The sequence below is a fragment of the Stenotrophomonas sp. YJH_SMC_6 genome (assembly GCF_059371335.1).
In genome coordinates, this window is record NZ_JCAFUM010000012.1 from 1 (window position 1) to 111,587 (window position 111,587).

Here is a 111,587-nt window from a genome sequence, read left to right on the forward strand (position 1 = left end):
ACTATGGACGGTCAAACGGGCATTTTTATGGTGGTTCATCCGGGCTCTTTGGGGTCTGGAGAGGTGTGGTAACCACCATTTTCCAAAGATGTCCCGGATGAACAACGTACAGAGAGATCACAACTAACAGTCGACTCTACCAACGTGGAGCACCCGACCAACCTGGAGCACGCAACCAACCTGGCGCGCGACCACCTGGACCGCGCTCCGCCTCAGCGCCCGCGAACCTCGAACGGCTGCTCCTGCCATTCCTCCACGCTGCCATCGCGACCGTGCAGGCGCAGGCCCAGCCAATGTCGTCCCGGCGCCAGCGTGCTCGTGTCCAATGAAGCATCGAAGCCCACCGCCGGATGCTGCGGATCGGTGCTGTCCGGCCAGGTCTGGCGCACGTCGAATGCGCGGCCATAGCGCGCATCCCCCATCGAGCGGCCATCGACCAGCACCTCAACCCGTGCCAGGCCGACACCATCCTTGAACGCCCATCCCTTGATCGCCAGCGTGCCAGACACCTTTTCGCCGTTGGAAGGCGTATCCAGCCAAGCCATTGCCGGAGTCACGCACGCCCCCGCCGCGCGCTGCGCCGGCAGCCGGAACAGCAGGAAACGCTGGAAACCATGGTCACTGCTGACCACCCGCGGCGCCGGCAGCGGCCCCACCTGTCCGCAGATGGCGTGATAGCGCGCCAGCAGATCGCGATAACGCTGGTCGCTGGGTGAAAGCACCAGCAGCATCGGCGTCGAGCGCTTGCCCTCATGCAGCAGTTCCCACTGCGCCAGCTGCGCGGTGCGCCCATGCTTGTCGTTGAGCGGATGCGGCAGCACTTCGATATCGCCATTGCCGAGCTGGAAGCCCAGCTCGGCCCCCACCTTGAAGTTCCCCGCCAGCACCCGCGTGCCCGCCGGCATCTGCTGCAACTCTTCGCGCACCGCCATCGCCAACGGCTGCCAGCCAGCGAAATTGCGCGGGTAGTACTTGCTGCCTGCCAGCTGCTCGCGCAACGCAGGCGTGGAGGCCATCAGGTAATAGCCGAACGCCAGCACCATGCCTGCGCCCGCCAGCCACCAGCCGGTGCGCCGCAGCCAGCGTGGCCAGCCGTTGAGCACCACCGGCACCGCCACCAGCAGGGCCAGGTAGCCCGGCAGCGGCCAATGGAAACTGATCCGCTCGACGTCGGTGAAGAAGCCCAGCAGGAAGATGCCCAGCGTGGATACGCCCCCGACCAGGCCGAAGTAGCGCCACTGCACGCGCGTGCCGCCGCCCCTGCGGGTACCGGCCAGCGCCACCTTCCACATCGCCATGCACAGGATCGGGGTGACCAGCATGGGCTGGATCACCAGGAACCACAGCCCGTTCCATTCGAACGTCCAGGGATGGCGCTCGACCACCTGGAACTTCAGGCCGGCGTCGTGGTTGTCCGCGTTCCATGCCAGCAACGGCAGCCACGCCAGCACGCCCACCGCCAGCGCGACCCATACGCGCGGATCGGCCAGCATGCGCCGCCCCTGCGGCAGCGCCAGCAACGCGATGAAGCCAACGCCGATGACACCGATGAAACGGTAGTGACTGAGCGCACCGATCGACAGGCCCAGCGCAAGCTTCATCGCCGACGATGCATCAACGTTGTGCAGCAGCCGCGCACCGGCGTGCAGGCAGATCACCGCGGCCAGTGCCATGGGCACATCCGGCACCGCCAGCAGGCCCAGCGTCGCCGACAACGGCATCAACAGCGTGAGGCTGCCCGCTTGCCAACCGGCCACATTGCCGAACCAGCGCGTGGCCGTGCGCACCACCAGCAACGGCAGCAGCGCGCCGATGGCCAGGAACGGCAGGCGCAACGCGAGCACATGGTGGCCACCGATCTCCACACCCAGGCGCGCCAACCATGCGGTCAGTCCGGGAAGGTCCGAATACGCAGCGGCCAGATGCTGGCCTTCCTGCCAATAGAACGCCTCGTCAACAAACAGTGGCAGCCGCGCAGCCACTACCAGCTTGGCCGCTGTGACCAGCGTCCATAACCAGAGAAATATTGTCCGCGCGCGCTGTTCGCCCTGCATTGCTCTATGGATAATCGAATGGATTCCAGACCTGAGACGATCATGCCAGCCTCGTCCCCCAATCCCAGCATGCTAACCGATCAACTGCGCCAGGCCCTGCGGGAGGCACAGGATCAGGTAAACGCACTGGTGCTGGGCAAGGTGCCGGAAGTCAGGCTGGCTTTCGTCGCCCTGCTTTCCGGTGGCCATCTGCTGATCGAGGATCTGCCCGGCCTGGGCAAGACCACGCTGGCGCATGCGTTGGCCAGCAGCCTGGGCCTCAGTTTCCAGCGCGTGCAGTTCACCTCCGACCTGCTGCCCGCCGATGTACTGGGCGTTTCGGTATACGAGGCCGGCAGCCGCCAGTTCCAGTTCCATCCGGGGCCGGTGTTCACCCACGTGCTGCTGGCCGATGAGATCAACCGTGCGCCGCCGCGCACGCAGAGCGCGCTGCTGGAGGCGATGGCCGAACAGCAGGTCACCCTGGATGGGCAGACCCATCCCCTGCCCGATCCGTTCTTCGTGATCGCCACGCAGAACCCGGTGGACCTGTCCGGTACCTTCCCGCTGCCGGATTCGCAGCTGGATCGTTTCCTGCTGCGCCTGGCGATGGGCTACCCCAGTGCGCAGGCCGAACGCGAACTGCTGCGTGGTACAGACCGCCGCGACCTGATCGCACGTGCCGTACCGAAGCTGGATGACACCCAGGTGCGCGCGCTGCGTGAAGCCGTCAGCCAGGTCCATGCCAGCGATGCACTGGTCGACTACGTGCAGGCCCTGCTGACTCGCAGCCGCCAGCACGCCGGCGTGCGCGTGGGCCTGTCACCGCGTGCCGGCCTTGCGCTGCTGCGCGCGGCCAGGGCGCATGCACTTCTGCTGGGCCGCGGCCACGTGGTGCCCGAGGACGTGCAGACCCTGTTCGTGGCGGTGGCCGGTCATCGCCTCGTGGCCGAAGCCGAGTCCAGCTCGGGGCCGGCACTGGCACGGGCCATCCTGCAGACCGTTGCGGTGGATTGAGGGTGGCCACGCGCTGGGCACGACTGCAACTGCTGGCACGCCCGCGCAGGCCTGAAGCACTGCCGCAGCGCCTGGACCGCCATCGCATCTACGTGCTGCCCACCCGTTTCGGCCTGTTCGTCGCCGCGCTGCTGGCGGCGATGCTGCTGGGCGCACTGAACTACAACAACAACCCGGCGTTGCTGCTGGCCCTGCTGCTGGCGGCAGCGGCGATCGCCAGCGCCATCGCCGCGCACCTGCAGCTGTCGGGCGTACAGATCGACGCGATCTCCGCCGAGCCGGTTCCTGCCGGGCAACCACTGCGCCTGCGCGTGGACCTGTCACTGCGTGATCCGCGCGCACGCCACGGCCTGCACCTGCAGCTGGGTGACAGCGAAGCCTGGACCTCGCTGCCTGCACACGGCCGCGGTGAAGTGGAGCTGCAGGTTCCCAGCGAACGCCGCGGCTGGCTGGAGCTCCCGCGCATCCGCCTCTCCACCACCCAGCCACTGGGCCTGGTGCGGGCATGGTCGTGGGTGTGGCCGGAACAACCGCTGCTGGTCTATCCGCAACCCGAGGCGCTGGCCCCTGCACTGCCGGAAAGCGGCAACGATCCGCTGCACACGCGCGCCCATGCCAGCGGCGAGGAACTGCATCAGCTACGGCCCTATCGTGCGGGCGATGCGCCACGCAGCATTTCCTGGAAGCACTCGGCACGCCGCGACAGCCTGCTGGTGCGCGAGTACGAAAGGCCGGTTGGCATCGAAGTCATCCTCGATTGGCGCACGCTGTCCCCGCTGGGCCATGAAGCACGCATCGCGCGTTTGGCGCGATGGGTCGACATGGCCGAGCGCGAAGGCCGCCGCTACACCCTGCTGCTGCCTGCACACCCGCCGTTCGGGCCAGGCCAGGGCGCCAGCCACCACCACCTGTGCCTGCGTGCACTGGCATTGATGCCGCATGACTGAGACCACGCCCGCGCTCGACCGCAATGCCCGCAACTGGACCCTGGCCAGCGCGGCGTTGGCGCTGTTGCCGTTGCTGCTGCAGTTGCCGCCCCTGCTGGCGGGCGTGATCGCGGCCGCAGCGCTCGTGACTGCGGCTCTGTCGTGGCGGAAGGTGCTGCCCATGCCGGTGCGCCTGCTGCTGGTGCTGGCCATGCTCGGTGCCATCGCCTGGCAGATGGGGATGGTCCGACCTGGGCGCGATACCGGTTGCGCCCTGCTGGCAGCGATGCTGGCGATCAAGTCCAGCGAACTGCGCAGCCGGCGCGATGCCCGCAGCCTGCTCGGGTTCGCGCTGTTTTCCCCGTTTGCGGCGTTCCTGCTCGACCAAGGACCACTGACCACGGTGTTGGCCGCACTGGCGGGGATCAGCGCGCTGCTCGCCCTGCAACGGCTGGCCGGGGATGAAGGCCACGCCGCGCCGCTGCCCTTGCGAGGGCAGCTGCGCGGCGTTGGCCGCCTGCTGGCGATCGGCCTGCCGCTGGCATTGGCCTGCTTCTGGCTGTTCCCGCGCCTGGCCACGCCACTGTGGGGTGTTCCCGAGCGCGCCGTGGGTACGCCGGGGTTGTCCGACAGCATGGAGCCCGGCCAGTGGCTGGACCTGATGGCCGACGATGCCCCGGCGCTGCGCGTGCAGTTCTTCGGCGCGGTACCCGAGCCGATGCAACGCTACTGGCGAGGACCGGTACTGACCGCCTTCGATGGCCGGCGCTGGACACGTGACCGCGCCAGCGAGCGACGGCCGGCGGCCGTGGTCGAGGCCGGCACGCAGGGCTGGGACTACCAGATCGACTACGAACCCACCGACCGGCGCCAGCTGGTGGCACTGGACCTGCCCAGCCGCGCGCCTGCAGGCAGCACGCTGGATGCGGACATGAGCCTGAGCAGCGAGCGGTCACTGGCGTCGCTGAGCCGCTGGCGGTTGCATTCGGCGCCACCACAACGCTTCGACAGCACGCTGTCACCCTATCTGCGACGGGCCGCGCTGCAGTTGCCCAGTGGCTTCAACCCGCGCACCGCCACGTTGGCGCAGCAATGGCGGCAGCAGGCTGGCAGCGATGACGAGGCCATCGTGCGCCGCGCGCTGCAGTGGATCACCACCGACTTCTCGTACACGCTGGACACCCCTGCGGCAGGGCGCGACCCGATCGACGAGTTCCTGTTCGGCTACAAGGCCGGCTTCTGTGAACACTTCAGCTCGGCCTTCGTGGTGTTGATGCGCAACGCCGGCGTCCCGGCACGGGTGGTGACCGGCTTTGCCGGCGGCACCTACAACCGCCTTGGCGACTACTGGGTCGTGCGGCGGATGGACGCCCATGCCTGGGCCGAGGTATGGCTGCCGCAGCGCGGCTGGGTAAGGGTCGACGCGACCGCAGCCGTGGCACCGGAACGCATTCTGGACACACTGGACGACCGCCTGCAGGCCGGTACGAACACGCCACTGCAGCAACGCTGGCAGCAGCTGGGGCAGATGGGCGACTGGCTGCGCCGCGGCTGGAACGACCTGGTGCTCTCGTTCGATGCACGCCGCCAGCAGCAACTGCTCACGCCGTTCGGGCTGGATGATCTGGGCCCCACGCAACTTGTCGCTGGCTTCGTGGTGGCAACGATGCTGGCCTTGGCGTGGATGGCCTGGCTGCTGGCCCGTGGCGAGCGCGAACGCGACCCGCTGCTGCGCGCCTGGCACCGGCTCGGACGGCGCTACGCCCGCCTCGGCCTGGCCCGTGAACCGCACGAAACCGCACAGGACTGGGCCCAGCGGGTGCACCGGCAGCGCCATGACCCGGCCCTGCTCGCACTCAGCCAGCGTTTCGCCGACGCGCGTTACGCTGGAACTTGCACCGACCTCGCTTCATTATTGCGGGACCTGCGCAGGCATCGCCCGACTTCCGGAGCCTCCCCATGAACACCAAGTTCCTTCTCACCGCTGTGGCCACGCTGGCCCTGTCGGCCTGCGCCACGGCCCCCAAGCCGCTGCAGGGACAGTTCAGCCTGGTCTCCCCGCGCGACTCGGTCGCTACCCAGCAGGTCGGCACGCCGGTCCGTTGGGGCGGTCGCATCATCGAAACCAAGCCCGGCCAGGGCGAGACCTGCTTCCAGATCATCTCGCGCCCGCTCAATGGCAGTGGCCGTCCGAACACCACCTCGTCCGACGCCAGCGACGGCCGCTTCATCGCCTGCCGTGCCGGCTTCTACGACCCGGCCGTGTTCGAAGCCGGTCGTGACGTGACTTTCATCGGCAAGATCGACGGCTACCAGAACACCCGCATCGGCGAGTACGACTACCGCCTGCCCAAGCTGTCGGCCGATGTGATCTACCTGTGGCCGGAACAGCGCCAGGTCGACGTGGTGCCCTACCCCTATGGCCCGTGGGGCCCGGGCCCGTATGGTCCGTACTGGGGCGGCTATGGTCGCTGGGGCTGGTGGTGATCGTCACCGCACAGGCATGACGGAAAAGGCCGCCCTCGGGCGGCCTTTTTCATCCGCGCATGGCGTGGACAGGGGCTTCAACGCCCAGGCGCACCGAAATGCCCCAGCGGCGCACCGGCCAGCAGGTGCATGTGGATATGGAACACGGTCTGCCCGGCATGCTCGCGGCAGTTCATCACGATGCGGTAGCCGTCCTGTGCGAAGCCCTCGCGGCGCGCGTACTCGGCGGCAGCCAGCGCCAGCTTGCCGATCAGGTGCGCCTGCGACGGCTGCAGGTCATCCAGGGTCGGAATGATCTCGTTCTTCGGAATGAACAGCACGTGCACCGGTGCCTGCGGTGCGATGTCCTTGAAGCCCAGCACCTCGTCATCCTCGTAGACGATGGTGGCCGGGATCTCGCGACGGATGATCTTGCTGAAGAGGGTTTCGTTGCTCATGGTCGGCCTCGGCGGGGATGTCATCCGCATTGTAGGCCGGCCGCGCCGGGGGATGCCCGGCCGGCATTCAATCGCGGAATTCGCTGCGCGTTCCGAACGCGTGCGAGAGCGTGCCGCGATCGACGTATTCGAGTTCACCGCCAAGTGGCAGGCCCTGCGCCAAACGGCTCGGCTGTACCTTGCGTGCGCGCGCCAGCTGCGCCAGGTAATGCGCGGTGGCCTCGCCCTCGACAGTGGCGCTGGTGGCGATGATCAGCTCCTGCACCTCGCCTTCGGCCAACCGTCGCTCCAATTGCTCCAGGCCCAGCTCGCGCGGGCCGATGCCATCGAGCGGCGACAGCCGCCCCTGCAGCACGAAGTAGACACCGCGGAAGCCGGTGGCGTTCTCGATGGCCAGGCGGTCGGCCGGCGATTCGACCACGCACAGCTGGCTGCGCTCGCGGCTGCCGTTGGCACAGGTCGGGCACAGCTCGGTTTCGCTGAAATCGCGGCACTGCACGCAGTGGCCGATTCGCTCCACCGCCAATGCCAGTGTCTCGGCCAGACGCTGGCCACCTTCGCGCTCGCGCTCGAGCAGGTGATAGGCCATGCGCTGTGCAGTCTTCTGGCCGACGCCAGGCAGCACCCGCAATGCGTCGATCAATTGTTCAAGCAGGGGTGCGGACACGGCGGCATGCTTTCATGGCGTCGAGCACGCTCGACAGCTGTCTGTAGAGTCGAGCCATGCTCGACCGAGGGTTGGAGCGGGCACCTGCAGCGGCAGGCGCCCCCCTGGGAAATCAGAACGGCAGCTTCATGCCCGGCGGCAGCTGCATGCCGGCGGTGGCCGACCCCATCTTCGACTTCGACTCGGCATCGATCTTGTTCGACGCATCATTGAAGGCGGCGGCGATCAGGTCTTCCAGCATCTCCGGGTCGCTGGTCAGCGACGGGTCGATGCGCACCTTGCGGCATTCCTTGGCACCGGTCAGGGTCACGCTGACCATGCCGCCGCCGGCGCTGCCGGTCACTTCGATCTTGGCGATTTCTTCCTGGGCCTTCTGCAGGTTTTCCTGCATCTTCTGGGCCTGCTGCATCAGTTGGGCGATGTTTCCGCGCATGGTGTCTTACTCGTCAAAAGAACGGATGGAATCGGAAACAACCCGGGCACCGTGCTGTTGGATCAGCACCTGCACTTCCGGGTCGTCCATGAAAACGGCCTCTGCCACCTGCTGCCGCTCACTACGCTGGCGGTCGGCGCGCTGGTGCAGGGTCTCGGCCGGAACGTGTTCGGTTTCCACGGTCTCGACCACGATCTTCGGCGCCTGGCCGAGGGCCTTCTCCAGCATCTCGCCCAGGGCGGCCAGCGCGCGCTCCGAGCGCAGGTATTCAAATCCGGGCGAAAGGCCCAGTTTCAAGGTCCCGTGCTGGCAACTGATGAAGGCAGCGTTGGCGGCCAGCTGCCGCGACGGGCCGCTCAGGCCACTGTTGGCGACCAGATCGAGCCAGTCCTCGGCGCTGGCCAGGTCGCTCACACCTTCCAGCGGCGCATTCTCCTGCACTGGCGCCGGCTCGACCGGCGCGATGGCAATGCCTTCAGTGCGGAACGGGCGCGCGGGTGGTGCAGGCTCGCTGGGAGCCGCGACGGGAGCCGGCGGCTCATGCCAGGGCGCCACCATGGCAGCTTCCGGCCCAGCCATCTCGGCCGCCAGCGCCTCGTCACGTGCCTCGGCTTCGTCGGTGGCCCACGGCGGCAGGTCGTCGCCCACTTCTGTTTCAACGGACGGCGGCGCCGCTGCTTCGGCCTTCACCGGCGGCGGTGACACCGGCTCTTCCACCGGAACCGGCTCGGGCTCCGGCGTCGGGTCCGGTTCGGGTTGCGGGGCCGGCTCAGGTTCGGGTTCAGGTTCGCGCGGCGCGGCCTGCACCGGAGCGGCCACCTGCGCCACTACGGCCGGGCTTGCCGAAGCGGCGGCAGTCGCCGGCGTCGCTTCGTGGGTACCCGCACCGGTGCCACCACCGGCAGCATTGCCACCCGGCGCATTGCCTGCCCCCTCCACCGACTTCGGCACCGGCGGGACCGCCGCGGCCGGGCGGAACGCCAGCATGCGCAGCACGGCCATCTCGAAGCCCGCGCGCGGGCTCGGCGCCATCGGCAGGTCACGACGGCCGTTCAAGGCCATCTGGTACCAGAGCTGCACCACTTCCGGGCGCAGGCGCTCGGCGAATGCGGCGGCATCCAGGCCTTCGGCAACGGCCGCACCCGGTACCAGCTGCTGCACCTGGATGCGGTGCAGGCCTTCGGCCAGCGCTTCCAGCACGCCACTCCAGTCCGGCGAGAATTCGGCCAGCGCGGCCACCACCTGCAGCAGGCGCGGGCCATCGCCGTCAGCCAGCGCATCGAGCATCGCCGCCACCTGGGTGCGGTCGACCGTGCCCAGCATGGTACGCACCACGTCCTCGCGCAGCGCGCCGCCGGCATAGGCAATCGCCTGGTCCAGCAGCGACAGGCCATCCCGCAGGCTGCCATCAGCGGCCCTGGCCAGCTGCACGATGGCACTGCCGTCGGCCTCGATCTCTTCGGCCGCCAGGATGCGGGTCATCTGGCCCTGGATCTGGTCCTCGTCCAGGCGCTTGAGGTTGAACTGCAGGCAGCGGCTGAGCACGGTGACCGGCAGCTTCTGCGGATCGGTGGTGGCCAGCAGGAACTTCACGTGCTCCGGCGGCTCTTCCAGCGTCTTCAGCAGCGCATTGAACGCCGCCTTGGACAGCATGTGCACTTCGTCGATCAGGTAGACCTTGTACTTGCCACGCGAAGGCATGTACTGCGCGTTCTCGATCACCTCGCGCACGTCGTCCACGCCGGTGTTGGACGCGGCGTCGATTTCCAGCAGGTCGATGTAGCGGCCGGCGTCGATATCCAGACAGGCTGCACACTGGCCGCAGGGATCGGCACTGGTGCCCTGTTCGCAGTTCAGCGACTTGGCGAAGATGCGCGCGATGGTGGTCTTGCCCACGCCGCGGGTGCCGGTGAACAGGAACGCATGGTGGACCCGGCCGCTGTCCAGTGCGTTGCTGAGCGCACGGACCACGTGTTCCTGGCCCACCAGCTCGGCAAAACGCTTTGGACGCCACTTGCGGGCAAGGACGAGATAGGACATCAGGCCACCGTTTTCCATCGGATGTTCCATTGTGCCATGCCTGTCCAGCCCCCCTCGCCTCCGGCACATCTTTCGCGGGTTCCTGGCCGGGGTGCTTGTGAAGTGCCGCGCAGCCCGCTAGAATCTGCGCCCCTGCTGAGGCGTTTGCCGATGGCAGGGATCCGGAGAGGTGTCCGAGTGGTTGAAGGAGCACGCCTGGAAAGTGTGTAAGCGTCTAAACCGCGCTTCGGGGGTTCGAATCCCCCTCTCTCCGCCAGATTACGCAAACCCCTGAGAAATCAGGGGTTTTTGCTTTTCTGGAGTGACCTTCAGCGGGACACAAATCGGGACACATCTCTCGATGCGCATCCCACACCACCTCGTTCGCGCGCCCTCGGGGCTCTGGTCTTTCCGGCAACGGGTCCCCACCGATCTCCAGGCCATCGTTGGCCGACGCATCTTCAAGCGCACCCTCCGCACGTCTGAGCTGGCCGTGGCTCAGTTGCGCGCCCTGCAACTGGCGGCACGCTATGCTCAAGCCTTCGACGTGTTGAGGGAGCAACGCATGGGAATCAAGGAAGAGGACATCGACGCGCTGCTCAGGCGCCTGACCGATGGCGACCCGCTACAGCAGTTGATCTTGAACCGGACCAAGGCCGCAGACGGGACGGTGACCGAGCACTGGCAAATCGACACGCCGGACGATGTCAGGCTTTATCAGCAGATGATGGAGCTTTCGGCCTCCCAGCCCAGTGCACTGAGCGAGTTGATCCGAGAGGGTGTGCCGCCCATGCCCGTGGCCCGTCGAGTAACCAAGCCCGCTGTGGAGACCATCACCCTGGGCAAGGCTCGCGACGGGTGGCTGGCCAGCATCCAGCCCGGCTGCCTCCCCAAAACGTTCACCATTAAAAAGACCGCCATCGAGGCACTGGTGTCCTTCCTGGGGGAAAAGGCCAAACTCCACTCGGTCACCCGGTCCGACCTGGCTCGGTGGTATCAGTTCATGCGGGACGGGGGCGCAGCCACCCCCACCCTTACGAACAAGCAAAGTTATGTCGGCGGCCGCGGAGGGTTTTTCGAATGGGCGATTGCATCCGGCCACTACCCCAAAGGCGACAACCCAGCGGCCGGCCATATCACTTACTCCACTAGGGAGAAGCGGGCGCGGAAGAAGTTCGGCTTCAAAGCCTATGACAGTCATCAGGTCCAAGCGCTGTTCGCACCGGCCGCGTTCCAAGACCTGGCCCTGTCCGCCCGTTGGGCCTCGTTGCTGGGCCTCTACACGGGTGCCCGGGCATCAGAGGTCGGTCAGCTCTTGGTCGAGGATGTCTTGACGGTGGACGGACTGCCCTGCATCCGTATTTCTGACGAGGGGGAGCACCAGAAGGTCAAAACCGAGGTGAGCCTGCGCACCATCCCCGTGCATCCCGACCTGATTGAGCTGGGCTTCTTGGACTGGGTGGGCACCCTTCGAGCGCAGAAGGCACCACGGCTCTTCCCCGCCGCCAAGGCGAACGCCAAAAACGGTGCGGGCAACTGGATCACGAAGGCGTTTGGCCGACACCTGGAACAGGTCGGGGCAAACTGGCCGGAAGCCAAAAGGGGCTTCCATTCGTTGCGCAAGACCTTCATCCAAGAGCTTCAGGGCGCTGGCGTAGTGTCCGAACTCCGGGCCCAACTGGTGGGCCATGAGCTGGACGACGAGCACCATGCGACCTACAGCAGGACCTTCACGGTCCGGGAAAAGCTGGAAGGCCTTAAAGGCGTCTCGCCGGGGCTGGCGGTGCTTTCGTATGGGTTGACTCTGCCGGTCCTCAGGAGTCTCCTGACCGGTTAAAGCGCTAAACACCCCGCGACGGCGGGTGAAGCGGTTTGTCTTTTTAGCTTTTCAACATCAGGAGGATGTATGGGACGGCGAAGCGGCTTAGAAGGGTTTTTGCGGGCAGCCGGCCGGGCAGCGGCAGCGGCAGAGCGGGAGACCAAACGCCAGCAGAGGCTGCAAGCCACTCAACAGAGGCAGTTGGAGCGCCAAGAGCGCATGGCGGCCGCACAGCTGTTGCGAGAGATTCGCGCCTACGAGCTGTCGGAACGTGAAGCCGCTCGCCAAGCCAAAGCGGGATACCTAGAAGATCGACAGGGCGAGGTCGACGATCTCAACGCCGAGTTGAAGGACCGCCTGGAGGAGCTCGAGGGGTTGCTGGTGCACACCCTGTCGGTGAACGACACCATCCGCTTTGACAGCCTACGTCACACCGCCCCCCACCCTGCCTTTGAGGTGCCGAAGGAGTTGGTGCCCGGCTTCGCACCAGCCGCTGCGGAGATCGTCCCACCGACGGGCCTTGCCCGCTTTTGGCCGGGGGCCGGGAAGAAGCACGCGGCTGCATTGGCGGCCGCGCAACAGGCCCACCAGCAAATCCTCGACCAGTTCCAACGGGCAGAGATGCTAAAGAAGCAGAAGCTGGCTGACCTGCGTGCTCAACACGAGGCTGCTCGCGCCCTCTACGAGGCCGACGTGGCCCGCCGAAACGGGGAAGTTGACGAGTTCCAACGCGCCTACTTGGCCCATGAGCCTGATGCCATCGTGGCCTACAACGACATGGTCTTGGCACGCTCGGAATACCCGACCCAAGGCTTTCCCCAGCGATACAAGCTCGCGTATGCGGACGCGTCCAAGGAACTGATCATCGAATACGACCTTCCAGAGCTTTCGGTCGTTCCCACGGAGGCCGACTACCGCTACGTCAAGACCCGGGATGCTATCGACGCCAAGGCGCGTAAGGCAAGCGACATCAAAGCGCTCTACCAGGACATCATCGCCTCGATCACCTTGCGCACACTGCACGAGGTGTTTGAAGCCGACCAAGCGGATGCCTTAGCGTTGGTGACCTTCAATGGCGTGGTCAATGCACACGACCCCACCACTGGGCAAGAGGTCCGCGTCCCTGTGGTCTCGGTCCGCGCGACCAAGGCCTCCTTCCTGCAACTACGGCTGGACCGAATAGAAAAGATCCCATGCCTCCGAAACTTGGGCGCTCAGGTATCCAGCCGGCCGGATGAGCTACAAGCCATCAAGCCGATTGTTGAGTTCAACATGGTCGATAAGCGCTTCATTGCCCAGACAGACGTGCTCTCGGGCCTGGAGTCGCGGCCCAACCTGCTGGAGCTGACCCCTGGTGAGTTCGAAGCGCTGGTATCGAATCTCTTTAGTCAAATGGGGTTGGATACGAAGCTGACACGCAGCTCCCGCGACGGCGGCGTGGATGCGGTGGCCTTCGACACCCGGCCGGTGCTGGGTGGAAAGGTCGTCATTCAAGCCAAGCGCTATAAGGACACAGTGGGCGTCAGCGCGGTTCGGGACCTCTACGGAACCATGCTCAACGAAGGTGCCAGCAAAGGCATCCTAGTTTGCACCAGCGGCTACGGCACTGCGGCGTTCGAGTTCGCAAAGGATAAGCCCATCGAGTTGATCGATGGAGGCGGCCTGCTCTACCTCTTAAGGGAGCATGCAGGCCTTGATGCACGTATCGCAGCGTAAGGACCAACAAAATGGCAAACGGATCCGCCGCTCACGATAGCAAAGTGGCTGTGTTGGTCGATTGCGACAATGTAAACCCTGAGATCGTTGACCATGCCCTACTGATGGGAGCGCAGTTCGGCCGGGTGGTGGTTCGGAGGGGTTACGGCAACCACTCCACGCTGACCAAGCGTTGGCAGGAAACACTCGTCCGGCAAGCGTTTACCCCATGCCTGCAATACCAATACGCCGCTGGCAAGAACACGGCGGACATTGCGTTGGCGCTGGACGCCTTAGAAGCCATGTTCGACCAGCGCGCAGACACCTTCTGTTTGGTCACCAGTGACTCTGACTTCGCCTACCTGTGTCGTAAGCTTCGAGAACGAGGAGCCACGGTTTGCATCGTGGGTGAAGCTAAGACGCCAGAGGCGTTGCGTAACGCCTGCGACCAGTTTTTTGAGTGGCAACCAACGGAGTCGAATGCGACCTGCGAAGAGTCGCCTGCTCCGACTGCTAAAGTCGCGCCCAGCAAAGCCGAAGTGGCCAAGCCGATTCCCAAACGCCGCCCTCGCTTCCTTGTCGACGCAGTTGCCTTACTAGCCGATGGGACCACGGACGGGGAAGTGGTGCTAGGGACACTCGGCCACTATCTGAAGCGGACTGACCCATCCTTCTCGCCGAAGGCCTACGGCCACTCCGGCCTCCTGGACATGATCCAGACATATGACCTGCTGACAGCCACACAAGCGCCCGGCGGGCATTGGCTAGTCAGACTGGCACCACAACCCGAATCGACAGCTGCATGACTTTGTTACCGGCAGGCTTCTGTCATCCCTAGGCATTGAGAGTCAACTTCAATATTTGTGAACCAGCGCAGATTCCGTCTCTTGCCAATCTGGGACGAAGTGCTTCGATGTGAAGACCCTTCATACTGAGAGCTTCAGAGATCCAATGCCTGCCAACGTAGAACTTCGCATCGCCAGCCGCCTTCTGCCCGCCCTCATGGCGCAAAGCGGGACCAGAGACGTCGCCGAACGCGAAGCCGATATTCAACACGCCCTGGATGTAGCCGCCGCTCTGATGCGCCGGTTCGCAGCATCACCTGCCGGACAAGCGCAGCAAGCCTATGTGCCCAGCGCCGGGGCGCGACCTGTCCCACGGGCGGCGACTGTAAGCCGAGATCAGGTGCCGCCAACGTTCATTTCGCCGGACGAATGGCGCAAGGCACGCGGGCTGGCTCCCGCGCCGGCTCCTCGAAAGCCTTCTGGACCGACGATTCACTGAAAGGCAAAGCCCCGCATCTGCGGGGCTCTTTCGTTCAATGGAGGGTGGGCGGCCGTGGCTTCAAAACTGGCACCGGGGTGTCGGCGACAACCGGAGCCATGGTCTGGCACTCAAGGACGAACTGTGACGGCGAAGGCATGGCCTCCAGTTCGGTCGCTCTACGAAGAACATCCGCATCGACCTCCGCCAATGCCTCGGCGGAGCCCCGCGACCGCGCCTTCTCCAGCTCCTTGGTCCGTTGCTCCAGCGCAGACAGGCGGCGCTCCCGGCGCTGCGTCCATTCGGGGCGCGAGTAGCCGTTGGTTCCCATGGGGTAGTCGGTGTTGAAGCGCTCCCATTCGTGCTGAGCCAGGTGATGTAGGCGTTCAGCCCTGCCCAGCGACACCAATCGCAAGGCACGCCCCAGGATTGCCGCTCGCAGTGCCCGGACCTGGAGAACCGCCTTGGTGATCCACTGCCGTAACGGGACGGTCTCCCCAGCCCGCCCAAGTTCGGCTTGAGCCCATTCGAGACCAGCACGGATGCGCTGGGTCGCCAGGTCTGCCCTGGCGCGCGCGATGTCCTGAAGGTCTCGCAGGGCCTGAGCCACGCGCTCGTCGAGGCTGATGGGCCGCTGATCTTCGTTCGCTTCGTGCTGGCGGCCCAAGACCTGAGGCAGCCGCATTCCGGACACGCCTCGAATCTCCAAGCCAGGAGCCAAGCCCCGCATGGAGGACGGCCGGCCACCTTGGCCATGACCGACTGACGGATGCATGGGCACGGCCCTGCCCTCACGCCCAGCTTGAATGGTGAGATGGTCCAGATGTTCGGCGTTGCCGGCCTCAATGGCGTCATTCTCTGCTACCAGCCGGCTGTCCATGCCCTTTCGGGACAGCGCGGCAGCCGCCTTGCCCAGGTGCTTGGTCGGCTCTCGAGACAATGCCACCGCCTGGAGTTCGTCTCCCCGGTCCGACGCCGCCCGAGCCTGCTCTGCCAAGCTGCGGTGGTCAATCGTGACCGTCAGGCCAGCGGCTTCAAGATGTGCGTTGGTCGTTTCAGCGACCATTTCCCGGACCCATTGAACCTGCACTTTCCCCGACACACCCCCATCGAGCTCGCGCGTTTTCTGTCCAAACCCATCCGGACCAATGCGCCTGGTGCTGGCAAGCAGGTGCACGTGATGGTTGAGCCCGTCCGGGGTTCCAGGGGAGTGAATGCTGGCTTGAATGGCGAACTGGTAGCGGTCTACCAACGCCTCGGCAATGGAAAACGCCAAGTGTGCGCGCTGTTCGTCCGAAAGCTCATGGGGCAACGACAGCTCGAACTCGCGAGCCACCGTAGCGTCCTTACGGCGCTCGGCGGCTTCGGCCACGGCCCAAAGCTCGCCGGGCACCAGCGCCCAGTCGGGTGCATCTGGCGGCGCGAGGCAAAAGGTTTCGACAACGCCGCTCCTACGGCGGTAGTCGTGCTGTTGCCCGGTCGCGAAATCGGACAGCAGTAGACCGCCCCGGTAGGCGGCTGCGGCGACGGCGGACTGGCCCTTGCCTCGGCTGAAGGTTTTGACTGATGTGTGGAAGATGGCCATAAAGACTCCTGTGAAAACAGGTTCTTTATGGACCAGCTTTTGCCGTTGGCAAGCCTCGCAGAGGCTTGGGGTCCCAGGGGCGAAGCCCTTGGCGCGCGCATCCGCCAGGATGCCTAAGTGCGCTATTCGCCCTTGCTATCAGCTTGGAGACACAGGGCCACTTGCGGGATCACAGGCGGGTGATAGCATGCCGCGCCCAAGGTCGAGATCCTTGTTCAGATTTCTCAATCTCAGCCTCTGAGAGCCTGCTTTGGCAAGCTAACACAGGGGTCGACGACGTCGAATCGCTGTGCTACAAAGTAGGCATAGACATGCTATCTACACCCTTTCAGGGCGTGAGGGCTCAGGCATCAATGATCGGGACCATTGCTGTGGCGCGATCACGCATTTCATCATTCGAGACATGTATGGCAGTCAAGAAAAATCCCGAGTCCCCCGGTAAGCAGAAAGATAGCTTGCCGACCTATTGCGAGATTCAGGCAGATGCTCGAGATATTCCCCTAGAGCCAGCCACGATCGATGTGGTCGTCACGTCCCCTCCGTATTGGAAGAAACGCGATTACAGCTTCGCCGGCCAGATTGGCCAAGAGCCGACCCCTAAGGCTTTTGCGGCCACCATCGTTGACTGCCTGCGGGAGTGGCGACGCCTACTTGCCCCCCACGGCTCTGTATTTGTAAACCTCGGCGATACCTACCACAACAAATCTCTGGCAGGCGTCCCCGGCCGCGTTGAAGCGGCTGCTGCTGATGATGGCTGGATCCTTAGAAACCGAATCATATGGGCGAAGGAAGGCGGCATGCCCGAGCCAGCAAAGAATCGGCTTGCGAATCGGCATGAATATATCCTTCACTTCACTAAGGATGCCGACTACTACTACGATGCCTTCGGCTACTCAGAACAGTTTGGGAACGGAAGCACACAAGGCGACGTATGGAACATTGCCCTCCAGAGAAGCATGGGAAGTCATCTTGCGCCCTTCCCTGAAGAGCTGGTTGAGCGCGCCTTGACGCTTGCTTGCCCGCTCATGGTCTGCAACGCGTGCGGAAAGCCGAGGGAGCGCATCATCGCCAGAACTGCCGAGCTCGATCCTACTCGACCGCAAGCAGCAAGAGCGATGGAGCTTGCTAAAAAGCACAGACTGACGGCTGCCCACATCGCAGCCATTCAAGCCACCGGCATCTCGGACGCAGGGAAGGCGCTCAAGGTCCAAACGGGCACAGGCCGAAACGCCGCTAGCGTTCAAATCCTGGCGGCCGAGGCGAAACTCGCGTTGGGGGGCTACTTCAGGGAGTTCACCTTTGCCAAGAAGCGGACCACAGGCTGGACAGACTGTGGTTGCAACGCCGGGTTCCGTCCGGGAATGGTTCTGGATCCATTCAAGGGAACAGGGACCACCCTGCGTGTCGCAGCGCGAATGCAGAGATCGGCGATCGGTGTAGACTTTGCTCCATTAACGGACCGAGCCGTATGGAGCGCCAGTGGCACCGACAATGAGGCTGAAGAGGGAAGCGGTTCGCGCCGCTTGGGAGCAGCTCGAGGGAAGTAAAGTTCACACGCACTTCCTGGGCTACCTGGCCATCCGTGAAACAGCGCAGACGGCTGGTCGAAGTGAAGACTTAAGGGTGAACTTCAAGAGCTTTTTCGACCGATTCCTACGTGCGAATGGCATGTCGGAAGAAGTGCCCTACATCAAACCTTTTGGAGGTCCCACGAATAATAGAAATGTGGCGGGGTCCTACGCGCCAAGCTCCCTGAGGGGTGTAGCCCCCCTGATGAAGGTAGCCAGCTACGACAATGAAGTGACGCCAGTCACGTTCAGCCTGCTTCCCAAGCATGAGTCATTGGCACTCCAGCATCTTTTGAACGGCCGGCCGATTTCCCTCGACGCGCTCGGCGTGTTTCTCTACAGGGACTACTTGGTGGCCCCTGAAATTGCGAGCTACGAGGGCATCAAAGACCTTACCCAGCGTGAGTTTGGACTCTCTGAAGAAGAGGTGACGTCCAACTACTCCACCCCATTTTTCTACAAAGGGGCTCTGTTTCGATGAACGCTCCGCAGCCGATCCAAATGAAACAATCGGTCGAACCAGATAAACGCTACAGTAGGGAGGAACTTGGGATACCGGCACAAGGTGACCCGAAGGCCTCGCCAGCGGACCAGCCGCCATCAACCGAGTCCGAAATCACCATAGACGCAATTTCGGATGAGCACCCTCTATGGTTGTCGGTCAGCGAGGCCAAGATGGACGGCTATGGAGGAGTAATCCTAAGTGGCCCGCCTGGGACCGGCAAGAGCTGGTATGCCCAAAAAATCGCAGCGCGTCTTGCAGGCTCACCGGATCGCATCAGGTCTGTCCAGTTCCATACCGGATATCAATACGAGGACTTCGTGCAGGGCTGGGAGCCCGATGGCGCCGGCGGCTTTGTGCGGGCTAACAGGCATCTGCTCACCATTGCGCAAGCAGCCAAAGAAGACCAAGAAAACAGCTATGTCCTAGTGATTGACGAGATCAGCCGCGCCGATGTTCCCCGGGTGTTGGGGGAAGCATTGACCTACCTTGAAATGTCGCTGCGCGACAGGCCGTTTTATCTTGCCTCCGGGGAGATCACCGAGATTCCGGCGAATTTGTTCATCATCGCTACAATGAACCCTTGGGACATCTCCGTGGATGAACTTGACATCGCACTGGAGCGCCGATTTGCGCACATTGAGGTGTTGCCCAATGCAGAAGAACTCTTAGGCATCTTGGATAGCAATGGAGCGGACGTAGAGACCAAGGAACTTTGCAGAGCGCTTTTCGGCTTACTGCAAGGCTCCAGCAACAGCATGATTCATGTTGGTCACGCTTACTTTTCAAGAGTGAAAGACGAAGCTTCGCTGGACCGACTCTGGAAGTTCCAAATATGGCCCCACATCAAACGGGTTACTCGCTTGGATCCTCCTGAGGCCACCCGAATCGAGACCGCGTGGAAGGCCCGTAAAGCCAACCGGCCGGCTGCGCCAGGACCTGCGGACGAAGTTGGGTCAAATAAAGAATCCGAATGAACCTCAATCTCCCGAGAACGGACCTCCCGCACGCATCACGAGGCGCGGAGGTTTATACCGTTTTTGAGCACGGCGAAATCCAAATTGCGCCGGACCGGATTTTCAAAGGGGACAAGCTCGTTCTTGATCCGGCGGTTGAAAAGGCGGGCTATTTGGCGATCTCCCTTGACGGCGGACGTCTCAAATTACGTGCAACCTCTTGGGTGGGGTTTATTCCCCTGAACGAACACGTGGCCATCCAGGTCCGGCCCCGCGTTCCTATAAGTGTCATGCACGAGCTTCTGTCCCATGTTGCGTCAGGGAAGCAGCGCACTATTCCACTCGGCTACTACGGGTATGGGCAAGGGGAGCTTAGGCCGAGCAACCTGACCGACCTACTTGCGGGAAGGCTAATACATCTCGCCAAGCTTATTCGGCTAAACGGATTGGACTTCGACTTCACGCCGGAGACTTCTACTGGCGTGACGTTGGTTGGCACCCCACTGCCAATCCAAACTCGACTCCAACAGCTCATCACTCACAACCCGACCGTGTCTGTCTCGCGCGCCTGGAAACGGACCGTTGACACCCCGGCAAATCGGGTCGTTCTTGCGACTCTCTCCCATCTTTACCTTGCCTACCGACGCCTTGGCAGAGCTAAAGGCGCCCCGGCCATGTGCTCCGCACTGGCTGAAGCCAAGACTATCTTCTCACGCGTCCACATCAATGACCGACTGTTGAAAGAGATTGCGCTTACGCCCATGGGGCAAAAGTGTGCCAGACGACCGGAGTATGCCGAGGCCTCAGCCCTCGCCATAGCCATTTTTTCCGGTGTTGGGATTGACCCTACGGAGCGAGGTGCGCTTCGACTGAACCCCGTGGTCGTCAACCTGGAGGACACCTTCGAGTGCTTCTTAAGGTCACGCCTTACCGAGCTACTTGCGGCGCATGGCTTAGGCGTCTTTGACGGCAACATCAATGACGCAGAAGGACATCAGCGCAGGCTTTACCGGCATCCGAAGCTGCGAGAGGCGCGCAATATCGAGGTGAAGCCCGACATCGTAATCACGCACAACAAGAAAACAATCGCAGTGATGGACGTCAAATACCGACCGTATGGCGGCAAGGTGCCGGACCGATCAGATGTGGAACAGGTCGTCACGTATGCAGGCGTATATGGGGCTCGCCACGCGATCATCGCCGTTCCACAGCGTCCACAGGGCAAGCCATCGGTGATCGCGATCGGAAAAGTTGGCAAGGTCAATGTTTCGGTTTTGGCGATAGACCTGAATACAACTGACCTAATCGGGGAGCTTGGGAGGGCGACTGAACAGCTTATGGATCGTGTCGCTCCGCACCTACGAACGGGAACATAGCAAACATACAAACAGACCCTAGCCTACTAGAGCCCAATGGGCGGCGTAAAACGCGGCAATATCGCAGCCAAGGTTTCCCCGGCTACGCATCCACGCCTTGACACCTGGGGCCCGTCGTCCGCCGTGCTCACCTACTTCAACCAGGTGATTTAGTCACACAAGAGCGTCGTAGTCTCGCGCACTCAGCCCGAGGAAAGCGCACACGCTCTGACGGTCAAGAATCCTGGATAGCTTTCGCACCCTCGCCCTAACCATGTAGCGAGACGGATCAGCCGGGCAAACCAAAAACCCCGCAAGCAAGTGAGCAATATTGCGCGCATGGAGTTCTTCTTGGACTCGCCAGATATCATCCCTCCGCCCTTGAGGAACGCCTACCCCCAATGCGTAGTCAATCACCAAGTCCAGCTCGGCGCGCCGCACTGCGCGCCGCTCGGCCTTGCTAGGGATTGGCGCAAGCCCTTCGTGAATAGCAGCTGCGCGTTCATCGTATTCAGCCTGGGTCAAACGCCGCCCGTATTCAGGCCTATCTCCGGCCGGGCCCTCTTGGTTTGGAACCTGGTGCATATACGCTCTCAACGATCTCGGGGTCTGAGAGAACCATGCGACGCTCTTGAGAAATGTCAAGTAGAGCTTCGTAGTCCTGAGGCGGCAAGATCTGAGCGAGGCGGTCCTGAAAATGCAGAGTTAGATCATCAAACTTCCTAACGAAATCTTGCCACCCGCCGGAGCCAATTTCACCAAATTCAATCTCGATGACTTCTCTCGATCGCTCAAATTCTTCACGGGCAACCATCATCTTATGGAACTGAATGGTGCTGAACATCTGGCCTCTAGCTACCGCGCGGTATTTAACAAATAGCTTGAAATTCTCAATGTTAAACTCAGCCGCTCTTTGGACTTGATTCTCACCCACCTGCTGGTCCGGAGCCTGTTGACTGCCACCAGTTCCATTAGAACTTTTAACCAGCAATTCTGGGTATGTTTTACCGTAAAGAGCGATGCTCGCTTCAATGAAGGCCTGCTCTGGCGGGGCATTAGAGGAAGCCGCAGTTCCTTGGTAAATGCACGCATCTAGATCACCCGATGTCGAACCATGTAAATACAAAGGTGCCAGGAAGAGACCGAGACCCGCTGAGGGGCGCCCAAACAGCCCGAAGATAGAAACCGATAGCAGGTGACCACGAGCATTGTTAGCAGTGATGCGTGCTGGCAGGAGAATTCTGTTCGCAGACTGGTGGCATACGCCATTTATGAGGTAGTGAGTTATGCCTGCTCGGCCCTTGTCACCGGCTATAGCCTCTGCACGCGTGGTGCTGCCCGCCCCAGAACGAACTACAGTTCCACCGCTATTTCCTCCCCAACATCCCCACGCATACGCCCCGTCTCCACAAGACACATATGCATGATCAGCAGCCTTGAGAGCAATGGAGGTTGGATAACAACAAACGTTTAGGACACCCATCGAGTCTTCCTTGATTACGGCTGGCGGGACAACCAATATCGCTAGCTTAGCCGAATCGAGCTGAGCTGGGCGTTGGGTCAGTGCGCAAGGGGCGGGGTGAACCGATGGAACCGATCGAGTTGCTTCGCCGCCTGGTGGCTAGGCGGTCTCCGACGTGCCGTCTAAGGTTAGTCTTCTGCCCTAGTTTGCCGGCCCACTTTAAAGTCCTTGACCAGCCACCCGTAGGCGTCGGATAGAGCGTCCGGCAGGGACTCTCTGTCAGCGCAGGCGATCTCGACTTCGGACGGAAGCGCCGCCGACGCCCCATCCACGTCCCACACGATGTCGTAAACCCGGAAGATAGTCACTTGCTCTCCAACGCCTTCCCTTGCCAGAGCTTAGCTCAATGGCCTCACGTAGGGGCTATAGGTTGGGAGGAAGCAAGCACCCTGCGGCGCTGGTTTCGCTAAGACTTAATTCTTGCCCTTCTTTCCTTTGTCGGGGGTTTGGCTGAGGGCAGAGCCCGCCGCCGTCTTCGACTTGCTTCCAGTTCGACGGTCACGCAACGCATCACTAGAAGCCTCCGCTGCTTTCGGGCCAGTCTGTTCGTTCTTCGCCATGCCGTCTCCCCCCACCACCATGTGGTGGCAAGCCGAGCATAAGAAAAACTCAGGGATAAACTAACAACCCTTACCCCAGTTATTTAGCGTTCAGCTTAAAAAGCGGGTTTAGTTAGGTTATATCATTTAAACAGTACGGTAATGACTCCGAAAATGGGCTGACCTGACCAGCGCAAGTTATTGATTCTAATGTAAACGCCACCGTGTTTTAGGGCGGTACGATTGGTTAGGCCGACGTGCAAAACGGCACCTCTCAGGCGATGCCTAAGGCCGTGAATAAAAAGCCGATTTTTCGTTGACGATTTCTAGGCCCGCAGTATCTGTACTTCCATCCTTCAGATGGAAGCAACGCAGTGACCTCCCCCACCTCGAAACACCTCAACTCCTACCTCGCAGACCCGACGGGCACGCTCAAACTGACAGACGTGCGCATCGGCCGCGTCCGCATCGGCGAAATGATCGTGACTGGCCGAGAAGCAGCCATCCATGCTCAAGAGATCATCAACGACGCCTGCGAGCGGACCCGTCGAGCGCTCCTTGGAAAGAATGGCACGCGCCACCCTGAGCCTCTCCCCGTGGCCGCCCCTGCTCGATTGCTGTCTATCGAGATCCGGGACTACCTGGCTGACCGCGAGCGCATGGGCCTGACACGCAACACCATCGAGGCCACAGCGCGGTCACTGAAGATGCTCCTGATGGCCTGCGGGGATATTCCGGTGTCCCGGGTCGACCACGTGCATATCTACCGACTCTGGGAGCTGATGCGTTGGGCTCCACCGCTTCTCCAGTCGGACCCTCAGTATCGGAACTTCACGTATGAGCAGGCGGTGGCTCAGGGGAAGGCGCTCTGCGTCCAGCCGCCCGCACCGGCCACCGTAGAAAAGCACCGACGGTTCCTGGTCACCTTCTTTGGCCGACTAGAAAAAGCAAAAGCCATTGTGGGCTCTCCCATGCACTTTTTCCCAGAGGCGAAGAAGGACCTGGTCATTGCCCCCGACAAGGCAGAGCGTTTGTTTGACGAAGAAGATCTGCGTCGCATCTTTGCCCCCAACACATTCATCCCCTGGGCGATGAAAGCGCCCCACCGGTGGTGGGTGCCGATGATTGGACTACACACGGGAGCGCGCATCAATGAAGTCGCTCAGCTGAAGTTGAACGACATCGTCCAAGAGGCAGGCGTGTGGTGCATCAAGATCCAGAAGACGGTAGACGCGGACCTGAGCCACAGAGACAGGAACCGGAGCCGCCAAAGCCTAAAAGGCAAAGCAGCCGTTCGGACGCTCCCCATTCCCCAACCGCTGCTCGATGCGGGGTTCCTGGCATTCGTGGAGGACATCCGCGCTTGCGGCCATCCTCGCCTCTTCCCCCACCTGTCTGCCGGCGTGCGACGCGACAATGGTGACACCAACGCCCGTTACAGCCAAGGCGTCCTCAACCAGTTCAGCAGATACATGAAGGATCTCGGCTTTCCTAAAGGCGTCGGGTTTCACGCCTTCCGACACACCCTTGCCACGGAGCTGCATCACATGGGGGTGGCCGATGAGGACATCGCCCTGGTCACGGGCCACTCCATCAGCAAGAAGGTTCCGGTCTTGCATGAGGCCTATTTCCACAAGAAGCCCGCGCTGGCACGAACGAAGCAGATCGCAGTCCTGGAGAAGTATCGCCCTGACGTTGTGCTTCCGGTCTACCAAGCGGGGCAGTTCAAGGGGGCGTTGTCCGACCCTCGGAAGTTCTACCCGTAAAAACTTGCGGCAGCGTCAGGCCAGACCCTCCATCGCCGAGGCCCCATAGATTTCAACCAATGAAATCTATGGGGAACACTAGACGCTTAAACCAAATCGCGATCGCTTGCAGTCACATACGCAGCAAAACCAGCCGCCCCAAGAGCATCCGCAAGATCTTTCAAAGCGCTCTTTGCTCCAGCCTGGTCTACAGCCCCATCAAACGGAGCAACATTTGACGTAGTTGCGCTGAACTCGTTTTGGACATGAAGGCGGATTTTCACCTCTCCGCGCGAAAACTGGGGAGTGCCTGTGGCTTTGTCACCGTTAGATTCAAAATCCCAGCCCGGCAGCTCTGCTTTACTCAAAGCATCAACCAAAGGCTCCTCTCCATCGCCGAGGATCACTACAGACCGCATATCTTTTTCAGCGCTCATAAAATTCCTTTCTAACAGTAGAGATTACAGCTCAGCACTAATAACCCAGCTTTCTGAGCAGCTCTTCGGCGACAAGCATCCGATCTTCTGATGACAACTGGGAGGCGGCCAAAACGATAGTTGCCAGATGATCGTCCTCGGCGACGAGGTACGCCATGGGGACGCCCAGCACTTCAGCCAGTCGCCCCAATCCATCCAAGTCAATCCCGCTGACCTCGGTCTCATACCGGTTGACCCGGCTGCTCGCCAGCTTCTTATCAAGCCCCATCAGAACCCCCAACGCTCGCTGGCTGGCGATGCCGCGCAGTTCCCGGGCCTGCTTGAGGCGGGCGGCGAACAATGAACGGGGGGAAGCCTTGGGCACGTGAACGAATGTTGAAAAGCTGGGTAGACAGCATGACGCGGTCCCTCGTTGCATGGCAGACTCTTCATGAAATGTAGCACCCTCCCGACTAACCACAGGGGTTTTTCATGAAAAAGAACCAGACAAGGATGGCCACCGCCCTGGCGGCCACGCTGCTGTTGAGTGCCCATGTCGTTCCCGCCCAGGAAGCCACCCAGCCCAACCCGGAGTCAGGGAAGCCGGGCTTCTTTCGACAGCTGGGCAAGAGCCTGAAAGATGCTGGCGGCCAGATGATTGGAGTGAAGCCCACCGGGGCCAGCGGAACTCAGTCTGCCGGCAATGAAGCGATCTACACCCCTGTCAGCGGGGCCGGAAAGATCCAGGGGCTGTTCAAATCCGATAACCACCAGCTCGCACAACAAGGCCGGCTGGACTGGCCCCGCGTGGCGTTGACGTTCCAGGAATGGGGGGCGTCCCTGCCTTGCTGGACGGTCGAAGCGAAGATCTGGACCAGCCCCAGCGCTTCTACAGTGGAAACCTTCCGAACGTGCGCCAACGCGGCTTTGACCGAGACAGACGACCTGGGCGACACCGCCGAACTCAACACGGCCGCCCTCTGGAAAGGTCGCGACAGCCTGATGGGCGTTCGAGTGCCGTCGAGCAAGACCAACACAGGGGCCAGCCGGTCTACAGGCCCTAACCCGCCCAGCCAGCCGTTCGTCGTCAACGTCAGCCGCCCCGGCGTGACTGACAAGGCCGTTGATGTGGCGCTTCGCGTCGCCTGGGTCAGCGGCTTTATCCAGACCGCCGACTTGCACCCGGGCGCGTCGGGGATGCTGACTCCGTTCAAGGACAGCCGGATGTGGATCGCGGGGTTCAAGCCGGAAGGCAATCGAGACCGGTAAGCCCCCTCTTTCTCTACCCGTCCGGGGCGGCCTACCGCCGCCCCATCATCACCCTCAAGGATTGACCCATGAACGCAAGGTTTCCTCTGGCCGGCTTGGCCATTGCACTTACCCTCACTGCTTGCGGTGGCCCGCCGTCTACTAACGATGCCGAAAGGGCACTCGCCACCCTTCTGGAGGAAAGCGGGGCTGGACGGGTTGGCGACATCCGCGACTTCGAACTGACCGGATGCGTCGAGGCCCAAGACGTGGAGGGCTACCGCTGCGACACCAAGGGGAAAGTCTCCATCGATATCGGCGGCCGCCAGGTGCCCATTCCGGTCAGCAAGAACCTTAGGTATGCGAAGGAGTCAGGGAGCTGGAGGGCCTACGCCAAATGAGCGGGCCCCCTCCCCTGCTTGACCAGCCGGTGCCCGCCCGCCGCAATCTCATGACGCCACGGGACCGATTTTTCTGGTGGTATTCGGGTGCCCTGCTCCTCACTGGACCTTTTGGGTTCATTGTCGGGCCGCTCATGGCCCGGCGAGGAACACGGAAGGTAGGACGTCTCTACCCTGCCGAGGCTCGAGTGGCTCAGGCTAGGGATAAGGGGTTCGCTTGGTGGCAGTGGTGGGCCATGACGGTGCTCACCTTGCTGGGCGCTGCTGGAGCCTTCGCAGTGCTGAGCGGACTGCCGATGTTCCTTTTCGTGCTTTACGCACAACTGACCCAAGCCTAATGGCGTTTGCAGAAACAAGAAGGCCCCCTACTTGGGGGCCTTCTTGTTGGGGACGGTTAGGCCGCAGGGACCAAGTAGCGTCCTTCCGCTGTCAACGTAGCTTCCGGGTGCCCCACGATGCTGCCCTTGGCAACAAAGCCCGATGGAGTTGCGCTGCCCCGGAACTCGAGCTCGAACTGGTCGAGCCCACCAAACACAGATTCAGAACCCGGATCCCAGCGCTTGATAGTCAGCTTGGCCGTAAAGCCGGCGTCGGTGCTCTGCATAACCCCTGAATACGTGTAGCCAGAGTCGCCCCCATTGACACCCGATCCCTTGAATACAGCGATGCCCTCGCCCACGCCCTGCATGTTTGACGAAAAGCGAACGTGGTAAATGCCGTCTTTCATTTTCACACCTCCACTGGGTTGGAGGCCCCATTAAATCACCTCTTAGTCTCACCCGCCGCGACGCCAAACAGCGATTTTTAGGGGTGGGATGGCACGTTTGGTGCCATGAACCAGAATCGCCTGCTTTTGGATAGAATCTATCCCACGTAGCTACGCCCCAGCGCCCGAAGGAGCATGATCTTGCCTAGCGTCTTCTTTTCCTATTGCCACGCAGACGAAGAACTCCGCGACCAGCTCGAGAAGCAGCTCGCAATGCTTAAGCATCAGGGGATTATCGAAACGTGGCACGACCGCAGGATCGTCGCTGGCCAGGAGATCGATAAGACGATTGATGAGCACATCAACTCCGATGACATCATCCTTCTTCTAGTCAGTCCCGACTTCCTTGCCTCTCCTTACTGCTATGACCGAGAAATGAAGCGTGCGCTGGAGCGGCACGAATCGGACGAAGCAACCGTCATCCCTGTCATCTTGCGGGCCTGCGAATGGCATCACGCCCCTTTTGGGAAGCTTATGGCTACCCCAACCGATGGCAAGCCCGTAAAGCAGTGGGCAGACCTGGACGACGCGTTCTTGCAAGTGGCTAAATCCGTTCGCGCTGTGGCGGCTGAGCATGCACGAAAGATGGGCGTAACCAAAGCGGATCTAGTGCCTGCCTCAGCTCCGCTGCGGCTTGCCCGCCCCACTACGCCAACCGAGGCTACCAACCCCGCTCCCGAAGCAACTTTAGGACCGCGTTCCAGCAACCTCCGATTGGCTAAAGCGTTCACGCAGCGGGACAAGGATCACTTCAAAGCGGAGACTTTTGAATACATTGCCAAGCACTTTGAGAATTCGTTGAATGAACTCCAGTTGCGCAATCCAGGCTATGAGGGCACTTTCCGGCGCGTGGACGCAAATCGATTCTTTGCCACCGTCTACGAAGACGGGCATGACGTGGCCCGGGCAACTGTCTATCTGGGCGGGATGCTCGGAGGCATTCACTACATGCAAGGCGAGACGCTTGACAGCAACTCCTACAACGAGGCCCTCACCATTGGTCACGATGACCAAACCTTATTCCTTACTAGCATGGGAATGTCGGCGTTTGGCTCCAATCGCGATCAAAAGCTTACCCAGCAAGGCGCGGCAGAGCTTCTCTGGGAGCAACTGATCGGGCCGCTTCAAAGCTCCAGCAAACATCCCAGGAGGCGCTGACGTGATTACGACAGGCGATTTTCACGTAGCAACGGCAAGTTCCTGCACACCGCTTTCGCTGCTCCTCCCTAGAAATCACTTAGACGAACCCTTGCTCATCGGGACCTCACAAAGCGGGAAGAGCGCATGCCTCATGTTGGGCCGACACCATCAGTATTCCTGGTTTGAATCGGAAGGTGCTGATGCTTGGTTTGGATTAGCGTATCCCTCGGTGCGCATCGAGATGGATGAGACCAGTGTATTCAGCCCCGACTACACGCAAGCCGCCGTGGGCAATCTCATACGGAAGGGGACTTCATTGGCGGTCTGCGCCAAATCGCGCGAGTTTAGGGGCCAGGACTTCGTAATCTTGGAGGACAACCTTCCTTCTACTGGGGAGATTTCCGTCGGGTTCACTCGGTGGCAGGTCGTCCTTGGTCAGGGGCTTGAGAAAAGAGTATTGTTCAAGATTGGATCGTCAGCCGATGCTCAGCTTCCCAAAGCACTTTAGGCACGCAGAACCAATCTCTCCCGGGCGCTACTCGCGCATCTTCCCGCGCTAGCTAATGGCCGATGGGATAGCCCAATACTGACGAGCCACACCCCATGCTATTCGTTGGACCTTTCGGACAGGCCCTCGGGCCAGTCTTGGTCTGACGCGCAAGCCGAAAGGCGGCTTTTGGGTATCTGGTCTGGGCGCGCGTGGCTCAGGTCAGGCACACTGGTTTCACTTAGTGGTAGTGGTGGACCATGACGGTGCCAAGCCTGATGTGCCTGTTTTAGCCCTTTACTCCCTGAGCGGGCTGCCGGTGTTTCTGTTCGACTCACAGCTCACTCAATAGCTGCATTGCAAGCATGGAACCGATTGGACGGATAAGGGCAATGTGCCACTAAAGGATGATTTGCTTGACTTGTGCCAACTCTTTGCTAATAAGGCCCATCTTTCATTGCAAGCCAAAGTGACACATGAAAATCGAAGACTTCTGGACCCAATCTTACCTATCAGCACTTACCCGGGTCAGCCCGGCCGATGCAAAAGCAGAGGCTGACGAATCAGTGCGCATAGCAATCGAACATTGGCAGGAACACCTCTACTCATGGGGTCCATCCGTAGTCCCCCGCTGGCAAGATCAGAGCATTTATCACGTCCCGAAGACCTACCCATCCCAAAGCGCACCTAACGCAGACGTGGCCCGCGACGAGTAGGCAAAGCCTCTTTTGGTTCAATGCGCCCCCTCAACGATCGAAGTTGCTCAAAAGAATCAGCCCCGTGTAGGATTGTGAAGGTAGGAACACCACCGGATAAAGGTGAGATCCCCATCCCTGCCTGAACGAATGAGTTGGAAAACTGTCTCTCGCAGGGATCTCCAAGCGGATCAACTATTTCGACCTTGCCCTCAACAATGCCACTCGATACCTCTACAGGAGAGAGGGTCGAGACGCCAAAGGCGTTGACAAGGTAGTCAGCATCAAGTTCGCCATCGCTGAAAAGCGCCAACTCTCGATTTTGCTCGCTCTGCAAGAAACCAAATGCTTCCGCTGCCGAGTCACCAGTGAATCGCACAACTGGCGGGCCATTCACATCTATCACGATAAACCTTGGGGATGTTTGACGCTCCGGCAAAACAGGCACGCCGTTCTCCCACTCGGTGAAGCAAATGACGATTACCCCCTGCTTAGAGGCCTCTACGCGCGACGACGTTGCTGCGGACATGCCCGCTCCTTAGACATTTGCGAGGCCCCACCCAACTGGGGGCGTTTCGCCACTGATCCTAGCAGGGGCAGCTGCATACTAGCCAGACGATTCATTTACAATGGCGGGACACAACACAGGACACATGTCCGGTTTGCGAACTGTTGCAGGGTCAAGGGGTTAGGTTGGAGTTGATCCGATCCCCCTCTCTCCGCCAGATAAATGAAGAAGCCGCCCACTGGGCGGCTTTTTTATTTGGCTGGCGGGAAGCGCGGCAGATACTACCGAACTGAACAGGCCCTGCCGCCAGGGGCAGGTCCAACGGTCCGCCCGCCGACAGCGCGCGATCCGCTGCGAGTCACCTGCGCCGGAGCAGTCCCCGCACGCAGGCGCCGACGAACGCCAGCCCCAGCAGCATCCACACGACCGTCATTCCCCACAGCGCACCGAACGTGTCCAGGACCGGGTCCAGGCGCGGTTGCGCCGGATCGTACAGCACGCGTACCGGCTGTCCAGGCTCATAGCCGAAGATCATGCCACCCTGCGGGTAAGAGACGCGTTGGCCGGTCGCGGTGGTGAACGCAATCTGCGGATGCGATCCGCCCGCGTTCAGGCGCTCGACCTGGCCATCGACGGCCTGCGCGATCTGCAGGAACTCAAGGCGATGCGTCACTTCGAAGGCGGCCACGGCAAGGATCAACAGCCCCACCGCGCCAAACAGCAGACCGCGCATGACCTGGGCAGTCCGGGAAAGAGAAGGGTCGGGCATCGCTGGGCAGCTCCGTTGCAGGCAGGAAGACGAATGGGGCCGGCGGATCCTGCCGCGCGGTCAGTCCCACGTGTCGAAAGCATAGCCCAGGAGCCGCCGCGCCCCGCTGCATGCCATCGCGGCCGCATGCGCCTCGCCACTGACGCACCCGCCTGGTGCAGGCGCCTGTGTTCCGCACAGTCATTCGAAGTGGGCGAAATCATCCGTGAGAAGATCGACTCCGCTCCATGTACCTTGGAGCACTTCGGCGCCCCTGCGGCCTCGTCGTGCGATACCCCCCTCGAGAAGGACAACGTCTGGACGGTTGAAATGCGCCCGGGCAACGCCAAGGCATTTTCCATGAACCTCCGCCTCTACCGCCCCGCCGATGCCAGCGCCTGCCTGTCGATTTTCGACAGCAACGTGCCCACCTACTTCGCGCCCGAAGAGCGCAGCGACTTTGAGCGCTTCCTGCAAGAACAGGCCATGGACTGTGCATTCCAGGTCATCGAGCGAGATGGCAGCATCGTGGCGTGCGGCGGCCTGTCGCGACGCGGCGACGGCAGTGCCGGTTTCTGCTGGGGCATGGTACAGCGCGCGCTGCACCGGCATGGACTGGGCCGGGAACTGGCGTTGGCACGCCTGCGCCAGGCCGAAGCGGATCCCTCGATCAAGCGCATCACGCTCAGTACCAGCCAGCACACCCAGGGCTTCTATGCTGGCCTGGGCTTCCAGGTGACGCGGATCGTTTCCAATGGCCACGGCGCCGGGATCGATGCTGTGGAGATGGAGCGGAGGGTCTAGCCCTCCGCACCGCCCTGGATCCACGCAGGCGTGGATCCAACGTCGCCCCACTCTCCTCAGAAGCCCACACGCAGGTTGATCTGCCCGCCCACGTCGCGGCGGCCATCGCCGTGCTGGCCCTGCACGAACATCGACAGCTGGCTGTTGCGACCCAGGCCCACCGCCACGCCGAGCTGGCTGACCAGTGCGTTGCGCGCCATCACCGCGCTGTAGACATCGAACGCGTTGCCACCAACGGCGAAGCGGTTGCGGCTGGCCACATCGGTATCACCCGATGCGTGCTGCCAACCCAGGCCAACCGTCAGCTGCGCCGGGAAGCGCTCGCCGCTGCCCACATCCCAGCGTCCACGCACGCCCACGGTGCTGACATTGAGCGTGTCCTTGCCGCCTTCCAGCACCAGCGCGGCCGTTCCGCCCTGCTCCACCGCACGCTCGCTGTCGACCCAGTGCCTGGTGAACTGCACATACGGCTGCAGTTGGGTCTTGCCATGGGTCCAGGTCCAGCTGCCCTCCACCTGCGCGATGGTCACATCCGAATCCTGGCGGCTGTACAGGGTCTGCCCCAGCAGCGGCACCTCACGCGTGGTGCGTGTGCGGTAATCACCGCGCGACACGCTGCCACCCAGCGCAAAGCCGTTGTTCCACTGGCCCTGCGCATACAGGCCGAACGTGTTGCCGCGCAGGCGGGCCCGCGAGCTGCGATCGTAGAGGCGGGTATCCAGCCGCTCGTTGCCTGCGGCCGCACCCAGCACCACATGCTCGCCCAGCTGCCAGTCCACGCCCGCCATCAGTGCATTGCGGTTGGAGCGGATGTCGTCGCCGTTGCCATCGCCATCCTGCTTGAACACCTTGCCGCTGCCGGCCAGCCAGGCCGAGGCACGCTCGCCACGCACGGTCGGCAGCTCGCTGCCCAGACGCTGGCGGATGCCCTCTTCCAGGTAGTTGTCATACAGCAACACCGCACGGCTGGCCGCATGCACCTCACCGGACAACTGGTCGAACGCCGCGCGCGCGGTTCCTGCGTCATACATCAGCACCGTGTTGTACAGGCCCAGTGCCGAACCACTCTGCGGCAGGCTGTCCAGAGCCGCAGCGGTGTTGTACTGGTTGCGCGTCTTCGCCGCCGTGGTGAATGCCGCGGTCTGCGCTACGTCGATCTGCAGGTTGGCCGTGTTGGCGGTATAGACCGGGGTGATGGTCAGGAAGGCCGACGGCGAGGTCGCCGAAGCGAACTGCCCGCTGACGCCACCACCCGCGTTGATCACGGTGTACTGCTGGCCCTGCTGGTAGCTGGTGTTCGGCGAGATGGTATTCACCTTGACGATGCTGCCACCCACGTTGGCGCTGCCGCCCACCTGTACCGTATCGCTGCCGGTGGCACCCAGATCGACGCCCAGCGTGCTGCCCGGCGACAACGTCAGGTTACCGCCCACCGTGATCGTGCCGGTGCCATTGCCCGCACCACTGCCGTTGCCCGGGCCATTGCCCGGCGACAGCACGCCGCCGCTGGACACCGTCACGCCGCCACCCGTGCCACCGATGGTCCCGGTACCGGACAGCGTGGTACCGCTGCCGATGGTCCACTGGCCACCGATGTTGCCGGTGACATTCAGGCCACCGCCGGTGACCTGGCCGGTGCCGCTGAAGCCGCCGCTGTTGCCGCCCAGGTTCAGGCCGCCCGGGCCTGCCTGCACGATGCTGCCACCACCGCTGATGGTGCCGCCCAGCGTGGTGGTGCCGCCGGTGTTGATGACCAGGCCACCGTTGTTGGTGATGTTGCCGGTGATCGAGCCGCTGGCGCCGCCATTGCCGACCTGCACAGTGCCGCCGGCATTGATGGTGGTGCCGCCGGTGTAGGTGTTGTTGCCGGTCAGGGTGACCGTTCCGGTGCCGGCCTGGGTCAGGCCACCACTGCCGCTGATGGTGCCTCCGACGGTGGTGTTGCCGCCCACGTTGAACACCAGGCTGCCGTTGTTGCTGACGTTGCCGGCGATCGCACCGCTGGCGCCGCCGTTGCCAACCTGCAACGTGCCGCCGGTGTTGATGGTGGTGCCACCGGTATAGGTGTTGTTGCCGCCCAGGATCAACGTGCCGCTGCCGGCCTGGGTCAGGCCACCGCTGCCGCTGATGGCGCCGCCGACCGTGGTGTTGCCGCCCACGTTGAACACCAGGCTGCCGTTGTTGGTGACGTTGCCGCCGATCGCGCCGGTGGCACCGCCGTTGCCGACCTGCAGCGTGCCGTCTGCATTGATCGTGGTCGGCCCGGTGTAGGTGTTGTTGCCGGTCACGGTCAGAGTGCCGCTGCCGGCCTGGGTCAGGCCGCCGCTGCCGCTGATGGTGCCACCCAGTGTGGTGTTGCCGGCCACGTTGGACAGCAGCGTGCCGTTGTTGGTGACATCGCCAATGATCGAGCCGGTCGCGCCGCCATTGCCCAGCTGCAGCGTGCCGCCGGCGTTGATGGTGGTACCCCCGGTGTAGGTGTTGGTGCCGGTCAGCACCAGCGACCCACTGCCCGCCTGGGTCAGGCCCCCCGTACCGCTGATGGTGCCGCCCAGCTGCGTGTTGCCGGCCACGTTGGAGATCAACGCGCCATTGTTGGTGATGTCTCCAGCGATGGCGCCGGTTGCCCCGCCGTTGCCGACCTGCAGCGTACCGCCGGTATTGATCGTGGTGCCACCGGTATAGGTGTTGTTGCCGACCAGGGTCAGCACGCCGCTGCCGGCCTGGGTCAGGCCACCGCTGCCGCTGATCGCGCCACCGACGGTGGTGTTGCCGCCCACGTTGAATACCAGGCTGCCGTTGTTGGCAACGTTGCCGGTGATCGCACCGGTCGCACCGCCATTGCCCACCTGCAGGGTGCCACCGGCATTGACGGTGGTGCCGCCGGTATAGGTGTTGTTGCCGGTCAGCACCAGCACGCCGCTGCCGGCCTGGGTCAGGCCGCCACTACCGCTGATGGTGCCACCGAGCGTGGTGTTGCCGGCCACGTTGGACACCAGCGCGCCGTTGTTGGTGATGTCGCCGACGATCGCACCGGTCGCACCACCGTTGCCGATCTGCAGCGTGCCGCCGGCATTGATGGTGGTCCCTCCGGTGTAGGTGTTGTTGCCGGTCAGCACCAGCGTGCCGCTGCCGGCCTGGGTCAGACCGCCATTGCCACTGACCACGGCGCCCACGGTTGCCGTGGTGCCAAGGTTGTAGACCAGGCTGCCGTTGTTGGTGATGTCGCCCAGCACCGAACCGGTGCTGCCACCGCTGCCGATCTGCAGCGTGCTGCCACCGTTGATGGTGGTACCACCGGTGTAGGTGTTGTCGCCGCTCAGGGTCAGCGTTCCGGTACCGCTCTGCACCAGGCCGCCGGTACCACCGAGGACGCCGGCAAACGTGGTGCTGGCGTTGTTGCCGCCGGTGGTCAGCGTTGCGCCGCCCAGCGCCACCGTGCTGCCGGCAACACCGGCTAGGCCGCCGATGCTCTGGTTGCCACCGGCACTGATGTCCAGCGTGCTGGTGCCGGCCAGGTTCACCGTGCTGGCGCCAGACAGGCTGCCGCCCGCACCCACCGCCAGCGTGCCGCTGTTGATGGTCGTGGTGCCGGTGTAGCTGCTGGCGCCGCCGAGGGTAACCGTCGCCGCGCCATCCTTCAGCAGGCCGCCGGCACCGCTGATCGGGCCATTCAAGGTCAACGCGTTGCTGCCGGCCAGGGTCAGCGTACCGCCGGCCAGCTGCACGCTGTTGGCCAGGGTCAGCGCGCTGGTGCCGTCCAGGCTGGCATTGCCGCCCACGGTCAGCGCGCCGGTTCCCAGTGCATTGTTGTTGCCCAGGACGAGGCCGCCGGCGTTGAGTGCCACGCCGCCGCTGAAGGTATTGTTGCCGCTCAGGGTCTGTATGCCTGCGCCGTTCTTCACCAGGCCACCGGTGCCGGTGATGTCACCGGCGAAGACGCTGTTACTCACGCCATTGAGCGTCAGCGTGCTGCCGCCCAGCGCCACTGCCGAACCCGCCACGCCGGCCAGCGAGCCGATGGCCTGCGCGCCCCCCGCACTGATGTCGAAGGCGGTGCCGGCGTTGGCCAGGTTCACCGCACCGGTCGCAGCCAGGCTGCCACCGGCGCCGATCGCCAGCGTGCCTGCGTTGATGGTGGTACCACCGGTGAAGGTATTGGTGCCGGTCAAGGTCTGGGTACCCGATCCTTCCTTGATCAGGCCACCGGAGCCAGCCACCGAGCCACTGAACGTGCCATTGGTGGCGTCTCCGATCGTCAGCGTGTTGGCGCCCAGGTTCACCGTACCGTTGCCGACCAGGGTACCGAACTGCTGCGTGCCGCTGCCCGCCGACAGATCGAAGGTCGCTCCCGAGGCCAGGTTGACGATGCCACTGGCGTGCAGGCTCGCGCCCGCGCCCAGTGCCAACGTACCGGCGTTGATGATGGTGCCGCCGGTGTAGCTATTGGTGCCGTTCAGGGTCAGCGTGGCTGCCCCCTCCTTGGTCAGGCTGCCGGTGCCGCTCAGGCTGCCATTGAGGGTGAGGTTGTTGCTGCCCAGCACGGTCAACGCGTTGTTGAGGACGAAGTTGTTGGCAAGGATGGCCGCAGTATTCGAATCGAGCGTGGCAGCGCCTCCGACCGTCACCGTACCGGTACCCAGCGCAGCATTGTTGCCGACCACCAGGCCACCGGCGTTGAGCGCCACGCCACCGCCGAAGGTGTTGGCGCCATTGAGCGTCTGCACGCCCGCGCCGTTCTTGATCAGGCCACCACTGCCGCCGATCACACCGTTGAAGGTGCTGTCCACCGTGCCGCCCAGGGTCAGCGTGCTGCCGCCCAGCGCCACCGTGCTGCCGGCCACGCCGGCCAGCGAACCGATGGCCTGGTTGCCCGCGGAGATGTCGAGCGTACCGGTGCCGGCCAGGTTCACCGCGCCGGTTGCGGCGAGGCTGCCACCGGCACCGATCGCCAGCGTGCCGCTGTTGATGGTGGTACCACCGGTGTAGGTGTTGGCACCGCTCAGGGTTACCGTGGCCGCACCGTCCTTGATCAACCCGCCTGTACCCGAGATCACACCGCCCAGTGCCAGCGACTGGCTGCCGAGCAGATCAAGATTGGCACCCGCTGCCAGGCTGATGTTGTTGGCCAGGCTGGCACCGGTCGATGCATCCAGCGTTGCGTTGCTTCCGACCGTCAACGCACCGCTGCCGAGCGCAGCGTTGTTGCCGACCACCAGGCCACCGCCGTTGAGTGCAACGCCACCGCTGAACAGATTGGCGCCGCCCAGCGTGAGGATGCCGGCGCCATTCTTGACCAGGCCACCGGTGCCGGAAATCGCGCCATCGAAGAGGCTGTTGCCAACGCCACCGAGTGTCAGCGTCTGTGCCCCCAGGCTCACCGTCGAGCCCGCCACGCCATTCAACGACCCGATGGTCTGGCCGGCCCCTGCGGTGGAGATATCGAAGCCCGTGCCGGCAGCGCCCAGCGTCACAGCGCCGGTGGCGGCCAGGCTGCCGCCCGGACCAATCGCCAGCGTGCCGGCATTGATGAAGGTCCCGCCGGTGTAGGTATTGGCACCGGTCAGCGTCTCGATGCCCGCACCGACCTTGGTCAGGCCACCCGTGCCTGCGATCGAGCCACTGAAGGTGCCATTGGCAGCGCCGCCGACCTCGATCGAGTTGGCACCGAGGTTCACCGTACCGTTGCCGACCAGCGTGCCGAACTGCTGCGTGCCACTGCCGGCCGACAGGTCCAGCGTGGCGCCGGTGGCAAGATTGACGGTACCGCTCGCGGCCAGGCTGGCACCGGCCCCCAGCGCCAGCGTGCCGGCGTTGATGTTGGTGCCACCGGTGTAGGTGTTGGCGCCATTCAACGTCAGCGTCGCGCTGCCATTCTTGGTCAGGCTGCCGGCACCGGAAAGGACGCCGTTTAGCGTCAGTGCGTTGGTCCCGAGCACGGTCAGCCCGGCGTTGAGCGCAATGTTGTTGGCCAGCGTTGCCAGGCCGGTGGTATCCAGCGTGGCAGCACCACCGACGGTCAATGCGCCCGTGCCCAGCGCCGCATCATTGCCGAGCACCAGTCCGCCTGCATTGAGGGTCACGCCGCCACCGAAGGTATTGGCGCCGGACAAGGTCTGTACGCCCGCGCCCACCTTGACCAGGCCACCACCGCCGCTGATCACGCCATCGAACGCGGCGTTGCCGGCGGTACCGAAGGTCAACGAATTGCCGCCCAGCGTCAGCGTGCTGCCGCCCGCGCCGTTGAGCGCGCCGATGGTCTGGTTGCCGCCGGCACCGGAGATATCGAAGCCTGCGCCTGCGCCCAACGTGACATCACCGACTGCGGCGAGACTGCCACCCGTGCCCAACGCCAGCGTGCCGGCGTTGATGGTGGTACCGCCGGTGTAGGTGTTGGCACCGGACAGCGTCAACGTGGTGCCGCCATTCTTGATCAGGCTGCCATTGCCGCCTACCACGCCCGACAGCGTCAGCGCATTGCTGCCGGGCAGCGTGAGTGCGACGCCCGAGCCCAGCGTGACCGCATTGCCGAGCGTCACTGCAGTGCCCGCATCCAGCGTGGTGCTGGCATTGACCGCCAGCGCACCGGTACCGAGCGCACCATTCGCGCCGACCACCAGGCCACCACCGTTCAAGGTCAGGCCGCCACCGAAGGTGTTGGTGTTGTTGAGGGTCAGCAGGCCCGCACCATTCTTGACCAGGCTGCCGTTGCCGCTCAGCACGCCTCCGAATGCAACGTCACTGGTTCCGCCCAGGGTGAGCTGGGTGCCGGCACCGAAGTTCACCGCGTTGGCCAGATTCAATGCCACCGTGCTGTCCAGCGTGGTGGTGCCGCCAATACCCAGCGCACCGGTACCAAGCGCACCTGCATCGCCCAGTACCAACCCGCCCGCGTTGAGCGCAAGGCCACCACTGAACGTGTTTGCACCGGACAGCGTCTGCACGCCCGTGCCGGTTTTGACCAGGCCACCGGTACCACCGATCACACCGGCAAAGCTGCCATTGCTGGCACCGCCAAAGGTCAGCGACTGCGCGCCCAGCGCCAGCTGGCTGCCCGCCACGCCATTCAACGCGCCGATGGTCTGTGCCGCACCGGCTGCGGAGATGTCCAGTGTCGCGCCCGCAACGGCAAGATTCACCGCACCGGCTGCGGCGAGACTGCCGCCTGCGCCCAGCGCCAGCGTGCCGGCGTTGATGGTGGTGCCTCCGTTGTAGGTATTGGCGCCCGACAACGTCAACCGCGCCGTGCCGTCCTTGATCAGCCCACCGGCACCGAATACCGGACCGGCCAGCGTCAGGTCATTGTTGCCCAGCACGGAAAGGTTGGCACCGGCAGCGAGACCGATGGTGTTGCCCAGCGCCAGCGCCGTTGTGGCCTCCAGCGAAGCGTTGCCGCCCACGTCCAGCTGGCCGGTACCCAGCGCCTGCGCATTGCCCAGCTGCAGCAGGCCCGCGTTGAGGCCGACGCCCCCGCTGAACGTATTGGCGCCGTTCAACGCCAGCGTCGCCGTACCGTTCTTGACCAGGCTGCCAGTACCACTGATGAGACCGCCCAGCGACACGTTCTGGCTGCCCAGCAGATCCAGCGCCGCGCCTGCCCCAAGGTTGAGGTCGTTGGCGAGGTTCAGCGCTACTGAACTGTCCAGCGTGGCATTGGCGCCCACCGACAGTGCACCGGTGCCCAGTGCGCCGGCGTTCCCCAGGAACACGCCGCCGCCGTTGACGGTCAGCCCACCACCGAAGCTGTTGGCGCCGTTGAGGGTCAACGTGGTGGCACCATTCTTGACCAGCCTGCCGGCACCGGACACCACGCCACCCAGCGTGATCGCCTGCGAGCCCGGCAGCGACAGCGCGGCACCCGCGCCCAGGGACACATTGTTGGCCAGGTTCAGCGGGGCGCCGCCATCGAGCGAGACGCTGCCGCCAATGCCCAATACTCCCGTACCGAGTGCGCCACTGTTGCCCAGCAGCAGACTGCCGGCGTTTGCGCTCAGTCCACCGCTGAAGGTGTTGGTACCGTTCAAGGTCAGTGTCGACGCGCCATTCTTGACCAGGCTGCCGGTGCCGGTGATGTTGCCGGCCAGGGCCAGGTTCTGGCTGCCCGGCAGGGTCAACGCCGCGCCGAGGTTGATCGCATTGCCCAGGTTCAGTGCAGCAGTGGCGTCCAGCGAACCGTTGCCACTGACGGTCAGCGCACCGCTTCCCAGCGCACCGGCGTTGCCCAGCACCAGGCCACCGGCGGCAAGATTCACCCCACCGCTGAAGGTGCTGGCGCTGGTCAGCGTCTGCACGCCGGTGCCCTGCTTGATCAGGCCACCGGTGCCGCCGATGACGCCGGCGAAGGTCTGGTTGGTGGCATCACCAAAGGTCAGCGTGCTGCTGCCCAGCGACAGAGTGCTGCCAGCCACGCCGGACAACGCACCGATGGTCTGGTTGCCACCCAGCGAGATATCCAGTGCGCTGCCAGCGCCGGCCAGGCTGACCGCGCCGGTCGCCGCCAGGCTGCCACCACTGGCCAATGACACCGTTCCGGCATTCACCGCCAGCCCACCGGTGAATGTGTTCGCGCCGCCCAGCGTCAGCGTGGAGGCGCCGTTCTTGACCAAGCTGCCGCTCCCGCCGATGACACCGCCCAGCGTCAGCGCATTCGAGCCCAGCACATCGAGCGAACCACCGGCGCCAAGCGTGATGCCATTGCCCACGGTGAGGCCGGCGCTGGCGTCGAGCGATACCGCACCGCCGACGTTCAGCGCCCCGGTTCCCAGTGCACCGCCGTTGCCCAGCACCAGGCTGCCGGCATTGAACACCACGCCGCCGTCGAAGGTATTGGCGCCATTGAGCGTCAGCGACGACGCACCGCTCTTGACCAGGCCACCGCCGCCACCGATCACGCCGTTGAACGTGAGCGCCTGTCCGCCAAGCAGATTCAGGCTGGCGCCCGACCCGAGGTTGACCGCGTTGGCCAGTGCAAGCGCCCCCGTGGTTCCATCGAGCGTCACGTTGCCGCCGACACTGAGCGCACCGCTGCCCAGCGCAGCAGCATTGCCCAGCAGCAGGCCACCGGCGTTGAGTGCCACGCCGCCACTGAGGTTGTTCACGCCCGACAAGGTCTGCACGCCAGTGCCCAGCTTGATCAGGCCACCCGTGCCTGCGGCGAACGTACCGCTGTAGCTGGTATCGCCCAGCCCGGCGAGGGTGAGCGTGTGGCTGCCCAGGTTGACCGAGCCGCCGAGGCCCGCAAGCGAACCGATGGTCTGGTTGGCGGCCGCCGACAGGTCCAGGGTGGTACCGACGCCGACCGTGATCGCACCGGTGGGCGACAGACTGCCGCCCGCGCCCAGCGCCAACGCGCCTCCGGCCAGGTTGAAACTGCCGGTCAGCGCATTGGCGCCGTTCAGGGTGAGAGTTCCGGCGCCGTTCTTGGTCAGGTCGCCGGCACCGGAGATCGAACCGTTCAATGACAACGCATTGCTGCCCAGCAGGTTCAGCGAGCCCCCGCCATTGATCACCAGATTGTTGCCCAGGGTGAAGCCCGACGTCGTATCCAGTGAAGCGCTGCCACCCACGGTCAGGTTGCCGCTGCCCAGCGCGCCCGCATTGCCCAGCAGCAGGCCGCCGGCGTTGAGGTTGACGCCGCCGGAGAACAGGTTTGCGCCGCCGAGCGTGACGATGCCGGTGTTGTTGACCGTCAGCCCCCCAGTACCGGACAGCACGCCACCCAGGCTGAACGCATTGGTCCCCGCCAGTGACAGATTGCCACCAAGGCTGAAAGCGTTGGCCAGATTCAGACCGGCCGTGGAGGCGGCGATGGCACCGCCGTTGGCGGTGAACAGCCCTGTGCCGAAGGAACCGGCATTATTGAAATTGACCAGGCCATCATTGAGCGTGGTCGTGCCTGCACCAGCCCACGCACCCTGCAGGTTCCAGGTACCGCTGTTGACGGTGAGCCTCTGGAAGTTGATGTACTGGTTCCAGCCCAGCGTGGTCACCGCCCCACCGGTACCGCTGCCCGGGCCGGTGGCGCTGTTCTGCAGCACCAGGCTGTTGTTGGACGCCGAACCACCGTCGACGATGCCGGCCGCGGCCAGATTCACCGCAAGCGCGCCGACCTGCCCGGCCACGCCGATACCGGCGGTATTGACGCTGGAACCAGACACGGCGGTGAAGGTGTTGCCGGAGACCGAACTGCCCAGGTTCACACTGCCGTTGATGGTTCCTGCGTTGAGGAAGGTATTGCCGGCTCCCGCCGTGGCCGAACCCTGGAACCCTATGCGGCCGGTAATGGTGCCGGTGTTGTCGAGAGTGGTCTGCGCACCACCGTAACTGACGATCGATGCCGCATCGGCCGTGGTCAACAGGCCTGCACCAAAGATCGACATGTCCACATTACCGGCATTGACGATGTTGCTGACACCGCCGGAAGCGTTCTGCACCACCAGCGCCTGTCCGCCGAAACCGAGGATGGAGCCGATGTTGACCAGGCCTTTGATCGCCCCGCCTGCCTGATTGTTGACGCTGATGGTGTTTCCACCGACGGTATTGTTGCCCAGCACCATGCCCGACGCTGCCAGGCTCAGGCCACCGTTGATGGTGGGATCGACCGTGCCCTGGTTGTTCACGGTTATGCCGTTACCACTCAAATTCACTGCACTTCCGCCAACGATCGGCGGCACGCTGAGCTCGGCTCCGGTCTGGATATTCAGCGTCACGCCGTTGATGCTGTTGGTCAGCGAATTGGTATTGGAGCCGGTGGCGCAGGTCACCGTCGTACCTGCGGTAGTGCAGGCCGCAAACGCCGACCCGCTGGCCAGTGTTGCGGCCAAAGCCACCGCCAGCTGGTGCGCCCGCAATCGCGGCACCCGCCCTGCGCTGACCGCGCTTCCGCCGGGATTCCGGGCGACCTCCGAAGCAACCTGCATTACCCCAAGGGCACGATTGAAAACCAGACGGTAAATGCGGTTCATCGGTAAATCTCCATGAAAAGACCGGATGGCACAGCTGGCAGGTTTTTTTGGAGACAATGCGGCCCACCCCGGCTCCCGATACGGAAACAAGGTTTGAAGGCATTAACTCCTGAAAATCTTCACATCTTCACGCTGTCGCACCCGGTGACAGGTACGACAGCGTGTCCCTCAAGGCGAAAACTCCCCGGTTTCGCCCGACGAATGGCGGCACTGTGCGACCGTCGGTGCCAGCGGCATGTGAATCACGCTCGTTATTTTCATGACGTACGTCAAATAAAACGGGCGGACAAAATGGTCTTGCCGAAAATGCATATACCTGCTGGAAGCGGAGATTCCTTTCCCCGCCATAAGTAAATCATTCAGCTGCTCGAGAGTTTCATCAGCACAGGCCGGAAACGATCAGCACCGCTGCACCGATCCGCATCGGGCTGACCTGCTCGCCGAGGAACACGATGCCAACCACGAACGCACCGACCGCGCCGATGCCGGTCCAGATCGTATAGGCGGTGCCCAGCGGCAGGCTGCGCATGGCTACCGCCAGCAACCAGAAGCTGGCGATCATGCCGACGATCGTGACCACGGTGGGGGTGAGCTTGGTGAAGCCTTCGGACTGCTTCATGGACACGGCCCAGACGATTTCCAGCAGGCCGGCGAACAACAGATAGATCCAGGCCATGACGGCCCTCCTCTTGGTAGGGCCAGGCCGTCCTGGTCTTTGATTCCCGATGTGGGGGAGGCCGTTCCTCCTGGCCGGCATTCTAGCAACGGCGGGTGGCCCGGGCCGCCATGGGCGGGAACGGGTTACAGCGGATTCAGCGCGTGAAGCTGGCGTCGATGCGCCTGCCTGCGCTAGACTACGCCTCTGCCATCGGCCAGCCGATGCGCAGTCCGGCTGTGGTCTCTGGCGCATCGCGCGCTGCTTCCCCTGGTCCGTGAACTGGCTGCCCTCCGGGCGGCCGACGTCTCTATGGTGGCCCCGTCGGCCCCTCGCGACGCTAGGTCGAAAACCCCGCCAGGGCCGGAAGGCAGCAACGGTATCGATCGACGCGGGCGCCGAGGTCAGCCGGCGGGGCCATCGCCTTTTCCGGCGACGCCCCGCCCCTGGCAGGTGCCACCCCTGGTTGGCGCCCTTCGCCGGACATGGCCCGATCCTACCGTGCCTCGGGCGTGCCCTGGTGGAACAGCATGCGCCATCCATCCCCGTGCCGGCGCCACAGCGAGCTGCGCAGCACCCAGCCTTGCGGCTGGCCGTCGAGGTAATGGCGGCTGCGATAACGCACCTGGGCCAGACCGTCGGCCAGCAACCACACCGCGTACTGTTCCGATTCGATCAGCACCTGCGCGCGCTCCAACGGGATCTCCTGCAAGGCTGCATCACGGCCGTAGCATTGCCCGGAACTGCCGATCTCGCTGAAATCCTCGTCCAGCAATGCGTCAAGGCGCTCAGGATCGGCCCGCACCGCAGGCGCATGCAGCGCGCGCTCCAGCACCTCCAATCCGGCGGCCAGCGCCGCGTCGGCGGGCTGGCCGGCACCGCTCACGGCGGATCCTGCGCCAGCACGTGCGGTGCAGTCGGGGTTGCCAGCGGCACGCACTGCCCCGGCTGCGCCACGCGGTGGCCGCGCGCGGCCAGCGCCACACCATCAGCCACGCTGGCGTAGTGGTAGAGCATCATCCGCGCCTGCAGTTCCGCGCTGTACTCGCGCTCCAGGTCGTCCACACCGGTATGCGACGGATTACCGTGCAGGCCGCAGTCGTGGGCGATCAGTTCGTTGTCATTGGCGAAGCGGGCCAGCATCTCCGGAATCGGCCGGGTATCACCACTCCAGGTCAGCGCGCCCTGCAGGCGCAGGCCGTACGCCGTCTCCGGCCAGTGGTGGCGTACCGGGAATACTTCCAGGCGCACGCCCTCGTGCCAGAACGCCTCGCCCACCACGATCAACTGGAACGCATCCCAGAAGTTGGCACCGCCCTCGGCCAGCACGTTCGGGTAGTCGCCGATGCGCTTGTGCAGCAGCGGCACCACGGTGGCAGGCACATACAGGCGCACCTTGCCGCGGCGCTGCGTGCTGAAGAAGGTATCGACGAACAGCCGCTCGAAACCGGCCACGTGATCCAGATGCACATGGGTGACGAACAGTGCCTGCGGCATGTGCCCGTAGTGCGCCTTGAACGCGGTCAGGCCTTCGCCGCCGCAGTCGATCGTCAGCCATGGCCGCCCGTCCCGCTCGATCACCGACATCGGCGACCCCAGCTCGACCGCCGACGCGTTGCCGACGCCGAGGAAACGCAACGACCAGCCCATCAGGTGCCCCGGTTCCAGGCCATGTCATAGGCGCGCCTCAGCCGCGCGTAGTCCTTCTGCACGTCCTCCACGCTGCGCTCGCCGCGCAGCTTGATCAGCGAGCGCAGCAGGCGCTTGAGGTTGCGTTCGCGCCAGGCGGTGGCCGGAATGCGGATCACCCCGCGGTCGAAGTCGATCAGCCAGCCATGGCCGTTGCCATCGAACAGGATGTTGTGCGCGTTGAGGTCGGCATGGTCCAGGCCGGCACGGTGGAAGCGGGCGATCAGCCGCCCGGTCTCTTCCCAGGGCGCGCCCCGTCCGGCGACCAGCGCACGGTCGGCCAGCGAGCGCACGCCCTCGATCCGCTCCATCAGGATTGCCGCCCGGTAGCGCAGGCCTTCGCGCATGTAGTACGCGGCGATCGGCCGGGGCACCGGCAGCTTCTTCTCGCGCAGGGCGCGCATCAGGCGGAATTCGGCAAAGCTCCGGGTCCGGTCCGAGCCGCGCCAGAGGTACTGGTCATGGCTGATCTTCGCTGCCAGGCCGCCGCGCAGGTAGTGGCGCAGCACGCTGGCGCCGAACGGCGCATCGATGAACCAGGCGCTGCCGCGGCCGCCCTCGCCGACCGGCCGGGCCTTGCTTCCCCAGTGCTGGGGCGAGAACAGGCCAACCTCGGCTTGCCGCAGCCGCTCGCGGTCGAACAGAATGGCCCCGATGCCGCGACCCTCGCGGCATGGCGTCAGCGCTTCATTGGCGTCGAATGCGACCATTTCATTGAGTCTAACAACACATGGCATCAGCGTCCTCCTCCTTGTGCCTCCTGCGCCTGTCCGCACTCGGCGATGTCACCCACGTGGTGCCCCTGGTGCGCACCCTGCAGGCTGCGCGTCCGGACACGCCGATCCACTGGATCATCGACAAGGTCGGCCACAAACTGCTCGATGGCCTGCCCGGCGTCACCTTCCACGCCTACGACAAGAAGAGCGGCATGGCAGGGGTCAAGGAGCTGCGCAAACAGCTGCCACCGGGGCGTTTTGAAGCGCTGCTGCAGATGCAGGTGGCGTTCCGCGCCAACCTGCTGTCGGCGTTCATTCCCGCCGAGCGCCGCATCGGCTACGACCGCAGCCGTTCCAAGGACCTGCACGGGCTCTTCATCAACGAGCGCATTCCCGACCGCCCCGGCATCCATGTGCTGGATGCCATCGGCAGCTTCTGCGAGCCGCTGGGCCTGCGCCAGACCGAGGTCAGCTGGGACCTGGCCGTGCCACAGTCCGCATATGACTGGGCCGCTGCGCAATGGCAGGACGATGGGCGCCCGGTGCTGATGATCTCGCCCTGTTCCAGCCACGTGCGCCGCAACTGGTATGCAGACCGCTATGCAGCCGTGGCCAACCACGCCGCGCAGCGTGGTTGGCAGGTGGTGCTGTGCGGTGGCCGCAGCGAACTGGAGCGCAGCATGGCCGATGCCATCCAGGCACAACTGCTCACGCCGGCGCTGGACCTGGTCGGGAAGGACACCTTGAAGCAGCTGCCTGCCCTGCTTGCCCGCGCCAACCTGGTGATGACTCCGGACTCGGGCCCGATGCACATCGCCAACGCGATGGGCGCCAAGGTGCTGGGCCTGCATGCGGCCAGCAACCCGAACCGCAGCGGACCGTACTCGGACCGCCGCTACTGCGTGGACCGCTACGACGACGCTGCACGCAAGTACCTGGCCAAGCAGGCCGCCGATCTGAAATGGGGCACCAAGATCGAGTTCGACGATGTGATGGAACTGATCACTGTCGAAGACGGCATCGCGGCTTTCGAGCGTTACGTGGCCGATCATCTGGGGTGATGGGCCGGCCGGGCGTTGGCCTGCGCCCTGCGGTTTCATCCACGCGTGACGTGGCCCCCCCCCCCCTTTTGGCCGCCGGGATTACGCGCGCTGCGCGTAATCCTGGTAGGACTTCTCTTCCACGTACGCCGAGCCCAGCGCCAGGTTGATCGCCTTCTTGATGCGCGCACGCTCGTCGTTGCGCAGGTAGACGCTGCGCGCCAGGTCGACGAAGCCCTGGTCGAACGCCTGCGCCTTTTCCTTCAGGCGGATGTCGTCCTCGATGTCCCACAGCTGCTCGTTGACCGCCTTCAGCTCGGCACGCAGCTTGGCGATGTCCTTCACCGCCGCCGGGTGCGCCATCCAGGTCTGCTCCAGCGCCGACAGCTCCCTGCGCACGTTGGCCAGCTTGCCCTCGTCGCTGATGCGCTCGGACTTGATCTGCAGGATCGAGATCTTGTCCAGCAGCTCGCCGAAGGACACGGGGACAAGGATTTCAGCGCTCATGGGGGAAGGCTCCAGCAGGTGATGCATACATGGTAACCCGCGCGGCGCAAACGCTGCGCCCCGGCGCCTGCATGGTCAGCCGAGCGCGATGACTGGGGGAGAACCCCCCGCAGCTGCGTTAGCGGTCTGGAGAGGCGGCCTGTCGCCCTCCTCGCCCGGCCAGTCCAACGACCGAGCGCGCGCGACCCGCCCTGCCCAGGCTGCAACGTGTTGAAACCACGCCGCATCAGCGTGTTCATGCAGCGAAAAAGGGGCGGCAACCGCACTTCACTCCTTTCCGTGGAACTCCGCATGCATCGATATCCCGCCCTCCCCACCCGTCGCGCCACCGTCCTCGGCAGTGCCCTTGTTGCAGCACTTCTCGGCATCGCTGCCTCGCCGCAGGCCCATGCCAGCGCGTTCCACGTGAATGGAGACACGCTCTACTACACCGGCAACGTACTGGCGACCGATCCGCAGACGCTGGAGGCCTACATCCTCGCCGCGCAGGCCCGGGGTACGCCGCTGCGCCAGGTGGTGTTCCGCAACTCGCCGGGCGGGGCCGCCTCCGGTGGCGTGGGCATGGGTGCCATCATCCGCCAGCACGGGCTGGATACCGTACTGGACGGCGGCTGCTACTCGGCCTGCGCCGACGCCTTCGTTGCCGGCGTGAAGCGCAAGGTCACGCAGTTCGGCCTGCTGCCGGCGCACGGCAACTACACGGAGACGGTGCTGGGCATCCATGGCGAATCCGGCCCGAACGGTCCTACCCCCTACCCGGGGCAGGACAAGTACATCAAGTACTACCGGGACATGTTCGGCCCGACCGACTTCGCGGTCATCGAAGCGCGCATCGTCCAGGCGCACTATGAACTGACCCAGCAGTCGGGCTTCCTGCGCTACTTCGACCCGAACGTGGCGGCCGTGGCCACGCGCTTCTGCCCGACCCGCGACCAGAGCGCGGCAGGCAACTGCACCGCGTATCCCGGTGTGACCTTCTACAGTGATCGCGTCGTCACCGAAGCCGGTTACGTCCAGACCGGCGACGTGCTTTCCGTCGACAAAGACGTGAGCGGAGACCTCAATCCGAACCTGGCCGTGCGCGGGCGCTACACCAATGCGCTGGCCAACCTGCGCTACTTCCAGCAGTCGGCCCCGGACATCCGGCTGGACGACGCCTTCGGTGTGATCCGTATCGGCAAGGGCGGGGTCTGGTCGCTGGATACCGCTTCCGCCGCCCAGTATGTGGTCGCCGATGGCGGCACCCTGCGCCTGCAGCAGAATGGCTGGATCCACCACGCCGAAGCCATCGGCGCCCGCAATGGCGGGCGCATCGAACTGCAGCAGGGCGCACTGCGCAGCCTGACCGTGATCGAACGCGGCGGCGTGCTGACCGGGCACGGTTCATTGAATGCCACGATCGACATCAACGAGGGCGGAACGCTCGCGCCGTCCGGCATCGTCATGCGCCCCTACTCGCTGGAAGCACTCGCACCGGGTGGCGACGACGTGTTCACCAGCGAGCGCTTCCGGATCGGCAAGGGTCGCTACATCAACCTCAATGACGGTGCGAACCTGGCCTTCGAGGTCGACAGCCAGCGCACTGCACCGGCACTGACGCTGGAAGAAGCCCGCTACTTCCTGGTCGATGAGGACCGGCAGACGGGGGACTACAACCTGTTCGGCAACATCAACCGCGCCGTGCTGAGCATTGCCCCCGCCGCCAGGCTGACGCTGGACGTCAAGCAGGCGTTCTTCCCGGCCGGGCAGCAGAACCACCTGGTGGGAACCCAGGTGGATGCCAGCGCCCTGCAGCTGCCCATCGCCCCCTGCAGCGCGTCGAACGGTGAGTACGCTGGCCTGTGGTGCCGCACCGCTACGCCCGATACCCTGACCCGCGCAGCGCCGGTGTCGGACTTCATCGAAGGGCGCTTCCAGTACGTCGAGCGCAGTGGCGAGGCCGGCAGCGCGGTGGACCTCACCGCTCCCGGCGCTGTATTCCGCCCTCGCCACAATTCACTGCTCAGCTTCACCGTCAATCAGACCGGCAGTGGCCTGTGGCTGACCGCCAATCCCTCCTTCGACGACACACGCTTGTTCGGCAATGCCCCGTCCGGCGACGGCCTGGGCATCGCACTGCAACAGGCGGCTGCACAGCGCACTTCCTCGATGAGCGGACTGCTGGGCGCCCTGCAGTTCGCTGACCGCGATGACATCGCGCGCCAGGCGGGAGCACTGCGTGGCGACGGGCATGCCAGCCTGCGCCTGGCCGATTCCGCACTGGTCGGCAGCATCGGCAACGTCGTGCAGCAGCACCAGGCAGCATCGCGCAGCGGTGGCGATGCGGACGGCCTGGCAGCACAGGCCGCGCAGACCGCCTCGGCGCAATCGGCAACGACCGGCAGTCGCCTGTTCAACCAGCTGGCGATGCACCTGGTTGCACCGGCAGATGCAGGCAGTGATGCGGGCGACGCCGGACACAACCGCAGCTTCTGGGCGCGCGGGTTCGGCAGCCATGGCCGTATCGAGGGTGGTGCGGGCGTCGCCGGCCTGAACCACACCATCGGCGGCATCGCGCTTGGTGCCGATACCCATCTGGCAGACGACCGCGTGACACTGGGCGTGAGCCTTGCCGCGGCCGACATGTCGACCCGGTCCAGCGAAGGTGCAGGATTCAGCGGCGATGTCCGCGCGCTGGATATCGGCGGCTACGTGGACGCGCTCTATTCGCGTGGCTACCTGTCTGCCGCCGTCCGCTACACCGATCTTCGCCACGACACCCGTCGCAGCATCGAGGGGATCGAGGGCCTGCAGGCACCGCTGCGCGCGAAGTACAGCAACGACGCGATCTCTGCGCGCGTGGAGCATGCGTTCTCGTTCACCACCGGCAACGGCCTGGTGATACAGCCGCTGCTGCCGGTGATCGACTACATGCGCACCTCGGCCACGCACTTCAACGAAGGCCAGGACGCAGCCGCACTCATCGGCCGCAGTGGCAGCCTGGAAAGCATCCGCGTAGGCGCCGGCCTGCAGTTGTTCAAGACCTTCGACGGCAACAACGGCGAGCGCATCACCCCGCGGGCCCGCGTGGTCTGGCAGAAGGAGCTGGGCGATACCCAGGCCCGCTACAGCAACGGCTTCGCCGCCGCCCCGGACCTGCTGTTCAGTGCCAGCAGCCAGCCCGTCGGTGAGCAGGTCCTGGCCTGGAACCTGGGCGTGACCAGCCGTGCCAGCAAGCGCCTGTCGGTGATGGTTGATTACGTGGGCGAGCGGCGCGACGGCCAGACCCAGAACGGCATACAGCTGGGGCTGGGCTACACGTTCTGAGCACACGCCATTCGCACAGGGCATCGGTCCCCACCCTGTGCGAATGGCCTTGCCTTCCACGCCGTGCGTGGATGCACCCAGCGGGCAACGAGCGGCGCAACGTCTCGGGCGACGCGCGAAACGCGCGTCGCGTCCCGCGCCAGATAAAAGAAAAGGGCTGCCTTTTGGCAGCCCTCTTCTATTCCCGCAGAGACAAGGAAGTCATCAATGCCGCATCCACGCCCGGAACCATCTGGAGAAGCAAGCCCCTCTGTTGAGGGGCTGCCCCGACAGGGGCGGGGAGAGGCAGGCAAAGGGAGGGGCCCACGCGTTGCCACGCAACGTGTGGGGCGACGCGCGAAACGCGCGTCGTGTCCCGCGCCAGATAAAAGAAAAGGGCTGCCTTTCGGCAGCCCTTTTCTTTTATCTGGCGGAGAGGGGGGGATTCGAACCCCCGAGGCGCTATAAACGCCTGCCTGATTTCGAGTCAGGTACATTCAACCACTCTGCCACCTCTCCGGGTGGTCCCCGGCGGACCGGGGACGCGCATCATACGAGGAAGTGAGGCCGACGACAAGTCATTCCGGCCAACGAACTGAAAATTTCCTGGGCGCATGCCTTGCCGGATGCCTGCGGCCACCCGATGATGCCTGTCTCCCCCGGCAATACCCCGCCCTGCCTACCATGATCGAATTCGGACACCTCACCCACCCCGGCATGCGCCGCGAGCTCAACGAGGACACCTACTACGGTGACAGCGAGCTGGCCCTGTGGCTGGTGGCCGACGGCATGGGCGGGCATGCCTGCGGCGAAGTGGCCAGTGCACTGGCACGCGAAACCATCGTGCGCGAGATTCGCCGCGGCGCACCGCTGGCACAGGCCATCCGCACTGCCGACGAAGAGATCATCCGCGCCTCGCGCCGGCGCAACGACACGTTGCCGATGGGCACCACCGTGGTCGCCGCGCGCGTGCAGGGCAACCGCTATGAAGTGGCCTGGGTCGGCGACAGCCGCGCCTACCTGTGGCGCGACGGCCAGCTGGCGCAGCTCAGCCAGGACCACAGCGTGGTGCAGGAACTGGTCGCGCAGGGCAACCTGACCGCCGAACAGGCGCGCGCGCATCCGCATCGCAACGTGGTCACCCAGGCACTGGGCGTGACCGATCCAGCCCACCTGAACGTGGCCACCACCAGTGGTGAGCTGCGTCCGGGCATGCAGCTGCTGCTGTGCAGCGACGGTCTCACCGAGGAAGTGGATGACCGCGGCATCGCCCGCACCCTGGCATTCGAAGATGCCAGCGCGCAGGAATGCGTGGATACGCTGGTCGCCGCCGCACTCGATGGCGGTGGCCGTGACAACATCAGCGTGATCCTGGTGCGCTGCCATTAACCGGTAGAGCCTCGCCATGCGTGGAGGCGGTAGTGCCGGCCGCTGGCCGGCTCACGCGGGGAACCTCGTATCAGGACGATGCCGGCCAGCGGCCGGCACTACCTCGATGTATTACGCGCTGGCGGGCTCTTCCACCTTCGGGCCATCCCACAGCGCGTGGCCGGCCTTCTTGCGCAGCCGTTCCAGCCGCGCAGCGTGCGCTTCCAGTTCCGACGGCGTAGCCACCACGCGCGGACGAGGCAGCAGCTTGCTGGTATCGAAAGCCTGCAACGCCGCGCCGGCACCGCCGCCATCTTCCTCGCCCAGGCCGAAGCCGATCTCTTCCTGACCCGAGGTCAGTGCGATATAGACATCGCCAAGGATCTGCGCATCGAGCAGGCCGCCATGCAACGCACGGTGCGAGTTGTCCACGCCCAGCCGCTTGCACAGCGCATCCAGCGAGTTGCGCTGGCCCGGGAAGCGCTCACGCGCCATCGCCAGGGTATCAATCACCGTGCAGCGGTCGGTGATCTTTCCGTACTGCGGCCCCAGCAGCGACAACTCGTTGTCGAGGAAGCCAAGGTCGAACGCCGCGTTGTGGATGATCAGCTCGGCGCCATCGATGAACGCCAGGAACTCATCGGCGATCTGCGCGAATTCAGGCTTGTCATCGAGGAACTCCAGGGTCAGGCCGGTGACTTCCTGCGCGCCCTGTTCGAACTCGCAGTCCGGCTTGATGTACTGGTGGTAGTTGTTGCCGGTCGGGCGGCGCTTGAACAGCTCCACGCAGCCGATTTCGACGATGCGGTTGCCCTTCTTCCACTCCAGGCCGGTGGTTTCCGTATCGAGGATGATCTGACGCATGGGCTCAGTTTACCGGGCTGGCGTCGCGGATCTGGATCGCCGCGTTGCGGGCCAGGGTATCCACCCGCTCATTGTCCGGGTCGCCGGAGTGGCCCTTCACCCAACGCCAGTCGATCTGGTGCCGCAGCGTGGCCGCGTGCAGGCGCTCCCACAGCTCGCGGTTCTTCACCGGATCACCGCCAGCGGTCTTCCAGTTCTTGCGGATCCAGCCGGGCATCCACTGGGTCAGGCCCTGCCGCACGTACTGCGAGTCGGTGTAGAGCACGATGTTGCACGGCTCGGTCAGCGTCTCCAGCCCGGAAATGGCCGCCATCAGCTCCATCCGGTTGTTGGTGGTGTGCGCTTCACCGCCACTGAGCTCGCGCTCGTGGCCCTTGTAGCGCAGCAACGCAGCCCAGCCGCCGGGGCCGGGATTGCCGAGGCAGGATCCGTCGGTGTGGATTTCGATGGTTTTCAATACAGCTCCAGAATCAGGTAGCAACGGTGCCGTGCCAGCGCACCGGCAGCGGTTTCGGCCCGGGCAGGGCCAGCGTGCGTTTCTCCGCATGGAACAGGCAGGCCGCGCGCAATGGCGCCCAGCCCCCCGGGCGACGGCTGCCGGCACCGCGCCAGAGCGGGCCGAGGTAGCGCATATCGTCGCACTCCAGGCCATGGCGGCCGAGCAGCAGGCGGATCCGCTGCGGCGTACGCACCACCAGCCCATGCTGCCGCCAGTGCGTGCGGTAGGGGCTGAACGGATTGAGGCTGCTCAGCCACAGATGGCCGCCCGGCATCAATACGCGCTCGCACTCGTCGAGCAGCAGGTCGGCATCGCCGGTGGTGACATGCTGCAGCACGATCGCATTGACGCTCTCGTTGGCCAGGGGCAAGGGCAGCCCGCAGCGGGTATCGCCGTCATAGCCCGGTCCCGACCCCTGCCGGTACAGGCGCAGGCCGCGCCCACCCAGCTGCGCATCCTCCAGCCAGGCCGCACTCGGCGCGATCCACAGCCAGGGCTGCGCGGGCAGCGCCGACAGCTGCGGAAGCAGCAACTGCCGTTCCAGGACGCGCAGCGCCGCCGCCGGCTCACTGTCGAACCACGGGGTCTGGCTCGCTTGACGGGTGCTCTGCAGCGCGGGCATGGTCCAATTCTATGCGACTGACTGCCCTGCCCGCATTTGCGGATAACTACATCTGGACGCTGATCGCCGACGATGGCACTGCCGTGGTCATCGACCCGGGTGACGCCGCGCCGGTGCTCGCACTGGCCGATCAGGGCCTGCGCGTGGACACGATCCTGCTCACCCACCACCACGACGACCACATCGGTGGCGTGCCCGCACTGCAGGCTCGTTTTCCCGGTGTACGGGTCATCGCGCCGGTCGAAGAGCGCATCCCCACGGCCACCGAACGGGTCGGCGAAGGTGAACGCGTTCAGGCACTGGGCCGGACGTTCCACGTACTATCCGTGCCCGGGCATACCCGCAGCCACATCGCGTTTCACACTGCTGAACATCTTTTCAGCGGAGATTCGTTGTTCAGCCTGGGCTGTGGACGTCTGTTCGAAGGTACGCCGTCCCAGCTGCTGGCATCGATGCGCAAGCTGGGTACCTTGCCCGCGCAACTGCTGCTTTGTTGCGCCCACGAGTACACCGTGTCAAATGCCGTCTTCGCGCGGCATGTCGACCCCGCCAACGCTGCCCTGTGGCAGCGCCAAGAGGAGGCTTTGGCCATGCGCCGCGATGACCGTTCCACCCTGCCGGTAACCCTGGCCAACGAATTCGACTGCAATCCCTTCCTGCGTGTGCACGCGGCGCCGATCCGTGCGTCGGTCTCGGCACACCTGGGCCGTGACGTCGTTGACGACGTCGACGTGATGGCCGGTCTCCGGCACTGGAAAGACGGCTTCCGCGCATGATGCGCCGAAGTCTGCCGCTGGCCCTGGGCCTTGCCCTGGGGCTGGCCGGAACCGCGGGCGCACAGTCGCTGGGCGCCGGCATCAGCCAGAACCTGACCGCCGCTGCGGCCCTGCCGCTGGATCCGGCTGCGCTGCCCGCCGCTTCGGTGCGCAACGGCCAGGAGATCTTCACCAGCTTCCGCGACGGACTGGCCGAACCCAGCTGCGACGCCGAGGCCACCAGCCCGCGCTGGCAGAAGCAGTTCGCCCACGCCCCCTCGCGCCTGGCCAACCAGGATGACGATGCGCTGGTGCTGTTCGGCTACGTGGTCGAAGAGCTGCGCAAGGCCGACCTGCCCACCGAGTTCGCGCTGATTCCCTTCGTGGAAAGCGGCTACCGGCCCAATGCCCGCAATGGCAGCGGCCCGACCGGCCTGTGGCAGTTCATCGCCACCACCGCGCGCAACCATCGCGTGCCGATGACCAACGGCTATGACGGCCGCCTGTCGGCGGTCGATTCGACCCAGGCCGCAGTGCGCTACCTGAAGACCCTGCACGGCATGTTCGGCGGCGACTGGCGCCTGGCCACGATGGCCTACAACGCCGGCGAGTACCGCGTGCTGCAGTCCATGCGCAAGGCTGGCATGAACGCGCAGAACGCCAAGCCTTCAGCGCTGCCCGGCCTGTCGCCGGTCACCCATGCCTACGTCGAGAAGCTGCATGCCCTGGCCTGCGTGCTGGAAGACGTGGAAGACCAGCCTGGCGTGATGGCCTCGCTGGACCGCACCGTGCCGGTGCTGAAGGACCACACCCTGCCTGCGGGCACCAGCGTGCAGCAGTGGGCCACACAGCGCGCCCTGGACCCTGCCAGGATCGCCCGCCTCAACCCGGCCCTGGCCTCCGGTGGCCGTCCCTCGGGTACCACCCGCGTGCTGGCGCCGGTCTCGGCCGCAAATGCGACGGTAGCGGAGGCAGCGACCGCGCTGGTCGCCACCACCGCACCGGTGGCGGCCGCTGTACCGACGCCGCAGGTCACCAGAACCGTCGCCGCGATCGCCGACCGTCCGCGCAGCCGCCGCCACACCGTGCGTGATGGCGAGTCGGCCTGGACCATCGCCCGCCGCTACGGCATGCCGGTGAAGGCCCTGCTGTCGCTGAACGGCCTGAGCGGCAGCAGCGTGCTGAAGCCTGGCGCGGTGCTGCGCGTCGAGGATTGACGCACAGGCCAAGCGCCTCCCGTATAGAGCCGAGCCCATGCTCGGCTTTTTCATGCCTGCGCCCAGCGGATGCAGTCGAGCACGGCTCGACTTTACAAACGGCGGTCGAGCAAGCTCGACCACTACCAGAGGCCAAGCGCGCCACAAACGACGCGAAGACAAAAAAAGGCCCGGCATTGCCGGGCCTTCTTCGATCCTGCCCGCCGCGAGGCTTACAGGTTCGCTTCGGTGGTCTGGATCACGAACTTCTTGCGCATCGCCTCGACATAGGCCTTGGCCGCAGCCATGCCATCGATCTGGCTCAGCTGGTCCTTCAGCTGCTTCTGCTGCTCGGCGGTCACTTCCTTCACGTCGCCCGGGTTCACCTTGTTCACCGCGAACAGCAACGCATGGCCGTTGACATCGACCTTGCCGTAGCTCGGCTTGCCATCGGCCGGCACCGGCGCGCTGAAGATCGCGCGGTTGATTTCCGGGGTCGGCACCGGCTGGCTGCGCGGCAGGCCGGGCATCGGGCTCAGCTGCAGCTTCTCGCTGGCCGCCAGCGACTGCAGGGTGGCGCCCGCCTTCAGCTTGGCCAGCACGGCATCGGCCGCCTTGTCGCTGGCCTGGCGCTGACGGTCGGCACGGATCGCGGCGATCACCTGCTCGCGCGCCTTGTCCAGCGGCATGGCCTGTTCCGGGGTGTGCGCGGCCACGCGGATGACCACACTGTGGTTGGTCGCGCCGCCCAGCGCGATCGGGTCGCTGGCGGTCCCGTCCTGCACCAGCACGTCGGAGAAGGCCGCACGCAGCACGCCCGGGTCAGCGGCGATGCCACTGGCGGTGGCACGGGTGATCGGGCCCAGCGTCTGCAGCGGCAGGTTCACTTCCTTGGCCGCGGCAGCCAGATCGCTCGGGCTCTTGTTGATGGCGTCGACCAGACGGCCGGCCAGTTCGTTGAAGCCGCGCTCGCCGTCGGCCTTCAGCTGCTCGGCAGCCAGCGTGTCACGCACTTCCTCGAAGGACTTGCCCTGGCCGCCACGGACCGCAGCAACCTTGATGATGTGATAGCCGAACTCGGTCTTGACCGGACCAATCACGTCACCGGCCTTGGCAGCGAACAGCGCATCTTCGAACGGCTTGACCATCGCGCCGCGTTCGACCCAACCCAGGTCACCACCCTGGCCCTTCGAACCCGGGTCTTCCGAGTTGGCCTTGGCCAGTGCAGCGAAGTCGGCGCCGGCGGCCTTGGCTTCGGCGGCAATCTTGTTCGCCTTGGCTTCGGCACCGTCGCCGGTGATCAGGATATGCGAGGCCTGGCGCTGCTCCGGCGTGGTGAACTTCGCCTTCTCGTCTTCATAGCGCTTGCGCAGGGTGGCTTCGTCGGCGGCGGTCGGTGCCGGCAGGTTCGCACCATTGATCTCGACGTACTCGAGCGAAACGCTCTCGGCCTGGCGGAAGTCCTTGCCATGGCTGTCGTACCACTGCTTGATCTGCGCGTCGGTCACCGGCGCGGTATCGGCCGGCACTTCCGGCAGCGCGGCCAGTTCGACATCGCGGGTCTCGCCCAGCAGCTTCAGCAGGCGCTCGGTCTCGGACTGGGTAACGAAGCCCGAGTTCTGCAGGCCCGACGGAATCACCGACTGCTGCAGGCTCTCACGCACCAGTTCCTGGAACTGGGTCGGAGTACGCGGCGGATTGCCACCGGCCAGCGCGAGGCGGTAGTTGTTCTCGTTGAACTTGCCGTTCGAATCGAGGAAGGCCGGAATGGTGGCGATGTACTCGCGCACCGCGCCATCGCCGATCACGACACCGGCCTGCTCGCCGACCAGGCGCACGACCTGCTCGTCGATCAGCTGGTCGAGCACGGCCAGCTTGTTCTGGGTGCTCTCGAACGCGCGCGGGTCGAAGTTCTCGCCCTGCTGCTGGCGCTCACGCATGCGCTCCTGCTCGAAGCGGGTGCGGAAATCCTGCGCGCTGATCTCGTGGTGCTGCCACAGCATGCGCACCGGCCACCACGACGGTGCCGAACGCCACCAGGTCGGGGGCGCGGAAACCTTGGCCACGTTCTGCGCGCCAACGCCACCCAGGTAGCTGTTGTCGATCACGAACAGGAACGGAATCATCAGCAGCCCCAGGATCACGGTGACGATCCAGCCTGAGGTCTTGTCGCGGAGTTTCTGCAGCATGGTGAGGAATCACAAGGCCTGATTGGCGAGCCCGGCAGTGTAACCCGCTTCGTCGCAGGGACCAAAAGCAACACCGGCGTGGCCTGCGCACCGCTTCGCGACGACACAAAGAAAAAGCCCCCGGCTTGCGCCGAGGGCTTTTAAAGTTGGCGGAGCGGACGGGACTCGAACCCGCGACCTCCGGCGTGACAGGCCAGCATTCTAACCAGCTGAACTACCGCTCCGCGCTGAAACTTTGCAGGCGCCCAGTATATCCGAAGACTGCCTGGAAACCCAGCCCGATGAACACTTTTTTCAAAGTTTTTTCACAGGGACTTAAGAATTCTGCAATGGCGGAGCGGACGGGACTCGAACCCGCGACCTCCGGCGTGACAGGCCAGCATTCTAACCAGCTGAACTACCGCTCCGTTCTTGCAAAAACCTTTTCGCCTTCTTCCCGAACCTTCCGGGGAGAAGACAAGGCCCCCGGCTTCAGGCCGGGGGCCTCGATGTAGTGGCGGAGCGGACGGGACTCGAACCCGCGACCTCCGGCGTGACAGGCCAGCATTCTAACCAGCTGAACTACCGCTCCGCATTGTTGCTTTTTTTGCTTTCCAACCAGCCTGGACCGGGAAGAAAACAAAGCCTCCAGCTTTTGGCCGGAGGCCTCGTTGAATGGCGGAGCGGACGGGACTCGAACCCGCGACCTCCGGCGTGACAGGCCAGCATTCTAACCAGCTGAACTACCGCTCCACACTCAAACTTTTACCGCGGTGCTGTGGTGGGTGCTGAGGGTTTCGAACCCCCGACCCTCTCCGTGTAAAGGAGACGCTCTACCGCTGAGCTAAGCACCCCAGCGAGCCGCTTAGTTTACAGCATCCTTCAGGGCCTTGCCAGCCTTGAACGACGGATTCTTCGAAGCAGCGATCTTGATGGTGTCGCCGGTCTTCGGGTTGCGGCCGGTGCGTGCAGCACGGTCGCGGACCTGGAAGGTACCGAAGCCAACCAGGGTGACCGCATCGCCGTCCTTCAGCGCCTTGGTGATGGCAGCAACGACGGCATCGACAGCGCGGCTGGACTCGGCCTTGGTCAGGTCGGCAGCTTCAGCAACGGCATCGATCAATTCGGTCTTGTTCATTCTCTACAACTCCTTTGGCGGTGGGTTCCGCTTATTCGACAGGGAAGCAACCGCATGCCTTCTGCATGCGGCCACCATGTGGAAACGGTTCGCCGATTCAGTCATCGCTGACAGCGATCACTCATTCGCGAGTGCTGCTTTTATACCAGTGGCCCTACCCCCACGCAAGCTGGAAAGCCAGCAACGACGCGGGTTTCGGGCCATTGGACAGCGCGCGTCAATGCTTGACGCGCGCGCTTCCACTCGGTTTGGCCTTGCTGCGCACCGTGACACGCTGCGCACTCTTGCGCGCCTTCTTCGGTGCCAGCGGACGCTCCAGCGCCAGGTCCAGGACTTCTTCGATGTACTTCACCGGCACGATCTTCAGATCGCGGGTGACGTTGGCTGGAATGTCGGCCAGGTCCTTGCGGTTCTCTTCCGGGATGATCACCGTGCGGATGCCACCACGCAGTGCCGCCAGCAGCTTTTCCTTCAGGCCGCCGATCGCGGTGACGCGACCACGCAGGGTGATCTCGCCGGTCATCGCCACATCGGCACGCACCGGTACCTTGGTCAGCATCGACACCAGCGAGGTCACCATCGCCGCGCCGGCACTCGGGCCGTCCTTCGGCGTGGCACCATCGGGCACGTGCAGGTGCACGTCGTGCTTCTGCAGGAAGTCGCTGTCGATGCCGAAGCCGACCGCGCGCGAACGCACCACCGACAGTGCCGCCGACGCCGATTCCTTCATCACGTTGCCGAGCTGGCCGGTCAGGATCAGCTGGCCCTTGCCCGGCACCAGCGTCGATTCGATCTGCAGCAGATCGCCGCCGACCTCGGTCCAGGCCAGGCCGGTGACCAGGCCGATCTCGTTCTCTTCCTCGGCACGGCCGAAGTCGAAGCGACGCACGCCCAGGTACTTGTCCAGGTTCTTGCTGGACACGCTCACCAGCGCCTTCTTCTTCGCACCCTTCTTCGCCTTCGCCGCCGGCTGCGGGCCGGCCAGCGCGATCTCCTTCACTACCTTGCGGCAGATCTTGGCGATCTCGCGTTCCAGGTTGCGCACGCCCGATTCGCGCGTGTAGTAGCGCACGATGTCCTGGATGGCATCGCTGCCGATCTCCAGCTCTTCCGGCTGCAGGCCGTTGGCCTTGATCTGCTTGGGCACCAGGTAGCGGGTAGCGATGTTGAGCTTCTCATCCTCGGTGTAGCCGGGGATGCGGATCACTTCCATGCGGTCCAGCAGCGGGCCCGGAATGTTGAGCGAGTTCGAGGTGGCCACGAACATCACTTCGGACAGGTCCAGGTCCACTTCCAGGTAGTGGTCGTTGAACGCGTTGTTCTGCTCCGGGTCGAGCACTTCCAGCAGCGCCGAAGACGGATCGCCACGGAAGTCCATCGACATCTTGTCGATCTCGTCGAGCACGAACAGCGGGTTCTTGCTGCCGACCTTGTTGAGGTTCTGCACGATGCGGCCCGGCATCGAACCGACGTAGGTACGACGGTGACCACGGATCTCGGCCTCGTCGCGCACGCCGCCCAGCGACATGCGCACGAACTTGCGGTTGGTGGCCTTGGCGATGGACTGCCCCAGCGAGGTCTTGCCCACGCCCGGCGGCCCGACCAGGCACAGGATCGGGCCCTTCATCTGCTTCACGCGCGACTGTACCGCCAGGTATTCAAGGATGCGTTCCTTGACCTTCTCCAGGCCGTAGTGATCGGCGTCCAGAGTGTCCTGCGCAGCCTTCAGGTCCTTGCGCACCTTGCTGCGCTTCTTCCACGGCACGCCCAGCAACCACTCCAGGTAGTTGCGCACGACGGCCGCTTCGGCCGACATCGGCGACATCTGCTTGAGCTTGTTCAGTTCGTTGCGCGCCTTGGCTTCAACGGCCTTCGGCATGCCGGCTTCGGCGATCTTGCGGGCCAGTTCTTCCAGCTCGCCCGGTGCGTCGTCCAGGTCACCCAGTTCCTTCTGGATGGCCTTCATCTGTTCGTTGAGGTAGTACTCGCGCTGGCTCTTCTCCATCTGCGACTTCACGCGGCCGCGGATGCGCTTCTCCATCTGCTGCACGTCGATCTCGCCGTCGACCAGGCCGACCAGCATCTCCAGGCGGTCGCCCACGGCCAGCGTTTCCAGCAGGCGCTGCTTGTCGGCCAGGCGCACGCTGATGTGCGCAGCGATGGTGTCGGCCAGGCGCGCCGGCTCATCGATGCCCGACAGCGTCTGCAGCAGTTCCGGCGGCAGCTTGCGGTTGGTCTTGACGTACTGCTCGAACAACGACATCAGCGAGCGTGCGATCGCTTCGACCTCGCGCGCTTCGCGCTCGTCGGTGGCGTCGATCTCCACGGCCTGGCCGTGCAGCGAGCCGTTGCGCTCGTCGACGTGGGTGACCTGCACGCGCGACAGGCCTTCGACCAGCACCTTGATGGTGCCGTCGGGCAGCTTCAGCAGCTGCAGCACCTGCGCCAGCGTACCGACCTGGTAGAGGTCGGCCGCATGCGGGTCGTCGGTCTCGGCCGACTTCTGCGCCAGCAGCAGGATGCGCTTGTCCGATTCCATTGCCTGTTCGAGCGCGTGCATGGACTTGTCACGGCCGACGAACAGCGGGATGACCATGTGCGGGAACACCACTACGTCGCGCAGCGGCAGGACCGGCAGGTCGAGGGTTTCACTTGGGGAACGGGCCATGGGGGCTCCAGGGAAGGGGAAAACCGCCTCCGGGAGGGCATCTTCCGGAGACAAAAAAAGCCGATGGCCCCGTTATGGGGCCATCGGCTTTCAGATGCAAGGCATTCCTTGAAAATCCTTTCCAATCAACAACCTGGAAGGATCACTCGGCGCCTGCGGCCTTCTGTTCAGGGGCCGCCGGGGTCTGGTAGATCAGGTACGGCTCGGACTTGTGCTCGATCACCGACTCGTCCACCACCACCTTGCTGACGTTTTCCTGCGACGGCAGGTCGTACATGGTGTCCAGCAGGACCGATTCGACGATGGTGCGCAGGCCACGGGCACCGGTCTTGCGCTTGAGCGCCTTGCGGGCAATGGCCGACAACGCGTCCGGGCGGAACTCCAGCTCGACGTTCTCCATCTCGAACAGCTTCTTGAACTGCTTGGTGATGGCGTTCTTCGGCTCGGTCAGGATCTTGATCAGGGCCGGCTCGTCCAGCTCCTCCAGGGTCGCCACCACCGGCAGGCGGCCGACGAACTCGGGGATCAGGCCGAACTTGATCAGGTCTTCCGGCTCGACTTCGGCCAGCACCTTGCCCACTTCCTGCTTGCGCTCGCTGCTCTTCACCTTGGCACCGAAGCCGATGCTGCCGACGTCGGTGGAACGGGCCTGGATCACCTTGTCCAGCCCGGCGAACGCGCCGCCGCAGATGAACAGGATGTTCTTGGTGTCCACCTGCAGGAATTCCTGCTGCGGATGCTTGCGGCCGCCCTGCGGCGGAACGCTGGCCACGGTGCCTTCGATCAGCTTCAGCAGGGCCTGCTGCACGCCTTCGCCGGACACATCGCGGGTGATCGACGGGTTCTCGCTCTTGCGCGAGATCTTGTCGATTTCATCGATGTAGACGATGCCCTGCTGCGCCTTCTCGACGTCGTAGTCGCACTTCTGCAGCAGCTTCTGGATGATGTTCTCCACGTCCTCGCCCACGTAACCGGCTTCGGTCAGCGTGGTGGCGTCGGCCATGGTGAACGGCACGTTGAGCAGGCGGGCCAGGGTCTCGGCCAGCAGGGTCTTGCCCGAACCGGTCGGGCCGACCAGCAGGATGTTCGACTTCGCCAGTTCGACGTCGTCGTTCTTCTGCCGGCTCTCGATGCGCTTGTAGTGGTTGTACACGGCCACGGCCAGGGTGCGCTTGGCGCGGTTCTGGCCGATCACGTACTGGTCGAGCACCTCGAGGATCTCGCGCGGCTTCGGCAGCGAACTGCGCGCCGACTGCGCCTTTTCCTCAAGCTCCTCGCGGATGATGTCGTTGCACAGCTCCACGCACTCATCGCAGATGAATACGCTCGGACCCGCAATCAGCTTGCGCACTTCATGCTGGCTCTTGCCGCAGAAAGAGCAGTAGAGGATCTTGCCGGTGTCCGTGGAACGACCTTGGCGGTCTTCGCTCATGCTTCGCTTACCCAGTTACCCCACCCGCTGAACGGGGGTTCGATTCGAGAATAGCACAGGGCCGAGGGGACACCAGTCCCGCCCGACCCTGCAGGAACGGGGCCTCCATGGCCCCGTGAAGGCCGGTCAGCCGGCCTGGATCGACTCATCCGGACGACGCTCCAGAACCTGGTCGACCAGACCGTAGGCCTGCGCCTCGAAGGCGCTCTTGAAGTTGTCGCGCTCGGTGTCCCGGGCGATCGTCTCCAGCGACTGGCCGGTGTGCTTGGCCAGCACCTCGTTCAGGCGCGAACGCAGGGTCAGGATCTCACGCGCGTGGATGTCGATGTCGGTGGCCTGGCCCTGGTAGCCACCCAGCGGCTGGTGGATCATCACGCGCGAGTTCGGCAGCGCATAGCGCTTGCCGGCTTCGCCCGCGGCCAGCAGCAGGGCACCCATCGAGGCAGCCTGGCCGATGCAGGTAGTGCTCACATTCGGCTTGATGTACTGCATGGTGTCGTAGATCGCCATGCCGGCGGTGACCACGCCACCCGGCGAGTTGATGTAGATGTTGATGTCCTTTTCCGGGTTTTCCGATTCCAGGAACAGCAACTGCGCCACCACCACGTTGGCCATGTGATCGTCGATCGGGCCCACGAGGAAGATCAGGCGCTCCTTCAACAGGCGCGAATAGATGTCGTAGGCACGCTCGCCGCGGCTGGTCTGCTCGACCACCATCGGAACCAGGTTCAGGGCTTTGGTTCGGTTGTCCATTACGTGAGGTACCTATCTTGGGGGGCAACAACCCCGCGCCGGCAAAGGCGCGGGGCATCCGGTGATCCGCCCGGGCTTACTGGCGGATCGCGTCCTGGAACGACAGCTTCTCTTCGGTGTGCTGGGCACGCTCGGCGATCCAGTCGATCACCTGCTCTTCCATCACACGGTTCTGCAGGCCAGACATCAGCTGGGGGTCGTTGCGGTACATCTCAATGACCTGCTCCGGCTCTTCGTAGGTCGAAGCGATCAGACGCATCGTTTCGTTCAGGCGCTTGGCTTCCAGGCGCAGGTCGTTGATGCGGGCCACTTCACCGACCAGCAGGCCGACCAGCACGCGCTTGGCGGCCGCTTCCTTGAAGCCTTCATGGGCATCGGCCGGGATCTCGCCGACGTTCTGGCCGTTGCGGCGGATCTGCTCGACCTGCTGGGCCAGCATGGCGCGGGCTTCGTTCTCGACCAGGCGCGGCGGCATTTCCACCGAGGAATAGGCGGCGATCAGCTGCTCGCCCACTTCGCGGCGCAGGCGGTTCATCAGGGCGCCCTTCAGCTCGCGCTCCAGGTTGGCGCGGATGTCGCTGCGGAACTGCTCCACATCGCCACCCTTCACGCCGAAGCTCTTGATGAAGGCTTCGTCGACCGCCGGCACGACCGGCTCGGACACTTCGGCGACCTTGACGGTGACCTGCACGGTCTTGCCGGCCAGCACCGGCACGCGCCAGTCAGCCGGGAACTCGACGTCCAGGGTCTTCTCTTCGCCCTTGGCCAGGCCGACCAGGCCCTTTTCAATGGTCTCGAACATCATGCCCTGGCCGAGCACGATCGAACCCTTCTCGGTGCCTTCGGCCGGCAGGCGCTCTTCACCGGCCTGCGACCAGGTTTCCACCGCGACCAGGTCACCGTCCTGCGCGCCACGGCTGACCGGGGCCCAGGTACGACGCTGGTTCTGCAGGTTCTCGATCATCTGGTCGATGTCGGCGTCGGTGATCTCGGCGGTGTGGCGCACGACAGTCAGCTTGCTGACGTCGATGTCGCCGAAGTCCGGCACCACTTCCACGGTGGCCACGAAGGAGAATTCACCCTCGTCGCCCTTGTCGATGCGCGGGCTGCCGACGATGCGCAGATCGTGCTCGCGCACGGCCGCGTCGAAGGTTTCGCGCAGCAGGCCGTCCAGCGCCTCGCCACGGACCTGCGCGCCGAAGCGCTGCTCGATCACCTTGGCCGGCACCTTGCCCGGACGGAAACCCTTGATGCGGGTGGTACTGGCGATTTCGCCCAGGCGGCCGACGATGTGGCTCTGCAGACGGTCTTCCGGCAGCGAGAAGCTCAGGCGGCGTTCCAGGTTGCCGGTGGATTCGATCGAAGCTTGCATGTTGACTCCTGCCACCGGTGGCCCAGGCCCCCGGCTCGATGATTGGGATGAAACGGTTGTAAGGACACGACGTCTGGGACGCGCCTGCTTGCCGCAGCCCTTTAGTTTCGCCCAATTCGGCCTGCACTGCCAGCGCGTGCCGGTCAAGGGGGGCAGCGGGGCCCGATCAGGGCGGGGGACAGGCCGGCACTGGTGCGAAAGGGGGGACTCGAACCCCCACGCCTTGCGGCACTGGAACCTAAATCCCGAAGCCCCTGCCGATTAGTGCTGACCACTCAACTACTTACAGCGTTCCAGTCTATCAGGTGACGCTTCGGGTGACATATAGGTGACGCCGGGTGCCGCGACAGGTGACACCAGGTGACGCCGAATAAAGTGGTCATCTTCGGCGGACCTCCTCCTAGGACAACCATTCAGAACTACTCATTGCTGTTCACCACCGAGGACTACTACAGTTCCACATAGGTCCACCCAGGACCAACAACCGAACCACTCAGGACCGTACCGGGCAGCCCCCGGTGCGGTCCTCCCGTTTTGACTTTTGCATCCCCCGAGGGCAAACGATGACGACTTGGCAAGAGAACGACCTGCACGCCGCCCAGCTCGAACTGGAGAAGGAAAGCACCAGCCTGGGCATTGCCCGCTACGAGAAGATCAGGGAGCAGCGCCAGGAGGCCGAGACCGGCCCCGGCCGCAAGCTGGTCATGGAGAGCATCGACGCCACCGCCGCCGCGATCATGGCGTTCGTGGCCGAAGCCGACACCGGCAAGCCGGGCAAGCGCCACGCCGCCCTCAAATTCATCCGCCACCTGAACCCCCACGCCCTCGCCTATCTGACCAGCTTCACCTGCGTCAACGCGCTGGTCGCCGATCACCGCAAGGCGGTGTCCGTGGCGATCACCCTGGGCCACGAGGTCGCCAACGAGATCAACTTCTCCCTGCTCCGCGAGAAGCACCCCGGCCTGTACCGGGTCGTCCAGGAGCAGCTCAAGAAGTCCACCTCGGCCCGGCACTCCACCGCCGTCATGCGGCACGTCATCGCCGACGCCGAGTTCGCCCCCGAGGACGACAAGCGCCTCTACCTGTCCGACAAGGACGCGCTGCTGGTGGGCATGAAGCTCATCGAGCTGTTCGTCGAGGCGACCGGGCTGGTCGAGCTGGTCACCGTCGCCGAGCGCGGCAAGCGCCACCTGCTCATCGCCGGGAATCAGAAGGTGCTCGACTGGCTGACCAAGGCCCACGACAGCGCCGCCCTGTACCAGCCGGTGCTGATGCCGATGGTCGTCCCGCCCCGTCCGTGGACCACGCCCCGCGACGGCGGCTACCTGACCGACATCGGCGGCCGGGCTGACCTCGTGCGTACCCGCAACCGCGCCTACAAGCGCGAGCTGGCGCTGGTCGATATGCCCAACGTCTACCAGGCCCTCAACGCCATCCAGGCAACCGCCTGGAAGGTGAACGTGCCCGTCCTAGAGGTCATGCGCGAGCTGTGGAACGCAGGCGGCGGTGTCGCCGGGCTGCCGGAGCGTGAACTGATGGACCTGCCGAGCCGCCCTGCCCTGCTGGAGACCGACCCGGACTACTTCAAGGAGCACCACGCCGACGAGTTCAAGGAATGGAAGCGCGACCGCGCCAAGGTCTACGAGGCCAACGCGCGCAGCGTGTCCACCCGCCTCGCCGCCGCGCAGAAGATCGCCTTGGCGGAGAAGTTCGCCGAGTACCCCGCGATCTACTTCCCTCACAACCTCGACTTCCGCGGCCGGTGCTACCCCCTGCCCCCGACGCTGACCCCGCAGGGTGATGATGCGGCCAAGGGCCTGCTGACGTTCGCCCAAGGCGTGCCGCTCGGCGAGGACGGTGCCTACTGGCTCGCCATCCACGTCGCCAACTGCTTCGGCGTGGACAAGGTGTCGTTCGAGGAGCGCGTGGCCTGGGTGCGCGAGCACGAGGAGCAGATTCTCGACAGCGCCCTCGATCCGCTGGACGGCCAACGCTTCTGGATGGACGCCGACAGCCCGTTCTGCGCGCTGGCAGCGTGCTTCGAGTGGCTCGGCTACAGCCTCAACGGCCGCGATCACGTCTCCCACCTGCCCATCGCGCTCGACGGCTCCTGTAACGGCCTCCAGAACTTCTCGGCCATGCTCCGCGACTCCGTGGGCGGTGCAGCCACCAACCTGATCCCGCAGCCGAAGCCCGCCGACATCTATTCGCGCGTGAAAGACGTGGCCCAGGAGAAGCTGCGCGCCCGTGCCGAGAGCGGCGACCCGCTGGCGATCAAGCTGGACGGCCAGCTCACCCGCGACATCGTGAAGCAGCCGGTGATGACGCTGCCCTACGGCGTCACGAAGTCGGGCATGCGCGCCCAGGTGCTCTCCAAGTTCAAGAAGCTGGGCATGGAGGACGATTGGGAGACCGCCGAGTACCTGGCGACCCTGCTGTGGGAGTGCATCGGCGAGGTCGTGATCGCAGCCCGCGCGGCGATGGACTGGCTGCGTGACGCCTCCAAGGTCGCCTCGTCGGCCGACCTGCCGGTGAGCTGGACGACCCCCGCTGGCTTCCCGGTCCTCCAGGAGTACCGCGAGGAGGAAGGCGTCCGCATCCGGCCGCACGTCGGAGGCCGCGAGGTGAATTTAGTGGTCAACATCGGCGGTACTAAGCTCGACCGTCGCAGGCAGACCCTCGGGATCAGTCCGAACTTCGTCCACTCCTGCGACGCCAGCCACATGATGCTGACCACCTGCCTCGCGGCAGAGAACGGCATCGAGTCGTTCGCCATGATCCACGACTCCTACGGTACGCACGCGGGCCAGGCAGCAATCCTCGCCGCCGCACTCCGGCAGGCGTTCGTCGATCAATACAGCGGCGACGTACTGGCCGACTTCCGACAGCAACTCGTCGAGCAGCTCCCGCCAGAAGCGGCAGAGAAACTCCCACCCCTCCCGCCGCATGGCGACCTGGACCTCAGCCTGGTGCTGGAGTCGCGCTATTTCTTTGCCTAGTCCATCCCCCTTTGGCAATTGATACCCCAAGCGAGAACATCAACATGAGCATCAACTACCAGCACGCACTGAACACCTACGTTGCCCAGGACCACTTCGGTGTGGTCCTCGGCATCTACAACCCGGCCGAACACGGCACGGTCGAGGAGTTCAAGCACCGCATGACGGAGCTGCACGCAGGTGCGTGATCGCGTCATCGACGGACTGCACTCACGTTCTGCCGAGAGCGCCGCACGCGGCGCTTTCGTAGTGATCGACAGCGTGCAGTCCCTCGGCCACCCGGCCGATCAGGTGATCGGCTTGGCGTGCGCCTTCAAGAACTTCTGCGAAGTGCTCGGCCTCGATCCGATGGAAGTGCTGCGGGTCGTCTCGCGCATGGAGCAGGACTGCCGCTACCGGCAGGTCAACACCCTCAACGCCGTGCGCCGCTACGCGGAGCGCGAGCTGAAACCGCACTACCCGTGATGCGTGACCCGATCACCGACGCCTTCATCGACGAGGCGCTCATCGGCTTCGACATCGACGAAGCCTTCGGCATTTCCGCCGACACCCCGTTGACCGCCGCCGCTGACCTGTGGCGCGCGGGCATCTATCTCCCGACCAACTACGAGACCGACAACTGATGGCAACCAAGAAGCGCGAACGATTCGTCTCCCCCAAGGGCACCGCCGTGTGGCCGCGCCTGAACGAACCGGACACCAAGTTCAAGCCGGAAGGCGAATACACCGTGAGCCTGGCGTTCGACCCGAACGACAAGGACTTCAAGGCGCTGGCGAAGAAGCTGGAAACCCGGCGCGACGAGCTGTTCCAGGAGTTCCTGAGCGAGAACCCGAAGAAGAAGAAGGGTGCCGAAGTGGCCCCGGTGTTCACCGAAGAAACCGACGAGAACGGCGATGACACCGGCCGCGTGCTGGTGAAGTTCAAGATGAAGGCCAGCGGCGTCAGCAAGCGCACCGGCAAGAAGTTCACCATGCGCCCGGACATCTTCGACGCCCGCGGCAAGAAGATCGACAACCCGCCGCAGATCGGCGGCGGCAGCGAACTCAAGGTCTCCTACGAGATCGGCGGCTCGTTCGTCGAATCGGCCAAGAAGTTCTACCTGACCTGCTACATGGTCGCCGTCCAGGTGATCGAGCTGGTCGAGTTCGGCCAGCGCAACGCCAAGGACTACGGCTTCGGCGAGGAGGACGGCTACGAGGCCGCCGACAGCGCGCCGTTCAGCGACAGCGATGACGACTCGGACGACGACAGCGACTCCGACGACGAGGGCGATGACGGCGACTACTGATCCGCTGTCGGTCATCGTGAACACCGCGAGGGGGGCCAAGCATTTGGCCTCCCTCACGTTCCCGTTTGACCCGGTGCCCGCCTCGCGCCCGAAGGTTTCGCGCTGGGGCGTCTACTACGGCAAGACCTACAAGACCTGGAAGGAAGCCGCAGAGAAGCATCTGCCAGCCGGTGATCTGGACCTGTCGCCGACCGATCCGGTTTTAGTGGTCATCATCGCGGTATGCAAACGCGCCAAGACCTCGAAGGCCGCGTTTCCCAAGGGCGACGTGGACAACCTCGCCAAGGGGCCGATGGACGTTGTGACCAAAGCCACCGGCTATTGGGCCGACGACAAGCAAGTCATGTGGCTGCTCTCCGGTAAGCGCTGGGCGCAGCCGGACGAAGAACCACGCACCGAAGTCCACCTCTACAAACTCTAAGTGCGCCTCAAACCTCTGGAATCGGTAGAGGCGCTGTTCGTCCTCGCCAGCATGACCCGCCCCGAGCAGGTCACGACCGGCGAAGAACTCGCACGCCTGCACCGCTCGCAGGGCTACTCGAAGATCGCCGTCCACTTCGTCATCGAACGTGACGGCTCGATCTACGACGGTCGCCCGCTGAATCAGCCCGGCGCTCTCGCCGGTAAGCACAACCAATCCGCATACCAAGTCTGCCTCCTGGGCGGCGTCAACGACGCCATGCAGCCCGAGGACAACTTCACCGAAGCCCAACACGCCGCGCTGCGACGCCTGCTCGCCGCCTACGGCAAGCCCGTCGTGTGGGCACCTGACTTCCCTCGATAGGAGAACCCAACGTGAAACCGCTGCCCCCGCAAACCCAGGTCGTCCTGGATCACCTGCGTCGCCACTCGCACCTGACCTCGTGGCAGGCCGAAGGCGTCTACCGCATCCGCCGCCTCGCCTCGCGCGTCGATGAGCTGCGCGCTGCTGGCTTCGAGATCGAAACGCAGACCTGCGAGGACGCCTCGGGGCAGCGGTACACGCGCTATCGCCTGTCGCGCCGTCAGCGCCGCAGCAAGGCTCCGCTCCTGGAAGCGCGCCGCGCTCCGAAGCAGTACCGCGTCGATGCGCTGCTCCAGCTGTATCGCAACTACTGCACCGACGAGCTGGGCCTCGACGCCAACGATGCGACCGAAGAAGTCGCCGCATTCACCAAGTTCCTGCTGGAGAAGAACGCATGACCAACACCGCTACCACCGTCATTCCGTCCGCGATGCGCCTGGCTTTCGAGCGCGCATGGGCGCGCGCCGACAAGCCGTTCCGCGGCCTGGGCCGCACCGTCAAGGGTGCGCTGAATCGTCGCCTCGGCATTTCCTACCGCAAGCGCATGTGGTCCGTGGAGCGTGCAAAGCGCTGACTCCGAATACCTCCACAAAGAGCCGTGCCCGAACTGCGGCAGCAAGGACAACCTTGCGCGCTACAGCGACGGGCACGGCTACTGCTTCGGCTGCGGTCACTACGAGCCAGCCGAAGGCGAGGAGGTCTCTCAACCCACCAGCAGGAAAACCATGAGCGACTTTGCGAAGGGTGAACCGCAAGCCCTGGCGAAGCGCGGTATCACTGAGGAAGCATGCCGTAAGTACGGCTACTGGATCGGCAAGGACAAGCACGGCAAGACCGTGCAGATCGCCAACTACAAGCGCGATGGCGGCATCGTCGCGCAGAAGCTCCGCTACCCCGACAAGAAGTTCTCATTCATCGGCGACTCGAAGGCGTGCGGGCTGTTCGGCCAGCACCTCTACGAACCGGGGCGACGCCTCGTCATCACCGAAGGCGAGATCGACGCGCTCTCCGTGGCGCAGGCACTCGGCCTCCGCTGGCCGGTGGTGTCCGTTCCGAACGGAGCGCAAGGCGCGGCCAAGTCCATCAAGCGCGAGCTGGAGTGGGTCAACGGCTTCGACGAGGTTGTGCTCATGTTCGACATGGACGAACCGGGCCAAGCCGCCGCGCAGGAAGTGGCGCTGCTGCTGACTCCCGGCAAGGCCAAGATCGCACAGCTCCCGGCGAAAGACCCGAACGAGCTGCTCCAGCGTGGCGATGCCGAGGCGATCACCCGCGCCATCTACGAAGCGCAGACCAAGCGCCCCGATGGAGTGGTGACGTTCGGCTCCCTCAAGGAGAAGGCACTCAAGCCGGTCTCGATGGGCATGCCTTGGCACGACCCGCGCCTCACCGCGCTGACCTACGGCAAGCGGTACGGCGAGGTCTACACCTTCGGCGCGGGCACCGGCATCGGCAAGACCGACTGGCTGATGGAGGAAGCAGCCTTCATCGCGCAGGAAACCGGCGACCGCGTTGGCCTGTTCTTCCTGGAGCAGCAGCCGGTCGAGACGGCGAAGCGCATGGCAGGCAAGGTTGCTGGCCGCCGCTTCCACGTCCCCGATGGGAGCTGGACGCAGGAGGAGCTGGAAGCCGCGTTCGAGATTCTCGACAAGGGCCAGGTGTTCATCTACGACCACTTCGGCTCGTCCGAGTGGGACGTGATCGAAGCCAAGATGGCCCACATGGTCGTCGCCGAGGGCGTCAAGCACATCGTCCTCGACAACCTCACGTCGTTTGCGGCCGGTGCCGAGGACGAGCGGAAGATGCTGGAGGACACGATGGCGAAGATCGCGCAGTTCGCGCAGCGCCACCTCATCTGCATCTACCTGGTCTCGCACCTCGCCACGCCGGAAGGCAAGCCACACGAGGAAGGCGGGCGCGTGATGCTCCGCCACTTCAAGGGCAGCCGCGCGATTGGCTTCTGGACGCACTTCGCGTTCGGCCTGGAGCGCAACACGCAGGCCGAGAACGAGGCCGAGCGCAACTGCACGACCTTCCGCGTCCTAAAGGATCGCTTCACCGGCCAGTCGAACGGCCAGGTTCTCTACTACAGCTACGACCACGCATCCGGCCGCCTGCTCAATGCAGATGCTCCGGGCGAATACGGCGACTTCGCCGACGAGTCATCCGATGTATCCACCTCCGACTACTGACGGCCGCTCGGTCGTCGGCTTCATCCCAGCTGATGCGCCGCTCTCCTTCGCTGAGAGCCTCGTTCTCCCCTACCAACTCCCGCGCTCCGACCAAGCCTGCCGTGTCATGTACGGCAAGCCTGGGCGGCGCGTGGTCATCCACATCAAAGCCGAGGAACTACCCCAATGAAAGAGATCGTCGCCATCGCAATCGACCTGCTGACCGCTCCGTTCCGCAAGGACACCGTGACCGACGTGGTGAAGGTGCTGGAGGGCCAGGTGGACAAGCTGTTCAAGATCAGCGCCGACCGCATCGCCACCGCATCGACGCTGCGCGACAAGGCCGATGTCCTGCACTCGCAGGCCGACGAGCACGAGGAAGAAGCCGAGCGCGCCCTGCGCGTCGCCGAGCGCTTCACCAACCTGATCCGCTAAGGGACCAACCATGACTGCCGAGCAACACGCTCGGTCCCTGTTCGACGTGTTGCCGGCCGAAGTCCGCCACCTGGTGATCCTGGGTGGCGGAAGCCTGCGCGCGTTCTACGACGGGACCGAAATCAAGGACATCGACTGCTTCTTCGTGTCACTGGCGAGCTACACCTACGTGGCCGCGTACCTGAGCGGCCGTAACGACTGGACCAGCGAGGCCGCTCCGAACGGCATCCGCAACTTCCGCTCGCCCGAGGGTCACCTCGTGAGCCTGATCGGCTTCGAGTTCGGTACGCCGCACGAGCACTGCGCCCGGTTCGATCTGCGGTGCTGCGCCCACGTCGCCATCTACGAACCCAGCACCGACGAGGTGGTGGTCGTATCCCTCGAAGGCGCGGTTGCCGACGCATCGGAGAAGCTGCTGTTCGTGCTGAACAACAACGGCACCGAGCGCACCATCCGCCGCATCACGCACTACGTCGAGGATTACGGCTACACGCTGCATCCCGACCAGCCCGAGCAGGACGAACTGTTCGAGGACGACGACTTCCCCGGCCACGCGCCGCAGGGCGTCCACACGCCGCCGAAGGCCCCCGAGCCGGAGTACATCCTCCGCGCCCGCCGCCGCGTCCGCGCAATCCCCGTAACCAACCACGGCTACCCGTAAGGAGGACCGCCGTTGATCCTCGTATTCGACTGCGAGACCAATGGCCTCCTCGACGAACTTGACACGATCCACTGCATTTCCCTCCAAGAGGTAGATGAGACCGGCGCACCGCGCGGTCCCATCCTGTCCGCCAACGATCACGGCACGGGCGAAATGACAGTCCGTCAGGCCGTCGAGAGGCTCAAGAAGGCCAAGCGCGTTGTCGGCCACAACATCGCCGGATTCGACATTCCGGCTATCGCCAAGGTGTTCCCGGACTTCAAGGTCCAGGCGTACTTCGACACGTTGCTGATGTCCACGCTGGTCTACCCGGACCTCAAGGACCGCGACTTCAAGGCCCGCAAGAAGCAGGGAGCGAACCCGGTGTTGCCGGGCAAGCTGATCGGCCGCCACGCCCTCGAAGCGTGGGGCTACCGCCTCGGTCGCTGGAAAGGCGACTACGCGGCGCAGATGGCCGCACGCGGCCTCGATCCCTGGGCACAGTGGTCTCAGGAAATGGACGACTACTGCGACCAGGACGTTGCGGTCACGCAAGCGCTGTTCGCGTTGCTGATGAGCAAGGGCCTCCCTACCGAGGCCATCGAGCTGGAGCAGGCCGTCGCGCCGATCCTCTCGCGTCAGCAGCGCTACGGCTACCTGTTCGATCAGGAGAAGGCGCGTGAGCTGGAGTGCATCCTCGTGTCCCGGCGCACTGCGCTGGAGGCCGAGCTGCGCAAGGTCATTCCGCCGTGGAAGGTGGTGAAGCGCAAGTTCGTACCGAAGCGCGACGACAAGCGCCGCGGTTACGTCAAGGGCGTGGAGGTCACGACCTACAAGGACGTGGTGTTCAACCCGGCAAGCCGCCAGCACATTGCTGACCGCTTGACTGCAATGTACGGCTGGCAGCCCCAGGAGTTCACCGAGAAGGGCCAGCCGAAGATCGACGAAGAAGTCCTGGGCGCGCTCAAGTTCCCGATCATCCCGCTCCTGCTGGAGCACTTCATCGTCAACAAGCGCCTCGGCCAGCTCGCCGAAGGCGACGAGGCGTGGCTCAAGGCCATCAAGAAGGACGGCCGCATCCACGGCAGCGTGAATCAGAACGCAGCGGTGACCGGCCGCATGACGCACTCGAAGCCGAACATCGCTCAGGTGCCGAAGGTCCAGCACTCGAAGGAGAAGGGAATCCTCAAGGGCCAGGAAGGCGGCTACGGATTCGAGTGCCGCTCGTTGTTCTGCGTCCCAACAGGGAAGCTCCAGGTCGGCGCGGACGCCTCGGGATTGGAGCTGCGCTGCCTGGCGCACTTCATGGCAAAGCACGACGGCGGCGAGTACGCCAAGGTCATCCTCGAAGGCGACATCCACTCCGTCAACCAATCGGCGGCAGGACTGCCAACCCGCGACAACGCCAAGACCTTCATCTACGCCTTCCTCTATGGGGCAGGCGACGCGAAGCTCGGCTCCATCGTTGGCAAGGGTCGCCAGGCCGGGGCGAAGCTCCGCTCGAAGTTCCTGGCCGGGCTGCCTGCGCTGGAGAAGCTGGTACGCGGGGTCAAGAAGCGCGCGGCCGAGAAGGGATACCTGATCGGTCTCGACGGCCGGAAGCTGCACATCCGCAGCGACCACGCCGCGCTCAATACCCTGCTCCAGTCGGCCGGTGCGCTGGTGATGAAGAAAGCCCTGGTGATCCTCGACGCCGACCTGCAAGCCGCAGGGTTGGTGCCGGGCGTCCACTACGAGTTCCTCGCCAACGTCCATGACGAGTGGCAAATCGAAGTGGACGAGGACAAGGCCGAGTTCGTGGGCAAGACCGCCCAGGCTGCCATCCGCAAGGCTGGCGATTACTTCGGCTTCCGCTGTCCGCTCGATGGCGAGTTCAAGATCGGAAGGAATTGGGCCGAGACGCACTGACCCGCGGCAAGCGGGACATTGCACTCGCCCTGGTGCGCCAAGCGAAACGCCGGGCAGCTAGGAAGGGACTGCCGTTCGACCTCACGTCGGACGACATCGTGGTCCCCGACTTCTGCCCGGCACTGGGCATCCCGCTGTACCGCGCTGTCGGGCGCAAGGCCCAAGGCCCCAACTCACCCACGCTCGACCGCATCGAACCTGACCTCGGCTACGTCCGGGGCAACGTGCGCGTGATCTCCGCACGCGCGAATCAGATCAAGTCCGACGCGACTCCCTCGGAGCTTCTGCGAGTCGCCTGTTACGTCCAAGAGAACCGATGAACCCAACCAACATCCTGCGCGCCCTCGCGGCGCTGCTGGTCGTTGCCGCGCTCGCGGCAGGCGGCTTCGCAGCTTGGAAGTACACCGCAATGGCCCAGCGCGTGACGGAGCTGGAGGAGTCGGCAAAGGAACTGGCCGACCTCAAGCAGACCGTCGAGACCCTCAACCGCGAAGCCGTGCGCCGCTCTGCCTTCGATGCAGCGCTGCGGAACGCCCGCGCCACCACCAACCGCTCTGTGGAGATTGCAGCAAATGCTGACCCGGAAACTGGCGATTACCTGTCTCGCCGCATTCCTGACGAGCTGCGCCGCGCACACCTCGAAAGTCGTGCCGGAGCAGTTCCTCCAGCCGACCGTCATTGAGGGCACGCACTCCTCACTCGACGCCGTGATGGCTGACCCGACCACCACCACCTACGACCTCTACCGCTTCGGCGGCAACGCCGAGGACGGCCTCCAGCGTTGCAACGCCGACAAGGCGAGCGCCCTGGAAGTCCTCAAGGAATCGAACCGATGAACGAGAACCGGCTTCGCGTGCATTTCATTGGCGGCCCCGCTGACGGCGATGTCCGCGTGATCGATCCGTGTACCACCTACCGCGTGGCTGTGCTCGAACACCAGCCCGAGGTTCATGCCTACAACGCCAAGTGCCCGTGCTGCACCGAGCGCATGCTGCGCCCCGTGGAGTGGAGCACCGCGACCTACTTCATCCGCCGCGTTAGCGAGAAGTGCTGGGTCGCCGTACACGAGAGCATGGTATGAAGCGCGCTCTCCTGATCCTGGCGCTGTGTGCTGGCCTCGCTGCGTGCGATATGAAGCCCTGGCCGCCGAGTGCGGACTATGGCTCGTGCCTGAAAGGGCACAGCGAGAACTCCTACATCATCATGTGGCAGTCGATGTGTACGGGGAACTCCTGCACGCAGATTCCGTACACCATCCCGACCACCGACTTCGTGTGCGACGAGCACGAGTACCCGCTCGGCGACGGCCCGGAGTACCAGGCCGGAATGAAGCGCTACGCCGCCGAGCTACAGGCGTGGTATGAGCGCTACCCGGAGAAGCGGCCATGACTTCCTACGTCACCTATCGGCCACCGCAGGCGGCCGGTTCCTGGGTCATTGGCGGCAACTTCTTCGTGCAGGTCCGGGAGCGTCCGAACTGGCTGCACCGCTGGTTCGCGCTGGCGTTCCTGGGATGGCAGTGGGTGGACGCATGAACAAGCGCGGCCCCCTGCTACTGATCGACGCCGATGTGCTGCGCTACCAGCTCGCGTTCTCGAACACCGCGAACATCGACTGGAACGGCGACGGCAACAAGGTCGAAGCGATCCAGCCCGAGCGCGCGAAGGCGAAGCTGGAGGACTACATCGACGAGATCGTCGAGAAGTTCGGCGCGCGTGATTACCTGCTGGCCCTGTCCTGCAAGAAGCACAACTTCCGCAAGGACATCGACCCAACCTACAAGCTCAACCGTGCCAGCAAGGACAAGCCTGCCCTGTGGTACGTGCTCGACGAGTTCGTCTACGACGAGTTCGGCGACAAGATCGTGGAGATCGAGAACCTGGAAGGTGACGACGTGCTGGGGCTGCTGGCCTCGCACCCGAATCCGAAGCGCGCGCCAGGCAGCCGCATCGTCGTGTCCATCGACAAGGACATGCAGACGATCCCCGGCATCCGTCTCTACAACCCCAACCGTCCCGACGTGGGCGTCCGGCCGATCTCGGCTCACGACGCTGACCTGTTCTGGATGAAGCAGGTGCTCACGGGCGACCAGGTGGATAACTACCCCGGCTTCCCCGGCATCGGCCACAAGGGCGCGGACGAGCTGCTCATGCCCATCCACGAGGCGTACCGCGATGCGTCCGTCGAGGAGCACCTCGGCGCGCTGTGGAACACCGTCGTCACCACCTACACCACCCGCATCCCCCGCGGCGGCACCGAGCCGCTGTCGAAGCACGATGCGATCCGCCAAGCACGCCTCGCGCGAATCCTGCGCTACGGCGACTACAACCCCAAGACCAAGGAAGTGAAGCTGTGGAAACCCTGATCCTGTTCATCACCATCGTCGCCGTGCTGGCCGTGCTGTTCGCCTTCGTCGCCTACGGCGCTGCCTGGCTGTGGTGGCGCAGCCTCAACACCCTCGAACGCACCCTGTACCGCTCGGCTGGCAGCGTCAAGCTGTGGCCGGCCGCTGTCGGCGTTGCTGGCGCGGCTTGGCTGATCGCCCGGTGTTTCGCCTGACGACAACCAAGCCACCTGATCCTGCTTACCGCAACTCGTCCACGTAGAACTGCTTCCAGTGTGCAATCTCTGACGGATTCCGACTTACGGGTTCTCGGCTATTGAAAACCCAAAGCTGGATCGCCTTCGGCGTAGTCAACGTTTCATACGTGCAGCTGAACTCAGTGAGCTTATCTGTGATGAGCTGCTTGGCCGCATCGTAGCGCTCTCGCTGAATTCCTTGTGCTTGCCCTGATGCCACGAGCGCATCCATCGCCTCCTGTAGGCCATAGAGCTTCTGTGCAAGCTCAGAGATTTCCGCTCCGTTTGTGTTACTCGGCGTAGAACTCGCCATACCTGTCTCCTTCCATAACGAACACGAATTGTACCCGGCTAAGGCCGGGTTTCTCTTTTGGAGTCCCCATGAAGATCATCGGAATCACCGGCCGCGCCCGCAGCGGCAAAGACACCCTGGCCGAGTTCCTGGTCAGCGACCACGGCTTCGTGAAGCTGTCCTTCGCGGCCCCGATCCGCGCCTTCGTGGCGGACATCACCGGCCTGCCGGTGTCCGCGATGGAGGACGGCCCGCTCAAGGAGGAGCCGCTCGACTGGCTCAACGGGCAGACCCCGCGCCGCCTGATGCAGACCGTGGGCACCGAGTGGGGCCGTGAAATGATCGACCGCGACCTGTGGGTCAAGGTGGTCGCGCAGAAGATCCGTCAGGCCCGCCGCGACGGCGCTGCTGGCGTCGTGGTGTCGGACGTTCGCTTCGACAACGAGGCGCAGTTCATCCGTGAGTGGGGCGGCCAGGTGGTCCAGGTGCTCCGCGACAGCGCGGCCCCGGTCTCGGCGCATGCCTCCGAGGCAGGCGTCCACGGCGACCTGATCGACACCGTGATCGACAACAACGGCCCGATCCACCGCCTGCGGATGGTCGCGGAATCGCTGGCCCGACTCTAAGGGTTTAGTGGTCATCATCGGGGGAAACGACAGTTTCCCCACCTATTCATAACCCAGGAGTTCTATGCAAATCCCTCTGCACTCCTACGACCTGATCGACCTCCTGGACGAACTGCACCCCGAAGTGATCTACGACCCCGCCAAGCCGAAGGAGGAGTTCCTGCTCCGGCAGGGCGAGCGCCGCCTGATCCTCCGGCTAAAGGCGCTGCGGAAGGTCGAGCAGATGGAGCACCGCGCCCGCTAATCATGTGCAGCAAGCCCAACATGCCGGACCAGCAGGAGAAAGACCCGATCCTGCTGACCCGCCAGGACACCCAGCCGACCGGCCACGCGGCCGATCAGCGGCGTAAGTCCAAGGTCCGACTGGACCTGAACAACGCAACGCAGTACCAAGGACTGACCATTCCGAATGGCTGACGCCAAGCAGACCTCGGCCGAGAAGCAGACGGCCGCGAAGCGCTACGGCGATCTCAAGTCCAACCGCAAAGAAGCCGAGACGCGCGCCAAGCGCTGCGCCAAGGTTACCCTGCCCCGCCTGTGGGTGGACGAGGGCGCGAAATCGCGTACCCCCGGTTCCGCCTACATCGACACCGGCCCGAAGTGCGTCAACGCCCTGGCCTCGAAGATCGTGCTGGCCTGGCTCCCGCCGAACGCCTCGGTGTTCAAGCTCGCGCCTGACCAGGCAGTCGCCGAGAACATCGCCGAGCAGGCTGGCGTGGAGACCTCCGAACTGGAGGCCGCGCTGGTGGACGTGGAGCGGGTCATCGTCAACGACCTGGAGACCAGCGGCGTCCGCCCGGTCCTCAGCGAGGCGGCCAAGCACGCCATCGTCCTCGGCAATTTCCTGCTCTACGACCCCGACGAGGGCAAGCCTAAGCTGTATCCGCTGACCTCCTACGTGACCGACCGCGACGGCCTGGGCAACGTGCTGGAGATCATCACGCTCGACAAGATCGCCCCGGCCATGCTGCCGGACTCGATCCGCGCGGCGGTGATGCAGAAGCTCGCCCAGGAACGCGACGAAAAGACCAAGAACGACGACGTGAACCTCTACACCTGGGTGCGTCGCTCGGAAGATGGCAAGGAGTGGGAAGTGGTCCAGGAGGTCGAGGGCGTCGAAGTCCCCGAGACCGTGGGCACCTACCCCATCGACGCCTGCCCGTGGATTCCCCTGTGCGCGCCGCCGTCCCTCGTGGACGACTACGGCGAGGGCTTGGTCTACGACTACGTGGGCGCGTTCGAGTCGCTGGAGGCGCTGCGCAAGGCGATCCGTAAGGGTGCCGCCGCGCTGGCGAAGATCATCATGTTCCTCAAGCCGACCTCGACGATCCGCGAGCGCCAGCTCACCGAGGCCGAGTCCGGCGCGGTGCTGCGTGGCGAGGCCAGCGACGTGACCACGCTCCAGCTCCAGAAAGCCTACGACCTGAACTTCGTGCGTCAGGAGGCCGAAGGGCTGGCGAACTCGCTGGAGCTGATCTTCGGCGTGAAGTCCGCCGTGCAGCGCCCCGGCGAGCGCGTGACCGCCTACGAAATCCGGGTGCTCACCCAGGAACTCGACGACGCCCTCAGCGGCTTCATGGCGATGTCGGGCGAGCAGCTCTTGCTGCCGCTGATCCGCCGCCGCCTGCACAAGCTCCAGAAGCAGGGTCGCCTGCCCGAGCTGCCGCAGGAACTCATCAAGCCGCGCATCACCGTTGGCATCGCCGCCCTCGGCCGCGGCCACGACCTGAACAAGCTGATCGAGTTCGGTCAGGCAGTGGATGCGCTTGTCGGCGCAGAGGAGAAGGCGCGCCGCCTCAACAGTGGCGAGGCGATCTCCCGACTGGCCGCCGCTTCCGACATTTCCACCAAGGGCCTGATCCGCTCCGACGACGAGCTTGCTGCCGAGCAGCAGGACGCCTCGGCGCAGGAGGCGATGGTCCGTGCCGCTCCGAATATCGCCTCAGCGATGACCCAAACCCCGTAACCCCGAGAAGGACGCAATGTCGAACGAAACCACCGAGAAGCCCGCCAAGCCGACCAAGGAAGCCCCGAAGGCTCCGAGCGTCGAGCGTAAGGGCAAGGCCGAGATCACCCGCAAGACGAACGGCCTGGTCATCGTCAACTACAAGCCCGAGGACAAGTAATGTCGCAGCCGGGCAAGTCCGAAGTGACCGTCAGCCTTGACGGCATCAACGGCCAGCCGACCCCAGGTCAGCAGCCGCCGCAGAACTCCCAGGACACCCAGCAGCCCGCACCGGGCGCGCAGGGTGGCACCGATGGCGAGCGCCTGTTCGGCGGCAAGTACAAGACCGTGGAGGAGCTGGAAGCCGCCTACGCACAACTGAGCACGCCAGCCGACGACAAGGGTGGCAAGGGCGGCCCCGCGACCATCGACGACGCCACCGCGGATGACGCGCGTGACGCCTTGGCGCGGGCTGGCCTGAACCTGGACGACTTCGCCACCGAGTTCAACTCGAACGGCTCGCTGTCCGAGGAGAGCTACAAGAAGCTCCAGGACGCGGGCTATCCGAAGGAGCTGGTGGACGTGTACGTCGATGGCCTGCGCGCTCGCGTGCAGACCTACGAGAACGCCGTCTACTCGCCCGCAGGTGGCAAGGCCGGTTACGACGGCCTGGTCCAGTGGGCTAAGACCAACCTGAGCGCCGAGCAGAAGCGGGCGTTCAACGAAGCGGTGCAGTCCGGCGACGCCGGCCGCGCAGCGCTGGCAGTCCAGGGCCTCGTCGCCCTCCGTGGCGGCAACGGCCGCCTTCTGAATGGCAAGACCGCATCGAACGCCGATGCAGGCCCCAAGCCGTTCCAGTCGCAGGCGCAGGTCGTCGAAGCGATGCGCGATGTGCGCTACCACCGTGATCCGGCTTACCGCGCGGAAGTCTCCGCCCGCCTGGCCGTGTCGCCGCTGTTCAAGTAATCCACTCAACCTCAAGCAAGGACTAAATGTCGGACGCAATCCCCTCCCGCCTGGGTCAAGCCCAGGCCAACGGCGACGCCTGGGCGCTGTTCAAGCAGAACTACACTGCTGAAACCATCACCAGCTTCGTCGAGAACTACAAGCTGGACGGCCGCGTGTCGGTGCGCAACATCGAGAGCGGCAAGTCCGCCTCGTTCCCGAACGTCGGCACCATCGGCTCCGAGTACCATGTGCCGGGCACCGAGATCAAGGGCCTGGTGGTCGAGCACAACGAGACCATCATCACCCTCGATCCGATGCTGATCTCGCACGCCTTCATCGCCAACATCGACGAGGCGATGAACCACTACGACGTGCGTTCCGAGTACACCCGTCAGCAGGGTGCGGAGCTGGCGCTCAAGCGCATGCAGAACGAGCTGCGCTGCGCGATCCTGGCCGCTCGTACCACCGAAGGCAAGGTCGAAGGCCAGCCGGGTGGTGCCATCATCAAGGCCGCCACGATGGCCTCCGATCCGACCGTGCTGGCCGATGCGTTCCGCAACGCCCGCATGCTGTTCGACGAGAAGCTGCTGCCGGACAACCCGCAGGAGTTCACTGGCGCACTGGCCCCGGCTCAGTGGTATCTGCTGACCGAGAACAAGGACTTGATCGACCGCGACATCAACGCGGAATCGAACGGCTCCTACGGCCAGGCGATCATTTCCTCGGTCGCCCGCATCCCGCTGGTGAAGATCAACGCGATGCCGCGTGTCGATGAGTCGGCCCTGGCCTCGATCCCGGCCAAGTACCGCGGCAACTTCGCGGACACCGTGGGCGTGATCTTCCACCGCTCGGCGGTCGGCACCCTCAAGCTGCTGGACCTGTCCCTGGAGGACGTGTACCAGGGCGAGAAGCAGGGCACCCTGATGCTGGCGAAGTACGCGCTGGGTCACGGCATCCTGGCTCCGCGCGGTGCCATCGAGCTGTCGAAGGCCCCGTAAGCAATACCGCGCCGTTGGGCAAATCCCGCGGCGCTTCAATCTCTCTCCATCTACGGGGGACATCCACATGGGTGTCCCCCGTTTTTTTGCCCCGAATCCATGAACCTCGAACTCACTCCGACCACGGAACTCGAAGCCGTCAATGTGCTGCTCGGTGCTATCGGCGAAGCGCCGATCAGCGACCTCGAAGCGCTCGGCAACCTGTACGCCTCGCAGGCGCGCGACACCCTCCGCGCGGTGAGCCGCGAGGTCCAAACCGCTGGCTGGTGGTTCAACACCAGCGAGTCGTTCACCTTCACGCTCAACGCGGAAGGCAAGGTGCTGCCGCCGCAGTCGATCCTCAAGCTCGTCCCCGCACGCGGAAGCGAGCCGCTGGTGATCCGAGGCACGCGCCTCATCAACCCGCTCACCCTCGCCGACACGTTCTCGTCGGCCCCCACCGCCGACTTCGTGACCTGGTTCCTCGCCTACGAGGAGCTGCCCGAGTCGGCCCGCCGCTACATCGCCGTGCGCGCTGCGCGTCTGTTCCAGACGAGCGTGCTGGGTAGCGACCAGCTCTACGTGTTCACCGAGAAGCACGAGGAGGAGGCATACCTCATCTTCGCGCAGGAGCACGCCGACTTCACCTACGCCCGCGGCCACAACTTCCTCAGTGGCTCGACGGACGTGTCTGATATTTGGGACCGCTGATGCCGCTAATCACGGGGGACTATCCCTCGTTCCTGGGAGGCGAGTCGCAGCAGGACGATACCGTCCGCTCGCCGAACCAGCTCACCAAGGCGATCAACGCCTGGCTGCATGCCGCAATGGGCGCTGGCAAGCGCCCGCCCGCCGAGTTCGTTGCTGGCCTTGGCGTCACCCTCGATCACGACTGTGCCTTCCACTCCATCGTCCGCGATGAGAACGAGCGCTACATCGTCGCCGTGGGTCACCGCAGCATCCGCGTGTTCGACCACGAGACCGGCAAGGAATACACCGTCAACGCCACGGGCGACGCGCTCAACTACCTGGACACCCAGGGACAGCGTGCGTGGTCGTGCTTCGCGCTGGCGACGTTCTCCGACACCACCTTCATCGTCAACCGGCTGGTAGACGTGAAGCAGAGCGATGAGCTGTCGCCCGGTTCGCTGTACGGATCGGCGCAAACGATGTCCGACCTGCCGAAGCCCGGCGACAAAGGCTCGGCCGTTGTGCCGACCGGCGCGATCTACAACATCATCGGCTCGTCCGAATCGCAATTCGACGACTACTACGTCCAGAAGCAGTCCTCCTCGGTCTACCTGGAGGTCGCCCGGCCGGGCATCAAGCACCGCTTCGATGCCAAGACGATGCCGCACATCCTCAAGCGCATCCCCGATCCAGTGCATGCGGACGGCTTTTGGTTCTCCTTCGGTGGACCGGAGTGGACCGCGCGCCTCGCGGGTGACGAGCAAAGCAACCCGTTCCCGTCCATCGACGGCCAGCGCATCCGCGAGGTGTTCAAGCACCGGGACCGCCTAGGCTTCCTGGCCGGGGAGAACGTGCTGATGTCCGAGGTCTCCGATCCGTTCAACCTCTGGCGCACTTCGGTGACCCAGGTGCTCGACGCCGACCCCATCGACGTGAGCGTCAGCGGGTCTAACGGCGTCACCACGCTCTACCACGCAGTCCCGTTCCAGTCGGCCCTGTTCCTTGCCGCTGCGGGCGGCCAGTTCCTCCTGACCGCCGAGCCGTACCTGGCCGCCAAGAACGTCAAGAGCGATCCGGTCAACAGCTACAGCAGCTCGCCGTACATCCGGCCGAAGCTGATGGGCGAGTCGCTGTACTTCACCGAGGACAGCGGCGCATACGCCAGCGTGCGCGAATACTTCATCGACGACCTGTCGGTGACCGGCGACGCCGCCGACGTGACGGCGCATGTGCCCAAGCTGATGCCGGGCCGCATGCGAGCGATGGCGAGCGCAAGTGGTGCCGACTGCGTGTTCTTCGCTCCTGACGAGCCGACCGACGCGCAGCTCTACGTCTACTTCGTCCGCTGGATCGGCGACGAGAAGCAGCAGTCCGCATGGACGCGCTGGTCAATCTCCGGCGTCGGTCGCATCGTCCACATGCACGCCATCAACGACGTGCTGTACGCCGTCGCGGAAGCCCCAGGCGGCGGCTGCGAGCTGCTCAAGTTCCGCATGGTGCTCAACCAGCACGACACGGATGCCACGGGCGACTACAACTTCCTGCTCGACCGCATGCTGGTGGTGCAGCCCACCTATCAGCAGTTCGGCAACGAGACCTGGATCGACCTGCCCTACATCGTGCCCGATGGCATGACGGTCACCGTCCTCAAGACGGACGACTGGCAAGACCCCGGCGCGTACCTGGACATCACCAAGGCGCGCTGGGACAACGCCCGCACCCGCCTTGCGCTCCCCGGTAACCACACCGAGGGCCGCGTGGTCGTCGGCATGGACTACGAGCACCGCCTCACCCTGACCAAGCCCATCGTTCGCGGTGGGCAGAACCAGGCCGTGCTGGTGGGCCGCACGCAGGTGCGTGACATCGAGGTCGCCTACAAGGATGGCGCGTACTTCGAGCTGGAGGTCGAGCAGCACGGCAATGGCCGCGTCGAGACCTACGTGGCGTCGCACTCCGGTGCGTACACCGCGCGCGTCCTCAACGACTCGGTGTTCCGCACCAGCGCCCCGACGTTCCACTCCGGCTCTCGCCGGTTCCCCGTGCTGGGCGACGCCAACAGCGTCCGCATGCACCTCGTCAACCGCCTGCCGTTCCAGTGCTGGTTCCAGTCAGCACAGTGGCGCGGCATGTTCGTCTCCCGCAGCCGAGTATGACCCTGACCTATCGAAGCCCCACCGCCAGCGACATCCTCCACGTCGCCGAGAACATGCGGCAGGAGGACATCCTGGAGGTGGCGGCTTCGCATGGTCACACCCCGCTCCAGGCGCTCGCATTTGCAGTGACCGCGAGCGACCGCAGTTTCGCCGCGATGCACGACGGTTCCCCCGTGTGCATCTTCGGCTTCAGCCAGCACGCCGAGGGTATCGCCTCGGTTTGGCTGCTGGGCACCGACGCCCTGGTGGCTCCCACGTTCTGCCGCACGTTCCTCCGAGAAGCTCGGCGGATCAGCGACGAGTGGTCGGCCACCTTCGGCACCATCTTCAACTTCGTCGATGTCCACGCCGTCACCACGCGGCGATGGCTCGGCTGGCTTGGCTTCCGCGAGAGCGGCGTCGAGTCCGCCTACGGCTTCGCCAAGACACCCTTCGTCCGAGTAACCAAGACCCCATGTGCAACCCCGTAGCAGTCCAGGTCGGTATCGCCGCAGTCAGCGCGATGGCGACCATGTACGGCCAGGATCAGAACAACAAGGCCATCGAGGAAGCCGCGGAGCGTCAGCAGGAGCAGATCAACGACCAGGCCGCCGAGCGCACCCAACAGCGCATGGAGGAGGCCCGCGCACTGCGATCCGCGATGCGCGCCTCCGCAGCAGAAGCGGCAGTGTCCGGCAACTCGGTCGAGCTGCTGGCGAACGACATCATGGCCCAGGCTGGCCGTGACGTGGCCCTCATCGAGAAGAACCGCAGGAACGGAGTCGTCGAAAGCGGCTCCGAAGCACGCGCTCGTATCCGCACCGGCAATGCCGAGGCGCTGGGCGGCGTGATGCAGTCAGGCGCGAATGCCTACAGCAACATCCAAACCTACAAGCGCTATTCCATTCCCGGAGACGAGTAACCCGTGGCTCGCACGAAACCCCAAGAGATCATCCGCCGCGCGCAGGTGCCGCAGCGTCTCGCCGAGCGCCCCGTTCTGGCGGTGCAGGCTGACCAAGCGTCCTCCGCTGGTGCCGGTGTCCTCTCTCGCACCGCCGCTGCGGTGCTGACGCGCGTCTCGGATTCCGTCAACTCGCAGATGATCTCAAACAGCCGCGAGCAGTACAGCGCCGCGGCGACCCAACGTATGCAGGAGGACGCCGAGGGTACGCCCCGGCAGGCCGAGGACTTCGTTGCCCAGCAGTCGGAGTCATGGCGTCGCGGCTACCTCAAGGCAGACGGCATCATCCGCGTCCGCGACTGGCAGATCGAAGCGGCCAAAGAGATCGCCAAGGCCGAACCCGGCACCGACATCGAGCCGCTCATCAAGGAGCGGATGGCTGCGCTGACGCAGAACCCCGAGTTCCAAGACCCGCAGGTCCGCAAGGCCCTGATGCCGGTCGCCATGCGCGCCGCGCAGCAGGTCCGCCAGCAGTGGCAGGCCGACTCGATGCGGGAAATGCTGGTCCGGCAGAAGGAGTCGCTGACCGCGATCATCCGCGACGGCATCAAGGGCGGCACGTTCCTCACTTCCGAGGGCATGAACGGCCTGTACGCGATGCTGGACCAGGAGGAGTACGCCTATCTCAACAAGCGCGACGTGGACGAACTCTACGTCGAGGCCGCCAAGGAGGAGCTGGCCGCAGGCAACCGCGATCCTCAGTCGATCCTGGCGTTCCTGGAGCAGGACCGCGGCGACGGCCAGCCCGGCTTGATGAACACCGAGCACGGCGACGAGCTGCGCGCGGCGGCTGCCGCTGGTGCCCGCGTGATCGCACACCGCGAGGACGAGGCACGCAAGCAGGCGATGGCCGAGGCAGAGTGGACGCTCCAGGGCCTCGCGGATCGCGGCCAGCTCACCCACAAGACCATCGACACCTGGGCCAGTAAATTCGGCCTGAGCGGTGGCGACCTCCAGTCCTTCAAGCGATACTGGAACAACCAGCAGGAGCAGACGCTTCGCCGCTGGGAGCAGGAAGCGAAGGAGCGCGCCCGAGAGGAGCGCATCCGCAAGCTGGTAGCCGGGGGCAATCCCTACGAGATCAGCGACGCCGACCTCAAGAAGCAGGCCGGTAAGGAGTGGGAGGAAACCCCGCAGGCCGCACGCGGCCAGGTGCTCCAGAAGTGGGCACGGCAGGGCATCGTCATCCCCCAGCTCGAACGCATCCTCAAGCGCGCTGACCCGGCGTTCCAGGAGAACTTCCAGAACGCCGCGACGCTGTACGAACAGCTCCGCAAGGTCTCGCCCAAGTACGCCGATACGGTCGCTGGCGGCGAGGCTGCCGCAATGCTGGACCAGTACCTCTACGACACCCGGCGCAGCGGTCAGTCTCACCAGGAGGCCGCTCGCGTCCTGACGCAACCGAAGCGGGAAGTCGAGGAGGCCCGCTCGGTCATCAACGACACCTGGAAGTCCGGCATCAAGGACTACCTGGAGATCGACGGCAAGCCGCGTGACCCGCGTGAGCTGCACCGCATCCGCCAGGAAGCCGAGCGCATCGCCTCGCGTGGCGGAGTGTCCGGCGAAGCTGCCATCCGTGCAGCGGTCGGTCAGATCGACGCCCAGCGCACGACCGTCAACGGCCGCCGCGTGCCAAACATCGGCATGCCGCAGGGTGCCGAGCCAGCGGTAGACGAGCTGATCCAGACGGTCGCGCGCAAGCTCGGCCGCGACCCGGATGAGCTGTCGGCCCTGCCCAATCCCCGCAATCCGGGGCAGTGGCAGATCGTCGGCCCCGACAACTGGCTGATCCCTGACCCGGACACCGGCCGCGCCATCGGTTTCGACCCGCGTGCCATCGCGGCACAGCACCAGCGCTGGAAGGGAGACCTTGCGGAATCCCAGGCGCGTCGTCGGGTCGAGCAGCGCACCACCTGGGCGGACCAGTCCCGGAACATCCGCGACCTGCGCTCGCAGTCGGCGACCACGGAAGTCCCTGCGGCCATCGCCAAGCGCGACGCCAGCGCCGCCGAGGCTCCCGCCTTCGAGCTGCCCAAGTTCGACCTCACCAAGCCGCTGGTTCCCAACGCGGGCACCAAGCAAACCACCACCACCCCGGCAGTCCCCGAGGACTTCCTGGAGTACCTGACGAGGAAGTAAGACCGCATGTTTGAATCCCTACCCGGCGCAGACGAGAACATCGTCAAGCCGGCAACCCAGCAGCCCATCGTGCAAGCCGTGCGCGAGCGCAAGGAGCAGCGAGAGGCCGCGGAGCGCCGGAAGGATCAGACGACCGTATGGGACGGATGGGGCGCTGCCCAGGCAAAGGGCGGCATCGGCTTCATCGACCGCTTCATCACCGAGCTGGGCTACGAGCCGCAGCAGGGCTATCGCATTCCCGCAGACGCGCGCAAGCGCTGGGAGTCGATGGGCCTGCGCCCGGAGCAGTGGGAGCTGTTCGGCCGGGCCACGTCCGACGAGCACCTCTCCTATCTGGAATCCGTGGCCTTTATGAATCAGATGGCGGACGACGACCTGGCGCAGTTCGGCCTGGGCGGACAGATCGCCCTCGGCTTCACCGACCCGGTGGCAACCGGCCTCGATCTCGCCACGGGCGGCCTGGGGTACGCAGCCAAGGCCGGACGCCTCGCCAACGCGGTGCGTTCCGGTCTACAGGCTGCGGGCACCTCCGCGCTGATGTCGGCCGCAACCTCCACCTACGACCCCGAGCAGACGCTCGCGGATGGCGTGCAGAGCGCCGCCCTGTCGTTCGCGTTCGGTGGTGCCCTCGGCGCTCGCCGGGGTGCCCTGTTCGACGGCGAGGTGAAGCCTGACGTGGTGAAGCGGCTGGCCGGTGACGACTCGCTGTCCGCCGCCCGCGTGGCAGGCACCGCCGCCAACGACCTCACGCCAGGCGTCCTCCCGCTGCGCAACGAGAGCGCATTCGAGCAGGAGTTCACCGACAAGGCGCTGGTCAACGCGCACATCACGCCCCACTTCGCCACCGTCCGCCGCGACCTTGCTGCCCGCATGGGTAGCGCCAAGTCGCCGCTGGTGCGCGAGGCGGGCCGCCTGCTGTTCCGCGATGGCGTCGGCTACACCGATCGCTCCGTCGCGGTCCAGGAGTCCACCAGCGAGTTCGCCAAGCGCCACCTGGCCGTCATGGAGACGGAATGGCGGAGCGGAGTGAACGCCGCATGGGACGCCTACAAGCAACGGACAGGCACCCATTGGTGGAACTTCTCCGAGCGCGCAAAGTTCAACGAGGAGGTCGGCCGTGCCGTGCGCGGTGCGCCTGACGTATCACCGGAAGCCGCCAAGGCGGCCGGCAGCGTCGCCAAGGCGATGCGCGATGCGCTCAAGCTGGCGCAGGACAGCAACCTCGACGGCTTCGCCAACGTGGCGCAGAACGGCAGCTACCTGCCGCGCTACTGGAGTGGCAAGGGCTTCAAGCGCCTGTTCGGCGAGATGCAGCTTCACCAGGACGACGTGATCGAGCAGCTCATCAAGCCCGCCATGCGTCGCGCCTGGGAGGCCACCACCGACGAAGGCGACGAGATCGACGACGAGCTGCTCGGGGCGGTTGCACGCTCCTACCTCAAGCGCGCCCAAGCGAACTTCGAGGGCGACGGGATGGACCTGCTGGTCCGCCCGCTGGACAGCGATTCGGTCGAGGAGATCGGCAACATGCTGACCGAGGCGGGCGTCTCGCCCGTGCGGTCGCAAGAGCTACTGTCCAAGCTGGAGCGCAAGACCTACGAGTCGGGCAAGCTCGACCGCGCGAAGAAGCGCATCGACCTCGACGAGACCTACTCCACCACCATCCGCAACGAGGCTGGCGAGGACGTGCAGGTCTCGATGGCCGACCTGTTCGACAACGACGTGGACTCGGTGATGACCCGCTACATGCGCGAGATCACCGGCTGGTCGGCGCTGTCGTCGAAGGCTGGCATCAAGAACCGCGCACAGCTCGACCGCTTCGTGTCGAAGCTCAAGAGCGACGCCCGCAAGTCCGGCGACGACGTGAAGGACATCGAGCGCCTGATCGACATCGGCCTCAAGTCCACCTTCGGCCGCAGCACCGAACTCGATCCCGCCAGCCGAGGCGCACGCTACGCGCGGTTCCTGCGCAACTGGAACTTCGCCCGCGTGATGAACCAGGTCGGCTTCTCGCTGTTCGCCGAGCTTGGCCCGACCATCGCGCATGCCGGTCTCCGCAACTTCTGGAACTCCGTGGGTGCCGCCCGCGACTTCCTGGTGCGCGGCGCTGACGGCAAGCTGTCCTCGCAGGAGGCGCGCGTCATGGAGCGGCTGTTCGCACCCGGCACCGACTGGCTGCGCAACCCGCCGTTCCTGCGCCTGGACGAGGATGCGCTAGTGCCGCAGACGTTCAACGTCAAGCACGGCGAGAAGATCGACAACGCGATGAACATGGCGACGCACGTCACCTCGGTCGCATCCGGCATGGCCCCGATCAACACGATGCTCCAACGCATCGCCGGTCGCGCCACGCTGCTGCGGCTGCTGGACATGGCGAACGCCAAGAAGCTGTCGGACGCCGAAGTGGCCCGCCTGCGCACCTGGGGCCTCGACGAGAAGGCCCAGGCCGACGTGTTCGGCTACCTCAAAGGCAAGCGGCAGATCGAGCAGATCGACCCGGACAAGCTGCCGTTCCAGACGCGCGAGCGCATGGCGGCCTTCCTGTTCCGCGTGACGCGACACCAGGTTCTCGAAGGTGACGCCTCGGACAGCATCGAGCTGATGCACTCCACCACCGGCCGCATCGTCACGCAGTTCCGCAGCTTCATGGTCAACAGCTACACCCGCCACTTCCTGAACTCCGTCCACCACTACGACGACTGGCGCACCTACGCGATGGTCGTGCTGTCCACTTCGGCAGCAGGCATGGGCTGGGCGGCTCGCACGTACATCAACACTGCGGGCAACCCCGAACAGCGGAAGAAGCAGCTGACGCAGGAGAACTTCTACAAGAACGCTGTCGCGCAATCGAGCTGGTCGAACGTGATCCCCGCGGTCACCGACGCCGTGTGGGCGGACGCCTTGGGTAACGACCCGGTGTTCGCCAACAACCGCTCGACCGGCCTGGAGAACGGCGTGATGGGCATCCCGTCCATCGACCTGTTCAACAAGGTCTACGGCAGCACGCGGATGATCGGTTCGGCCATCCGCGACGATGAGGAGATCACCGAGAAGCAGATGCGCGACTTCTGGAAGATTTGGTGGTTCAACAACATGACGGGCGTCCGCAACATCGCGGATCAAGCCCTACAGCAGTTCCCTGACCGCAAGGACGGGACTGATCGACCGTAACCAGGAGGCCCTTCGGGGCCTCCACCTTTTTGAGGACGCATGATCGAACTATCGCGCGGCCTTTCCTTCGTGCTCTACACCTACGAGGGAGGCCCTACGCGGTTCACCGTGCCGTTCCCGTACATCGCCCGCGAACACATCCGGGCGTTCGTCGGTGAACCGGACGCGGCCCGCGCTGTCTCCGTGTCGTGGGTGGACGCCAGCACCATCGAGATTCCGTCGCAGGATGGCGTGCTCGACGCACCCTACACTGTGACCATCCGGCGATTCACGCCGATTGACGCCCTCCTGGTCAACTACAAGGAAGGCGCAAACCTCCCGGCGCGCGACTTGTCCAAGTCGTTCCGCCAACTGCTGTACGCACACCAGGAACTCGCCGAGTTCGGTGGTGGCAGCGGCCTCCCCGGTGGCGGCCCCGGTAACCCCGGTGGCGACCCGGACCTCAACGCAATCATCGAGCAGCTCCTCCGCTCGCCAGCACTGCAAGACCTGCTGACCCGCATCGACCTTATCGACGTGAACGCCGAGGCGATCCTGGAGGAAATCATGCGCTCGCACGAGTTCTTCGACGTGCAGCGCGACTATGGCGACAAGATCAGCACGGCCACCCACGAGATCGGACTGCTGACCGAAGGCAACAAGGTCATCGCGCAGCAGATCATCGACCTGTTCGCGCGGGTGGACTACGGCGAGCAAAGTAGCCAGGCACGATTCCTGGAGGTCAATCGCGCCATCGCTGACGAGCGCTCCGCGCGCGTCGAGGCGATCACCGAGCTGCAAGGCCAGGTGGTCGAGAACGGCAAGACGATCTCCGCAGCGCTCAACCAGCGCATCGACGAGGTGGAGAGCACCACCGAAGCGGCGCGTGCGGCCACCGAGCAGCGCCTCGGCGCAGAGATCGAGGACAGCGCGGCGCAGGTCCGCACCGCGGTCATGGCCGAGGTTGACGCAACCAAGGCCCGCGTGTCCGACGTTGAGACGGCAGTAGTCCGCCACGGCGAGAACATCGCTGGCCTGGCCGAGACCACCGAAGCCCTGACGGACGCCGAGGGTGCCAACACGGCATTCCGACAGCAGATGGCGGCCAGCTACGGCGCGAACGTGCCGCAGGGGATTGCCAATGAGATCGACGGCCAGGTGTCGGCGGTTTCGGCCGCCTTCGAGCAGCGCATCGACACCGAAGCGTCCGCGCGCGAAGCCCTGGCTTCCCAGGTATCCACGCTGGAGACCAGCACCGCGCCGACGATCTTCTCGGACGCGCAGCCCTCCCCGCCCGCTGGCGGCTTCAAGGTTCCGACCTTTTGGGTCAAGACCGTGCAGACCGGCGCGTACCTGACGCAGATTTGGGATGGCACCGGCTGGCGCAAGGCCGACCTGGATGTCACCTCTCCGACCGGCGCGCTGGTGCAGCAGCTCAACACCACCAAGATCACCGCCGAGCAGGCACAGGCCATCGCGGCCACGCAGGTCCAGGCGTTCAAGGACGGCGACTTCGCCACCATCCGGCAGGAGTTCAACGTGGTCGCCGGGCAGCACTCCGGCATGTACGGTCAGTGGCAGGCCAACTACTCGGTCAAGATCAACGCGGGCACCATCAACGGCGTCCCCGTGGTCGCCGGTATCGCCCTCTCCGCCAACCCGCAGACCGGCAGCGACTTCATCGTCACCGCGGATCGCTTCGCCTTCGTCCACCCGCAGTACACCTCGGGCGGCACCTTGGCGAGCATCAAGTATCCGTTCGTGATCGGCACTGTCGGCGGCCAGTCCACCGTGGGCATCCAGGGTGCGCTGGTGGTGGACGGGACGATCACTGCGGACAAGATCAGGGTGAACTCCCTGGCCGCGCTCACGGCAAACGCAGGCACGATCAACGGCGGCACGTTCAAGACCCACACCCTCGACGGCAACGGCAACATCGTCAACGCTGCCGAGTTCCGCGTGGAAATCTCCAACCTCGGCGACTGGCCCCTGTGGGTCGGCTCCGGCGCGAAGAACGCCAACAACGCGGTGTTCTACGTGGACCGCAACGGCGGCGCGTTCTTCCGAGGCCGCGTCAATGCTCCCAACATCGTTGGGCAGTTCCAGTCGGCGACCGGCGTGTGGTGGACCGGGGCAACGAGCCTCTGCTACCAGGCGGGCAACAACTTCATCCCGCTCGGCGATTGGGTGGCGATCCACGAGTTCTGGCTCGGCGCTCCGGTGCTGGCTGGCGAGGGTCATACGCCCTCCGTGTCGGTGACCGTCACCGCGAACACGCGCGTCTACGGGCTGCACGTCATCTTGGAGGAGCTGCGCGACTCTGTGTGGGTCGTCATCGCCTCGCACGAGCCGCCGATGTACCGCGCGTTGATTCAGCAGATGGGCGGCGACGGCAACACCTTCACTGCGTCCAACTTCTACACCTACGAGCAGTCGGTGACGCTCTCGGCGTCCGGCGCATGGACAGGCGGTGCCCGCGCATTCCGCGTGCGGTGCCGCGCATCCAGCCCGCCTCCGCAGGTCCACGGCTACGACGCCCCGGCCTACCCGAACTACCTCATCACGTCGATTGGCGGCTTCGCCTTCGGCATCCGATAACCCTCAGAGAGAACCCAAGCACCGCATGAGCACTACCCCCGGCTACGTCTCCAACGCCGAGCTGGCCTCGCGCCTCTCGACGCTGGTAGACCGCTGGAACCGGCGCGAGAATCAGATGATCGCGCTGCTGACTCAGGAGGAAGGCACCGTCGTCGTGACGGACGGCCTGGGCAACAACCACACCCTCCCCTCGTTCCCGCAGCTCCAGAAGGACGTGGCCGGGCTGACCGACGAGCTGACCGGCTCGGTCGTGCAGGTGCGCGACCTGGTGTCCGTGGCAACCGGCATGGCGAACGCCGCGCAGGCGTCCGCAGATGACGCCTCTGGCTTCGCCGACGCTGCCGAAGCATCCGCCGTGCGCGCTGCGGAATCCGCCGCGAGCATCGACGACGACGTGCAGGCCACCGCCGACGCGGCGACCTTCGCTGCTGCCAAGGCGGCCGAGGCTTCCGACAGCGCGACCGAGGCGGCAAGCTCCGCAGTGGACGCCGCCGCTTCGGCGACGGCCTCGGCCACCTCGGCGCTGGCTTCGGCTGGCTCCGCAAGCCAGGCGGGCACGTCGGCCACCGCAGCGGGTCAGGCGCGTTCCGACGCGCAAGCAGCGGCGACTGCTGCCGCCACGTCACGGGATCAGGCGCAGACCATCCTGGGCTATGCGACCGACGCGGCCGACCGCGCGGAAGCTGACGCCACCGCTGCCGCAGCATCGGCTGCCGCAGCCGCCGACAGCGCGACCGCCGCAGCGACCTCGGTCACTCAGGCGACCACCCAGGCCAACCGGGCGGAAGCCCAGGCGTCCGCCGCGGCGACCAAGGCTGGCGAGGCTGCTGGCTCGGCGACCACCGCAGCCGGTCATGCCTCCGCTGCGTCCGGCTCGGCGTCTGCCGCCTCGATCTCGGCGCAGACCGCATCGTCGGCCAAGGCCGCTGCCGAGGCTGCCCGCGACAAGGCTGGCCTGTACGCGAACGCGCCGCAGGGCACCGAGGTCTCGCCGGGCGAGTTCTCGGCGAAGCATTGGGCCGCCCAGGCGCAGGCTGCCGTCACTGGCTCGCTGGTCTACATGGGATCGTGGGATGCCGGCACTGGTGCGTTCCCGGCCAACCCGGTGAAGGGTCACTTCTACAAGGTGGTCGGCGAAGGCACTGTGGGCGACATCCACTGGCGAGTCGGCGACCAGGCGCTCTACGGCGCTACCTGGGAGAAGATCGACAACACCGATCAGGTCACCAGCGTCGCCGGTAAGCAGGGCGACGTGACCCTCGTGGCTGGCGACATCGGCGGCCTGGGCGCGCTGGCGACCCGCGACGACGTGGACTTCAACACCCACGTCACCGGGAAGCCGACGACCTACCCGCCGAGCACCCACACGCACACCAAGGCGCAGGTCGGCCTCGACAAGGTGGACAATACCGCCGACCTCGACAAGCCGATCAGCACCGCGACGCAGACGGCGCTCGACGGCAAGGCGGCGGCGACGCACACGCACACCATCGCCAACGTGACCGGCCTCCAGTCCGCGCTCGACGGCAAAGCGGCGGCGTCCCACTCGCACACCATCGCAAACGTAACCGGGCTGCAAGCGGCGCTCGACGGGAAGTCGGCAATCGGCCACACGCATACCGCCGCCGAGATCGCCAACGTCGTCAACGTGACCGACGATCAGTCCATCGGTGGCGTCAAGACGTTCGCCTCCGGGCAGATTCGTGTGCAGGGATTTGGCGGCGAGGCCACGTCCGGCGTCATGTACCTGGGGTCGCTGGATCGCTATGTGTACGTGCCGCCAGCTGCGAACTCGCTGGAGTTCCGATTCGGCGATGGCACGGGTGGCGTCGCGTCCCTCAACGCTGGCGGCACCGTCTGGACCTCGGCGAACTTCAACCCGGCAGGAAAGGCCGACGCCGGTCACACGCACACCATCGCAAACGTCAGCGGCCTCCAGTCCGCACTGGACGGCAAGGCGAGCCTGGGTGGCGCAACCTTCACCGGGCAGGTCACTCTGGCCTATGGCGCGCCGCTGCGGTTGACCGGCATGGGTGCAGCGGGAACCGCGTACATCCACGGAACGAACGGCGCTGGCGATGACGTTTGCTCGATCACCCGCGTGAACACGAACAGCTGGTACAACCTGTACTGGAACGGTGCTGCGAACATTGCGGGCCGCCTGACGGTCGGCGATCAGATTTACCTCAACGCTGGCTGGTTCCGCTCCCAGCAGTCCGGCACCGGCTGGTACTCGGAAGCGCACGGCGGCGGCATCTGGATGCAGGACAGCACCTGGGTTCGCACCTACGGCGGCAAGGGATTCCTTATCGCTGGCCCAGGCGGTAGCGGTGGCGACCTCCGTTTGGAGAGCTACTCGCCAACCATCACCTGTTACGACTCCGACAACGGGACCACGCACTGGCTCCATTGCAACGACAACAACCACGGCTTCCTCGCCAGCAACGCCTTCTCGTGGTGCGCCTACCGCGACGGCAGCAACAATTGGGTCGCCACGGGCAACATCGTCGCCTATGCGTCCGATGCGCGTCTAAAGAAGAACATCGTGGACGCCTCGGCCTCCAAGGTGGCCGACTTCTTCGACCGCTTCCGTGTACGCGAGTTCGATTGGGATGCCAAGGCAATCGCCGAGCTGAATCCCACGTTCCACCCGAGCGCGGATCACGAGGTCGGCGGCATCGCGCAGGAGGCCGAGGAGGTCTACTCGTTGATGGTCGCCACGCACGCAAACGGCATCAAGACGATCCAGTGGGAGAAGGCTATTCCCTTCCTTATCGCTGAGGTGCAGGCGCTGCGTAAGCGCGTCGCGGACCTTGGGGGAGGTGCCTGATGGCCCTCCCCGGCTCCGGCCCTATCTCCTGGGAAATGATCCGCGCCGAGTTTGGCGGCGGCTACCCGATCTACGCGGACCAGTATTACCGAGGACGTGGATTGGTGCCCGACGTTCCGGCCAACTACGGCGTCCCCACGAGCGGCCCGATCTACGCCTCGCAGTTCTACAACGCGGTCAAGGCGACGCCGTTCCAAGCATCGCTGTCGCCGAGCTACCTGATGGGTAACTGGCCTCAGTCCACCAACGGCACGGTCAGCGAGTCGTTCAGCGTTTATTGCTCGGGCGGCACCGGCAACTACTCCGTGGTCTCCCGCTCCGTCACAGGCGGCGCGTCGATCTCCGGCAGCGGCCTCGGTGGCACTGTGACCGCCTCTGGGCGGAACACCTCCCGCATGGGGCAGTTCACAGTCGTCGTCACCGATGGCGTCACGCAGATCACCCTGACCGGCAACTACGAGTACAGCTTCGGTCGTCCGCTCTAACGCATCCACCACCTACAAGAGACCTAATGCACGATGAAGTGAAGCTGGTCGGCGCTCTCGCGGGCGTCGGCCTCATCGTGGGCATCGCAAAGATGCTCACGTCGAACGATCCGATCACCTGGAAGCAGGCGCTCGGCCGCGCAATCCTCTCTGGCGCTACCGGCCTTGCCGCTGGTGCCATCGTCATTTTCATCCCCGGCGTCTCCTTCGTCGCCCAGGTCGCGCTCGCGTGCATCCTGGCGTCGCTCGGCACGTCCGCGCTGGAGACCGTACTGAACCGCGTCGTCAACAAGTGACCGCCCCCAAGGATGCCTTGGAGCGACTGCACGCCGCAGTCGCTGACAAGCTCGCCGACACCATCGACTCGATGGAGTCGGACGCGAAGGGCCTGGCCTCGATCCTCAACGTGGCCCGGCAGTTTCTCAAGGACAACGGCATCGACGTTGCGGCCACGCCGCCCGGCTCACCGCTGGGCAAGCTGGCCGACAAGGTGTCCGAGTTCCCGTTCGATCCCGCTGAGGATGGGCGGCTGAACTGATGGAGGGCATGACGAGCCTCCACGTTCGTCACCCTTTCGAGGACTTCCGCAACTTCGCCTGGTACGTCTGGAAGGAGCTGGGGCTACCAAGCCCCACTCCGATCCAGTACGACATCTGCGAGTTCCTGAAAACCGGCCCGCGCCGTCGCGTCATCATGGCGTACCGCGGCGTCGGCAAGTCCTGGGTGACGGCCGCCTACGTCTGCTGGCTCCTCTGGAAAGACCCCCAGCACAAGATCATGGTGGTCTCGGCATCGAAGGAACGCGCCGATGCGTTCTCGGTGTTCGTCAAGCGCCTGATCGAAACCCTGCCTGAGCTGCAACACCTGCGCCCGCGTCCCGACCAGCGCAACTCGAACCTGGCGTTCGATGTCGGTCCCGCGCAGCCCGATCAGTCGCCCTCGGTGAAGTCGGTCGGCATCAACGGCCAGCTCACCGGCTCCCGCGCCGACACCATCATCGCGGACGACATCGAAGTCCCAAAGAACTCCATGACCGTCGTGCAGCGCGAGAAGCTCGCCGAGCTGGTCAAGGAGTTCGACGCGGTGCTCAAGCCTGGCGGCGAGATCATCTACCTCGGCACTCCGCAGACCGAGGAGTCGCTCTACAACAAGCTGCCCGAGCGCGGCTACGTCATCCGCATCTGGCCTGCGCGCTACCCGAAGGACACCAAGCACCGTCAGGTGTACGGCGACCGCCTCGCGCCGATGATCGCCGATGCGTTCGACGCGAACCCCAAGCTCGCCTGGAAGAACTGCGAGAGCGTCCGCTTCTCCGATGAGGACTTGATGGAGCGCGAGGCGTCCTACGGACGCTCCGGCTTCATGCTCCAGTTCATGCTCGATGCGTCGCTGTCCGACGCCGAGAAGTACCCGCTCAAGCTGTCCGACCTGATCGTGATGGACGTGGACCGCGAGGTCGCTCCGATCCGCGTGGTCTACAGCAGCGGCCCGGAGTACATCGTCAGCGACATCCCGTCCGTGGGCTTCACTGGCGACCGCCTGTACCGGCCCATGTACCTCGCCTCGGAAATGGAGGAGTTCACCGGCAAGGTACTCGCCATCGACCCCTCGGGCCGAGGTGGCGACGAAACCGGCTACGCGGTCGTCGGCATGCTTCGCGGCATGCTCTACGCGCGCCGCGCTGGTGCGACCAAGGGCGGCTACGACGACGACACGCTGGAGACCCTGGCGCACATCGCGCGCGCCGAGAAGGTCTCCGCAGTCCTCATTGAGGCGAACTTCGGTGACGGCATGTTCGCCAAGATGCTCTCCGGCGTCCTGGCGCGCGTGTACCCGTGCTCCATCGAGGAGGTGAAGCACTACGGCACCTCGAAGGAGAACCGAATCATCGACGTGCTGGAGCCGGTGCTGAACCAGCACCGCCTGGTGGTCGATGCCTCGATCATCCGCGCCGATCAGAAGTCCGAACAGAAGTACCAGCTGTGCTACCAGCTGACGCGCATCACGCGCGACCGCGGCGCACTGCGCCACGACGACCGCCTCGAAGCGCTGGCGATGGCCGTGAAGTATTGGGCCGACCAGCTCTCCCGAGACGTGTCCAAGGAGGAGCAGCGCTACCTGGAGGAGCTGCTCGACCGCGAGTACGCCTCCTTCATCCAGTCCGTGACCGGCCGCATGCCGTCACCCGACAACTACCTCGACATCCTGTAGGAGACCCAATGTCCAACACGCTCGCTGCGTGGCTGATGGCGCTCGCCGCCGCTGGCCTGCTGTACCTGTTCCTGCGCCGCAAGAACGACGACGACAACGACGGCCCGAGCGCACCCGCGCCGGTAACGCCGTGCGACTGCAACCACGCTCCCTGCTGCCACACCCAGGGCGGCCAGTCGAACCCCTACGCGCCGGTATGACCGACGCAAAGCTGCCGAGCCTCGTGGAGGTCAGGGACAACCTGATCCCCGCGGCGGCCCGGCTGCTCCCCGGCGTGGCCTTCACTCCCGAAGCGAAGGTCATGCTGCTCGCCATTGGTCTCCAGGAATCTCGCTTCGAGCACCGCAGGCAGATCAAAGGCCCCGCACGCGGCTTCTGGCAGTTCGAGGCGGGCGGCGGCACCGCAGGTGTACTCCGTCACCCGGCGACCTCCGCACGCGCCTCACAGCTCGTCTCCGCGCGTCTGGAGCGTCCCTCGACCGCTGCGGTCAACGAGGCGCTCGCCTCCGACGACGTGCTCGCCTGTGCGTTCGCTCGCCTGCTGCTGTTCACCGATCCGCGTCCGCTGCCCGCCCTGGGTAACCCCCAGGCCGCATGGGACTACTACGTCCGCAACTGGCGGCCGGGCAAGCCGCACCGTGACACCTGGGACGCGCTCTACGCGAAGGCCCTGGCAACCATCCGCAACACCTAACCGGAACCCATGAACTTCAAGACCATCTACAACCGCGCCAGCGAGCGCCTGGTGCGCGCCTACGAGCGCGCTAAGGGGTACGTAGCGCTACGCATTGCCCTCGCCTCGCAGTGGCTCCTGGAGCGCCTGCGCGAGACCTCCCGTCGCACCTACACCGGCTGGCTGTTCGTCGTCGTGTTCCTGGCGCTGCCCTACGTCGTCCTCGGCGGCCTGTGGGAGCACCTGCGGAATGCCGCGGAGCGCCTGTGGGATGACGTGAACGACATCGAGTGGGCTGCGTTCACCCCGAGCTACTGGCGGGAGCACATCAAGCAGTGACCACGCTGGCCTTTGACGGCCGGCTCGTTGCTATCGACTCGCAGGTCACCGCTGGTGATCTGCGGTACGAGGAGGAGAAGTTCTACCGCACCACCGACACCACCGGGCGCGACCTGGTGGTGTTCGGCGCGGGCACCACTTCCCACATCCAGCGAGCCGTGCGCGAGCTGTCGGAGGGATTCGACGAACTGACCAAGGGCGAGTACACGATCCTCGTGGTCGGCCTGCGGGACAACCCGGTGGCCTTCTACCACGACGGTCTCCCTCTCGACCTCCGGCGCGACTTCCTCGTCGCCGGTAGTGGTGGTGCGATTGCCCTGGCCGCCATGAAGGCAGGCCACAACGCGACCGAAGCAGTCCTCATGGCCTGCTCGACGGACCTCTACAGCGGTCCTCCGGTGCAGACCTACGACACGGTTACAAAGCGTTTCCTAAAACGCCGGACCTGAACTACTGGCGCATGGACGCGCCTAAACAGGAATGCCGATTTGGCGAGTCCTATCAAGGGCGCTCATGAGTTCTTTGATGCGGTACGGCTTCGGGAGAAAGGTCGCCCACTGGTGAGCGTCAGGGAGCTGCGGGTTCGGCACCCCGGACGCGAACATGTAGGGAATTCGGTGCGACAGCAGGTAATCGGCGACGGACATTGATGCTCCGTCCTGCGTCTGGATGTCTAAGATCGCCGCGTGAAATGCTTTCGCCTCTATGCGGTCGAATGCATCGGCAGCGGAGGCGACCACATCGACCTCGTAACCCTGCATCGCCAGGATTTCCTTCAACATCCCTGAGAGGTCAGGATCATCTTCCATGACCAACAACGAGCCGAGCCGACCCTGGCTGTATGCATCCGTAGCCATCGCGCGTTCTCCCACGCCTACGTTCCCCAAACGGTTCGTACCGTACACGACGGCCAGTTAAAAGACAGGAAACGACTCTACCTGAAAGTGAACAGTTCAGCTATCACGCCAATTCTTCATCCTTGAACCACCACATTACAGCCAAGACGACAAACCAAACGATCAGCGGGACGCCAATCGTGAATTCCACGAGTAGGCCTCTCATGTGCTCGTGCTGCGCGGCCTCAGTCAGTGCAGAATCCAGAATTGGCACCGCATCGGCCACCACGCTGTACGCGGTCGTGTCATCGTTTATGACCTCGCGGGTACGTTCGACCAGCTCCCGTGCTGCTCGAAGCTTCGCGTGCTGATATGCGGCGGGCACTCCAGCACAGACCAGCGAGAGGACAGTGACCAGCGCCGCCAAGCGAATGAGGAGGGTATTGAGCGATGCCATAGATGCTCGTTGTAATGTCTATGCCAACCGCTAAGTTTATTCGACCACGGAGCACTGGGAGGGCTTGACAAGGGTGCTATCATAGTAAGACCTAAGTATTACTCTAGCAGGACTATAGAGTTCTATTCATTGGTATTCACCATCAAGTAGAGCTACAGTTCTCCTATGCACTCCTGGGGTGTTCCTCTGTCCTCCTTGGGTGCCACTGCGGCGGACTAGACCTCCGTCCCATCCTTGATGACCCATAGCACCACGCCCGCACCAATCCAAGCGAGCGCCGGGATGCCCAAAGCGAGCTGGAGAAACAGGTTGCGGGAATTGCGGTTGCTGATGAGGTCATTCGTCGCGGCGTCAAACGTCCGCACCGCCTCATCAACCAACACCTGCGGCGAGGCGTCGTTCTCGATGATCTGCTCGTTCCAGGAACGCAACTCCTCAGCGCTCCTTACGCCGGTCTGAAAGTACGCGGCAGGGAGTCCTGCGAGCACTAAGGCCAGGACGGTGATCGCGGTAGCGGTTCTTATCGTGTATCGGCGGGCGTACATAACGTCTCCTCGAAGTGACAGAGGTGGTCGAAAGGTTTGCGGCAAATTTCCGAAGGAGTATCCAACTACTTGGAACGGCGCGATCACCCCCCGTAGGGGGTCGCCCCCTGTAGCGTAAGGCACGATGCGCCCCCTTCGCGTCACCTGCGGCGTCACCACCTCGGCTAACCTACTGATTCCAAAGGTGAACCACCGGATTAGGTATCCAGTGCCTAGGCAATCCCATGCGATACCTGGGCAACCTGCGGACATCCGCGCTCAAACGTTCGCGCCCCTGTCTGTCCCTATCTGTCTTTTTGCCCTGACCGCCACGCGCCCACCTCGGCACCACCTCGGCACACCTGCCGACCACCTCGGCACACCCTGCCCGGCCTATGCCCACCTGCCGCCCACCACGGCCAGCCAATGCGCCACCACGGCCCACGCAAGGCCCGCCACGGGCACCCCTACCGCCCCGCCTATAGAAGCTCCCCACGCGCGCGCTAGGCGCTCCCTGCGACCATCCAAAATCGTTGCCATCGGGGTATTGACAGCCATGCGGGGATTGATCTAATCTATACCCGTCGCCAGCAACACGGCGGCAGCGGAAAAGGCGGCGACAGACGTGCGACCGATGGATCGACAGCACCTAGAGCTTATCCCGCCAGCACTGAGGACTAGCCCCAAAGGCCCCTAAGCGCACCGCAGGTAACGTCCGGCTCAACCATCCCCCTACCGGGAGTGATTGACAAACCGGGAGCAAAAGGGCATAATGCCCACCATCGAACAACGGCCGCAGGGTGCGGTCGGGACAGTAGGAAAGGGGCAGGCAGGAGCGCCGCCCACGGCAGAACGCGGGGAGCTGGGAACACTAGCCGCGCCGGGAAGTGTAAGGGCCGATGAAGGCCGCCACGGATACCGGGTCACCGCCAGAAAGAGCGGGGCCATCTGTACGGGATTCCTAGGCGAGCTGGAGGCGCTCCCGGAAGCTGGCGACGGTCAGATTCCATGCCTTACGAGCATGAGTCTGACCGCCAAAGCGCCCCTACCGTTGTGATGGGGCGTTTTGGTGGTCCGATTCACTGGAGAGCAACCCATGACGATGATCCCGTTTGATATGACCGCCCGCGACTACTACGTGGCCGGTTGCATCCGCCGCGGCATCCGCGAGCACCGCGCCCGACTCAACGAGCGGGAGCGCCAGGCACACAAGAACCGCACCCAAGTTGCGCCTTGTCCATCCCCCGTTGTCATCTGATCCCCTTTCGTCAACCCGGTTTTCCACACCCCGCCGACGTGTGACGGCGGGTCTTTTTTGGAGCTACCATGAGCACCAATGGACCACTGGAGGACTTGCAAGTGCGCAAGCTCACCGCTGAGATTCGCAAGATCAACCGCGAGAGCGACAAGCTGATGATGGAGACCCGGTGGTATCCGCTGGTGGTCGCCACGGCCTTTGTGGCTGGCATCGTCACGCTGACCAAGCTGTTCCTCTAACAGCGCCCTACCCCAATCCCCCGAAGCCGCCGCAAGGCGGCTTTTTTGTTGCCCGGAGAAAGCTATGAACAAAATTCCTTCCGCCCTGATCGCCGCCGCTCTGCATGTGGCCCCCAAGAATGACGTTCGCTTCTACTTGAATGGCGTGCTGATTGAGTCGCACGCCGATGGTGCGATCATCGTTGCTACAGACGGCCACCGCATGCTTGTGGTGCGTACCAGCCTGCCGTGGGACATTGGCAAGATCATCGTGCCGCGCAATGCGTGCGAGCTGGTCGCCAAGATGAAGGGCGATGTCTATTTCAGCGCCGTGGACGATGCCAGCCGGTTCAAGGCGGAGCGCGGAGGCCAGGCCATTGAGTTTGCTGCCGTTGATGGAACCTACCCGGACTGGCGTGCTGCGGTGTCCAAGCCGAACGAACTCAAGCTGTCCGGATTCGCGCCTGCCGTCCTCGAAGGCGTAGTGAAGGCGGCCGGTGTAATTTGCAAGGCATTCGGCGGCAAGGCCACTTCACTGATTCCGGTGACTGGCGGCGACGTGGCGGCCATGTTCGGTATTGGCGGCATCACCGATCCGAGCATCAGGTGCGCGTCTTTGATCGTCATGCCAATGCGCGACTCGTCATACCCGGAAGCCCTGTGCAGCGACGCGCTCCGCGCTTAACCCGAACCCATCAGCCGCCGCAAGGCGGCTTTTTTGTTGCCCGGAGAAAGCCATGAACCTCGACAACTACGCCCCCGAGAGCGCGAAGCGCATAGCCGTGGCGCTGGTGGATGCCGCCCTCGCCGCTGGTTACTCGCTCGGCGTCTACGACGGCGAAGAAACCACGGTGCGGCACAGCCGCGACCGGCAAGAAGTGTTGGAGGCCCTCGCCTCTACCGACCACGATCACCTGCGGTTCTACCGCCCGGACGCAACAAAGGCGGGGTTTGTGCTCCTGATTTGGGAGAACGGGGACGACGCCGCGAGCGACTGGAGCGACAACGACGAGACCAACGCGCTGGTGATGCCGGTGCTGCGCGGGCTGGGGGTGCTGTGATGGAACTGCGCACCTACGGAACCCGCAACGTGTTCCTGGCACAGCCGGGGCGCTATCACGAACAACTGGCGGCGACCGCGATGACGCCGCAGCAAGCCGAGGAGTTCGCCACCGTGGTCAACCGCGCAATCAGGGATACCGACTTCGACCCCATCGACCTCGCGCAGCTGGCGAGCGGGTGGACGTGGCCCGAGCCGATGAGCACCGCGCCGCTGGGCATTGAGGACTCCGAATTTCTTGTCGAGGTGGCGCGCATGCTGCACCGCCTCTGGCAGGAGGTCGGCGAGCAGTGGAGCGGCGTTTGGGCCTACGACATCGCCGACCCGCTGGGCGGGTGGCTGTCGAGGAACGGCATCAACCACGAGACCGCCGATGGCGTGGCCCGCGCCGAGCAGCAGGCCCGCGCATGGATCGCCGAGGGCATGGGAGCCGCGCGATGAGCTACCGCGAGGAGGACATCTTGTTCGAGACCGAAAAGGCATGGGTGCTGCGCAAGGGGCCGAACCATTTTGAGGTCTACAAAATCGGCCTCACCCACTCGACACGCCACGGCATTTTTCACAACATCCCCGGCGCACTGGATCGCGCCATCGAACACGCAAAGGGCCTGTCGCAATGAGCAATGACAACGAGCTGGCTGTACCTGCCGGTGACAAGCTGGTCACCCTGGGCGACCGATCGGTCTCCTACGGTCCCCGCCAAGAGTTCGACGGGAGCGTCGAGCCTTGCGCACCGATGGCCGCGCAGTTTTGGGGCGTCTACCGCTGGGCCGGTAAGGACCGCTGGTGGTGGATTGCCGACGTGGCCGACGAGGACACCGCCCGCGCAGTGGCCGCCGCCTACCTGCTGAACGTCAAGCCCGATTGGGCGCACTGACCGATAACCACCCCTGATCCCGAGGCCCGCCTAGTGCGGGCCTTCGCATTTCTGGAGCACACCATGCAAATCTACGTTGCCTGCCTTGCCTCATATAACGCTGGCGTCCTGCACGGCGAGTGGATCGACTTGGAGGGACGCGACGCCGACGACGTGCGCGATGAGATTGCCCGCATCCTGCGCGAGTCGCCGCACCCGAACGTGACCGTTGATTGCCCGGATTGCGGCGGTACTGGAACCACATACGTCCCCCGAGTATTCGGCGGGGCGGAATGCACGGCGTGTGGCGGAAGCGGCAAGGTCGCCAGCGCCGAGGAGTGGGCCGTCCACGACTACGACGACGTGTTCGGGGATACCTGGGGCGAGCACCCCGACCTGGACAAGCTGTGCGCATTGCAAGAGCGGCTGGACGAGTTGCACAACGACACCGAACGCGCTGCCTACACGGCCTTCTGCGACCACGAGGGCCTCGACGATGTGACCGTGGAGCAGTTCCACGAAGCCTACGTGGGCCAGTTCGATAGCTGGGCCGACTTTGCCGAGAACTATGTGGACGAATCGGGGCTTCTCCACGGCGTGCCCGACGCCCTCTCCCGCTACTTCGACTACGAGAGCTATGGCCGCGACATTCGGCTCAACGGTGACGCGTTTGAGGTGAGCGGCTTCTACTTCTGGAGCCGCTAACGCCGCTTCCGCAAGACCCTGCGCCAATACAGGTATGTGCGATGCGCCGGCACCGAGCTAGTCCACACCCATACGACTAGGTGAAGGGCCGTAATGGCGACTTCTACGCGGGGGTCAATCATCGAACGGTCCTTGGGGTCGGGAGTGGCGATCACGCCCTTCAGCCCTAATCATAAGGCCAATCTCGATATTTGGCACTCATTGTTCCATTTGTAGCACTTGCATAACAGGAGACTTACATATGCGTAACGCAGATTTCACCGCAAACTCGACCCTGGTGATCGTCAACGTGGCCCTCCGCGTCCACCAGTTCGGCCCGTTCTTGGTATTCGAGCGGGAGGTTTTGGTCCTGCATGAACGGACCTACGAGGTGCCCGAATGATTCGGACCATCAATTTCGACCATAACGAGAAGCGCGGCGCTCTCCGCGCGATGCTCGGCCTACTCAACGAGCGCGTCCAGTTCTCGGTCGTCCCCGAGGACTGTGGCTGGCGGGTGTCGTATCCGGTCCCACCCGCGGCCCCAACGGAGACCCCGCGGCCATGACTTCACTGCACCAGTCGGGATCAATCTCTCCCGTGGTACTTGATTCCTACGGACGCGCCATCATTGTGGCCTGTAGTCTGCCCGACGGCAGCGTCATGCTGTCGGGCTGCGCATCCGCAGACGACCAGGGGGGCGTTCTCAGTCTATGAGTACGGTGAGACGGACAATAGCCAGCGCGGTAGTCCGCGTAGGGCAAGGACTGTTTTTTGCATCCGTGGTCGGGGCCATTGTGACCCTGGCGGCGATGCTGGCACTACCGTTCTTAAAACACTGAAACGTAAGACCTTTTTGTGGAGCGCAGCCGGGGGTGGCGGCGCATTACAACGCCGTGAGCAGGGGACAGGACGGCCCCTTCGCAGGGCAGAAGTACCTGGACCTGTTCGTGAAAGCCTTTGGATATGAGATCGGAATCGACCCCTCCCCCACGCCTTGGCAGCGTGGTTTCTGGATGGACAAAATTGGCAAGAATGCCATCAACATTGGCTTGGGCCTTGTAATCCTTACATTGCGGCTCCAAGATAGACCCTGATGGTTTCCCAAGGGGGAACCATCCCCTTACGGAAAATGAGCGCACCATGAATCTCTCGCAGAAAGAACTGACGGCCATTCTCACAACCGCACTGTCAGCCTTCCGGGAAGAGATCGACGAGGACATCACCGCCACCCGCATCCTCACCCTACTCGCCGTTGTGGACGAGCCGGGCATTCAGCAGGTGGACCTTGAGCGCGTCCTCGGCGGACTCTCTCCCTCCGCAGTGAGCCGCAATGTGCTCGACCTGTCGTCTATCAAGCGTAACCGCGAGCCGGGGCCTGACTTCCTAGAGCAGCGCCCTGATCCCGCCTACCGCAAGCGCAACCTGATCTTCCCGACGACCAAGGCGCTGCACTGGCTGGCTTCGCTCGCAGAACGTGTCAACCGCAAGGTGACGGCGCGCGTCGCAGCCGCCTAACCCCCAACACCCCGTTGTGCCCCGAGGCCCGCCTAGTGCGGGCCTTTTTCATTTCTGGAGATACACATGGCCCTTCGCCTCAAAGGGACCGCGCCCAAGCCGGGTGCGCCCGATAAGCGCTACTACATGCTCGACGTGCAGGAGGGATACCGGCGCGTGCGCTTGTCCACCGGCACCCGCGACCGCGTGGCAGCCGAGCGCAAGGAGCAGGCGGTCCTCGACGCCCTGCGCGACGACCCCGAGATTGCAGAGGACGCGCTGCGGGAGCTGATTCGGGGCAAGTCCCGGTCGGTGCAGATGGCCGTGGCGAAGGCCAAGGTCCGCCAGCGCACCCTCAAGGACGCGATGGACGACGCGCTGGACGACCGCAACTTTTGGGGCAAGCTCCGGTCCATCGACACCGTGCGTACCAACTGCAAGGTGGTCCAGAGCTACCTGGGCGAGGAAACGCCCATCAACGACATCACGCAGGCCGCGGTCAACGACATGGCGCAGCGCATGCTCGCCGACAAGGCGGCTCCCGCCACCGTGAACCGCAAGATGCAGTGCCTCCTTGCCCTACTGAAACGCGAGAGGAAGGCCGGCCGGTTCTTGGGAGAGCTGCCCGAGTACAGCTTGGCCGACGAGAGGGACAACGCACGCACGTTCGTCCTGAACGTTGAGGACGAGGAATTGATCCTGGCGCGGCTGCTGGAGTGGGACACGCTCCCGAACGGCCCTGCCGGAGGGCACCCACGGGTGCGCGACGGGGCGGACTACCGCGACCTGTTCGTGTGCCTCGCCGACCTGGGCTGCCGCATGAGCCAGGCCATCGGCATCCGGTGGTCCGAAGTAGTCGATCAGGGCGGAAGGCTCCACGTCCGCTTCTGGCGGCACGCTACGCTCAAGAAGGGGCGTCCCCGCACCCTACCCTGCACCGCCCGTGTCGCCGAGGTTCTACAGCGGCGCAAGGACGCCCTGGCGGCCACATCGGACGGCCCCTTCACGATGCTCAATCGCACGCGCGCCGACCGGCTGTGGCAATGGGCCATCAAGGGGACACATCTCGCTTCCGAGAAGGAGTGCGTACCGCATGCGCTCCGCCATACGTGCGCCACTCGGCTGCTGCTGGCGACCGGCAACATCAAGCTCGTGCAGGAGTGGCTCGGACACCGCGACATCCAGACCACCTCAGCGGTCTACGCGAAGGTACTGGCCGAGCAATCGCTCCAAGGCATGTCTGCACTGGAGCAGTTCCGCCTCCCAGCCGCCTCGAACGGAACAGGTGACGTTCCGAGACAGGGATCAATTGCCAAAGCGGGAATCCAATAGGACAACTGACCGTCGCCAGCTTATTTTTCAATCACTTAGGCAATCTGTGCTCGGCCAGATGGTGCGAAAGGCGGGACTCGAACCCGCACGAGGTCACCCTCACTGGAACCTAAATCCAGGGCGTCTACCAATTCCGCCACTTTCGCGTGGCCGGCACAGGCGTTCATTGTCGCAGGCGCCGACTGGAATCGGAAGGCCTGCACAAAACTGAACATGACAGGCGAGCACATCGTCCGCGCCAAAGGCCGTCCCGAAAGTCAGGCGACCGTTCGGGACGGCAGCGACTCAGTGTTTCGCCGCGGCAGGGGGCGCAGATGCGTCAGCGCCCTGCCCAGCCGCATCCACCTTGCGGCTGTCCACGCCACCATCATCGGTACGACGCAGGTCCACAGCCTCGCTGGCGGCCCCACCCTCCGCCAGCGATGCCGGCTGCGCGACTCCGGCGATCGGGCGCGCCGGAACGGCCCCGGTGCCCGCATCGCGCTCGACCGTCTTCGACGGGTCACTGCCAGGTGCGCAGGCCACCAGCGCCAGCAACGCGAAAGGAACCCACGCCATCCGGCACAGTCGGTTGATATCGGTCATCAGCTTCTTCCTTCGTACATGCGCCCTCGGCGCGGAAGATCCATTGGGTGCGATGAAAGAGGCAATGCGGTGAGAAGCAGCGCACAGCATTGAGAACACTGATGACGCACATGCCCCTGGTTTCAGCACCGCTTCAGTAGATCCGCGCCATGCGCCGCTTCAGTAGATCCACGCCATGCGTGGATGAAGCGCAACCCGGCAAACAAGCAAGAAAAAAGCCACTTGGCGAACCAAGTGGCTTTCGTCTGGTGGGCTGTCAAGGATTCGAACCTTGGACCTATTGATTAAGAGTCAACTGCTCTACCAACTGAGCTAACAGCCCGAAATCGGGGCGCGAATTATGACCCGATCCGCTCGGTGGGTGCAAGCACTTTTTTCAACATCGTTGAAACCAGCGCTGCAGTCCCGTTGCCGCTGCAGAACCCCGCCAGGCGGAGCGCTTCAGCGCGTGATCCATCGAAATGACGGGGTCACACTTATAAGAAAAAAGCCACCTGGCGTACCAGGTGGCTTCTGTCTTGGTGGGCCGTCAAGGATTCGAACCTTGGACCTATTGATTAAGAGTCAACTGCTCTACCAACTGAGCTAACGGCCCGTGAAACTCAGACGCACATTGTAACGTGCATTCTGTTTATTGCAATACCGCTCCGGCTGCGCCGATACGGTTGAAACAGTGGGGTGGCTGAGGGGATTCGAACCCCCGACCACCGGAATCACAATCCGGTACTCTAACCAACTGAGCTACAGCCACCACTGAAACTTCTGCTCCCTGCCGATGCTGCCAGCAGTGGAACCTGATGCGTTGCGACCGGGTGGGACCAGAAGGCCGTCCCCTGAAGCGAGTCCGGCATTTTCCGGGAGTCGCGAAGGAATTGCAAGCATTTCTTCACATTGATGTGCCGGTCGCCATTCCGGCCCGTGTCGCGCTGCGCACGCGCCCGTCTCAGCGCCGATCCTCATCCAGCAGTGACTTGAACAGATCGGCCAACGGCATCTGCGAAAGCGGGA

The 111,587-nt window shown here is 64.5% G+C and carries 111 protein-coding genes, 11 tRNA genes and 1 other RNA gene (1 of these 123 running past the window's edge); 80 read left to right on the plus strand and 43 right to left on the minus strand.

Annotated elements, in window-relative coordinates; all coding sequences use genetic code 11:
* Window positions 1-212: 212 nt before the first annotated feature.
* Window positions 213-2,054, minus strand: coding sequence for a glycosyltransferase family 39 protein (locus AC5P9N_RS14290; RefSeq protein ID WP_062607622.1), 1,842 nt, complete (start codon window positions 2,052-2,054; stop codon window positions 213-215).
* A gap of 42 nt (window positions 2,055-2,096) precedes the next feature.
* Between AC5P9N_RS14290 and AC5P9N_RS14295 the strand changes: the two genes are divergently transcribed.
* The 4 genes from AC5P9N_RS14295 to AC5P9N_RS14310 are packed head-to-tail and all read left to right on the plus strand — an operon-like array spanning window position 2,097 to window position 6,463.
* A complete protein-coding gene (locus AC5P9N_RS14295; RefSeq protein WP_005408304.1) occupies window positions 2,097-3,050 on the plus strand; it encodes an AAA family ATPase in 954 nt (317 codons plus the stop codon).
* 2 nt (window positions 3,051-3,052) lie between these two features.
* Entirely contained in the window at window positions 3,053-3,997 is a 945-nt protein-coding gene (locus AC5P9N_RS14300) for a DUF58 domain-containing protein (protein ID WP_099484877.1), read from the plus strand.
* Window positions 3,990-5,939 (plus strand): transglutaminase TgpA family protein, encoded by a 1,950-nt coding sequence (locus tag AC5P9N_RS14305; protein WP_099484876.1) that lies wholly within the window; start codon window positions 3,990-3,992, stop codon window positions 5,937-5,939. The genes AC5P9N_RS14300 and AC5P9N_RS14305 overlap by 8 nt, the downstream gene beginning before the upstream one ends.
* Window positions 5,936-6,463: a Slp family lipoprotein gene (locus AC5P9N_RS14310; RefSeq protein ID WP_005408301.1), complete on the plus strand. Its 528-nt coding sequence runs from the start codon at window positions 5,936-5,938 to the stop codon at window positions 6,461-6,463. The genes AC5P9N_RS14305 and AC5P9N_RS14310 overlap by 4 nt, the downstream gene beginning before the upstream one ends.
* Before the next feature lie 77 nt (window positions 6,464-6,540).
* On the opposite strand, the gene AC5P9N_RS14315 is transcribed toward AC5P9N_RS14310, so the two are convergent.
* The 4 genes from AC5P9N_RS14315 to dnaX form a co-directional block, all read right to left on the minus strand.
* On the minus strand, window positions 6,541-6,900 hold the full coding sequence (locus AC5P9N_RS14315; protein ID WP_005408300.1) for a histidine triad nucleotide-binding protein: 360 nt from the start codon (window positions 6,898-6,900) through the stop codon (window positions 6,541-6,543).
* A gap of 67 nt (window positions 6,901-6,967) precedes the next feature.
* A complete protein-coding gene (gene recR, locus AC5P9N_RS14320) occupies window positions 6,968-7,567 on the minus strand; it encodes a recombination mediator RecR (RefSeq protein ID WP_005408299.1) in 600 nt (199 codons plus the stop codon).
* A gap of 112 nt (window positions 7,568-7,679) precedes the next feature.
* The gene (locus AC5P9N_RS14325; protein ID WP_005408298.1) at window positions 7,680-8,000 is read right to left on the minus strand and encodes a YbaB/EbfC family nucleoid-associated protein; all 321 of its coding nucleotides are present in this window, start codon (window positions 7,998-8,000) and stop codon (window positions 7,680-7,682) included.
* 6 nt (window positions 8,001-8,006) lie between these two features.
* A complete protein-coding gene (dnaX, locus tag AC5P9N_RS14330) occupies window positions 8,007-10,040 on the minus strand; it encodes a DNA polymerase III subunit gamma/tau (protein WP_180863576.1) in 2,034 nt (677 codons plus the stop codon).
* Between the two features lie 163 nt (window positions 10,041-10,203).
* On the opposite strand from dnaX, the gene AC5P9N_RS14335 reads away from it, so the two are divergent.
* From AC5P9N_RS14335 to AC5P9N_RS14350, 4 genes are all read left to right on the plus strand, one after another.
* Window positions 10,204-10,296 (plus strand) — tRNA-Ser (locus tag AC5P9N_RS14335).
* 84 nt (window positions 10,297-10,380) lie between these two features.
* Window positions 10,381-11,856 (plus strand): DUF6538 domain-containing protein, encoded by a 1,476-nt coding sequence (locus AC5P9N_RS14340; protein WP_049459405.1) that lies wholly within the window; start codon window positions 10,381-10,383, stop codon window positions 11,854-11,856.
* 201 nt (window positions 11,857-12,057) lie between these two features.
* Window positions 12,058-13,554, plus strand: coding sequence for a restriction endonuclease (locus tag AC5P9N_RS14345; RefSeq protein ID WP_197572742.1), 1,497 nt, complete (start codon window positions 12,058-12,060; stop codon window positions 13,552-13,554).
* Between the two features lie 11 nt (window positions 13,555-13,565).
* Complete coding sequence (locus AC5P9N_RS14350; protein WP_049450268.1) at window positions 13,566-14,339, plus strand: NYN domain-containing protein; 774 nt, start codon at window positions 13,566-13,568, stop codon at window positions 14,337-14,339.
* Window positions 14,340-14,851: 512 nt separating this feature from the next.
* On the opposite strand, the gene AC5P9N_RS14355 is transcribed toward AC5P9N_RS14350, so the two are convergent.
* Window positions 14,852-16,381, minus strand: a complete 1,530-nt coding sequence (locus AC5P9N_RS14355) for a MobA/MobL family protein (RefSeq protein ID WP_049459403.1) — start codon at window positions 16,379-16,381, stop codon at window positions 14,852-14,854.
* Between the two features lie 407 nt (window positions 16,382-16,788).
* Here AC5P9N_RS14355 and AC5P9N_RS14360 point away from each other — a divergent pair, with 407 nt between their 5' ends.
* The 4 genes from AC5P9N_RS14360 (at window position 16,789) to AC5P9N_RS14375 (ending at window position 20,783) form a co-directional block, all read left to right on the plus strand.
* Window positions 16,789-17,928, plus strand: a complete 1,140-nt coding sequence (locus tag AC5P9N_RS14360; RefSeq protein ID WP_065429350.1) for a DNA methyltransferase — start codon at window positions 16,789-16,791, stop codon at window positions 17,926-17,928.
* A 226-nt stretch (window positions 17,929-18,154) separates the two neighbouring features.
* Window positions 18,155-18,430, plus strand: coding sequence for a hypothetical protein (locus AC5P9N_RS14365; protein WP_049469145.1), 276 nt, complete (start codon window positions 18,155-18,157; stop codon window positions 18,428-18,430).
* The gene (locus AC5P9N_RS14370; protein WP_080356682.1) at window positions 18,427-19,428 is read left to right on the plus strand and encodes an McrB family protein; all 1,002 of its coding nucleotides are present in this window, start codon (window positions 18,427-18,429) and stop codon (window positions 19,426-19,428) included. The genes AC5P9N_RS14365 and AC5P9N_RS14370 overlap by 4 nt, the downstream gene beginning before the upstream one ends.
* Entirely contained in the window at window positions 19,425-20,783 is a 1,359-nt protein-coding gene (locus tag AC5P9N_RS14375) for a 5-methylcytosine restriction system specificity protein McrC (protein ID WP_164254659.1), read from the plus strand. The genes AC5P9N_RS14370 and AC5P9N_RS14375 overlap by 4 nt, the downstream gene beginning before the upstream one ends.
* Window positions 20,784-21,306: 523 nt before the next feature.
* On the opposite strand, the gene AC5P9N_RS14380 is transcribed toward AC5P9N_RS14375, so the two are convergent.
* Window positions 21,307-22,245: a hypothetical protein gene (locus AC5P9N_RS14380; protein WP_164254657.1), complete on the minus strand. Its 939-nt coding sequence runs from the start codon at window positions 22,243-22,245 to the stop codon at window positions 21,307-21,309.
* Window positions 22,246-23,197: 952 nt separating this feature from the next.
* On the opposite strand from AC5P9N_RS14380, the gene AC5P9N_RS14385 reads away from it, so the two are divergent.
* Complete coding sequence (locus AC5P9N_RS14385; RefSeq protein ID WP_495223839.1) at window positions 23,198-24,589, plus strand: site-specific integrase; 1,392 nt, start codon at window positions 23,198-23,200, stop codon at window positions 24,587-24,589.
* Between the two features lie 86 nt (window positions 24,590-24,675).
* Here AC5P9N_RS14385 and AC5P9N_RS14390 read toward each other — a convergent pair whose 3' ends face one another.
* Window positions 24,676-25,005: a hypothetical protein gene (locus tag AC5P9N_RS14390; RefSeq protein ID WP_164254653.1), complete on the minus strand. Its 330-nt coding sequence runs from the start codon at window positions 25,003-25,005 to the stop codon at window positions 24,676-24,678.
* 37 nt (window positions 25,006-25,042) lie between these two features.
* Window positions 25,043-25,345, minus strand: coding sequence for a helix-turn-helix domain-containing protein (locus AC5P9N_RS14395; RefSeq protein ID WP_164254661.1), 303 nt, complete (start codon window positions 25,343-25,345; stop codon window positions 25,043-25,045).
* 131 nt (window positions 25,346-25,476) lie between these two features.
* On the opposite strand from AC5P9N_RS14395, the gene AC5P9N_RS14400 reads away from it, so the two are divergent.
* The 3 genes from AC5P9N_RS14400 to AC5P9N_RS14410 all read left to right on the plus strand — a co-directional run bounded on the left by AC5P9N_RS14400 (window position 25,477) and on the right by AC5P9N_RS14410 (window position 26,971).
* Entirely contained in the window at window positions 25,477-26,253 is a 777-nt protein-coding gene (locus AC5P9N_RS14400) for a hypothetical protein (protein WP_164254651.1), read from the plus strand.
* Between the two features lie 68 nt (window positions 26,254-26,321).
* Complete coding sequence (locus tag AC5P9N_RS14405; protein ID WP_088429177.1) at window positions 26,322-26,633, plus strand: hypothetical protein; 312 nt, start codon at window positions 26,322-26,324, stop codon at window positions 26,631-26,633.
* Window positions 26,630-26,971: a hypothetical protein gene (locus AC5P9N_RS14410; protein ID WP_072168247.1), complete on the plus strand. Its 342-nt coding sequence runs from the start codon at window positions 26,630-26,632 to the stop codon at window positions 26,969-26,971. Before AC5P9N_RS14405 ends, AC5P9N_RS14410 begins: the two co-directional genes overlap by 4 nt.
* Window positions 26,972-27,027: 56 nt before the next feature.
* Here the strand turns inward: AC5P9N_RS14410 and AC5P9N_RS14415 are convergent, their stop codons facing one another.
* Window positions 27,028-27,360, minus strand: a complete 333-nt coding sequence (locus AC5P9N_RS14415) for a GrlR family regulatory protein (protein WP_072168248.1) — start codon at window positions 27,358-27,360, stop codon at window positions 27,028-27,030.
* 174 nt (window positions 27,361-27,534) lie between these two features.
* Here AC5P9N_RS14415 and AC5P9N_RS14420 point away from each other — a divergent pair, with 174 nt between their 5' ends.
* Together AC5P9N_RS14420 and AC5P9N_RS14425 are read left to right on the plus strand one after the other, a co-directional pair.
* Window positions 27,535-28,557 (plus strand): toll/interleukin-1 receptor domain-containing protein, encoded by a 1,023-nt coding sequence (locus tag AC5P9N_RS14420; RefSeq protein WP_099524403.1) that lies wholly within the window; start codon window positions 27,535-27,537, stop codon window positions 28,555-28,557.
* Between the two features lies 1 nt (window position 28,558).
* Entirely contained in the window at window positions 28,559-29,047 is a 489-nt protein-coding gene (locus tag AC5P9N_RS14425) for a hypothetical protein (RefSeq protein WP_487250915.1), read from the plus strand.
* Between the two features lie 666 nt (window positions 29,048-29,713).
* On the opposite strand, the gene AC5P9N_RS14430 is transcribed toward AC5P9N_RS14425, so the two are convergent.
* Both AC5P9N_RS14430 and AC5P9N_RS14435 read right to left on the minus strand, forming a co-directional pair.
* Window positions 29,714-30,250 carry a hypothetical protein gene (locus tag AC5P9N_RS14430; protein ID WP_125894637.1) on the minus strand — a complete coding sequence of 179 codons (537 nt, stop codon included), beginning with the start codon at window positions 30,248-30,250 and terminating at the stop codon, window positions 29,714-29,716.
* Window positions 30,251-30,587: 337 nt separating this feature from the next.
* A complete protein-coding gene (locus AC5P9N_RS14435; RefSeq protein WP_239498936.1) occupies window positions 30,588-30,998 on the minus strand; it encodes a DUF3592 domain-containing protein in 411 nt (136 codons plus the stop codon).
* 339 nt (window positions 30,999-31,337) lie between these two features.
* Between AC5P9N_RS14435 and AC5P9N_RS14440 the strand changes: the two genes are divergently transcribed.
* Window positions 31,338-31,781 carry a GNAT family N-acetyltransferase gene (locus AC5P9N_RS14440; RefSeq protein ID WP_033835198.1) on the plus strand — a complete coding sequence of 148 codons (444 nt, stop codon included), beginning with the start codon at window positions 31,338-31,340 and terminating at the stop codon, window positions 31,779-31,781.
* A 56-nt stretch (window positions 31,782-31,837) separates the two neighbouring features.
* Here the strand turns inward: AC5P9N_RS14440 and AC5P9N_RS14445 are convergent, their stop codons facing one another.
* Together AC5P9N_RS14445 and AC5P9N_RS14450 are read right to left on the minus strand one after the other, a co-directional pair.
* A complete protein-coding gene (locus tag AC5P9N_RS14445; protein WP_099484874.1) occupies window positions 31,838-42,745 on the minus strand; it encodes an autotransporter-associated beta strand repeat-containing protein in 10,908 nt (3,635 codons plus the stop codon).
* A gap of 379 nt (window positions 42,746-43,124) precedes the next feature.
* Complete coding sequence (locus tag AC5P9N_RS14450; RefSeq protein WP_204325314.1) at window positions 43,125-43,421, minus strand: DMT family transporter; 297 nt, start codon at window positions 43,419-43,421, stop codon at window positions 43,125-43,127.
* 300 nt (window positions 43,422-43,721) lie between these two features.
* Here AC5P9N_RS14450 and ffs point away from each other — a divergent pair.
* An RNA gene (ffs, locus tag AC5P9N_RS14455) (signal recognition particle sRNA small type) lies at window positions 43,722-43,818 on the plus strand.
* A 78-nt stretch (window positions 43,819-43,896) separates the two neighbouring features.
* On the opposite strand, the gene AC5P9N_RS14460 is transcribed toward ffs, so the two are convergent.
* From AC5P9N_RS14460 to AC5P9N_RS14470, 3 genes are read right to left on the minus strand one after another with little or no spacing between them, the layout of a single operon-like run.
* Window positions 43,897-44,286 (minus strand): nuclear transport factor 2 family protein, encoded by a 390-nt coding sequence (locus AC5P9N_RS14460; RefSeq protein WP_049459828.1) that lies wholly within the window; start codon window positions 44,284-44,286, stop codon window positions 43,897-43,899.
* Window positions 44,283-45,050, minus strand: a complete 768-nt coding sequence (locus tag AC5P9N_RS14465; protein WP_005408284.1) for an MBL fold metallo-hydrolase — start codon at window positions 45,048-45,050, stop codon at window positions 44,283-44,285. Before AC5P9N_RS14465 ends, AC5P9N_RS14460 begins: the two co-directional genes overlap by 4 nt.
* Complete coding sequence (locus AC5P9N_RS14470; RefSeq protein ID WP_012479275.1) at window positions 45,050-45,799, minus strand: 3-deoxy-D-manno-octulosonic acid kinase; 750 nt, start codon at window positions 45,797-45,799, stop codon at window positions 45,050-45,052. Before AC5P9N_RS14470 ends, AC5P9N_RS14465 begins: the two co-directional genes overlap by 1 nt.
* 20 nt (window positions 45,800-45,819) lie before the next feature.
* Here AC5P9N_RS14470 and AC5P9N_RS14475 point away from each other — a divergent pair, with 20 nt between their 5' ends.
* Window positions 45,820-46,866: a glycosyltransferase family 9 protein gene (locus AC5P9N_RS14475; RefSeq protein WP_099484873.1), complete on the plus strand. Its 1,047-nt coding sequence runs from the start codon at window positions 45,820-45,822 to the stop codon at window positions 46,864-46,866.
* A gap of 81 nt (window positions 46,867-46,947) precedes the next feature.
* Here AC5P9N_RS14475 and AC5P9N_RS14480 read toward each other — a convergent pair whose 3' ends face one another.
* Window positions 46,948-47,352, minus strand: coding sequence for a DUF6165 family protein (locus AC5P9N_RS14480; RefSeq protein ID WP_005408281.1), 405 nt, complete (start codon window positions 47,350-47,352; stop codon window positions 46,948-46,950).
* A gap of 291 nt (window positions 47,353-47,643) precedes the next feature.
* Here AC5P9N_RS14480 and AC5P9N_RS14485 point away from each other — a divergent pair, with 291 nt between their 5' ends.
* On the plus strand, window positions 47,644-50,658 hold the full coding sequence (locus tag AC5P9N_RS14485; protein WP_164212584.1) for an autotransporter outer membrane beta-barrel domain-containing protein: 3,015 nt from the start codon (window positions 47,644-47,646) through the stop codon (window positions 50,656-50,658).
* A gap of 407 nt (window positions 50,659-51,065) precedes the next feature.
* Here the strand turns inward: AC5P9N_RS14485 and AC5P9N_RS14490 are convergent.
* A tRNA-Ser gene (locus AC5P9N_RS14490) sits at window positions 51,066-51,156 on the minus strand.
* 165 nt (window positions 51,157-51,321) lie between these two features.
* On the opposite strand from AC5P9N_RS14490, the gene AC5P9N_RS14495 reads away from it, so the two are divergent.
* Window positions 51,322-52,026 carry a PP2C family protein-serine/threonine phosphatase gene (locus AC5P9N_RS14495; protein WP_005408277.1) on the plus strand — a complete coding sequence of 235 codons (705 nt, stop codon included), beginning with the start codon at window positions 51,322-51,324 and terminating at the stop codon, window positions 52,024-52,026.
* Between the two features lie 111 nt (window positions 52,027-52,137).
* Here the strand turns inward: AC5P9N_RS14495 and dnaQ are convergent, their stop codons facing one another.
* The 3 genes from dnaQ to AC5P9N_RS14510 are packed head-to-tail and all read right to left on the minus strand — an operon-like array spanning window position 52,138 to window position 53,990.
* Window positions 52,138-52,869, minus strand: a complete 732-nt coding sequence (gene dnaQ, locus AC5P9N_RS14500; protein WP_005412428.1) for a DNA polymerase III subunit epsilon — start codon at window positions 52,867-52,869, stop codon at window positions 52,138-52,140.
* Between the two features lie 4 nt (window positions 52,870-52,873).
* Window positions 52,874-53,326, minus strand: coding sequence for a ribonuclease HI (rnhA, locus tag AC5P9N_RS14505; protein WP_005408275.1), 453 nt, complete (start codon window positions 53,324-53,326; stop codon window positions 52,874-52,876).
* Between the two features lie 13 nt (window positions 53,327-53,339).
* Window positions 53,340-53,990, minus strand: a complete 651-nt coding sequence (locus AC5P9N_RS14510; RefSeq protein WP_049397081.1) for a class I SAM-dependent methyltransferase — start codon at window positions 53,988-53,990, stop codon at window positions 53,340-53,342.
* A gap of 11 nt (window positions 53,991-54,001) precedes the next feature.
* Between AC5P9N_RS14510 and gloB the strand changes: the two genes are divergently transcribed.
* Together gloB and AC5P9N_RS14520 are read left to right on the plus strand one after the other, a co-directional pair.
* Complete coding sequence (gene gloB, locus AC5P9N_RS14515; protein ID WP_099485207.1) at window positions 54,002-54,766, plus strand: hydroxyacylglutathione hydrolase; 765 nt, start codon at window positions 54,002-54,004, stop codon at window positions 54,764-54,766.
* Window positions 54,763-55,962, plus strand: coding sequence for a lytic transglycosylase domain-containing protein (locus tag AC5P9N_RS14520; protein WP_099485206.1), 1,200 nt, complete (start codon window positions 54,763-54,765; stop codon window positions 55,960-55,962). The genes gloB and AC5P9N_RS14520 overlap by 4 nt, the downstream gene beginning before the upstream one ends.
* A gap of 212 nt (window positions 55,963-56,174) precedes the next feature.
* On the opposite strand, the gene AC5P9N_RS14525 is transcribed toward AC5P9N_RS14520, so the two are convergent.
* From AC5P9N_RS14525 to tig, 11 genes are all read right to left on the minus strand, one after another.
* Window positions 56,175-58,130: a peptidyl-prolyl cis-trans isomerase gene (locus AC5P9N_RS14525; protein WP_099485205.1), complete on the minus strand. Its 1,956-nt coding sequence runs from the start codon at window positions 58,128-58,130 to the stop codon at window positions 56,175-56,177.
* Window positions 58,131-58,277: 147 nt separating this feature from the next.
* Window positions 58,278-58,354 (minus strand) — tRNA-Asp (locus tag AC5P9N_RS14530).
* 106 nt (window positions 58,355-58,460) lie between these two features.
* Window positions 58,461-58,537: transfer RNA gene (locus tag AC5P9N_RS14535), tRNA-Asp, on the minus strand.
* A gap of 87 nt (window positions 58,538-58,624) precedes the next feature.
* Window positions 58,625-58,701: transfer RNA gene (locus tag AC5P9N_RS14540), tRNA-Asp, on the minus strand.
* An 84-nt stretch (window positions 58,702-58,785) separates the two neighbouring features.
* Window positions 58,786-58,862, minus strand: a tRNA-Asp gene (locus tag AC5P9N_RS14545).
* 26 nt (window positions 58,863-58,888) lie between these two features.
* Window positions 58,889-58,963 (minus strand) — tRNA-Val (locus tag AC5P9N_RS14550).
* 11 nt (window positions 58,964-58,974) lie between these two features.
* Window positions 58,975-59,247 (minus strand): HU family DNA-binding protein, encoded by a 273-nt coding sequence (locus tag AC5P9N_RS14555; protein WP_005408270.1) that lies wholly within the window; start codon window positions 59,245-59,247, stop codon window positions 58,975-58,977.
* A 217-nt stretch (window positions 59,248-59,464) separates the two neighbouring features.
* Window positions 59,465-61,915 (minus strand): endopeptidase La, encoded by a 2,451-nt coding sequence (gene lon / locus AC5P9N_RS14560; RefSeq protein ID WP_099485204.1) that lies wholly within the window; start codon window positions 61,913-61,915, stop codon window positions 59,465-59,467.
* A gap of 142 nt (window positions 61,916-62,057) precedes the next feature.
* Window positions 62,058-63,347 (minus strand): ATP-dependent Clp protease ATP-binding subunit ClpX, encoded by a 1,290-nt coding sequence (gene clpX, locus AC5P9N_RS14565; RefSeq protein WP_004154600.1) that lies wholly within the window; start codon window positions 63,345-63,347, stop codon window positions 62,058-62,060.
* A gap of 126 nt (window positions 63,348-63,473) precedes the next feature.
* Window positions 63,474-64,100, minus strand: coding sequence for an ATP-dependent Clp endopeptidase proteolytic subunit ClpP (gene clpP / locus AC5P9N_RS14570; protein WP_004146318.1), 627 nt, complete (start codon window positions 64,098-64,100; stop codon window positions 63,474-63,476).
* 76 nt (window positions 64,101-64,176) lie between these two features.
* Entirely contained in the window at window positions 64,177-65,472 is a 1,296-nt protein-coding gene (tig, locus tag AC5P9N_RS14575; protein WP_099485203.1) for a trigger factor, read from the minus strand.
* 563 nt (window positions 65,473-66,035) lie between these two features.
* Between tig and AC5P9N_RS14580 the strand changes: the two genes are divergently transcribed.
* The 21 genes from AC5P9N_RS14580 (at window position 66,036) to AC5P9N_RS14680 (ending at window position 78,256) form a co-directional block, all read left to right on the plus strand.
* A complete protein-coding gene (locus AC5P9N_RS14580; protein ID WP_005412423.1) occupies window positions 66,036-68,471 on the plus strand; it encodes a DNA-directed RNA polymerase in 2,436 nt (811 codons plus the stop codon).
* Window positions 68,472-68,515: 44 nt separating this feature from the next.
* Window positions 68,516-68,659 carry a hypothetical protein gene (locus AC5P9N_RS14585; protein WP_005412422.1) on the plus strand — a complete coding sequence of 48 codons (144 nt, stop codon included), beginning with the start codon at window positions 68,516-68,518 and terminating at the stop codon, window positions 68,657-68,659.
* On the plus strand, window positions 68,652-68,936 hold the full coding sequence (locus tag AC5P9N_RS14590) for a hypothetical protein (RefSeq protein WP_005412421.1): 285 nt from the start codon (window positions 68,652-68,654) through the stop codon (window positions 68,934-68,936). The genes AC5P9N_RS14585 and AC5P9N_RS14590 overlap by 8 nt, the downstream gene beginning before the upstream one ends.
* A complete protein-coding gene (locus AC5P9N_RS14595) occupies window positions 68,936-69,094 on the plus strand; it encodes a hypothetical protein (protein WP_154267700.1) in 159 nt (52 codons plus the stop codon). Before AC5P9N_RS14590 ends, AC5P9N_RS14595 begins: the two co-directional genes overlap by 1 nt.
* A complete protein-coding gene (locus AC5P9N_RS14600; protein ID WP_004154595.1) occupies window positions 69,094-69,759 on the plus strand; it encodes a hypothetical protein in 666 nt (221 codons plus the stop codon). Before AC5P9N_RS14595 ends, AC5P9N_RS14600 begins: the two co-directional genes overlap by 1 nt.
* Entirely contained in the window at window positions 69,743-70,180 is a 438-nt protein-coding gene (locus tag AC5P9N_RS14605; RefSeq protein ID WP_157178715.1) for a RusA family crossover junction endodeoxyribonuclease, read from the plus strand. Before AC5P9N_RS14600 ends, AC5P9N_RS14605 begins: the two co-directional genes overlap by 17 nt.
* Window positions 70,181-70,543, plus strand: coding sequence for an N-acetylmuramoyl-L-alanine amidase (locus AC5P9N_RS14610; RefSeq protein WP_004154593.1), 363 nt, complete (start codon window positions 70,181-70,183; stop codon window positions 70,541-70,543).
* Window positions 70,544-70,554: 11 nt separating this feature from the next.
* Window positions 70,555-70,941, plus strand: coding sequence for a helix-turn-helix domain-containing protein (locus AC5P9N_RS14615; RefSeq protein ID WP_004154592.1), 387 nt, complete (start codon window positions 70,555-70,557; stop codon window positions 70,939-70,941).
* The gene (locus tag AC5P9N_RS14620) at window positions 70,938-71,117 is read left to right on the plus strand and encodes a hypothetical protein (RefSeq protein ID WP_004154591.1); all 180 of its coding nucleotides are present in this window, start codon (window positions 70,938-70,940) and stop codon (window positions 71,115-71,117) included. Before AC5P9N_RS14615 ends, AC5P9N_RS14620 begins: the two co-directional genes overlap by 4 nt.
* A 151-nt stretch (window positions 71,118-71,268) precedes the next feature.
* Window positions 71,269-72,735: a toprim domain-containing protein gene (locus tag AC5P9N_RS14625; protein ID WP_005412418.1), complete on the plus strand. Its 1,467-nt coding sequence runs from the start codon at window positions 71,269-71,271 to the stop codon at window positions 72,733-72,735.
* Window positions 72,736-72,900: 165 nt separating this feature from the next.
* Window positions 72,901-73,149, plus strand: a complete 249-nt coding sequence (locus tag AC5P9N_RS14630; RefSeq protein ID WP_005412417.1) for a hypothetical protein — start codon at window positions 72,901-72,903, stop codon at window positions 73,147-73,149.
* 10 nt (window positions 73,150-73,159) lie between these two features.
* Window positions 73,160-73,810, plus strand: coding sequence for a Gabija anti-defense Gad2 family protein (locus tag AC5P9N_RS14635; protein ID WP_005412416.1), 651 nt, complete (start codon window positions 73,160-73,162; stop codon window positions 73,808-73,810).
* Window positions 73,811-73,822: 12 nt separating this feature from the next.
* Complete coding sequence (locus tag AC5P9N_RS14640) at window positions 73,823-75,697, plus strand: DNA polymerase (RefSeq protein ID WP_049417451.1); 1,875 nt, start codon at window positions 73,823-73,825, stop codon at window positions 75,695-75,697.
* A complete protein-coding gene (locus AC5P9N_RS14645) occupies window positions 75,679-76,017 on the plus strand; it encodes a hypothetical protein (protein WP_050483582.1) in 339 nt (112 codons plus the stop codon). Before AC5P9N_RS14640 ends, AC5P9N_RS14645 begins: the two co-directional genes overlap by 19 nt.
* On the plus strand, window positions 76,014-76,379 hold the full coding sequence (locus AC5P9N_RS14650; protein WP_005412414.1) for a hypothetical protein: 366 nt from the start codon (window positions 76,014-76,016) through the stop codon (window positions 76,377-76,379). The genes AC5P9N_RS14645 and AC5P9N_RS14650 overlap by 4 nt, the downstream gene beginning before the upstream one ends.
* 28 nt (window positions 76,380-76,407) lie before the next feature.
* Window positions 76,408-76,533, plus strand: coding sequence for a hypothetical protein (locus AC5P9N_RS14655; RefSeq protein WP_005412413.1), 126 nt, complete (start codon window positions 76,408-76,410; stop codon window positions 76,531-76,533).
* Window positions 76,530-76,778 carry a hypothetical protein gene (locus tag AC5P9N_RS14660; protein WP_005412412.1) on the plus strand — a complete coding sequence of 83 codons (249 nt, stop codon included), beginning with the start codon at window positions 76,530-76,532 and terminating at the stop codon, window positions 76,776-76,778. The genes AC5P9N_RS14655 and AC5P9N_RS14660 overlap by 4 nt, the downstream gene beginning before the upstream one ends.
* Window positions 76,775-77,086, plus strand: a complete 312-nt coding sequence (locus AC5P9N_RS14665; RefSeq protein WP_005412411.1) for a hypothetical protein — start codon at window positions 76,775-76,777, stop codon at window positions 77,084-77,086. Before AC5P9N_RS14660 ends, AC5P9N_RS14665 begins: the two co-directional genes overlap by 4 nt.
* Window positions 77,083-77,232, plus strand: coding sequence for a hypothetical protein (locus AC5P9N_RS14670; RefSeq protein WP_005412410.1), 150 nt, complete (start codon window positions 77,083-77,085; stop codon window positions 77,230-77,232). Before AC5P9N_RS14665 ends, AC5P9N_RS14670 begins: the two co-directional genes overlap by 4 nt.
* Window positions 77,229-78,062, plus strand: a complete 834-nt coding sequence (locus tag AC5P9N_RS14675) for a hypothetical protein (protein ID WP_004154583.1) — start codon at window positions 77,229-77,231, stop codon at window positions 78,060-78,062. The genes AC5P9N_RS14670 and AC5P9N_RS14675 overlap by 4 nt, the downstream gene beginning before the upstream one ends.
* Window positions 78,050-78,256: a hypothetical protein gene (locus AC5P9N_RS14680; protein WP_005412408.1), complete on the plus strand. Its 207-nt coding sequence runs from the start codon at window positions 78,050-78,052 to the stop codon at window positions 78,254-78,256. The genes AC5P9N_RS14675 and AC5P9N_RS14680 overlap by 13 nt, the downstream gene beginning before the upstream one ends.
* Window positions 78,257-78,281: 25 nt before the next feature.
* Here the strand turns inward: AC5P9N_RS14680 and AC5P9N_RS14685 are convergent, their stop codons facing one another.
* Window positions 78,282-78,590: a hypothetical protein gene (locus tag AC5P9N_RS14685; RefSeq protein ID WP_032961816.1), complete on the minus strand. Its 309-nt coding sequence runs from the start codon at window positions 78,588-78,590 to the stop codon at window positions 78,282-78,284.
* 68 nt (window positions 78,591-78,658) lie between these two features.
* Here AC5P9N_RS14685 and AC5P9N_RS14690 point away from each other — a divergent pair, with 68 nt between their 5' ends.
* From AC5P9N_RS14690 to AC5P9N_RS14800, 23 genes are all read left to right on the plus strand, one after another.
* On the plus strand, window positions 78,659-79,195 hold the full coding sequence (locus tag AC5P9N_RS14690) for a deoxynucleotide monophosphate kinase family protein (RefSeq protein ID WP_004154581.1): 537 nt from the start codon (window positions 78,659-78,661) through the stop codon (window positions 79,193-79,195).
* A 64-nt stretch (window positions 79,196-79,259) separates the two neighbouring features.
* Window positions 79,260-79,439, plus strand: coding sequence for a hypothetical protein (locus tag AC5P9N_RS14695; RefSeq protein WP_005412407.1), 180 nt, complete (start codon window positions 79,260-79,262; stop codon window positions 79,437-79,439).
* Between the two features lie 20 nt (window positions 79,440-79,459).
* Window positions 79,460-79,612, plus strand: coding sequence for a hypothetical protein (locus AC5P9N_RS14700; protein ID WP_005412406.1), 153 nt, complete (start codon window positions 79,460-79,462; stop codon window positions 79,610-79,612).
* The gene (locus AC5P9N_RS14705) at window positions 79,605-81,161 is read left to right on the plus strand and encodes a portal protein (protein WP_005412405.1); all 1,557 of its coding nucleotides are present in this window, start codon (window positions 79,605-79,607) and stop codon (window positions 81,159-81,161) included. Before AC5P9N_RS14700 ends, AC5P9N_RS14705 begins: the two co-directional genes overlap by 8 nt.
* Window positions 81,162-81,177: 16 nt before the next feature.
* Window positions 81,178-81,321: a hypothetical protein gene (locus AC5P9N_RS14710; RefSeq protein WP_004154577.1), complete on the plus strand. Its 144-nt coding sequence runs from the start codon at window positions 81,178-81,180 to the stop codon at window positions 81,319-81,321.
* Window positions 81,321-82,106, plus strand: coding sequence for a capsid assembly protein (locus AC5P9N_RS14715; RefSeq protein ID WP_005412404.1), 786 nt, complete (start codon window positions 81,321-81,323; stop codon window positions 82,104-82,106). The genes AC5P9N_RS14710 and AC5P9N_RS14715 overlap by 1 nt, the downstream gene beginning before the upstream one ends.
* Window positions 82,107-82,132: 26 nt before the next feature.
* Window positions 82,133-83,086, plus strand: a complete 954-nt coding sequence (locus AC5P9N_RS14720; RefSeq protein ID WP_005412403.1) for a major capsid protein — start codon at window positions 82,133-82,135, stop codon at window positions 83,084-83,086.
* Between the two features lie 99 nt (window positions 83,087-83,185).
* Window positions 83,186-83,776: a phage tail tubular protein A gene (locus AC5P9N_RS14725; protein WP_005412402.1), complete on the plus strand. Its 591-nt coding sequence runs from the start codon at window positions 83,186-83,188 to the stop codon at window positions 83,774-83,776.
* Entirely contained in the window at window positions 83,776-85,908 is a 2,133-nt protein-coding gene (locus tag AC5P9N_RS14730; RefSeq protein ID WP_005412401.1) for a phage nozzle protein, read from the plus strand. Before AC5P9N_RS14725 ends, AC5P9N_RS14730 begins: the two co-directional genes overlap by 1 nt.
* A complete protein-coding gene (locus AC5P9N_RS14735) occupies window positions 85,905-86,378 on the plus strand; it encodes a hypothetical protein (RefSeq protein WP_005412400.1) in 474 nt (157 codons plus the stop codon). Before AC5P9N_RS14730 ends, AC5P9N_RS14735 begins: the two co-directional genes overlap by 4 nt.
* 32 nt (window positions 86,379-86,410) lie before the next feature.
* Complete coding sequence (locus tag AC5P9N_RS14740) at window positions 86,411-86,809, plus strand: virion core protein, T7 gp14 family (RefSeq protein ID WP_032961812.1); 399 nt, start codon at window positions 86,411-86,413, stop codon at window positions 86,807-86,809.
* Between the two features lie 3 nt (window positions 86,810-86,812).
* Complete coding sequence (locus AC5P9N_RS14745; protein ID WP_032961810.1) at window positions 86,813-88,987, plus strand: hypothetical protein; 2,175 nt, start codon at window positions 86,813-86,815, stop codon at window positions 88,985-88,987.
* Window positions 88,988-89,065: 78 nt separating this feature from the next.
* Entirely contained in the window at window positions 89,066-92,158 is a 3,093-nt protein-coding gene (locus AC5P9N_RS14750; RefSeq protein ID WP_099470283.1) for a hypothetical protein, read from the plus strand.
* A gap of 39 nt (window positions 92,159-92,197) precedes the next feature.
* Window positions 92,198-94,735: a phage tail fiber domain-containing protein gene (locus AC5P9N_RS14755; protein WP_005412396.1), complete on the plus strand. Its 2,538-nt coding sequence runs from the start codon at window positions 92,198-92,200 to the stop codon at window positions 94,733-94,735.
* A gap of 25 nt (window positions 94,736-94,760) precedes the next feature.
* Entirely contained in the window at window positions 94,761-97,565 is a 2,805-nt protein-coding gene (locus AC5P9N_RS14760; protein WP_005412395.1) for a tail fiber domain-containing protein, read from the plus strand.
* Entirely contained in the window at window positions 97,565-98,050 is a 486-nt protein-coding gene (locus tag AC5P9N_RS14765) for a hypothetical protein (protein WP_126411773.1), read from the plus strand. The genes AC5P9N_RS14760 and AC5P9N_RS14765 overlap by 1 nt, the downstream gene beginning before the upstream one ends.
* Before the next feature lie 26 nt (window positions 98,051-98,076).
* The gene (locus tag AC5P9N_RS14770) at window positions 98,077-98,346 is read left to right on the plus strand and encodes a phage holin family protein (RefSeq protein WP_005412393.1); all 270 of its coding nucleotides are present in this window, start codon (window positions 98,077-98,079) and stop codon (window positions 98,344-98,346) included.
* Window positions 98,343-98,588, plus strand: coding sequence for a DNA packaging protein (locus AC5P9N_RS14775; protein WP_032961803.1), 246 nt, complete (start codon window positions 98,343-98,345; stop codon window positions 98,586-98,588). Before AC5P9N_RS14770 ends, AC5P9N_RS14775 begins: the two co-directional genes overlap by 4 nt.
* Before the next feature lie 8 nt (window positions 98,589-98,596).
* Window positions 98,597-100,261, plus strand: coding sequence for a phage terminase large subunit (gene terL / locus AC5P9N_RS14780; protein WP_032961836.1), 1,665 nt, complete (start codon window positions 98,597-98,599; stop codon window positions 100,259-100,261).
* A gap of 8 nt (window positions 100,262-100,269) precedes the next feature.
* The gene (locus tag AC5P9N_RS14785; RefSeq protein ID WP_005412390.1) at window positions 100,270-100,461 is read left to right on the plus strand and encodes an LPXTG cell wall anchor domain-containing protein; all 192 of its coding nucleotides are present in this window, start codon (window positions 100,270-100,272) and stop codon (window positions 100,459-100,461) included.
* Complete coding sequence (locus tag AC5P9N_RS14790; protein WP_065426719.1) at window positions 100,458-100,955, plus strand: hypothetical protein; 498 nt, start codon at window positions 100,458-100,460, stop codon at window positions 100,953-100,955. The genes AC5P9N_RS14785 and AC5P9N_RS14790 overlap by 4 nt, the downstream gene beginning before the upstream one ends.
* A 9-nt stretch (window positions 100,956-100,964) precedes the next feature.
* Window positions 100,965-101,273: a hypothetical protein gene (locus AC5P9N_RS14795; protein ID WP_005412388.1), complete on the plus strand. Its 309-nt coding sequence runs from the start codon at window positions 100,965-100,967 to the stop codon at window positions 101,271-101,273.
* Window positions 101,270-101,722: a hypothetical protein gene (locus AC5P9N_RS14800; RefSeq protein ID WP_005412387.1), complete on the plus strand. Its 453-nt coding sequence runs from the start codon at window positions 101,270-101,272 to the stop codon at window positions 101,720-101,722. The genes AC5P9N_RS14795 and AC5P9N_RS14800 overlap by 4 nt, the downstream gene beginning before the upstream one ends.
* Before the next feature lie 21 nt (window positions 101,723-101,743).
* Here the strand turns inward: AC5P9N_RS14800 and AC5P9N_RS14805 are convergent, their stop codons facing one another.
* From AC5P9N_RS14805 to AC5P9N_RS14815, 3 genes are all read right to left on the minus strand, one after another.
* Entirely contained in the window at window positions 101,744-102,145 is a 402-nt protein-coding gene (locus AC5P9N_RS14805; protein ID WP_125899042.1) for a response regulator, read from the minus strand.
* An 88-nt stretch (window positions 102,146-102,233) separates the two neighbouring features.
* Complete coding sequence (locus tag AC5P9N_RS14810; protein WP_032961798.1) at window positions 102,234-102,566, minus strand: hypothetical protein; 333 nt, start codon at window positions 102,564-102,566, stop codon at window positions 102,234-102,236.
* 215 nt (window positions 102,567-102,781) lie between these two features.
* Complete coding sequence (locus AC5P9N_RS14815) at window positions 102,782-103,111, minus strand: hypothetical protein (RefSeq protein WP_032961796.1); 330 nt, start codon at window positions 103,109-103,111, stop codon at window positions 102,782-102,784.
* A 1,075-nt stretch (window positions 103,112-104,186) separates the two neighbouring features.
* Here AC5P9N_RS14815 and AC5P9N_RS14820 point away from each other — a divergent pair.
* The 11 genes from AC5P9N_RS14820 to AC5P9N_RS14870 all read left to right on the plus strand — a co-directional run bounded on the left by AC5P9N_RS14820 (window position 104,187) and on the right by AC5P9N_RS14870 (window position 109,994).
* On the plus strand, window positions 104,187-104,348 hold the full coding sequence (locus AC5P9N_RS14820; protein WP_154267699.1) for a hypothetical protein: 162 nt from the start codon (window positions 104,187-104,189) through the stop codon (window positions 104,346-104,348).
* A 68-nt stretch (window positions 104,349-104,416) separates the two neighbouring features.
* On the plus strand, window positions 104,417-104,587 hold the full coding sequence (locus AC5P9N_RS14825) for a hypothetical protein (RefSeq protein ID WP_004154558.1): 171 nt from the start codon (window positions 104,417-104,419) through the stop codon (window positions 104,585-104,587).
* Window positions 104,588-104,651: 64 nt separating this feature from the next.
* Window positions 104,652-105,251: a DNA polymerase III subunit beta family protein gene (locus tag AC5P9N_RS14830; protein ID WP_076739530.1), complete on the plus strand. Its 600-nt coding sequence runs from the start codon at window positions 104,652-104,654 to the stop codon at window positions 105,249-105,251.
* Between the two features lie 52 nt (window positions 105,252-105,303).
* On the plus strand, window positions 105,304-105,627 hold the full coding sequence (locus AC5P9N_RS14835) for a hypothetical protein (RefSeq protein ID WP_005412384.1): 324 nt from the start codon (window positions 105,304-105,306) through the stop codon (window positions 105,625-105,627).
* A complete protein-coding gene (locus tag AC5P9N_RS14840; RefSeq protein ID WP_005412383.1) occupies window positions 105,627-106,067 on the plus strand; it encodes a hypothetical protein in 441 nt (146 codons plus the stop codon). Before AC5P9N_RS14835 ends, AC5P9N_RS14840 begins: the two co-directional genes overlap by 1 nt.
* Window positions 106,064-106,246 (plus strand): hypothetical protein, encoded by a 183-nt coding sequence (locus AC5P9N_RS14845; protein ID WP_032961794.1) that lies wholly within the window; start codon window positions 106,064-106,066, stop codon window positions 106,244-106,246. Before AC5P9N_RS14840 ends, AC5P9N_RS14845 begins: the two co-directional genes overlap by 4 nt.
* On the plus strand, window positions 106,243-106,503 hold the full coding sequence (locus AC5P9N_RS14850) for a hypothetical protein (RefSeq protein WP_032961791.1): 261 nt from the start codon (window positions 106,243-106,245) through the stop codon (window positions 106,501-106,503). Before AC5P9N_RS14845 ends, AC5P9N_RS14850 begins: the two co-directional genes overlap by 4 nt.
* Before the next feature lie 63 nt (window positions 106,504-106,566).
* The gene (locus tag AC5P9N_RS14855; RefSeq protein WP_032961789.1) at window positions 106,567-107,187 is read left to right on the plus strand and encodes an antirestriction protein ArdA; all 621 of its coding nucleotides are present in this window, start codon (window positions 106,567-106,569) and stop codon (window positions 107,185-107,187) included.
* A 241-nt stretch (window positions 107,188-107,428) separates the two neighbouring features.
* Entirely contained in the window at window positions 107,429-107,569 is a 141-nt protein-coding gene (locus tag AC5P9N_RS14860) for a hypothetical protein (protein WP_005412379.1), read from the plus strand.
* 739 nt (window positions 107,570-108,308) lie between these two features.
* The gene (locus tag AC5P9N_RS14865; protein WP_005412378.1) at window positions 108,309-108,683 is read left to right on the plus strand and encodes a winged helix DNA-binding protein; all 375 of its coding nucleotides are present in this window, start codon (window positions 108,309-108,311) and stop codon (window positions 108,681-108,683) included.
* A gap of 66 nt (window positions 108,684-108,749) precedes the next feature.
* Window positions 108,750-109,994, plus strand: a complete 1,245-nt coding sequence (locus AC5P9N_RS14870) for a tyrosine-type recombinase/integrase (protein WP_049417433.1) — start codon at window positions 108,750-108,752, stop codon at window positions 109,992-109,994.
* Window positions 109,995-110,053: 59 nt separating this feature from the next.
* Here the strand turns inward: AC5P9N_RS14870 and AC5P9N_RS14875 are convergent.
* The 6 genes from AC5P9N_RS14875 to AC5P9N_RS14900 all read right to left on the minus strand — a co-directional run.
* Window positions 110,054-110,140 (minus strand) — tRNA-Leu (locus AC5P9N_RS14875).
* 139 nt (window positions 110,141-110,279) lie between these two features.
* On the minus strand, window positions 110,280-110,579 hold the full coding sequence (locus AC5P9N_RS14880) for a hypothetical protein (RefSeq protein ID WP_062607694.1): 300 nt from the start codon (window positions 110,577-110,579) through the stop codon (window positions 110,280-110,282).
* Between the two features lie 246 nt (window positions 110,580-110,825).
* Window positions 110,826-110,901, minus strand: a tRNA-Lys gene (locus AC5P9N_RS14885).
* A 197-nt stretch (window positions 110,902-111,098) separates the two neighbouring features.
* Window positions 111,099-111,174: transfer RNA gene (locus AC5P9N_RS14890), tRNA-Lys, on the minus strand.
* A gap of 79 nt (window positions 111,175-111,253) precedes the next feature.
* Window positions 111,254-111,330: transfer RNA gene (locus AC5P9N_RS14895), tRNA-His, on the minus strand.
* A 192-nt stretch (window positions 111,331-111,522) separates the two neighbouring features.
* On the minus strand, window positions 111,523-111,587 hold the 3' end of the coding sequence (locus AC5P9N_RS14900; RefSeq protein WP_099484791.1) for a BPL-N domain-containing protein. It continues 673 nt past the right edge of the window; the window shows 65 of its 738 coding nt (coding positions 674-738); its start codon lies beyond the right edge, outside the window; its stop codon occupies window positions 111,523-111,525.

Excerpts from the sequence above, each read along its gene's own strand:
- AC5P9N_RS14820 (WP_154267699.1), top strand. The coding sequence starts at position 104,187 with ATGACGATGATCCCGTTTGATATGACCGCCCGCGACTACTACGTGGCC.
- AC5P9N_RS14345 (WP_197572742.1), top strand. The coding sequence starts at position 12,058 with ATGGCGGCCGCACAGCTGTTGCGAGAGATTCGCGCCTACGAGCTGTCG.
- AC5P9N_RS14715 (WP_005412404.1), top strand. The coding sequence starts at position 81,321 with ATGTCGCAGCCGGGCAAGTCCGAAGTGACCGTCAGCCTTGACGGCATC.
- AC5P9N_RS14365 (WP_049469145.1), top strand. The coding sequence starts at position 18,155 with ATGAAGGTAGCCAGCTACGACAATGAAGTGACGCCAGTCACGTTCAGC.
- AC5P9N_RS14765 (WP_126411773.1), top strand. The coding sequence starts at position 97,565 with ATGGCCCTCCCCGGCTCCGGCCCTATCTCCTGGGAAATGATCCGCGCC.
- AC5P9N_RS14445 (WP_099484874.1), bottom strand. The coding sequence starts at position 42,745 with ATGAACCGCATTTACCGTCTGGTTTTCAATCGTGCCCTTGGGGTAATG.
- terL (WP_032961836.1), top strand. The coding sequence starts at position 98,597 with ATGACGAGCCTCCACGTTCGTCACCCTTTCGAGGACTTCCGCAACTTC.
- AC5P9N_RS14790 (WP_065426719.1), top strand. The coding sequence starts at position 100,458 with ATGACCGACGCAAAGCTGCCGAGCCTCGTGGAGGTCAGGGACAACCTG.
- AC5P9N_RS14785 (WP_005412390.1), top strand. The coding sequence starts at position 100,270 with ATGTCCAACACGCTCGCTGCGTGGCTGATGGCGCTCGCCGCCGCTGGC.
- AC5P9N_RS14450 (WP_204325314.1), bottom strand. The coding sequence starts at position 43,421 with ATGGCCTGGATCTATCTGTTGTTCGCCGGCCTGCTGGAAATCGTCTGG.
- AC5P9N_RS14725 (WP_005412402.1), top strand. The coding sequence starts at position 83,186 with ATGAACCTCGAACTCACTCCGACCACGGAACTCGAAGCCGTCAATGTG.
- AC5P9N_RS14705 (WP_005412405.1), top strand. The coding sequence starts at position 79,605 with ATGGCTGACGCCAAGCAGACCTCGGCCGAGAAGCAGACGGCCGCGAAG.
- AC5P9N_RS14735 (WP_005412400.1), top strand. The coding sequence starts at position 85,905 with ATGACCCTGACCTATCGAAGCCCCACCGCCAGCGACATCCTCCACGTC.
- gloB (WP_099485207.1), top strand. The coding sequence starts at position 54,002 with ATGCGACTGACTGCCCTGCCCGCATTTGCGGATAACTACATCTGGACG.
- AC5P9N_RS14730 (WP_005412401.1), top strand. The coding sequence starts at position 83,776 with ATGCCGCTAATCACGGGGGACTATCCCTCGTTCCTGGGAGGCGAGTCG.
- AC5P9N_RS14620 (WP_004154591.1), top strand. The coding sequence starts at position 70,938 with ATGACCAACACCGCTACCACCGTCATTCCGTCCGCGATGCGCCTGGCT.
- AC5P9N_RS14695 (WP_005412407.1), top strand. The coding sequence starts at position 79,260 with ATGCAAATCCCTCTGCACTCCTACGACCTGATCGACCTCCTGGACGAA.
- AC5P9N_RS14835 (WP_005412384.1), top strand. The coding sequence starts at position 105,304 with ATGAACCTCGACAACTACGCCCCCGAGAGCGCGAAGCGCATAGCCGTG.
- AC5P9N_RS14350 (WP_049450268.1), top strand. The coding sequence starts at position 13,566 with ATGGCAAACGGATCCGCCGCTCACGATAGCAAAGTGGCTGTGTTGGTC.
- AC5P9N_RS14795 (WP_005412388.1), top strand. The coding sequence starts at position 100,965 with ATGAACTTCAAGACCATCTACAACCGCGCCAGCGAGCGCCTGGTGCGC.
- tig (WP_099485203.1), bottom strand. The coding sequence starts at position 65,472 with ATGCAAGCTTCGATCGAATCCACCGGCAACCTGGAACGCCGCCTGAGC.
- AC5P9N_RS14430 (WP_125894637.1), bottom strand. The coding sequence starts at position 30,250 with ATGTCCGCAGCAACGTCGTCGCGCGTAGAGGCCTCTAAGCAGGGGGTA.
- AC5P9N_RS14375 (WP_164254659.1), top strand. The coding sequence starts at position 19,425 with ATGAACCTCAATCTCCCGAGAACGGACCTCCCGCACGCATCACGAGGC.
- AC5P9N_RS14470 (WP_012479275.1), bottom strand. The coding sequence starts at position 45,799 with ATGGTCGCATTCGACGCCAATGAAGCGCTGACGCCATGCCGCGAGGGT.
- AC5P9N_RS14635 (WP_005412416.1), top strand. The coding sequence starts at position 73,160 with ATGACTGCCGAGCAACACGCTCGGTCCCTGTTCGACGTGTTGCCGGCC.
- AC5P9N_RS14825 (WP_004154558.1), top strand. The coding sequence starts at position 104,417 with ATGAGCACCAATGGACCACTGGAGGACTTGCAAGTGCGCAAGCTCACC.
- AC5P9N_RS14480 (WP_005408281.1), bottom strand. The coding sequence starts at position 47,352 with ATGAGCGCTGAAATCCTTGTCCCCGTGTCCTTCGGCGAGCTGCTGGAC.
- AC5P9N_RS14410 (WP_072168247.1), top strand. The coding sequence starts at position 26,630 with ATGAGCGGGCCCCCTCCCCTGCTTGACCAGCCGGTGCCCGCCCGCCGC.
- AC5P9N_RS14630 (WP_005412417.1), top strand. The coding sequence starts at position 72,901 with ATGAAAGAGATCGTCGCCATCGCAATCGACCTGCTGACCGCTCCGTTC.
- AC5P9N_RS14700 (WP_005412406.1), top strand. The coding sequence starts at position 79,460 with ATGCCGGACCAGCAGGAGAAAGACCCGATCCTGCTGACCCGCCAGGAC.
- lon (WP_099485204.1), bottom strand. The coding sequence starts at position 61,915 with ATGGCCCGTTCCCCAAGTGAAACCCTCGACCTGCCGGTCCTGCCGCTG.
- AC5P9N_RS14865 (WP_005412378.1), top strand. The coding sequence starts at position 108,309 with ATGAATCTCTCGCAGAAAGAACTGACGGCCATTCTCACAACCGCACTG.
- AC5P9N_RS14340 (WP_049459405.1), top strand. The coding sequence starts at position 10,381 with ATGCGCATCCCACACCACCTCGTTCGCGCGCCCTCGGGGCTCTGGTCT.
- AC5P9N_RS14295 (WP_005408304.1), top strand. The coding sequence starts at position 2,097 with ATGCCAGCCTCGTCCCCCAATCCCAGCATGCTAACCGATCAACTGCGC.
- AC5P9N_RS14405 (WP_088429177.1), top strand. The coding sequence starts at position 26,322 with ATGAACGCAAGGTTTCCTCTGGCCGGCTTGGCCATTGCACTTACCCTC.
- clpP (WP_004146318.1), bottom strand. The coding sequence starts at position 64,100 with ATGGACAACCGAACCAAAGCCCTGAACCTGGTTCCGATGGTGGTCGAG.
- AC5P9N_RS14355 (WP_049459403.1), bottom strand. The coding sequence starts at position 16,381 with ATGGCCATCTTCCACACATCAGTCAAAACCTTCAGCCGAGGCAAGGGC.
- AC5P9N_RS14720 (WP_005412403.1), top strand. The coding sequence starts at position 82,133 with ATGTCGGACGCAATCCCCTCCCGCCTGGGTCAAGCCCAGGCCAACGGC.
- AC5P9N_RS14690 (WP_004154581.1), top strand. The coding sequence starts at position 78,659 with ATGAAGATCATCGGAATCACCGGCCGCGCCCGCAGCGGCAAAGACACC.
- AC5P9N_RS14360 (WP_065429350.1), top strand. The coding sequence starts at position 16,789 with ATGGCAGTCAAGAAAAATCCCGAGTCCCCCGGTAAGCAGAAAGATAGC.
- AC5P9N_RS14305 (WP_099484876.1), top strand. The coding sequence starts at position 3,990 with ATGACTGAGACCACGCCCGCGCTCGACCGCAATGCCCGCAACTGGACC.
- AC5P9N_RS14420 (WP_099524403.1), top strand. The coding sequence starts at position 27,535 with ATGATCTTGCCTAGCGTCTTCTTTTCCTATTGCCACGCAGACGAAGAA.
- AC5P9N_RS14315 (WP_005408300.1), bottom strand. The coding sequence starts at position 6,900 with ATGAGCAACGAAACCCTCTTCAGCAAGATCATCCGTCGCGAGATCCCG.
- dnaQ (WP_005412428.1), bottom strand. The coding sequence starts at position 52,869 with ATGCGTCAGATCATCCTCGATACGGAAACCACCGGCCTGGAGTGGAAG.
- dnaX (WP_180863576.1), bottom strand. The coding sequence starts at position 10,040 with ATGTCCTATCTCGTCCTTGCCCGCAAGTGGCGTCCAAAGCGTTTTGCC.
- AC5P9N_RS14390 (WP_164254653.1), bottom strand. The coding sequence starts at position 25,005 with ATGAGCGCTGAAAAAGATATGCGGTCTGTAGTGATCCTCGGCGATGGA.
- AC5P9N_RS14760 (WP_005412395.1), top strand. The coding sequence starts at position 94,761 with ATGAGCACTACCCCCGGCTACGTCTCCAACGCCGAGCTGGCCTCGCGC.
- AC5P9N_RS14380 (WP_164254657.1), bottom strand. The coding sequence starts at position 22,245 with ATGGGTGTCCTAAACGTTTGTTGTTATCCAACCTCCATTGCTCTCAAG.
- AC5P9N_RS14840 (WP_005412383.1), top strand. The coding sequence starts at position 105,627 with ATGGAACTGCGCACCTACGGAACCCGCAACGTGTTCCTGGCACAGCCG.
- AC5P9N_RS14755 (WP_005412396.1), top strand. The coding sequence starts at position 92,198 with ATGATCGAACTATCGCGCGGCCTTTCCTTCGTGCTCTACACCTACGAG.
- AC5P9N_RS14850 (WP_032961791.1), top strand. The coding sequence starts at position 106,243 with ATGAGCAATGACAACGAGCTGGCTGTACCTGCCGGTGACAAGCTGGTC.
- AC5P9N_RS14510 (WP_049397081.1), bottom strand. The coding sequence starts at position 53,990 with ATGCCCGCGCTGCAGAGCACCCGTCAAGCGAGCCAGACCCCGTGGTTC.
- AC5P9N_RS14625 (WP_005412418.1), top strand. The coding sequence starts at position 71,269 with ATGAGCGACTTTGCGAAGGGTGAACCGCAAGCCCTGGCGAAGCGCGGT.
- AC5P9N_RS14555 (WP_005408270.1), bottom strand. The coding sequence starts at position 59,247 with ATGAACAAGACCGAATTGATCGATGCCGTTGCTGAAGCTGCCGACCTG.
- AC5P9N_RS14310 (WP_005408301.1), top strand. The coding sequence starts at position 5,936 with ATGAACACCAAGTTCCTTCTCACCGCTGTGGCCACGCTGGCCCTGTCG.
- AC5P9N_RS14685 (WP_032961816.1), bottom strand. The coding sequence starts at position 78,590 with ATGGCGAGTTCTACGCCGAGTAACACAAACGGAGCGGAAATCTCTGAG.
- AC5P9N_RS14485 (WP_164212584.1), top strand. The coding sequence starts at position 47,644 with ATGCATCGATATCCCGCCCTCCCCACCCGTCGCGCCACCGTCCTCGGC.
- AC5P9N_RS14665 (WP_005412411.1), top strand. The coding sequence starts at position 76,775 with ATGAAGCGCGCTCTCCTGATCCTGGCGCTGTGTGCTGGCCTCGCTGCG.
- AC5P9N_RS14810 (WP_032961798.1), bottom strand. The coding sequence starts at position 102,566 with ATGGCATCGCTCAATACCCTCCTCATTCGCTTGGCGGCGCTGGTCACT.
- AC5P9N_RS14325 (WP_005408298.1), bottom strand. The coding sequence starts at position 8,000 with ATGCGCGGAAACATCGCCCAACTGATGCAGCAGGCCCAGAAGATGCAG.
- AC5P9N_RS14475 (WP_099484873.1), top strand. The coding sequence starts at position 45,820 with ATGGCATCAGCGTCCTCCTCCTTGTGCCTCCTGCGCCTGTCCGCACTC.
- clpX (WP_004154600.1), bottom strand. The coding sequence starts at position 63,347 with ATGAGCGAAGACCGCCAAGGTCGTTCCACGGACACCGGCAAGATCCTC.
- AC5P9N_RS14435 (WP_239498936.1), bottom strand. The coding sequence starts at position 30,998 with ATGCCCGACCCTTCTCTTTCCCGGACTGCCCAGGTCATGCGCGGTCTG.
- AC5P9N_RS14740 (WP_032961812.1), top strand. The coding sequence starts at position 86,411 with ATGGCGACCATGTACGGCCAGGATCAGAACAACAAGGCCATCGAGGAA.
- AC5P9N_RS14815 (WP_032961796.1), bottom strand. The coding sequence starts at position 103,111 with ATGTACGCCCGCCGATACACGATAAGAACCGCTACCGCGATCACCGTC.
- AC5P9N_RS14860 (WP_005412379.1), top strand. The coding sequence starts at position 107,429 with ATGCGTAACGCAGATTTCACCGCAAACTCGACCCTGGTGATCGTCAAC.
- AC5P9N_RS14465 (WP_005408284.1), bottom strand. The coding sequence starts at position 45,050 with ATGGGCTGGTCGTTGCGTTTCCTCGGCGTCGGCAACGCGTCGGCGGTC.
- AC5P9N_RS14580 (WP_005412423.1), top strand. The coding sequence starts at position 66,036 with ATGACGACTTGGCAAGAGAACGACCTGCACGCCGCCCAGCTCGAACTG.
- AC5P9N_RS14655 (WP_005412413.1), top strand. The coding sequence starts at position 76,408 with ATGGCTGACCCGACCACCACCACCTACGACCTCTACCGCTTCGGCGGC.
- AC5P9N_RS14400 (WP_164254651.1), top strand. The coding sequence starts at position 25,477 with ATGAAAAAGAACCAGACAAGGATGGCCACCGCCCTGGCGGCCACGCTG.
- AC5P9N_RS14830 (WP_076739530.1), top strand. The coding sequence starts at position 104,652 with ATGAACAAAATTCCTTCCGCCCTGATCGCCGCCGCTCTGCATGTGGCC.
- AC5P9N_RS14880 (WP_062607694.1), bottom strand. The coding sequence starts at position 110,579 with ATGACCGATATCAACCGACTGTGCCGGATGGCGTGGGTTCCTTTCGCG.
- AC5P9N_RS14520 (WP_099485206.1), top strand. The coding sequence starts at position 54,763 with ATGATGCGCCGAAGTCTGCCGCTGGCCCTGGGCCTTGCCCTGGGGCTG.
- AC5P9N_RS14495 (WP_005408277.1), top strand. The coding sequence starts at position 51,322 with ATGATCGAATTCGGACACCTCACCCACCCCGGCATGCGCCGCGAGCTC.
- AC5P9N_RS14845 (WP_032961794.1), top strand. The coding sequence starts at position 106,064 with ATGAGCTACCGCGAGGAGGACATCTTGTTCGAGACCGAAAAGGCATGG.
- AC5P9N_RS14605 (WP_157178715.1), top strand. The coding sequence starts at position 69,743 with ATGACGGCGACTACTGATCCGCTGTCGGTCATCGTGAACACCGCGAGG.
- AC5P9N_RS14710 (WP_004154577.1), top strand. The coding sequence starts at position 81,178 with ATGTCGAACGAAACCACCGAGAAGCCCGCCAAGCCGACCAAGGAAGCC.
- AC5P9N_RS14370 (WP_080356682.1), top strand. The coding sequence starts at position 18,427 with ATGAACGCTCCGCAGCCGATCCAAATGAAACAATCGGTCGAACCAGAT.
- AC5P9N_RS14660 (WP_005412412.1), top strand. The coding sequence starts at position 76,530 with ATGAACGAGAACCGGCTTCGCGTGCATTTCATTGGCGGCCCCGCTGAC.
- AC5P9N_RS14670 (WP_005412410.1), top strand. The coding sequence starts at position 77,083 with ATGACTTCCTACGTCACCTATCGGCCACCGCAGGCGGCCGGTTCCTGG.
- AC5P9N_RS14675 (WP_004154583.1), top strand. The coding sequence starts at position 77,229 with ATGAACAAGCGCGGCCCCCTGCTACTGATCGACGCCGATGTGCTGCGC.
- AC5P9N_RS14870 (WP_049417433.1), top strand. The coding sequence starts at position 108,750 with ATGGCCCTTCGCCTCAAAGGGACCGCGCCCAAGCCGGGTGCGCCCGAT.
- AC5P9N_RS14290 (WP_062607622.1), bottom strand. The coding sequence starts at position 2,054 with ATGCAGGGCGAACAGCGCGCGCGGACAATATTTCTCTGGTTATGGACG.
- AC5P9N_RS14855 (WP_032961789.1), top strand. The coding sequence starts at position 106,567 with ATGCAAATCTACGTTGCCTGCCTTGCCTCATATAACGCTGGCGTCCTG.
- AC5P9N_RS14770 (WP_005412393.1), top strand. The coding sequence starts at position 98,077 with ATGCACGATGAAGTGAAGCTGGTCGGCGCTCTCGCGGGCGTCGGCCTC.
- AC5P9N_RS14595 (WP_154267700.1), top strand. The coding sequence starts at position 68,936 with ATGCGTGACCCGATCACCGACGCCTTCATCGACGAGGCGCTCATCGGC.
- AC5P9N_RS14440 (WP_033835198.1), top strand. The coding sequence starts at position 31,338 with ATGAACCTCCGCCTCTACCGCCCCGCCGATGCCAGCGCCTGCCTGTCG.
- AC5P9N_RS14415 (WP_072168248.1), bottom strand. The coding sequence starts at position 27,360 with ATGAAAGACGGCATTTACCACGTTCGCTTTTCGTCAAACATGCAGGGC.
- AC5P9N_RS14650 (WP_005412414.1), top strand. The coding sequence starts at position 76,014 with ATGAACCCAACCAACATCCTGCGCGCCCTCGCGGCGCTGCTGGTCGTT.
- AC5P9N_RS14525 (WP_099485205.1), bottom strand. The coding sequence starts at position 58,130 with ATGCTGCAGAAACTCCGCGACAAGACCTCAGGCTGGATCGTCACCGTG.
- AC5P9N_RS14600 (WP_004154595.1), top strand. The coding sequence starts at position 69,094 with ATGGCAACCAAGAAGCGCGAACGATTCGTCTCCCCCAAGGGCACCGCC.
- AC5P9N_RS14585 (WP_005412422.1), top strand. The coding sequence starts at position 68,516 with ATGAGCATCAACTACCAGCACGCACTGAACACCTACGTTGCCCAGGAC.